The sequence below is a fragment of the Ruegeria sp. CH11 genome (assembly GCF_056537105.1).
In genome coordinates this window covers 1-112,067 of record NZ_JBQFQX010000004.1, presented here as the reverse complement: position 1 = coordinate 112,067, position 112,067 = coordinate 1, and the positions used below count along the sequence as shown (strand labels likewise).

The 112,067-nt window shown below is 57.5% G+C and carries 110 protein-coding genes, 2 tRNA genes and 2 pseudogenes (1 of these 114 running past the window's edge); 66 read left to right on the top strand and 48 right to left on the bottom strand.

Annotation, left to right across the window (positions count from 1 at the left end; translation table 11 throughout):
* Both ACR0LX_RS08390 and ACR0LX_RS08385 read left to right on the top strand, forming a co-directional pair.
* A protein-coding gene (locus ACR0LX_RS08390; RefSeq protein WP_480783310.1) for a bifunctional 4-hydroxy-2-oxoglutarate aldolase/2-dehydro-3-deoxy-phosphogluconate aldolase crosses the window boundary here: on the top strand, positions 1-550 show its 3' portion. Its footprint begins 83 nt before the window's first position; the window shows 550 of its 633 coding nt (coding positions 84-633); its start codon lies off the left edge, out of view; it ends in the stop codon at positions 548-550.
* A 51-nt stretch (positions 551-601) separates the two neighbouring features.
* Entirely contained in the window at positions 602-1,792 is a 1,191-nt protein-coding gene (locus ACR0LX_RS08385) for a pyridoxal-phosphate-dependent aminotransferase family protein (protein WP_480783309.1), read from the top strand.
* 63 nt (positions 1,793-1,855) lie between these two features.
* Here ACR0LX_RS08385 and ACR0LX_RS08380 read toward each other — a convergent pair whose 3' ends face one another.
* Entirely contained in the window at positions 1,856-2,968 is a 1,113-nt protein-coding gene (locus ACR0LX_RS08380; RefSeq protein ID WP_480783308.1) for a pyridoxal phosphate-dependent aminotransferase, read from the bottom strand.
* Positions 2,969-3,140: 172 nt separating this feature from the next.
* Between ACR0LX_RS08380 and ACR0LX_RS08375 the strand changes: the two genes are divergently transcribed.
* Positions 3,141-3,923, top strand: coding sequence for a crotonase/enoyl-CoA hydratase family protein (locus ACR0LX_RS08375; RefSeq protein ID WP_480783307.1), 783 nt, complete (start codon positions 3,141-3,143; stop codon positions 3,921-3,923).
* On the opposite strand, the gene ACR0LX_RS08370 is transcribed toward ACR0LX_RS08375, so the two are convergent.
* The 4 genes from ACR0LX_RS08370 to ACR0LX_RS08355 form a co-directional block, all read right to left on the bottom strand.
* On the bottom strand, positions 3,924-4,256 hold the full coding sequence (locus tag ACR0LX_RS08370) for a DnaJ family domain-containing protein (protein WP_480783306.1): 333 nt from the start codon (positions 4,254-4,256) through the stop codon (positions 3,924-3,926).
* 39 nt (positions 4,257-4,295) lie between these two features.
* Positions 4,296-5,459 carry a benzoate/H(+) symporter BenE family transporter gene (locus ACR0LX_RS08365; RefSeq protein ID WP_480783305.1) on the bottom strand — a complete coding sequence of 388 codons (1,164 nt, stop codon included), beginning with the start codon at positions 5,457-5,459 and terminating at the stop codon, positions 4,296-4,298.
* A gap of 141 nt (positions 5,460-5,600) precedes the next feature.
* On the bottom strand, positions 5,601-8,762 hold the full coding sequence (locus ACR0LX_RS08360; protein ID WP_480783304.1) for a valine--tRNA ligase: 3,162 nt from the start codon (positions 8,760-8,762) through the stop codon (positions 5,601-5,603).
* A gap of 97 nt (positions 8,763-8,859) precedes the next feature.
* The gene (locus ACR0LX_RS08355; RefSeq protein WP_480783303.1) at positions 8,860-9,759 is read right to left on the bottom strand and encodes a phytanoyl-CoA dioxygenase family protein; all 900 of its coding nucleotides are present in this window, start codon (positions 9,757-9,759) and stop codon (positions 8,860-8,862) included.
* Between the two features lie 390 nt (positions 9,760-10,149).
* Here ACR0LX_RS08355 and ACR0LX_RS08350 point away from each other — a divergent pair, with 390 nt between their 5' ends.
* Positions 10,150-11,226 (top strand): DUF2235 domain-containing protein, encoded by a 1,077-nt coding sequence (locus ACR0LX_RS08350; protein WP_480783302.1) that lies wholly within the window; start codon positions 10,150-10,152, stop codon positions 11,224-11,226.
* A 145-nt stretch (positions 11,227-11,371) separates the two neighbouring features.
* Here the strand turns inward: ACR0LX_RS08350 and ACR0LX_RS08345 are convergent, their stop codons facing one another.
* Complete coding sequence (locus ACR0LX_RS08345) at positions 11,372-12,055, bottom strand: hypothetical protein (RefSeq protein WP_480783301.1); 684 nt, start codon at positions 12,053-12,055, stop codon at positions 11,372-11,374.
* Between the two features lie 62 nt (positions 12,056-12,117).
* Complete coding sequence (locus ACR0LX_RS08340; protein ID WP_480572201.1) at positions 12,118-12,687, bottom strand: GcrA family cell cycle regulator; 570 nt, start codon at positions 12,685-12,687, stop codon at positions 12,118-12,120.
* A gap of 125 nt (positions 12,688-12,812) precedes the next feature.
* Between ACR0LX_RS08340 and ACR0LX_RS08335 the strand changes: the two genes are divergently transcribed.
* Positions 12,813-13,616, top strand: coding sequence for an ABC transporter permease (locus ACR0LX_RS08335; RefSeq protein ID WP_480783300.1), 804 nt, complete (start codon positions 12,813-12,815; stop codon positions 13,614-13,616).
* Here the strand turns inward: ACR0LX_RS08335 and ACR0LX_RS08330 are convergent.
* Positions 13,598-14,488, bottom strand: coding sequence for a DMT family transporter (locus ACR0LX_RS08330; protein WP_480783299.1), 891 nt, complete (start codon positions 14,486-14,488; stop codon positions 13,598-13,600). The genes ACR0LX_RS08335 and ACR0LX_RS08330 overlap by 19 nt on opposite strands.
* Positions 14,489-14,782: 294 nt before the next feature.
* Here ACR0LX_RS08330 and ACR0LX_RS08325 point away from each other — a divergent pair, with 294 nt between their 5' ends.
* Both ACR0LX_RS08325 and argF read left to right on the top strand, forming a co-directional pair.
* Positions 14,783-15,970, top strand: a complete 1,188-nt coding sequence (locus tag ACR0LX_RS08325) for an acetylornithine transaminase (protein ID WP_480783298.1) — start codon at positions 14,783-14,785, stop codon at positions 15,968-15,970.
* Positions 15,971-16,043: 73 nt separating this feature from the next.
* Positions 16,044-16,970: an ornithine carbamoyltransferase gene (gene argF, locus ACR0LX_RS08320; protein WP_480783297.1), complete on the top strand. Its 927-nt coding sequence runs from the start codon at positions 16,044-16,046 to the stop codon at positions 16,968-16,970.
* Here the strand turns inward: argF and ACR0LX_RS08315 are convergent.
* Complete coding sequence (locus tag ACR0LX_RS08315; protein WP_480783296.1) at positions 16,967-17,563, bottom strand: ferric reductase-like transmembrane domain-containing protein; 597 nt, start codon at positions 17,561-17,563, stop codon at positions 16,967-16,969. The two genes, argF and ACR0LX_RS08315, sit on opposite strands and share 4 nt — an antisense overlap.
* A gap of 3 nt (positions 17,564-17,566) precedes the next feature.
* On the bottom strand, positions 17,567-18,055 hold the full coding sequence (locus ACR0LX_RS08310) for a twin-arginine translocation pathway signal (RefSeq protein WP_480783295.1): 489 nt from the start codon (positions 18,053-18,055) through the stop codon (positions 17,567-17,569).
* 291 nt (positions 18,056-18,346) lie between these two features.
* Here ACR0LX_RS08310 and ACR0LX_RS08305 point away from each other — a divergent pair, with 291 nt between their 5' ends.
* Together ACR0LX_RS08305 and ACR0LX_RS08300 are read left to right on the top strand one after the other, a co-directional pair.
* Complete coding sequence (locus ACR0LX_RS08305) at positions 18,347-19,309, top strand: pirin family protein (RefSeq protein WP_480783294.1); 963 nt, start codon at positions 18,347-18,349, stop codon at positions 19,307-19,309.
* A gap of 79 nt (positions 19,310-19,388) precedes the next feature.
* Complete coding sequence (locus ACR0LX_RS08300; RefSeq protein WP_480783293.1) at positions 19,389-20,375, top strand: 2-dehydropantoate 2-reductase; 987 nt, start codon at positions 19,389-19,391, stop codon at positions 20,373-20,375.
* A gap of 9 nt (positions 20,376-20,384) precedes the next feature.
* Here the strand turns inward: ACR0LX_RS08300 and ACR0LX_RS08295 are convergent, their stop codons facing one another.
* The 3 genes from ACR0LX_RS08295 to hrpB form a co-directional block, all read right to left on the bottom strand.
* Positions 20,385-21,863, bottom strand: a complete 1,479-nt coding sequence (locus ACR0LX_RS08295; RefSeq protein ID WP_480783292.1) for an inorganic phosphate transporter — start codon at positions 21,861-21,863, stop codon at positions 20,385-20,387.
* 85 nt (positions 21,864-21,948) lie between these two features.
* On the bottom strand, positions 21,949-22,407 hold the full coding sequence (locus ACR0LX_RS08290) for an NUDIX hydrolase (protein ID WP_480783291.1): 459 nt from the start codon (positions 22,405-22,407) through the stop codon (positions 21,949-21,951).
* Positions 22,408-22,507: 100 nt separating this feature from the next.
* Positions 22,508-24,958, bottom strand: coding sequence for an ATP-dependent helicase HrpB (hrpB, locus tag ACR0LX_RS08285; RefSeq protein ID WP_480783535.1), 2,451 nt, complete (start codon positions 24,956-24,958; stop codon positions 22,508-22,510).
* A gap of 130 nt (positions 24,959-25,088) precedes the next feature.
* Between hrpB and meaB the strand changes: the two genes are divergently transcribed.
* The 4 genes from meaB (at position 25,089) to ACR0LX_RS08265 (ending at position 27,830) form a co-directional block, all read left to right on the top strand.
* Positions 25,089-26,060 (top strand): methylmalonyl Co-A mutase-associated GTPase MeaB, encoded by a 972-nt coding sequence (meaB, locus tag ACR0LX_RS08280; RefSeq protein ID WP_480783290.1) that lies wholly within the window; start codon positions 25,089-25,091, stop codon positions 26,058-26,060.
* Positions 26,061-26,291: 231 nt separating this feature from the next.
* Entirely contained in the window at positions 26,292-26,579 is a 288-nt protein-coding gene (gene rpmB, locus ACR0LX_RS08275) for a 50S ribosomal protein L28 (protein WP_480783289.1), read from the top strand.
* 393 nt (positions 26,580-26,972) lie between these two features.
* The gene (locus ACR0LX_RS08270) at positions 26,973-27,323 is read left to right on the top strand and encodes a hypothetical protein (protein WP_480783288.1); all 351 of its coding nucleotides are present in this window, start codon (positions 26,973-26,975) and stop codon (positions 27,321-27,323) included.
* 45 nt (positions 27,324-27,368) lie between these two features.
* Positions 27,369-27,830, top strand: a complete 462-nt coding sequence (locus ACR0LX_RS08265) for a copper chaperone PCu(A)C (protein ID WP_480783287.1) — start codon at positions 27,369-27,371, stop codon at positions 27,828-27,830.
* An 84-nt stretch (positions 27,831-27,914) separates the two neighbouring features.
* Here the strand turns inward: ACR0LX_RS08265 and ACR0LX_RS08260 are convergent, their stop codons facing one another.
* Entirely contained in the window at positions 27,915-28,523 is a 609-nt protein-coding gene (locus ACR0LX_RS08260) for an HdeD family acid-resistance protein (RefSeq protein WP_480783286.1), read from the bottom strand.
* 56 nt (positions 28,524-28,579) lie between these two features.
* Entirely contained in the window at positions 28,580-29,275 is a 696-nt protein-coding gene (locus ACR0LX_RS08255) for an NAD-dependent deacylase (RefSeq protein WP_480783534.1), read from the bottom strand.
* 28 nt (positions 29,276-29,303) lie between these two features.
* On the opposite strand from ACR0LX_RS08255, the gene ACR0LX_RS08250 reads away from it, so the two are divergent.
* Positions 29,304-29,747, top strand: a complete 444-nt coding sequence (locus tag ACR0LX_RS08250) for a low molecular weight protein-tyrosine-phosphatase (RefSeq protein WP_480783285.1) — start codon at positions 29,304-29,306, stop codon at positions 29,745-29,747.
* Here the strand turns inward: ACR0LX_RS08250 and ACR0LX_RS08245 are convergent.
* Together ACR0LX_RS08245 and ACR0LX_RS08240 are read right to left on the bottom strand one after the other, a co-directional pair.
* Positions 29,744-30,685 carry a LysR family transcriptional regulator gene (locus tag ACR0LX_RS08245; protein WP_480783284.1) on the bottom strand — a complete coding sequence of 314 codons (942 nt, stop codon included), beginning with the start codon at positions 30,683-30,685 and terminating at the stop codon, positions 29,744-29,746. The genes ACR0LX_RS08250 and ACR0LX_RS08245 overlap by 4 nt on opposite strands.
* Positions 30,686-30,750: 65 nt before the next feature.
* Positions 30,751-31,059, bottom strand: coding sequence for a hypothetical protein (locus ACR0LX_RS08240; RefSeq protein ID WP_480783283.1), 309 nt, complete (start codon positions 31,057-31,059; stop codon positions 30,751-30,753).
* Positions 31,060-31,325: 266 nt separating this feature from the next.
* On the opposite strand from ACR0LX_RS08240, the gene ACR0LX_RS08235 reads away from it, so the two are divergent.
* The 5 genes from ACR0LX_RS08235 (at position 31,326) to ACR0LX_RS08215 (ending at position 35,526) form a co-directional block, all read left to right on the top strand.
* Positions 31,326-31,856, top strand: a complete 531-nt coding sequence (locus ACR0LX_RS08235; RefSeq protein WP_480783282.1) for a hypothetical protein — start codon at positions 31,326-31,328, stop codon at positions 31,854-31,856.
* A 127-nt stretch (positions 31,857-31,983) separates the two neighbouring features.
* Complete coding sequence (lepA, locus tag ACR0LX_RS08230) at positions 31,984-33,783, top strand: translation elongation factor 4 (protein WP_480783281.1); 1,800 nt, start codon at positions 31,984-31,986, stop codon at positions 33,781-33,783.
* Entirely contained in the window at positions 33,776-34,441 is a 666-nt protein-coding gene (locus tag ACR0LX_RS08225; RefSeq protein WP_480783280.1) for a hypothetical protein, read from the top strand. Before lepA ends, ACR0LX_RS08225 begins: the two co-directional genes overlap by 8 nt.
* Positions 34,442-34,666: 225 nt before the next feature.
* Positions 34,667-34,987 carry a hypothetical protein gene (locus ACR0LX_RS08220; RefSeq protein WP_480783279.1) on the top strand — a complete coding sequence of 107 codons (321 nt, stop codon included), beginning with the start codon at positions 34,667-34,669 and terminating at the stop codon, positions 34,985-34,987.
* A 92-nt stretch (positions 34,988-35,079) separates the two neighbouring features.
* Entirely contained in the window at positions 35,080-35,526 is a 447-nt protein-coding gene (locus ACR0LX_RS08215) for a hypothetical protein (RefSeq protein WP_480783278.1), read from the top strand.
* Positions 35,527-35,732: 206 nt separating this feature from the next.
* On the opposite strand, the gene ACR0LX_RS08210 is transcribed toward ACR0LX_RS08215, so the two are convergent.
* Together ACR0LX_RS08210 and ACR0LX_RS08205 are read right to left on the bottom strand one after the other, a co-directional pair.
* The gene (locus ACR0LX_RS08210; RefSeq protein ID WP_480572270.1) at positions 35,733-35,870 is read right to left on the bottom strand and encodes an entericidin A/B family lipoprotein; all 138 of its coding nucleotides are present in this window, start codon (positions 35,868-35,870) and stop codon (positions 35,733-35,735) included.
* A gap of 99 nt (positions 35,871-35,969) precedes the next feature.
* Positions 35,970-36,311 carry an ArsR/SmtB family transcription factor gene (locus ACR0LX_RS08205; RefSeq protein WP_480783277.1) on the bottom strand — a complete coding sequence of 114 codons (342 nt, stop codon included), beginning with the start codon at positions 36,309-36,311 and terminating at the stop codon, positions 35,970-35,972.
* 354 nt (positions 36,312-36,665) lie between these two features.
* Between ACR0LX_RS08205 and ACR0LX_RS08200 the strand changes: the two genes are divergently transcribed.
* The 6 genes from ACR0LX_RS08200 (at position 36,666) to ACR0LX_RS08175 (ending at position 40,559) form a co-directional block, all read left to right on the top strand.
* Positions 36,666-37,298, top strand: coding sequence for an ATP-dependent Clp protease proteolytic subunit (locus ACR0LX_RS08200; RefSeq protein WP_480572276.1), 633 nt, complete (start codon positions 36,666-36,668; stop codon positions 37,296-37,298).
* A 134-nt stretch (positions 37,299-37,432) separates the two neighbouring features.
* Positions 37,433-38,698 (top strand): ATP-dependent Clp protease ATP-binding subunit ClpX, encoded by a 1,266-nt coding sequence (gene clpX / locus ACR0LX_RS08195; protein WP_170717036.1) that lies wholly within the window; start codon positions 37,433-37,435, stop codon positions 38,696-38,698.
* Between the two features lie 215 nt (positions 38,699-38,913).
* Positions 38,914-39,276 (top strand): RidA family protein, encoded by a 363-nt coding sequence (locus ACR0LX_RS08190; RefSeq protein ID WP_480783276.1) that lies wholly within the window; start codon positions 38,914-38,916, stop codon positions 39,274-39,276.
* A 78-nt stretch (positions 39,277-39,354) separates the two neighbouring features.
* Positions 39,355-39,738 (top strand): NADH:ubiquinone oxidoreductase subunit NDUFA12, encoded by a 384-nt coding sequence (locus ACR0LX_RS08185; RefSeq protein WP_480572281.1) that lies wholly within the window; start codon positions 39,355-39,357, stop codon positions 39,736-39,738.
* 12 nt (positions 39,739-39,750) lie between these two features.
* Complete coding sequence (gene mlaD, locus ACR0LX_RS08180; RefSeq protein ID WP_480572283.1) at positions 39,751-40,203, top strand: outer membrane lipid asymmetry maintenance protein MlaD; 453 nt, start codon at positions 39,751-39,753, stop codon at positions 40,201-40,203.
* Entirely contained in the window at positions 40,200-40,559 is a 360-nt protein-coding gene (locus ACR0LX_RS08175) for a DUF2155 domain-containing protein (protein ID WP_480783275.1), read from the top strand. The genes mlaD and ACR0LX_RS08175 overlap by 4 nt, the downstream gene beginning before the upstream one ends.
* Here the strand turns inward: ACR0LX_RS08175 and aat are convergent.
* From aat to ACR0LX_RS08155, 4 genes are all read right to left on the bottom strand, one after another.
* Positions 40,523-41,155, bottom strand: coding sequence for a leucyl/phenylalanyl-tRNA--protein transferase (aat, locus tag ACR0LX_RS08170; RefSeq protein WP_480783274.1), 633 nt, complete (start codon positions 41,153-41,155; stop codon positions 40,523-40,525). The genes ACR0LX_RS08175 and aat overlap by 37 nt on opposite strands.
* Before the next feature lie 39 nt (positions 41,156-41,194).
* Positions 41,195-42,544, bottom strand: coding sequence for an acetyl-CoA carboxylase biotin carboxylase subunit (accC, locus tag ACR0LX_RS08165; protein WP_480783273.1), 1,350 nt, complete (start codon positions 42,542-42,544; stop codon positions 41,195-41,197).
* Between the two features lie 9 nt (positions 42,545-42,553).
* A complete protein-coding gene (gene accB, locus ACR0LX_RS08160) occupies positions 42,554-43,051 on the bottom strand; it encodes an acetyl-CoA carboxylase biotin carboxyl carrier protein (protein ID WP_480572294.1) in 498 nt (165 codons plus the stop codon).
* A 151-nt stretch (positions 43,052-43,202) separates the two neighbouring features.
* Positions 43,203-43,739, bottom strand: coding sequence for a helix-turn-helix transcriptional regulator (locus ACR0LX_RS08155; protein WP_480572297.1), 537 nt, complete (start codon positions 43,737-43,739; stop codon positions 43,203-43,205).
* A gap of 176 nt (positions 43,740-43,915) precedes the next feature.
* On the opposite strand from ACR0LX_RS08155, the gene ACR0LX_RS08150 reads away from it, so the two are divergent.
* From ACR0LX_RS08150 to ACR0LX_RS08130, 5 genes are all read left to right on the top strand, one after another.
* Complete coding sequence (locus tag ACR0LX_RS08150; RefSeq protein WP_480783272.1) at positions 43,916-45,208, top strand: helix-turn-helix domain-containing protein; 1,293 nt, start codon at positions 43,916-43,918, stop codon at positions 45,206-45,208.
* Between the two features lie 78 nt (positions 45,209-45,286).
* Positions 45,287-45,667: a response regulator transcription factor gene (locus ACR0LX_RS08145; RefSeq protein WP_480783271.1), complete on the top strand. Its 381-nt coding sequence runs from the start codon at positions 45,287-45,289 to the stop codon at positions 45,665-45,667.
* Entirely contained in the window at positions 45,664-45,972 is a 309-nt protein-coding gene (locus ACR0LX_RS08140; RefSeq protein WP_480783270.1) for a hypothetical protein, read from the top strand. The genes ACR0LX_RS08145 and ACR0LX_RS08140 overlap by 4 nt, the downstream gene beginning before the upstream one ends.
* A complete protein-coding gene (locus ACR0LX_RS08135) occupies positions 45,960-48,641 on the top strand; it encodes an ATP-binding protein (RefSeq protein ID WP_480783269.1) in 2,682 nt (893 codons plus the stop codon). The genes ACR0LX_RS08140 and ACR0LX_RS08135 overlap by 13 nt, the downstream gene beginning before the upstream one ends.
* Before the next feature lie 78 nt (positions 48,642-48,719).
* Positions 48,720-49,811: a FliM/FliN family flagellar motor C-terminal domain-containing protein gene (locus tag ACR0LX_RS08130; RefSeq protein WP_480783268.1), complete on the top strand. Its 1,092-nt coding sequence runs from the start codon at positions 48,720-48,722 to the stop codon at positions 49,809-49,811.
* A gap of 81 nt (positions 49,812-49,892) precedes the next feature.
* On the opposite strand, the gene ACR0LX_RS08125 is transcribed toward ACR0LX_RS08130, so the two are convergent.
* The 4 genes from ACR0LX_RS08125 to ACR0LX_RS08110 are packed head-to-tail and all read right to left on the bottom strand — an operon-like array spanning position 49,893 to position 52,084.
* A complete protein-coding gene (locus tag ACR0LX_RS08125; RefSeq protein WP_480783267.1) occupies positions 49,893-50,324 on the bottom strand; it encodes a protein tyrosine phosphatase family protein in 432 nt (143 codons plus the stop codon).
* A gap of 9 nt (positions 50,325-50,333) precedes the next feature.
* Entirely contained in the window at positions 50,334-50,765 is a 432-nt protein-coding gene (locus ACR0LX_RS08120) for a DUF6691 family protein (protein WP_480783266.1), read from the bottom strand.
* Complete coding sequence (locus tag ACR0LX_RS08115) at positions 50,765-51,193, bottom strand: YeeE/YedE family protein (protein ID WP_480783265.1); 429 nt, start codon at positions 51,191-51,193, stop codon at positions 50,765-50,767. Before ACR0LX_RS08115 ends, ACR0LX_RS08120 begins: the two co-directional genes overlap by 1 nt.
* 27 nt (positions 51,194-51,220) lie before the next feature.
* On the bottom strand, positions 51,221-52,084 hold the full coding sequence (locus ACR0LX_RS08110; RefSeq protein ID WP_480783264.1) for an MBL fold metallo-hydrolase: 864 nt from the start codon (positions 52,082-52,084) through the stop codon (positions 51,221-51,223).
* A gap of 240 nt (positions 52,085-52,324) precedes the next feature.
* Here ACR0LX_RS08110 and ACR0LX_RS08105 point away from each other — a divergent pair, with 240 nt between their 5' ends.
* Positions 52,325-52,540 (top strand): hypothetical protein, encoded by a 216-nt coding sequence (locus ACR0LX_RS08105; RefSeq protein WP_480572327.1) that lies wholly within the window; start codon positions 52,325-52,327, stop codon positions 52,538-52,540.
* A gap of 9 nt (positions 52,541-52,549) precedes the next feature.
* On the opposite strand, the gene ACR0LX_RS08100 is transcribed toward ACR0LX_RS08105, so the two are convergent.
* Positions 52,550-52,768, bottom strand: a complete 219-nt coding sequence (locus ACR0LX_RS08100) for a hypothetical protein (protein ID WP_480783263.1) — start codon at positions 52,766-52,768, stop codon at positions 52,550-52,552.
* Positions 52,769-52,924: 156 nt separating this feature from the next.
* On the opposite strand from ACR0LX_RS08100, the gene ACR0LX_RS08095 reads away from it, so the two are divergent.
* Entirely contained in the window at positions 52,925-53,194 is a 270-nt protein-coding gene (locus ACR0LX_RS08095; RefSeq protein ID WP_480572333.1) for a DUF2312 domain-containing protein, read from the top strand.
* Between the two features lie 294 nt (positions 53,195-53,488).
* On the opposite strand, the gene ACR0LX_RS08090 is transcribed toward ACR0LX_RS08095, so the two are convergent.
* The 4 genes from ACR0LX_RS08090 to ACR0LX_RS08075 all read right to left on the bottom strand — a co-directional run bounded on the left by ACR0LX_RS08090 (position 53,489) and on the right by ACR0LX_RS08075 (position 57,083).
* Positions 53,489-54,499, bottom strand: a complete 1,011-nt coding sequence (locus ACR0LX_RS08090) for a DUF2955 domain-containing protein (RefSeq protein ID WP_480783262.1) — start codon at positions 54,497-54,499, stop codon at positions 53,489-53,491.
* Positions 54,489-55,553, bottom strand: coding sequence for an HlyD family secretion protein (locus ACR0LX_RS08085; protein ID WP_480578807.1), 1,065 nt, complete (start codon positions 55,551-55,553; stop codon positions 54,489-54,491). The genes ACR0LX_RS08090 and ACR0LX_RS08085 overlap by 11 nt, the downstream gene beginning before the upstream one ends.
* Positions 55,550-56,629: an AI-2E family transporter gene (locus ACR0LX_RS08080; protein ID WP_480783261.1), complete on the bottom strand. Its 1,080-nt coding sequence runs from the start codon at positions 56,627-56,629 to the stop codon at positions 55,550-55,552. Before ACR0LX_RS08080 ends, ACR0LX_RS08085 begins: the two co-directional genes overlap by 4 nt.
* A gap of 181 nt (positions 56,630-56,810) precedes the next feature.
* Positions 56,811-57,083: a potassium channel family protein gene (locus ACR0LX_RS08075; protein ID WP_480578803.1), complete on the bottom strand. Its 273-nt coding sequence runs from the start codon at positions 57,081-57,083 to the stop codon at positions 56,811-56,813.
* 422 nt (positions 57,084-57,505) lie between these two features.
* On the opposite strand from ACR0LX_RS08075, the gene ACR0LX_RS08070 reads away from it, so the two are divergent.
* Positions 57,506-60,154, top strand: a complete 2,649-nt coding sequence (locus tag ACR0LX_RS08070) for an AsmA family protein (RefSeq protein WP_480783260.1) — start codon at positions 57,506-57,508, stop codon at positions 60,152-60,154.
* A 298-nt stretch (positions 60,155-60,452) separates the two neighbouring features.
* Here the strand turns inward: ACR0LX_RS08070 and ACR0LX_RS08065 are convergent, their stop codons facing one another.
* Positions 60,453-61,217, bottom strand: coding sequence for a class II aldolase/adducin family protein (locus tag ACR0LX_RS08065; RefSeq protein ID WP_480783259.1), 765 nt, complete (start codon positions 61,215-61,217; stop codon positions 60,453-60,455).
* 13 nt (positions 61,218-61,230) lie between these two features.
* The gene (locus tag ACR0LX_RS08060) at positions 61,231-62,007 is read right to left on the bottom strand and encodes a TauD/TfdA family dioxygenase (RefSeq protein ID WP_480783258.1); all 777 of its coding nucleotides are present in this window, start codon (positions 62,005-62,007) and stop codon (positions 61,231-61,233) included.
* 100 nt (positions 62,008-62,107) lie between these two features.
* Between ACR0LX_RS08060 and ACR0LX_RS08055 the strand changes: the two genes are divergently transcribed.
* Positions 62,108-63,049 (top strand): GlxA family transcriptional regulator, encoded by a 942-nt coding sequence (locus ACR0LX_RS08055; RefSeq protein ID WP_480783257.1) that lies wholly within the window; start codon positions 62,108-62,110, stop codon positions 63,047-63,049.
* A 122-nt stretch (positions 63,050-63,171) separates the two neighbouring features.
* Here the strand turns inward: ACR0LX_RS08055 and ACR0LX_RS08050 are convergent, their stop codons facing one another.
* The 3 genes from ACR0LX_RS08050 to ACR0LX_RS08040 all read right to left on the bottom strand — a co-directional run bounded on the left by ACR0LX_RS08050 (position 63,172) and on the right by ACR0LX_RS08040 (position 68,654).
* Positions 63,172-65,706: a cation:proton antiporter gene (locus ACR0LX_RS08050; RefSeq protein WP_480783256.1), complete on the bottom strand. Its 2,535-nt coding sequence runs from the start codon at positions 65,704-65,706 to the stop codon at positions 63,172-63,174.
* Positions 65,707-66,085: 379 nt separating this feature from the next.
* Positions 66,086-66,883: a hypothetical protein gene (locus ACR0LX_RS08045; RefSeq protein ID WP_480783255.1), complete on the bottom strand. Its 798-nt coding sequence runs from the start codon at positions 66,881-66,883 to the stop codon at positions 66,086-66,088.
* Positions 66,870-68,654: a hypothetical protein gene (locus ACR0LX_RS08040; protein ID WP_480783254.1), complete on the bottom strand. Its 1,785-nt coding sequence runs from the start codon at positions 68,652-68,654 to the stop codon at positions 66,870-66,872. Before ACR0LX_RS08040 ends, ACR0LX_RS08045 begins: the two co-directional genes overlap by 14 nt.
* A gap of 380 nt (positions 68,655-69,034) precedes the next feature.
* On the opposite strand from ACR0LX_RS08040, the gene ACR0LX_RS08035 reads away from it, so the two are divergent.
* The 15 genes and pseudogenes from ACR0LX_RS08035 to ACR0LX_RS07965 all read left to right on the top strand — a co-directional run.
* Positions 69,035-70,036: a Gfo/Idh/MocA family protein gene (locus ACR0LX_RS08035; protein ID WP_480783253.1), complete on the top strand. Its 1,002-nt coding sequence runs from the start codon at positions 69,035-69,037 to the stop codon at positions 70,034-70,036.
* Complete coding sequence (locus tag ACR0LX_RS08030) at positions 70,036-71,607, top strand: acyl CoA:acetate/3-ketoacid CoA transferase (protein WP_480783252.1); 1,572 nt, start codon at positions 70,036-70,038, stop codon at positions 71,605-71,607. The genes ACR0LX_RS08035 and ACR0LX_RS08030 overlap by 1 nt, the downstream gene beginning before the upstream one ends.
* Entirely contained in the window at positions 71,604-72,371 is a 768-nt protein-coding gene (locus tag ACR0LX_RS08025; protein ID WP_480783251.1) for an enoyl-CoA hydratase/isomerase family protein, read from the top strand. Before ACR0LX_RS08030 ends, ACR0LX_RS08025 begins: the two co-directional genes overlap by 4 nt.
* A 4-nt stretch (positions 72,372-72,375) precedes the next feature.
* A complete protein-coding gene (locus ACR0LX_RS08020) occupies positions 72,376-73,899 on the top strand; it encodes an aldehyde dehydrogenase family protein (protein WP_480783250.1) in 1,524 nt (507 codons plus the stop codon).
* Between the two features lie 57 nt (positions 73,900-73,956).
* Complete coding sequence (locus tag ACR0LX_RS08015) at positions 73,957-75,207, top strand: ABC transporter substrate-binding protein (RefSeq protein ID WP_480577634.1); 1,251 nt, start codon at positions 73,957-73,959, stop codon at positions 75,205-75,207.
* 99 nt (positions 75,208-75,306) lie between these two features.
* Complete coding sequence (locus ACR0LX_RS08010) at positions 75,307-76,200, top strand: carbohydrate ABC transporter permease (RefSeq protein WP_480472011.1); 894 nt, start codon at positions 75,307-75,309, stop codon at positions 76,198-76,200.
* Positions 76,200-77,081, top strand: a complete 882-nt coding sequence (locus tag ACR0LX_RS08005) for a carbohydrate ABC transporter permease (RefSeq protein WP_480783249.1) — start codon at positions 76,200-76,202, stop codon at positions 77,079-77,081. The genes ACR0LX_RS08010 and ACR0LX_RS08005 overlap by 1 nt, the downstream gene beginning before the upstream one ends.
* A 6-nt stretch (positions 77,082-77,087) precedes the next feature.
* Positions 77,088-78,200 (top strand): ABC transporter ATP-binding protein, encoded by a 1,113-nt coding sequence (locus ACR0LX_RS08000; protein ID WP_480783248.1) that lies wholly within the window; start codon positions 77,088-77,090, stop codon positions 78,198-78,200.
* On the top strand, positions 78,197-79,687 hold the full coding sequence (locus ACR0LX_RS07995; RefSeq protein WP_480783247.1) for a GMC oxidoreductase: 1,491 nt from the start codon (positions 78,197-78,199) through the stop codon (positions 79,685-79,687). The genes ACR0LX_RS08000 and ACR0LX_RS07995 overlap by 4 nt, the downstream gene beginning before the upstream one ends.
* A complete protein-coding gene (locus ACR0LX_RS07990) occupies positions 79,684-80,442 on the top strand; it encodes a 3-ketoacyl-ACP reductase (protein WP_480783246.1) in 759 nt (252 codons plus the stop codon). Before ACR0LX_RS07995 ends, ACR0LX_RS07990 begins: the two co-directional genes overlap by 4 nt.
* A gap of 16 nt (positions 80,443-80,458) precedes the next feature.
* Positions 80,459-82,045, top strand: coding sequence for a GMC family oxidoreductase (locus ACR0LX_RS07985; RefSeq protein ID WP_480783245.1), 1,587 nt, complete (start codon positions 80,459-80,461; stop codon positions 82,043-82,045).
* A 1-nt stretch (position 82,046) separates the two neighbouring features.
* Entirely contained in the window at positions 82,047-82,355 is a 309-nt protein-coding gene (locus tag ACR0LX_RS07980) for a Dabb family protein (RefSeq protein WP_480783244.1), read from the top strand.
* A 4-nt stretch (positions 82,356-82,359) separates the two neighbouring features.
* The gene (locus ACR0LX_RS07975; protein ID WP_480783243.1) at positions 82,360-83,529 is read left to right on the top strand and encodes a dihydrodipicolinate synthase family protein; all 1,170 of its coding nucleotides are present in this window, start codon (positions 82,360-82,362) and stop codon (positions 83,527-83,529) included.
* Positions 83,530-83,534: 5 nt separating this feature from the next.
* The gene (locus ACR0LX_RS07970) at positions 83,535-84,542 is read left to right on the top strand and encodes a LacI family DNA-binding transcriptional regulator (protein WP_480783242.1); all 1,008 of its coding nucleotides are present in this window, start codon (positions 83,535-83,537) and stop codon (positions 84,540-84,542) included.
* Positions 84,543-84,771: 229 nt separating this feature from the next.
* Positions 84,772-85,035: pseudogene (locus ACR0LX_RS07965) on the top strand (IS6 family transposase); the annotation flags it as partial.
* Between the two features lie 188 nt (positions 85,036-85,223).
* Here ACR0LX_RS07965 and ACR0LX_RS07960 read toward each other — a convergent pair.
* Positions 85,224-85,309 (bottom strand) — tRNA-Leu (locus tag ACR0LX_RS07960).
* Between the two features lie 411 nt (positions 85,310-85,720).
* Here ACR0LX_RS07960 and ACR0LX_RS07955 point away from each other — a divergent pair.
* The 5 genes from ACR0LX_RS07955 to tolA are packed head-to-tail and all read left to right on the top strand — an operon-like array spanning position 85,721 to position 88,549.
* Positions 85,721-86,155: a hypothetical protein gene (locus tag ACR0LX_RS07955; RefSeq protein WP_480783241.1), complete on the top strand. Its 435-nt coding sequence runs from the start codon at positions 85,721-85,723 to the stop codon at positions 86,153-86,155.
* Entirely contained in the window at positions 86,152-86,817 is a 666-nt protein-coding gene (locus ACR0LX_RS07950; protein ID WP_480783240.1) for a MotA/TolQ/ExbB proton channel family protein, read from the top strand. Before ACR0LX_RS07955 ends, ACR0LX_RS07950 begins: the two co-directional genes overlap by 4 nt.
* Entirely contained in the window at positions 86,810-87,175 is a 366-nt protein-coding gene (locus ACR0LX_RS07945) for an ExbD/TolR family protein (RefSeq protein WP_480783239.1), read from the top strand. Before ACR0LX_RS07950 ends, ACR0LX_RS07945 begins: the two co-directional genes overlap by 8 nt.
* A 4-nt stretch (positions 87,176-87,179) precedes the next feature.
* Positions 87,180-87,557: an ExbD/TolR family protein gene (locus tag ACR0LX_RS07940; protein ID WP_480783238.1), complete on the top strand. Its 378-nt coding sequence runs from the start codon at positions 87,180-87,182 to the stop codon at positions 87,555-87,557.
* A complete protein-coding gene (tolA, locus tag ACR0LX_RS07935) occupies positions 87,554-88,549 on the top strand; it encodes a cell envelope integrity protein TolA (protein ID WP_480783237.1) in 996 nt (331 codons plus the stop codon). The genes ACR0LX_RS07940 and tolA overlap by 4 nt, the downstream gene beginning before the upstream one ends.
* Before the next feature lie 757 nt (positions 88,550-89,306).
* Here tolA and ACR0LX_RS07930 read toward each other — a convergent pair.
* Complete coding sequence (locus ACR0LX_RS07930; RefSeq protein WP_480783236.1) at positions 89,307-89,594, bottom strand: hypothetical protein; 288 nt, start codon at positions 89,592-89,594, stop codon at positions 89,307-89,309.
* A gap of 250 nt (positions 89,595-89,844) precedes the next feature.
* On the opposite strand from ACR0LX_RS07930, the gene ACR0LX_RS07925 reads away from it, so the two are divergent.
* Both ACR0LX_RS07925 and ACR0LX_RS07920 read left to right on the top strand, forming a co-directional pair.
* Complete coding sequence (locus tag ACR0LX_RS07925) at positions 89,845-91,290, top strand: DUF6538 domain-containing protein (RefSeq protein WP_480783235.1); 1,446 nt, start codon at positions 89,845-89,847, stop codon at positions 91,288-91,290.
* A gap of 252 nt (positions 91,291-91,542) precedes the next feature.
* The gene (locus ACR0LX_RS07920; protein ID WP_480783234.1) at positions 91,543-93,114 is read left to right on the top strand and encodes a hypothetical protein; all 1,572 of its coding nucleotides are present in this window, start codon (positions 91,543-91,545) and stop codon (positions 93,112-93,114) included.
* Between the two features lie 49 nt (positions 93,115-93,163).
* Here the strand turns inward: ACR0LX_RS07920 and ACR0LX_RS07915 are convergent, their stop codons facing one another.
* Entirely contained in the window at positions 93,164-93,412 is a 249-nt protein-coding gene (locus tag ACR0LX_RS07915; protein ID WP_480783233.1) for a hypothetical protein, read from the bottom strand.
* A gap of 83 nt (positions 93,413-93,495) precedes the next feature.
* Between ACR0LX_RS07915 and ACR0LX_RS07910 the strand changes: the two are divergent.
* Positions 93,496-94,107: pseudogene (locus tag ACR0LX_RS07910) on the top strand (MobA/MobL family protein); the annotation flags it as partial.
* A 121-nt stretch (positions 94,108-94,228) separates the two neighbouring features.
* Positions 94,229-94,540 (top strand): hypothetical protein, encoded by a 312-nt coding sequence (locus ACR0LX_RS07905; protein ID WP_480783544.1) that lies wholly within the window; start codon positions 94,229-94,231, stop codon positions 94,538-94,540.
* 178 nt (positions 94,541-94,718) lie between these two features.
* Here ACR0LX_RS07905 and ACR0LX_RS07900 read toward each other — a convergent pair whose 3' ends face one another.
* The 3 genes from ACR0LX_RS07900 to ACR0LX_RS07890 form a co-directional block, all read right to left on the bottom strand.
* A complete protein-coding gene (locus ACR0LX_RS07900; protein WP_480783232.1) occupies positions 94,719-96,539 on the bottom strand; it encodes an ATP-binding protein in 1,821 nt (606 codons plus the stop codon).
* The gene (locus ACR0LX_RS07895; RefSeq protein WP_480783231.1) at positions 96,532-97,725 is read right to left on the bottom strand and encodes a hypothetical protein; all 1,194 of its coding nucleotides are present in this window, start codon (positions 97,723-97,725) and stop codon (positions 96,532-96,534) included. The genes ACR0LX_RS07900 and ACR0LX_RS07895 overlap by 8 nt, the downstream gene beginning before the upstream one ends.
* A gap of 293 nt (positions 97,726-98,018) precedes the next feature.
* Positions 98,019-98,204 (bottom strand): hypothetical protein, encoded by a 186-nt coding sequence (locus tag ACR0LX_RS07890; RefSeq protein ID WP_480783230.1) that lies wholly within the window; start codon positions 98,202-98,204, stop codon positions 98,019-98,021.
* Between the two features lie 14 nt (positions 98,205-98,218).
* Here ACR0LX_RS07890 and ACR0LX_RS07885 point away from each other — a divergent pair, with 14 nt between their 5' ends.
* Positions 98,219-98,410: a hypothetical protein gene (locus tag ACR0LX_RS07885; protein WP_480783229.1), complete on the top strand. Its 192-nt coding sequence runs from the start codon at positions 98,219-98,221 to the stop codon at positions 98,408-98,410.
* 34 nt (positions 98,411-98,444) lie between these two features.
* Here the strand turns inward: ACR0LX_RS07885 and ACR0LX_RS07880 are convergent.
* Positions 98,445-98,520 (bottom strand) — tRNA-Thr (locus ACR0LX_RS07880).
* A 181-nt stretch (positions 98,521-98,701) separates the two neighbouring features.
* Between ACR0LX_RS07880 and ACR0LX_RS07875 the strand changes: the two genes are divergently transcribed.
* A complete protein-coding gene (locus tag ACR0LX_RS07875) occupies positions 98,702-99,577 on the top strand; it encodes a hypothetical protein (protein ID WP_480783228.1) in 876 nt (291 codons plus the stop codon).
* Positions 99,578-99,669: 92 nt separating this feature from the next.
* On the opposite strand, the gene ACR0LX_RS07870 is transcribed toward ACR0LX_RS07875, so the two are convergent.
* Both ACR0LX_RS07870 and ACR0LX_RS07865 read right to left on the bottom strand, forming a co-directional pair.
* A complete protein-coding gene (locus ACR0LX_RS07870; RefSeq protein WP_480783227.1) occupies positions 99,670-100,167 on the bottom strand; it encodes a hypothetical protein in 498 nt (165 codons plus the stop codon).
* Positions 100,160-100,792 (bottom strand): helix-turn-helix transcriptional regulator, encoded by a 633-nt coding sequence (locus ACR0LX_RS07865; protein WP_480783226.1) that lies wholly within the window; start codon positions 100,790-100,792, stop codon positions 100,160-100,162. The genes ACR0LX_RS07870 and ACR0LX_RS07865 overlap by 8 nt, the downstream gene beginning before the upstream one ends.
* A 745-nt stretch (positions 100,793-101,537) precedes the next feature.
* Here ACR0LX_RS07865 and ACR0LX_RS07860 point away from each other — a divergent pair.
* The 5 genes from ACR0LX_RS07860 (at position 101,538) to ACR0LX_RS07840 (ending at position 110,297) form a co-directional block, all read left to right on the top strand.
* Positions 101,538-104,069, top strand: a complete 2,532-nt coding sequence (locus tag ACR0LX_RS07860; protein WP_480783225.1) for a beta strand repeat-containing protein — start codon at positions 101,538-101,540, stop codon at positions 104,067-104,069.
* A gap of 130 nt (positions 104,070-104,199) precedes the next feature.
* On the top strand, positions 104,200-106,158 hold the full coding sequence (locus ACR0LX_RS07855; RefSeq protein WP_480783224.1) for a type I secretion protein: 1,959 nt from the start codon (positions 104,200-104,202) through the stop codon (positions 106,156-106,158).
* 38 nt (positions 106,159-106,196) lie between these two features.
* Positions 106,197-108,512, top strand: a complete 2,316-nt coding sequence (locus ACR0LX_RS07850; RefSeq protein WP_480783223.1) for a type I secretion system permease/ATPase — start codon at positions 106,197-106,199, stop codon at positions 108,510-108,512.
* Positions 108,509-109,849: an HlyD family type I secretion periplasmic adaptor subunit gene (locus ACR0LX_RS07845; RefSeq protein ID WP_480783222.1), complete on the top strand. Its 1,341-nt coding sequence runs from the start codon at positions 108,509-108,511 to the stop codon at positions 109,847-109,849. Before ACR0LX_RS07850 ends, ACR0LX_RS07845 begins: the two co-directional genes overlap by 4 nt.
* A gap of 67 nt (positions 109,850-109,916) precedes the next feature.
* On the top strand, positions 109,917-110,297 hold the full coding sequence (locus tag ACR0LX_RS07840; protein WP_480783221.1) for a rhodanese-like domain-containing protein: 381 nt from the start codon (positions 109,917-109,919) through the stop codon (positions 110,295-110,297).
* Here ACR0LX_RS07840 and ACR0LX_RS07835 read toward each other — a convergent pair.
* Positions 110,294-111,094: an alpha/beta fold hydrolase gene (locus ACR0LX_RS07835; RefSeq protein WP_480783220.1), complete on the bottom strand. Its 801-nt coding sequence runs from the start codon at positions 111,092-111,094 to the stop codon at positions 110,294-110,296. The genes ACR0LX_RS07840 and ACR0LX_RS07835 overlap by 4 nt on opposite strands.
* Before the next feature lie 46 nt (positions 111,095-111,140).
* Here ACR0LX_RS07835 and ACR0LX_RS07830 point away from each other — a divergent pair, with 46 nt between their 5' ends.
* Positions 111,141-111,515 (top strand): hypothetical protein, encoded by a 375-nt coding sequence (locus ACR0LX_RS07830; protein WP_480572375.1) that lies wholly within the window; start codon positions 111,141-111,143, stop codon positions 111,513-111,515.
* Positions 111,516-111,588: 73 nt separating this feature from the next.
* On the opposite strand, the gene ACR0LX_RS07825 is transcribed toward ACR0LX_RS07830, so the two are convergent.
* On the bottom strand, positions 111,589-112,067 hold a 479-nt coding region (locus tag ACR0LX_RS07825; RefSeq protein ID WP_480783219.1), incomplete at its 5' end, for a PLP-dependent aminotransferase family protein.

The following is a 112,067-nucleotide window of genomic DNA, read 5'->3' as shown; positions in this document are numbered from 1 at the left end:
CCGCCCTTTGGCCGAAGCGCTGGTTGCCGGGGGGCTTCCCGCGCTCGAAGTTACCTTGCGCACCCCAGCGGCGCTGGACGCGATCCGCGCCATGGCCGAGGTGCCCGGCGGTGTTGTCGGCGCAGGTACGCTGATCACGCCCAAGGACGTCCGCGCCGCCAAAGACGCAGGTGCGCAGTTCGGCGTCTCGCCCGGTGCCACCGATGCCCTGATCGCGGCCTGTGAAGCCGAAGGCCTGCCCCTGTTGCCCGGCGCGGCCACCGCGAGCGAGGCGATGGCGCTGCTGGAAAAGGGCTATGACATGCTGAAATTCTTCCCCGCCGAAGCTTCGGGTGGCGCGCCTGCATTGAAAGCAATCGGCGCACCCTTGCCACAGATCAGCTTTTGCCCAACGGGCGGTGTTTCGCCGTCAAATGCACGTGACTACCTGTCGCTGTCCAACGTGGTCTGCGCGGGCGGCAGTTGGGTCGCGCCCAAAACGCTGGTGCAAAACGGCGATTGGGCCGGGATCGAGGCTCTCGCGCATGAGGCTGCGCTCCTGAAGGATTGACGCCCGGAACCCTCTCGCTAGGGTGGGCGTCAATTCAAACAGGTTAACCTCATGACAAACCAAATCTCTCTCGCGCAGGGGCGCGAGTATCTGGCCATTCCCGGTCCGTCGGTCATGCCCGATGCGGTGCTGCAAGCCATGCATCGCCCGTCGCCCAATATTTACGACGGAGCGCTGATCGAGATGATGCCCACCTTGCTGCAAGACCTGCGCCGTGTCGCCCGCACCGACCACAATGTCGCGATCTACATCGCCAACGGCCACGGCACGTGGGAGGCCGCGTTGTCTAACGTGATCGCACCGGGCGAAACCGTGCTGGCTCCGGCCTCGGGCGCGTTCACCCACGGATGGGCGGAAATGGCCCAAGGGATCGGCGCAAAGGCGGAGGTCATCGATTTCGGAACATCTTCGTCCTGGGATATCGACCGCATCGCCGAGGTTCTGCGCGCCGACAAAAACCACAAGATCAAGGCGGTGCTTGCCGTCCACGTCGACACATCGTCTTCGATCCGCAATGACATCCCGGCATTGCGCGGCCTGCTGGACGATCTGGGTCACCCCGCGCTGCTGATGGCAGATTGCATCGCGTCACTGGGCTGCGATCGATTCGAGATGGATGCTTGGGGTGTAGATGTGACTGTTACCGCCTGCCAGAAAGGGTTGATGACGCCCGCAGGCATGGGCTTTGTGTTCTTTAACGAAAAGGCACAGACCAAGCGCGCCACGATGCCCCGCGTTTCGCGCTATTGGGACTGGGAGCCGCGCGCCGATCCAGAGCTGTTTTATCAATATTTCAATGGCACGGCGCCTACACATCACTTGTATGGATTGCGCGCCGCACTCGACTTGATCCATGCAGAAGGGATCGAGAATGTCTGGACCCGCCATCAACGTCTGGCGCAAGCGGTTTGGGTGGCCTGCGAGTCTTGGGCCGAGGGCGGTGCCTTGCACCTCAATGTCGCCGCCTCCGAACATCGCAGCCATGCCGTCACCGCGCTGCGTCTGACCGAAGGGCGGGGTACGGCTCTGCGCAACATCACCGAGCACAAACTGGGCCTGACCCTCGGCATCTGTTTGGGGATGGAAGACTGGGATGGTTGTTTCCGCCTCGGTCACATGGGCCACGTCAACGCCCATATGGTGATGGGTATGTTGGGCGGTATGGAAACAGCTATGGCGTCGCTGGGTATCCCTCGCGGCAAAGGCGCGCTTGAGGCTGCCGCTGCGGTGCTTGCCGCCTGACCACCCACGAGGCCACGACGTCAAACAGCCCCCTTTTTGGCGACCCAATCCGGGTGCCGACAGTCAGACTTTTTGCTTGGCGATGGAGAGCGCCGCAGGCAGCGCAGACGCAAAAGCAGCCAGGTCTTCCGCGCGGCCGCAACTGACCCGGATGCAGCGGTTTTGTGGTGCAGCAAAGGGCATCCGCACGAAAACGCCCTGTTCGACAAGTTGGTCGAGGACAGACTTGGCAAAGGCGCCATCCTGCCCGCAATCCATCGCCACAAAATTGGTGGCCGACGGCAGAGGTTCCAAGCCATTATCTCGTGCGATCGTGGCAAGCTGTTCGCGCGCTTGGGCTATGTCGCGCTGAACCTTCTCCAACCACTCGGAATCCTGTAGCGCGGCCAACGCGCCAGCCTGCGCTGCCCGATTCATGCCGAAATGGTTGCGCACTTTGTTGAAGGCCGTGATCAGCCCAGGCTCAGCGATGGCATATCCGACCCGCGCGCCCGCCATGCCGTAGACCTTGGAAAAGGTCCGCATGCGGATCACCCGGGGATCATCCGCCGAGATTGGTGCCGCCGTGCCCTCGGGCGCGCATTCGACATAAGCCTCGTCCAGAACCAAAAGACACCCTGAGGGCAAACTCTCAAGCGCTGCAACGATTTCGGCGCCCGAATGCCAACTGCCCATCGGATTGTCCGGGTTGGCCAGGTAAACCAGCTTTGCCCCGACCTCGGCGGCTTGTTCAAACAGCGCCTTGGGATCCTCATGATCGCCGCGATAAGGCACCTTGTGCAAGACGCCACCAAATCCCGCCACGTGGTAATTGAAGGTCGGGTATGCGCCATCAGAGGTCACAACCGCATCACCCGGCGCGATGAGCAACCGCACCAGATACCCCAGTAACCCATCGATCCCTTCGCCGACGACGATGTTGTCGGGGCGGACACCGTGATGATCTGCCAGCGCATGCCTCAGATCGTGATTTTCCGGATCGCCATACATCCAGATATCACCTGCCGCCTTCCGCATCGCCTCAACCGCGCGCGGGGAGGGTCCAAAAACGCTCTCATTCGCGCCCAGTCGCGCCACAAACGGCGCGCCGCGCTGACGTTCCTGAGTTTCAGGGCCGACAAAGGGCACTGTTGCGGGCAAAGATTGGGCAAGCGGGGTGTATCTTGGACTGGTCATTGGCGCAGATAAGCGCAAGCCCGGCATCCGGGCAAGCCTTGCGCTACTGCCTGGCCGATTGAGACGCGTCGCTAATGCGTTGGCGCGTCCGGTGTCGCATGCCCTGACGTCGCGGTGGAATTTCCTGCGCCTTTCAGGGCATGGTCAAAGCAACAGAAAGAGGGAGGCCAAGATGGCGCGCGTGTCTGTCGAATATCGGGATCACATCGCTCATGTCACGCTGACGCGTGGCGACAAGATGAACGCGCTGGACGATGCGATGATCAAGGCGATCCTGTCAGCCGGGCAAGAGGTCGCCGCCTCGGATGCCCGCGCTGTGGTTTTGTCGGGCGAGGGCAAGAGCTTTTGCGCAGGGCTCGACATGGCCAGTTTTGCCAGCATGGCCCATACCGACCCGACCGAATGGCTGATGACCCGCAGCCATGAGGATGCCAACGAGATGCAGGAGCTTGCGCTGATCTGGCGGCGCATTCCGGTTCCGGTGATCTGCGCCCTTCAGGGTGTCGCCTATGGTGGCGGGCTGCAAATCGCGCTGGGTGCGGATATTCGTATTGCCCATCCCGAAACCCGGTTGGCGGTGATGGAAATGAAATGGGGCATCATCCCGGATATGGGTGGCATGGTCCTGCTGCCGCGTCTTGTGCGTTCCGACGTTTTGCGACTGTTGACCTATACGGCGCGCCCCATAGGGGCCCAGCAAGCTACCGATTGGGGTTTGGTGACCAAGCTTTCCGACGGCCCACTGACCGAGGCGCTGGCGCTGGCCGAAGATATTGCAGGGAAAAGCCCATCGGCGATCCGCGCCGCAAAACGCCTGATCGAAGTCGCCGAAGCCAAGCCCCGCGCCGAGGTTCTGCTCGAGGAGTCCGCCGAGCAAGTCGAACTGATCGGAAAACCGGATCAGATGGAGGTTGTGATGGCGCAGATGCAGGGTCGGAAACCCGAGTTCAAATAGTCACCGCATAAAGGCGCGCCGGGCATCGCGGGCCATGTTGTAGCGCATTTCCAGATCGGCGATTTTCGCCATCGCTGCCTTGCGCGCCTGTGGTTCGGTCAGGGATGCATAGGCTGCCCTGGCAGCGTCCAGTTCTTTGCGGATTGCAAACTCTTCGGGTAAGACACCAGCCTGCGCCATGATCCTGTGACCGGCCGCGATCGCCGGGTCGGTCTGCGCCTCTGACGACCGATCGGGCAGGGGCTGACCCTCTCCGGCAAGTCCCTCCAGCTGACCTTCGGTCTGGGCCTTTTTGATCTGGCGTTCCACCAGTTTTGCAAACGATCCGAACATAGCCCTACTATAGTCACTTGTCGTGCGGGAGAAAAGCGATCAGCGCATTCGGTTGGTCACCAGATAGACGATGCCTCCTGCCATCAGCCCCCAGACGGCTGCGCCCAACCCGAACACCGTGATGCCTGAGGCGGTGACGGCAAAGGTCAGCACGGCGGCTTCGCGTTCGGCTGAGACTTCAAGCGCCGCCGCAGTTGAATTGGCCATGACACCGATCAACGCGACACCAGCCAGCGTTCCCATCAATCGTGGATCGGCATGCGCCGCAAAGCTGGTGATCGCAACCGCAAAAACGCCGAATATGGCGTAGAAAACGCCCCCCATGATCGCGGACCAAAACCGTTGCGTCGGGTCCGGATGGCTGTCCTCGTTCGAGCACATCGCCGCTGTTATGGCCGCCAGACATGTTGCCGGAGCACCAAAGGGCGCGGACAGGATGCTGGCTCCACCGACCGCGGGAAACAGCTTGGCCGGATTGGGCGCGAAACCAAAGCTGCGCATCACCGCAATACCAGGGATGTTTTGCGTTGCCATCGTGACGACAAACAGCGGCAGCCCGATGCCGATGGCCGAGGCAAGCGAAAAGCTGGGCATCGTCCAGACCGGGGCCGTCACCAATTGCTCGGGGCGAATCGCGCCGTCACCGGCAGTCAGGACAACCACGATGGCCGCCGCGACAACTGCTGCCGGAACCGCCATCAGCCGATTGATCCGTCCGGCAACAAACCACGTTAGGATGACCGGCAACGCCTGCAATGGTATCTCTGCGGCTGCCTTGAACGGCAAGATACACAGCGGCAACAACACGCCGCCCAGCATCGCCTGAGCCAGCGTGGTGGGTATCGCATCCGCCAAACGCCCCAACGGACGCCAGGCCCCTGCCAGAACCGTCGATGCACCTGCAAACAAGAAAGCGCCGATTGCGCCCGAAAACCCTTCGGCTGGGGTGACCGAAACGGCAAGAAGCGCAGCACCTGGCGTCGACCAGGCAACGCTGATCGGCATCTTGTACCAAAAGCTGAGGAGGATTGCCGACAATCCCATGGCGATCGCGGCGCTCATCAGGCCCGATGCGGCCTGCTGTGGCGATGCGCCCATCGCATTGAGCCCTTGCAGAAGGATCGGGAACGAGCTGAAGAAACCCACGACGGCGACGACAAGGCCGGTCGAAATTGTCTGTATCGGTGGATATTGCTGCTGCATGCTGTCCTCAGGCCGATCTTTGGCTTGTGCTAACAAGTGCCAGGCGACGCGAACAAGAGGAAAGCGCTGAAGGCAAAGAAAAACCCCTCCGTCACACAGAGCGGAGGGGTTTGGATTTGAGTATTTGTGAAAAGATGAAGATCAGGCGATTTCGGCCAGACGAGCGAGCGCTTCGTTCAGTTTCGCCTCTTCTTCCTCGCGAGCGGCGAGGTTGGCTTTGGCTTCTTCTACCACCTCTTCCGGGGCCGAGGCCACGAATTTGGGGTTGTTCAGGCGGCCGCGCAACCCGCCGAGTTCCTTGGCCAGCTTGCCCTTGGCTTTCTCCAGCCGCTCTTTTTCTGCGCCGATGTCGATGATATCCGCCAGCGGCAGGCCAAAGGAGGCACCGGGGGCGGCGATGGAGATGGTGCCTTTGGGCAGTTCATCCGCCTTGGTCAGGCTGTCGATGCGGGCGAGGCGTTTGATCAGCGCCTCGTTACGGTCCCAGGCGGCCTGGCCGTTCGCGTCGATCTCAGTCACCAGCATCGGCACATAGAGGCCCGCCGGAACCCGCATCTGCGCGCGGGCTGAACGGGTGTTTTCGATAACCGAGATCACCCAGTTCATCTCACGATCCGCATCGGCGTCGACCAAGTCGGCGGCGGCATAGGTTGGCCAGTCGGCGTGGACAACCATCTTTGCGCGATTGCCGGTCAGGCCCCAGAGCTCCTCGGTGATGAAGGGCATGATCGGGTGCAGCATGACCATGCACTGATCCAGAACCCAGCGCATCGTGGCGCGGGTCTCGGCCTGTGCCTCAGTATCGTCGCCTTGCAGTAGGGGTTTCGACAGTTCCACGTACCAGTCGCAAACCTTGCCCCAGACAAAGGCATAAAGCCCGTTGGCGGCGTCGTTGAAACGATAGCTTTCCAGCGCCGCGTCGACCTCTTCCCGCACCCGCGCGGTTTCGCCGATGATCCAGCGGTTCACGGCAGCATTGGGTTTCAGGTCGGCGACGTCCAGTTGCGGAACGGCATCGGTGAAGACCTCGTTCATCTCGGCAAAACGGACGGCGTTCCACAGCTTGGTGCCGAAGTTCCGGTAACCGGTGATGCGCTCGCGCGACAGTTTCAGCACGCCGCCAATCGCTGCCATCGAGGCGTTGGTAAAGCGCAGCGCGTCGGCGCCGAATTCGTCCACGATCTCCAGCGGGTCGATGACGTTGCCGGTGGTCTTGGACATCTTCTTGCCCTTCTCGTCGCGGACGAGCTGGTGCAGATAGACGGTGTGGAACGGAATCTCGTTCACCACGGCAAGTTGCATCATCATCATCCGGGCGACCCAGAAGAACAGGATGTCGAACCCGGTGATCAGAACGTCCGTGGGGAAGTAGCGTTCCAGCTCTTCGGTCTGTTCGGGCCAGCCCAGCGTGCCGATGGGCCAGAGGCCGGAAGAGAACCACGTGTCGAGAACATCGGGGTCGCGCCACACCGGATAATCCAGTTTGGTTGGGTCCTGTTCAATCGCGTACTGTGCAAGGCTTTCGGCAAATTGATGGATCGCTTCGTGTTTGTCGGCAACCTCAACGACGGTCGCGTGGCTCAGTGGGCTGGGAATGTTGGCGTTGTCGTCGAGGAATTTCTCGGTAACGGCCTCCAGGCTGGATGCGCATTCCATGACATTGCCACGATGCAGCATGCCGCCCGCGTTCAGCAAGCGACCCAATTCGACCAGATCAAGGTCGCCATCATTTTTGTCATTGATGAAGTCATCGACCGAGAGGTCGAGACCATACCAAACCGGAATCTGATGCCCCCACCACAGCTGGCGCGAGATGCACCAGGGCTCGATGTTTTCCAGCCAGTGGTAATAGGTTTTTTCGCCCGACTCGGGGATGATCTTGACTGTGCCGTCCTTGACCGCGTCCAGCGCGGGGCCGACGACTTTTTCGGCGTCAACGAACCACTGGTCGGTGAACATCGGCTCGATGACCACTTTCGAGCGGTCGCCGAAGGGCTGCATGATCGGTTTGCTCTCGACCAGAGGGACCAATTTGTCGGCCCCTTCGTGGTCGGGCTTCAATGCGGTTGAGCCCAAACGCGGATCATCCGCGCGGGTCATCACGGCCAGACCGTCGGCAGTGATCTCCTCGACCACCTTCGCGCGCGCCTCGAACCGGTCGAGTCCGCGCAGGTGGTCGGGGATCAGGTTGATCGCGTCGATCTCATTCTCGGTGAACGACTTTCCTCGCGCATATTCCTGCGCCTTCTCGGCCTCCTCGGCATAGGGCGCGCCATCGGCCCGCATCGCGCCTTTGGTGTCCATCAGGCGGTACATCGGAATGCCGCCGCGTTTGGCGACCATGTTGTCGTTGAAGTCATGCGCGCCGGTGATCTTCACCGCGCCCGAGCCGAAATCGGGATCTGGGTACTCATCGGTAATGATCGGGATCTGGCGACGATGCTCTTTCGGGCCAACCGGGATTTCACAGAGTTTTCCGACGATTGGCGCGTAACGTTCATCTGACGGGTGAACCGCAACCGCGCCGTCGCCCAGCATGGTTTCCGGACGCGTGGTCGCGATGGAAATGTAATCCCGCTCTTCGCGGAAAATCACATTGCCGTCTTCATCTTTTTCCAAATACTCATATGTCTCACCGCCAGCCAACGGGTACTTAAAGTGCCACATGTGGCCCGCGACCTCGATATTCTCGACTTCCAAATCCGAGATCGCGGTTTCGAAATGCGGGTCCCAGTTGACCAGACGCTTGCCGCGATAGATCAGACCCTTTTCGTACATGTCGACGAAAACCTTGATGACCGCATCGTGGAAATTGGCCGAGTTCTCATGCCCGGTACGTGGATCACGCGGCGCGCCAGCCATAGTGAAAGCGTTGCGCGACCAATCACAGCTTGATCCCAGACGCTTCAGCTGCTCGATAATCGTACCGCCGTATTCGCCTTTCCACTCCCAGACCTTGTCCAGAAACGCCTCGCGCCCCAGCTCGCGGCGGCCGGGCTGTTGGGTCGCGGCGAGCATCTTTTCCACCTGCATCTGCGTGGCGATACCGGCGTGATCCTGCCCGGGCTGCCACAGCGTGTCAAAGCCACGCATCCGGTGCCAGCGGGTCAGGATGTCCTGCAGCGTGTTGTTGAACGCGTGGCCCACATGCAAGGCACCCGTCACGTTGGGCGGCGGGATCATGATGGTAAAGCTTTCGTCGCGCGAGCGGTTCGCGCCTGCCTTGAAGGCTCCGGCCTGTTCCCAGGCCTCATAAATGCGGGCCTCGGCCTCGGCCGCGTTGAATGTCTTTTCCATCGCCATGGGATGCGTCCTGCGTGATCAATTCCGGGTCAGCGCCTGCAATAACGAATGCGCGCGGCAAGGGGAAGGGGCCGCTCGCGCTTGGAACGCCGTCGATCTATGATCCGCCGGACTCTGTTGGCGTGTACAGGTCAAAGCTCTCCGCTGCGCCTTGCGCCATCGCCTTGGCCTGATCCGCGCGAATGCGGGCGTGCAACTGTAGCGCGTCTGCGGTGAAGAGTTCATTGGGCGCGGGAATATGGACAAAATTCCCGACCCGATCCTCGCCCCGCGCCGGAATGGCATAGTCGCGCTCGGCCACCTTTTGCTGCGCGTTGGGGTTCAGATAGCGTATGGCCAGCCCGATCCGGCGATCATCGGACAGGTTCGGACCCGACCCATGTATCGTCAACCCGTGGTGCAGAGACATTTGACCCGGTTGCAGTTCGATATGGGTCTTGTCCGCGTCCGCCACGTCGACTGCAACCTCTTGGCCGCGCGACAGAAGATTATTGTCTGAAAACGTGTCGTTATGCGGCAGGATCGGGTTTTTATGGCTGCCCTTGACGAAATCCATACAGCCGCTTTCGACGGTGGCAGGTGACAAGGCAATCCAGGCGGTCAACTGATCCTGCGTCTCGCCCATGCCCCAATAGGTCAGATCCTGATGCATCCCCACGACCTGAGTCGTTTGCGGCTCCTTGATGAACAACTCGGCGGACCACAACAACAGATCGGGGCCCAGCACAGATTCGACGATATCCAGCACCCGCGGGTCCAACGCAATGCGCGCAACCAGTGGCATCACAACATGGGCGTTTACACGTTTGTAGGTGTTCAGGGGCAGGGGCAGGTCGGCCTCGCGCCAGGTACCCTCGATTTCTTCCAGTTCCGCGCGGTACCCTGTGGCTTCGGATTGGGAAAAAACGGTGATCGGAAAGACAAAGCCGTTCTGCCAGTAATCCCGGACCGTTTGATCCGCTAACTGGCCATTTTTGAGTTCGATGGGAACAGACATGAGACCTCCGACAGCGCGTGTTGTTTTCTCAGCCTAGGCAGGTGCGGAAGACCATCGCAACGCCGTTTCGGGATGCGGATGTCGCATTCGAACCATCGGAGACACTTTTGTTTTCCCAAGCCTGCCGATCCGTAGTTCCGCCTTCAAGTGTACCCCGACAATGATGCCGAGGGGCAACGGATCACGGTAACGTTTCCGGAATTTGCCTTGCCCCAAAGGGTTTGGATACCCATGATTGAGGTTACCCCGGCACCAGTTGGCACAACCGTAAGTGGCTGCGGAGTGGCGGGCCGCAGGGGTGTAACGGCTATTGGGCCGACGCCCTGGCAATTTGGGGTGCGACGGGCAGATCTGCTTTTCCGCCCTGCAGAGTAAGGGATTTGATTGCGCATGGTTCTGTCACGGTTGAGCAGAAGGGTTCTTGGATGGCTTGGGCGGCCGTTCCGGTCCGAGCATTCTGCCGAAGCGCATCACCGCGAGCCGATCGCCCATGTGATAATTCTCGATGGCACCATGTCGACCCTCGAGCCAGGGTTCGAAACCCATGCAGGCCAGACCCTGCGCTTGTGTTGTGAAATGGGCCGGAAGGTCTCGGTCTTTTATGAGGCCGGGGTTCAGTGGGATAGCTGGAAGACCTCTTTGGACGTGATGATGGGACGCGGGATCAACCGTCAGATCCGTCGTGCCTATGGCTATCTGGCGTCGCGCTACAAGCCCGGCGACAAGATATTTTTCATCGGCTATTCGCGCGGGGCCTACGGGGTTCGCAGCCTTGCGGGGGTGATCGATCTGATCGGCCTGCTACGGGCCGAACACGCGACCGAGCGCAACATCAAACAGGCCTACCGCCATTATGAATGCAATGCCGCAAGCGAGGCTGCCGCAGATTTCCGCCGGGCATTCTGTCACGAAGACGTTGCGATCGAGATGGTGGGCGTCTGGGATACGGTCAAGGCGCTGGGCCTGCGCCTGCCGCTCTTGTGGCGCTGGGCCGAAGAACGCCACGCCTTTCACAACCACAAGCTTGGGCCCGCGATCCGCCACGGCTATCACGCCATGGCGCTGGACGAGACGCGCGAGGTTTACGAGCCGGTATTGTGGACCTGCACGCCCGAGTTCGAGGGCCATGTCGAGCAGGTCTGGTTCCGGGGTACCCATGGCGATGTGGGAGGGCAGCTCAACGGCTTTGAAGAGGCGCGCCCGCTAAGCAATATCTCTTTAATCTGGATGCTGGATAAGGCGGAACAGCACGGTTTGCCGCTGCCCGAAGGTTGGCGTGACCGCTTCCCCACAGACTCGCATGCGCAATCTGTCGGGACATGGCGCGGCTGGGGCAAGATATTCCTGCTGCGCAAACATCGCAAAGTGGGCAGCGATCGGTCCGAGAGCCTGCACGCTTCGGTCTCACCGGACGAACTGCCGGGCTGGGTGCCGATGCCGAATCTGCCGTCGCATCCGGCGCAGTAGCAGGTCAGCTTGGGACGCAAACGTTGCGGACTGTCTCGATCAGTATGTCTGGGCGTGCGACAACATCGAAACGCCATCGTCTCGGGGACCAGTTATAGATACGCTGCTCGTCAGGGTGATCAACGATCATCAGGCCATGAAAGTATCACGCGGAAGTGGATTTATATCCGGTCTTTGTCGTGTAGAATGAAAATCCGCGCAAATCGCGCAATGCTTTGATTTCGGAATTCTTAGTGTGCTCGGCAATGCAATAGGGTGAACCATCCGCAATAACGTGGGCCTGAACGAGGATCATCGGGACCGTCAATAGGGACCAGAGCGAGGCTATTGTGCCAATTGTTACTCCGATCTTCGCCACCCGAGTGGGCTGCGGTTTACCGCCAGATCCTGACCAAATGAGAACGCTTGAGGCGACTGCGATGGTCAATGTCACGCCATGCAGGAATTGGGTGTGCGAGCCGAGTGAGAACACCATCCCGATAAAAGTCAGCAAGAGGCCAGCGACGAGAGAAAACCAAGCGAGAAAGCTTGTGCAGCCCACAGGAATCTGACGCAGACCCAGAAAAACACACCCTGCTACGACAAAAGGCAGAGCGGGTGCGATCCACGCCGATAGATAAAGCCCCTGCACCCAAACTGATTTGCGACCGCCGGACCGGCTGGGTTCAAATACAGACAATTCAATTGGCTGCATGTAGGCCAGAAAAACCAGCAACGCGTAAATCCCGAATAGGATTTGGTATTTCAGTCGCAGCTGAATATCAAAGTCTTTCGGACGAATTCGGGTGAGTATGACGAGCCACGCGCCGCAAAGCGTGTGGCCGGTCATTGTGCAATGCTGTTCTCTGAAAAATACACCGCGTCAAAGGCGCCGTGTACGCTGCATGCACGCTACCGCCGCCGGTCGCGGCGCGAGCTCATGGGCTGGAACGCCACGCCCACATGTGCCTCGCAATAGGGTTTGCCCGCCTCGACCGGTAGGCCGCAGAACCAGAAATCCTCGGTCGCGGGATCGCCGACGGGCCATTTGCAGGTCTTTTCGGTCAACTCCATCAAGGTAAGCTTCTTGGCCTTCTTCTCGACCTCGTTGACCTTGGCCAGCGCCTCGGGGCTGATTTCGTTGGCCGAAGGCTGCGGCGGCAGCGGCTGACCGGCCGGGATGATCTGGCGGCGCGCCGGGGTGACAGGCTTGGCCTCGGGCGCGGGGGCCGGGCGGGCCGGTTCGGTCTTGGGCGCGGGTTTTGGCTTGGCCTCGGCCTTGGGGGCGGGCGCCGGTTTTTCCTTTGGCTCGGCCTTGGCCGGGGCGGCACCTGTTGCGCGGTTCGACAGGCCCAGACGATGGACCTTGCCGATCACAGCATTGCGGGTCACACCGCCCAGTTCCTTGGCGATCTGGCTGGCCGACTGGCCCTCGCCCCACATCTTCTTCAGCAGCTCTACACGCTCGTCAGTCCAGGACATCATTTGCCTTTCAAAAGCGGAAAGCGGCCCCGGATTCGGGCCGCCTTGGGAATTCGTCTCAGCGCCCTATTCTAATCACTGCCGCCCGAGTTACAAGCGGTCTTCGAATCAGCTATGGGGCAGCTATGCAGAATCTTGTGGAACAGGACGTGCATCGTTTCGGTGCGGTCAATTGGATGGGCCTCTTTACACTGGCCAAACGCGAAACGCTGCGGTTTCTGGCGGTCTGGACCCAGACCTTGCTGGCGCCTTTGGTCACTGCGGGATTGTTCCTGCTGATCTTCACCATCGCCGTCGGGCCGGGCAGGCCGGACGTCATGGGAGTACCGTTTCTGGTGTTTCTGGCACCAGGTATCATGATGATGACGGTGATTCAGAACGCGTTTGCCAATACCTCATCCTCGATCGTCATCGCCAAGGTGCAGGGGAACATCGTTGATACGCTGATGCCGCCACTTTCTCCGTTGGAAATCCTGTTGGGGTATCTGGCCGGGGGGATCGCCCGAGGAGTTCTGATCGCCTGCGTCGTCATTGTGGCACTGGCGGTGTTTCTGGCGATTACCCCGCAAAATCCGCTGATTGCCTTGGTCTTCGTCATCCTTGGTGGGGCTTTCATGGGGGTTCTGGGCGTCTTTGCCGGAATTTTTGCCAACAAGTTTGACCAGATGGCCGCGATTACCAACTTCATTGTCACTCCGCTGGCGTTTCTATCCGGCACCTTCTATTCGGTCGAAGCGCTGCCGCCCGTTCTCAATCGCCTGAGCCATCTGAACCCTGTCTTCTACCTGATTGATGGTCTTCGCTATGGGATGATCGGCGTGTCCGATAGCTCTCCGTGGCTGGGCATGGCAGTCTGCACCACCGCGACGTTGCTGGTCGGGGCCGTCACCTGGCAAATGCTGCGGACGGGTTACCGACTCAAGGCCTGACGCAGCCGCGCCTCGCGCCAGACCAGAATCAGGCCTCCGGTCAGGATAATGACCGAGCCGATCAGGCTGACCCCGTCCGGGACCACCCCGAACACCACGAAATCGTAGAACGCGGCGAAGATCAGCGTGGCATAGCTGATGGGTGCCACAAAGGACGCGTCCGCCCGCGCCATTCCGTTGACGAAACAAGCTTGCGCGCAGGCCATCAGCACGCCGATGCCTGCCAATGCCGCCCATTGCTGTGACGTCGGCCACTGAAACACAAAGCTGACTGCGACCGAGGCGATGGTCAGTCCCATGGCATTGTTGATCAGCAGAATCTGAATTGGAATCTCTCTGCCCGAGAGTTTTTTGATGAATATCAGTTCCATTCCGATCACCGCTGCGGCCGTCAGCGCCAGCAACGCAGCGGGTTGAAAGCTTGCAGGTGTGGGACGCAGCAGCACCAGCGCCCCAATCAGAGCAACTAAGGCCGCCAGCCAGCGCCAGGGGCCGACACCTTCTTTCAACAACGGAATAGCCAGCACCATGGCAAAGACCGGGTTCAGGAAGGATATCGCCGTTGCGTCTGCAATCGGGATGTACGCGACCGACGCAAACATCAGCGTGATCCCCAACCAGCCAAAACTCGTCCGACCGATATGCAGGCCCCAATGTGGGCGGCTCAGGTGTGGACGCAGTACGCCAACGGCAGTCACGATCACCAGAAAGGCGAACAGAAACCGCCCGTGGCTGATCTGCATTGGGTGCAGCGCGGGGCCCAGTACATCCGTGCCCAGTGCTTTGGCCAGCAATGTGGTGGCCGCCAGAAGGGCGCTTGCCGCAAGGATCAGCAAGGCCGCAAGCGGAGGGTTCTGGCGTATCGGCGTCATGGTCCACCCGTGCGGCACAGCTAGGCAAATGGCAAGCGGCAAATACCTGTCTTGGCATGAATTTAGCCTGACCACAAAAAACAGGGTTTTCAGACCGTCCATGTCCGGCTATACGGCCCGGCATGATCAAAACCGCACATATCCTGCGCCTCCGACGCCGACGCCTGACCGCGTAACCGGCCCGTTTGATCTATTTGCGCTGTCCAAATCCGCGCAGTTCCCACCAAATCAGTTGACGAACCCGGCCCCGGTGCATCACTCACTTGGGCTCAACATATCGAAAAGGATGATCCGATGATCCCGTCCGTTCTGCCGACCTATAATCGCGCGCCCCTGACATTCGTGAAGGGCGAAGGCGCATGGCTGACCGAGGCGGATGGTCGACGTTTTCTGGACCTCGGCGCCGGGATCGCGGTGAACGCGCTGGGCCATGCGCATCCGGCGCTGGTGGCCGCGCTGACCGAACAGGCGCACGCGCTGTGGCATGTTTCGAACCTCTATAACATCCCGCAGCAACAGGCGCTGGCCGACAAACTGGTGGAACACACTTTTGCCGACACGGTGTTCTTCACCAACTCAGGCACGGAATCCTGCGAACTGGCCGTGAAAATGGCCCGCAAATACTTCTACGACAAAGGCCAGCCTGAGCGGGTCGAGATCATCACCTTCGACGGCTCGTTCCACGGTCGGTCCTCGGCCGGCATCGCCGCCGCCGGGTCTGAGAAGATGACTAAGGGCTTCGGCCCCCTGCTGCCCGGCTTTGTGCACCTGACCTTCGGCGATCTCGACGGCGTCACCAACGCCGTCACCGAACAAACGGCGGCAATCATGATCGAGCCCGTGCAGGGCGAAGGCGGCATCCGCCCGGTTCCCGACGCGGAACTCAAAGCCCTGCGCCAGATCTGCGATGACAACGGCCTGCTGCTGATCCTCGACGAGGTGCAATGCGGCGTTGGCCGCACCGGCAAGCTCTTCGCGCATGAATGGGCGGGCATCACGCCTGATATCATGATGGTCGCCAAGGGTATCGGCGGCGGCTTCCCGCTGGGCGCCGTCTTGGCGACCGAAGAGGCAGCCAGCGGCATGACCGCAGGCACCCACGGTTCGACCTATGGCGGCAACCCTCTGGGCTGTGCCGTGGGCTGCGCCGTGCTGGATCAGGTTGCCACCCCTGCCTTTCTGGATGGCGTCAACCGTAAGGCGGGCCTGCTGCGTCAGAAGCTTGAAGGGCTGGTGGCCGACCACCCCGAGGTATTCGAAGAGGTGCGCGGATCAGGTCTGATGCTGGGTCTCAAATGCAAACCCGCAAATATCGAAGTGGTCAACGCAGGCTATGACAATGAGGTCATCACGATTCCCGCCGCCGACAACGTGATCCGCCTGCTGCCTCCGCTGACGTTGACCGAGGACGACATCGCGCAGGCCCTGATCCGCCTCGACAAAGTGGCATCTCAGGTCGAAGCTACTCTCGAAACTGCCTGAATTCATCTTTTCTTAAATACTCCGGGGGTGTGGGGGCTGGCCCCCACCCTTAACCAGCCAAAAGCGAAACGAAATGAACCACTTTCTTGATATCCATAAAACCGATGCGACCGCATTGCGGTCCATGATTGATCAGGCGGCGGCGATGAAACAGGCCCGTCTCGGCCGTCCCAAGGCTGCGTTGGATGCAGAACAACCGCTCAAAGATCGCATGGTGGCTTTGATATTCGAAAAGCCGTCGACCCGGACCCGTGTGTCTTTCGACGTCGGCGTACGGCAAATGGGCGGACAATCCATGGTGCTGTCCGGCAAGGATATGCAACTGGGTCATGGCGAGACCATTGCCGATACGGCTCGGGTGCTGTCGCGCTATGTCGACATGATCATGATCCGTACCTTTGACGAAACCATCCTGACCGAAATGGCCGAATATTCTGACGTGCCGGTGATCAATGGCCTGACCGACCGTACGCATCCCTGCCAGATCATGGCCGACGTTTTGACCTTCGAAGAACATCGTGGCCCGATCAAAGGTAAAAAGGTCGTCTGGACCGGAGATGGCAACAATGTCTGTTCTTCGTTTCTGCACGCAGCAGGACAGTTTGGATTTGACTTGACCTTCACCGGGCCAGCCCAGTTTGACCCCGAGGAAGAATTCATGGGTTTTGCGCGCCAGAAGGGTTCGAAAATCGTGGTCGAACGGGACGCGTTCAAAGCTGTCGAAGGGGCCGACCTTGTGGTCGCTGACACCTGGGTTTCGATGCACGATTCCCAATCCGCGAAAGAGCGTCGCCACAACCTGCTGCGGCCCTATCAGGTCAACCCCGAGTTGATGGCGAATGCCAAACCAGACGCGTTGTTCATGCATTGTCTGCCCGCCCACCGCGAGGAAGAGGCGACCTCGGATGTCATGGACGGCCCGAATTCGGTCATTTTTGATGAGGCCGAAAACCGGCTGCACGCGCAAAAGGCCGTGATGCGCTGGTGTTTGGGCGTCTAACGCTTTCGCACATCCCACACGCGCAATTTGGCGAGCGTGCGTGCGCTCGCCAATAGAACCAATATGCAGATCGCGGACTTGGTCATGATCTCCATCGTGCCCTCGATCAGCATGGCGTGCACGACGCTACCGATGATGGTCACGACTGCCAAGGCCGTATGCGATAGGCGCCAGATGCGAAATCGAAGCTTTAGGCGCTGTCGGAATACGCCCAGCAAGCCAGCGGCAAAAACCGCCCACATGGCCACCACGCCCCAGGCCGAGAACGGTGTTGGTGAGGTAAACAGAAGCGCGTCCACAACATCCGGGGGGCTGGTGATCCACAAACCAACCACGTGAATGATGACGGCTGCCACTAGACTCAGGCCAACGCGCCGATGCCAGTGACGGCTGGCCACGGCGGACAACCCCGAAAGATATCGACCTGCCAAAAGGGGTTGCACAAGCAGCAGGCTCATGCTGATCACCCCTGCAAAACCGGCGAGGATGTAAACGGGCTGGCGCCAGGCCAGATAAGGGCTGGTCGCCGCTGCGCCGATCGGGGCCAAGAGGACGATGATCAGGCTCGCCCAGATCGCTACTGGTTTGAGCACGCGTCAGGCAGGTTGCAGCACAAAATGCGCAGCAAGCGTTGTGTCGCTGGCGCGGGACATGATGGGGCGCAGAAACACGGTCTTAAACTCACCACTGTCATAAGCCAGATGGCCATGGGGTTGGCCGAACGCAGGAACGATCTGTGGCATCTCCAACCGAAACTCTCCGTTTGCGTCGGTCAGAGTGGCGCCGTGGCTATGCGGATCGCGCTCGTGCCCTTCGGTGGTGTGGGCCCAAATCTGGATGCGCTGGCCGGGCAGGGGCGCACCGTCCCCGGCGCGGCGCACTGTCCCTGTCATCCAGAACCCACCGCGACCGATCCGGTCGACAATCGGTGCACCAGGCAGGTAATTGTTTGATCCCCCGCGCATGGATGGCGTCGGTGCCAGCCCGCTGGCGCGCGCCGGGCGCCAAAGGCCGGACGCTCCGGTCGCAAGAACCGCACCACCAGCGGCGATCATCGCGCGGCGCGTCAGTTTCGAATGAGTCATGGCAGACCTCCTGCAATGCACGATCTGATCGGGTCGTTTCCCGAACCCGTACTTAACCTTTCCGCAAATATAGCACGCCAGGCCTGCTTGCCGAGCCGCGACCGGCAGAGAATTGCGCAATCTCTCGCCGCCGTGAGCCGCGACGATCCGGGCACGTCCAACAGGCAACGGGTCGGCCGCGCCCGCACCGGCATTGTGCGAAGGCGCACTTTCCCAAGCTGATCGCTGTCTTATATGCATTTGTGTGAACACGGCGTCACCTCAGACGCGCGGCCAAATGGGAGAAAAGTCATGAGTTGGAACCCGACCCACACCCCGGAATCCGTTTCTGCCGATGCGGCGCTTGAGACGCTGATAATCCCACGGGCGCGGGATCTAGGCGGCTTCGAAGTGCGGCGGGCTTTGCCGTCGGTCGAGCGTCAACTGGTTGGACCTTTCATCTTTTTTGATCAGATGGGGCCTGCCGAGTTCATCACAGAAGGTGGGATCGACGTGCGTCCGCACCCTCATATTGGGCTGGGCACCGTCACCTATCTGTATCAGGGCGAATTCGAGCATCGCGACAGCCTTGGCACACATCAGATGATCTACCCGGGCGAGGTCAACTGGATGGTCGCCGGTCGCGGCGTGACCCATTCCGAACGTACCAGCGACGCAACCCGCGGAAAGAGGCACAGCCTGTTCGGCATACAAACCTGGATTGCCCTGCCCGAAGCGCATGAGGACATGGCTCCGGATTTCGAGCATCACAAGCAAGCTGCCTTGCCGCATATTCAGGATGCAGGCGTCAGCGCTCGGCTGATCCTCGGGTCGGCCTATGGCGAAAGCAGCCCGGTGACCATGCTGTCCGAGACCTTCTATCTGGATGTTCAGCTAGAGCCGGGGGCCTCTTTCCCGTTGCCGGACGACCACGAAGACCGTGGGGTTTATGTCACTGAGGGCTCGGTCGAGATCGCTGGCGACACGTTCGAGGCAGGTCGCATGATGGTCTTTCGTCCCGGCGACAGATTGTCCGCTAAGGCAGGGCCGGTTGGAGCCAGGCTGATGCTGCTGGGCGGTGCGACCCTAAACGAAGATCGCTATATCTGGTGGAATTTCGTCTCGTCCTCGAAAGACAAAATTGAAGCGGCGACGCAGGAATGGCAATCCGCAGATTGGGCCAAGGGCGCGTTCCAATTGCCGCCCGGTGACGATCAGGAGTTCATTCCGATTTCCGAGGAGCTGGCGCGTACGAAACCGCGCCTGGCCCGCTGAACGCTGCGTCAGCGCGCGCAGTTCTTGCCCGCCAGAACAAACCTCGCGATGCTTCTGCCGGTAGCAAGAGGGCATCACCATGAAGATCGCAATAGCAGGCGCTGGAAGCATCGGATGTTTCTGCGGGGCTTTATTGGCGGAGGCCGGGCATGACGTGACGCTTCTGGGTCGGTCCCGAATTTTGGACCCGATACGGGACGAGGGGCTTACCGTCACTGATTTTGCCGGGCTGCATGTACATGTCCCGCTAGAAAACCTGACGTTGGCCGAAGACCCTGCATGTCTGGCCGCTGCCGAGGCCGTGATCGTTACCGTAAAGACCGGGGCCACCGCCGTGATGGCAGACCTGATCGCTCGGAACGCACCAGCCTCAACGCCCATCCTGTCATGGCAGAATGGGTTAGAGGCCGTTCGGGTTTTGCGCGCGGCCTTGCCGGGGCGGGATGTTCGTGCGGGGATGGTCCCTTTCAACGTCGTGCCGACCGGGCCGGCCAGCTACCACCGGGCCACGTCAGGCGAAATCGCGCTTGAAAGTGGGCCGGGCAGGCTGGGTGCGCGCATAACCAGCGCCGATCTGCCTGTGGGCGAAACCGATGACATCGACGCTGTGCAATGGGGAAAACTGGTGTTGAACCTCAACAACGCCTTGAACGCCCTGTCTGGTCTGACGTTGCGCGAACAGCTGCTGGACAGAAATTGGCGCAGGTTGATGGCGGATCAGATGGCCGAAGCGCTTGCGGTTCTCAGCGCTGCAGGGCAAGGCGTTGCGTCAACCACGCCTTTGCCTGCCTGGACCACGCCACATATCCTGCGGCTGCCGACGCCACTGTTTACCCGTATCGCGTCGCGCATGTTGACCATTGATCCAAGCGCGCGGACGTCGATGGCGTATGACCTGGCGGCGGGTCGCGTGACCGAGATCGATAGTTTGCAGGGCGAAGTGATACGGCTTGGCGTCAGAACCAATGTCGCCACACCGATCAACAGCAAAGTGGCCGATCTGATCCAGAACGGAAATCAAGGCCCGCTGAACCCTGATCAGATAATCGGATCAAAAAGAGGCTGAGCCGGTCCTTTAGGCGAAGCCTGTGAGGACCTTGAAAATGAGGGCGGACATTGCTGCTGTTGCCGGGACTGTCACAATCCAGGCGGCTATGATCGTCATGAAATGCGAACGGCGCACCAGCTTGCGGCGGCGAAACTCTTCGGGTGCCAGACGCAGGTCCGTGCCCGGGCGCGGGCGCAGCGGAACCCGCCGCCGCGCGATTTCCCATTCGCGAAAAAAGCCAACACCAAACACGGCACCTACGGCGATATGGGTAGAGCTGACGGGCAGGCCGAACCAACTGGCGAGGATGACAGTAATCGCGGTAGACAGCGCCACGCAAAAGGCACGCATCGGATTTAGCTTGGTGATCTGGTTCCCGACCATGCGGATCAGTTTGGGACCGAACAGAAACAGGCCAAAGGATATGCCGAACGCCCCGATAACCATGACCCATTCGGGAACCGCAACTTGCGTGGCGACGCCGCCGGACTGGGTCGCGTGGACGATCGCGGCCAAAGGACCCACGGCATTGGCCACATCATTGGCGCCATGAGCAAAGCTCAGCAAGGTGGCAGCGATCACCAGCGGCAGTCCGAACAGGGCTTTCAGCGACCTGGTACGGTTCTCCATGCCCTTGGATTTGTGGTGTACCCAGGGGATGGTGGCAGCCCAGACCACAACCGCCGAGGCCATGCCGATCAGCAGAGCGAATTCAGGGGAAATGTAGATGATGCGATTTGCTGCCTTGATCGCCAGGTAGGTCGAAAACGAACCCGCCATGACAGCCACCAAAATCGGAACCCAGCGCCGTGCTGCGGCGATCTTGTCCTGCCTGTATTGAATGCGCGATTTGATCAGCGCCAGAAAAGCGGCTGCAATCGCGCCCCCCATAACGGGCGAGACCACCCAACTGGTCGCAATCGCTCCCATCGTGCTCCAGTGGACTGCGCCAAATCCTGCGGCGGCAACGCCCGCCCCCATCACGCCACCCACAACCGTATGCGTCGTCGATACCGGAGCACCAACCCAGGTGGCCGCGTTGATCCAGACCGCCGACGAGATCAGCGCCGCCATCATCGCCCAGATCAGTGCGCTTGCGTCCCGCAGCGCCGAAGGATCAATGATGTCCTGCGAGATCGTGGTGACCACGTCGCCACCGGCCAGTAGCGCCCCGGCACTTTCGGCCACCGCCGCAATCGCGATGGCCCCAGCCATGGTCAGGGCCTTTGACCCCACTGCCGGACCCATGTTGTTGGCGACATCATTGGCCCCGATCGTGATCGCCAAGTAGGCGCCGAACGCAGCCGCAGCGACCACGATCATGCCGCCATCCGCCCGCCCGAAAAAAACTGCCGCCAGCAAACCAGCCAGCGCCATGAACGCAAGGGCAACACCCGGCGCCAGCAAAGGGCGGGAGACATGAGCGTTGGCGCGTTCGACACTGGTGATGCGGTGCAGGTCGCGATCCAGTGCCTGCCAGCGCCGTCTGGGTGATCTGTCGGTCATACTGTTCGTGCGTGTTAAACAGCGCGCGCTATCGGCTTTTGACTTTCAGAACAAGGGGGGAGGCCGGAAAAGTGATCGAAAACAGCTATATCTGCCGCAGCACTGCGCGCAATTCGGGCTCGTTCACCCGCTCGGCTGCCTCAGCGGCAGACATCCATTCGCGGTCGCGTTGCCCGGCCTCGGGGAAATCCTCGACCAGTTCATCGACATGGATTTTGTAGATATTGGTCAGAACCGGCTGGGCTGAACCGTCTTTGAGGATCTTGTCATAGGTGAATTGACCAATCGGGTTCGGGTCCACGGTTTTGGCGCGCACGCCGGCCTCTTCCCAGGCTTCCTGCCGTGCGGTGCCCGCGCCATCCAACCCGTCAATAGGCCACCCCTTTGGGATGATCCAGCGCCGGGTGTCACGGCTGGTGATCAACAGAACCTCTGGCTGCCCGTCTCTGGTACGCGTGCACAGCGCTGCGAACTGTACCCGCCTGGGGCGCAGAAACAGAGGTCTCGCGACCTCTTCCCATATATTTCGCAGCCATTTGGCCATAATCAGCCCTTAATTGCGGGGTCGAACCCCGGATCAAGGCTACATAGGTGCGCCGCGCGGGTTTCTCAATGTGTTTGTCGGCAGAGGCGTCTGGCCAGCTTTAGCTGCCGCGCCGTTTGGCGCGCAGGGTCGGGTCGGCCTGGGTCGGATCTTCTGGCCAGGGGTGTTTGGGATATTGCGCCCGCATATCCTTGCGCACATCCGCGTAAGACCCGGCCCAGAATCCCGGCAGGTCGCGGGTGATCTGGATCGGTCTTTGCGCTGGCGACAAAAGCGTGATTTTCAGGGGTTCTCTTCCGATTGTGGGATGCTGCGTGACGCCGAACACCTCTTGCAGGCGCACCGAGATCTCGGGGACCGAGCTGCTGTAATCAATCGGCACCTTGCGCCCCAAAGGTGTCTGGAACGATCCCGGCGCACGGCGATCCAGTTCGTTCGTCTGCGCCCAGGTTAGGCGCGATTTCAAGGCGGGCAGCAGGTCAAAACGCTTCCAGTCTTCGGCGCTGCGGACATTCTGGAGCATGGGCAACAGCCATTCCTCGAGATCGTCCATCAGCCCTTCGGGCGAAAAGTCGGGCAGGTCAGCCCCTTCGGCCCGAACCAATTCGACACGCGCCGCCAGACGCGTCGCAGCACCCTCTAGCCGCAAGCCGAGGTCACGAACGCCGTCCAGCATCGCATTCGCGATGGCGTCGGGTGGCACGTCCTTCCAGATGCGGTCGTCGAGCGTGATCGCGCCAAACCGCTCTTGCTGCCGGGCGATAACCCGGCGTTCGCGCTTGGACCAGTCGCAACTTTCGACCCACGAGATCCGTTCCGCGAACAGGTCGCGAATCTCGCTTTCGGAGATCTGTGCGGCCATCCGGACCCGCGCCTCGCGCGGATTGCCGTCTGTGTCCAGTGCCACCAGGTATGGGGCCGCCGCCAGCGTGTCACCTGCGTCCAGCACCACACCCTTGCCGCCCGAGAGGACGTATCGAGGGGTGTCGCCTTTCCGTCTCTGGCCGATCCGGTCGGGATAGGCCAGAGCCACCATCGCTGCGGCTGAGATTTTGGGTGCCGCTTTGCCAGATTGCTTCCGCAACCGCTTGGTTTCTGCCGCGATTCTGTCCAGTGTTGCCGGATTGGCAGGCCATGGGCGGCTTCGCTGATACGCGCGCCGATCCCGCATCGCCTCGACGCGCAGCGCCAGATCGGTCGGAGCGCCCTTCAACGGGTCGCGTTCCGCCAGCAGCGCGGCCAAGGGCGCGGCCTGCTCTCCGGCTGTCAGCAGCATATGCCCCAGGCGCGGATGCAGAGGGAGGCTTGCCAATGCACGACCATGATCAGTGATGCGGGCGCTGACATCCAACGCCCCCAACATGGTCAACAGAGCGCGGGCCTCGGCCATCGATCCCGAGGGCGGGGGCGTCAGAAACGCCAGATCTGCTGCGTCGGCGCCCCAAAGTGCCAGCTCCAAAGCCAGACCTGTCAGATCCGCCGATTCGATCTCGGCTGGCGGAAAGGCAGCCATCGCACCGTCTTCGCCCCTGGACCACAACCGGTAACACAGGCCTTTGGCCACGCGCCCCGCGCGCCCGGCTCGTTGCGTCGCCTCGGCCCGGGTTACCCGTTCGGTAACCAGTCGAGACATGCCCGAACCCGGATCAAAACGCGCCCGTCGGGCCTGTCCCATGTCCACGACCACACGAATGTCGGGAATGGTCAACGACGTTTCCGCGATCGACGTAGCCAATACGATCTTACGCCCCCTTTCGACTGGGGCGATTGCCTGACGCTGGGCGGAAAACGGCATCGCGCCATACAAGGGCCGCGAGGTGCAATCATCTGGCAGGCGACCGGACAGAGCAGTCTCAGCCCGCCGAATTTCGCCTTCACCGGGCAGGAAAACCAGAATGCCGCCGCTTATTCCACGGGTTTCACGTTCAGCGCGGATTACAAGATCGACCAGCGCATCCAACCGCCGTGCATCCGCCCCCAATGGCCGGTCAAGCCAGCGCGTTTCGACCGGAAAGCTGCGACCTTCCGAGGTCACCAACGGTGCGCTCATAAGCTGGCCGACCGGTTCTGCGTCGAGCGTGGCCGACATCGCCAGAAGAACCAGATCATCGCGCAGCGCTTCGGTCACCTCAAGGCACAGGGCCAGCCCCAGATCCGCATTCAGCGACCGCTCATGGAATTCGTCGAAGATTACGGCCCCGACACCGGGCAGATCCGGGTCTGATTGCAGCATCCGTGTCAGAATGCCCTCGGTCACCACCTCGATCCGCGTCGACCCGGATACCTTAGATTCACCTCTTACCCGGTACCCGACGGTTTCCCCTGCGCGTTGCCCCAGCGTGTCCGCCATGCGCTCGGCCGCGGCACGGGCGGCCAGCCGTCGGGGTTCGAGCATGATGATCTTTCCATCGCATAGCCCCGCCTCAAGCAAGGCCAGCGGTACTCGCGTCGTTTTTCCCGCGCCGGGTGGGGCCTGCAGCACGGCGCGGCCCGACGCTTTCAGGGCGGCAAGTAGGTCGGGAATGGCATCGTCGATCGGCAGGCGAGTCATGTGGGCTTTATCGGTCAACCACTTGCCAAGGTCCAGTTCCTGCGCATTGCGGCATCTCTGACCGCGCTTGGTACTGGACAAACCCTGCCTCGCGCCGTCATTTAGGCAAAATACGGGTAAGGGACCGCGCATGGAAATAACTGAGCTGGCTGACAGGATACTGAAGGGTGAGCGCCGCGCGCTGGCCCGCGCCATTACGCTGGTCGAAAGCGGGCGGGATGATCACCGAGCTCAGGCCGCTACATTGCTGGGGTACCTGGCCGCAGCAAACCGGCAATCGCTGCGCATTGGCCTCTCCGGCACGCCCGGCGTCGGTAAGTCTACGTTTATCGAAAGCTTTGGCATGATGCTGACCGGGCAGGGGTTGCGTGTGGCGGTTCTGGCCGTTGACCCAAGCTCAGCCCGGTCCGGTGGTTCGATTCTGGGGGACAAGACCAGGATGGAGCGTCTGAGTCGCGAAAAGAATGCTTTCATCCGCCCGTCGCCCAGTCAAAGCCACCTCGGCGGCGTGGCGCGCCGCACGCGAGAGGCGATCGCTCTGTGCGAGGCGGCGGGATTTGACATCGTTCTGATCGAAACCGTCGGCGTCGGCCAGTCCGAGACCGTGGTGTCCGAAATGTCCGACCTGTTCCTGCTTCTGCTCGCCCCTGCAGGCGGGGATGAGTTGCAGGGCGTCAAACGCGGCATCATGGAAATGGCCGACATGATCCTGGTCAACAAGGCCGATGGCGACCTCAAGGCGACCGCCACGCGCACCTGCGCCGACTATTCCGGTGCGCTGCGGCTGCTGCGCAAACGTCCGCAGGACCCCGAAGGTTTCCCCAAGGCCATGACCGTCTCGGCAGCCGAAGAACACGGGCTTGATGCAGCATGGACTGAAATGCAAGCGCTGACCACATGGCGTCGGGAAAATGCCCATTGGGATGCAAACCGAGCAGCCCAGGCACGCTACTGGTTCGATCAGGAGGTTCGCCATACCCTTTTGGCCCGGCTTGAAACCGCGCAGGCCAAAGCAGAATTGGAGCGGTTGAACACCGAAGTTACCAGCGGCCGCCTCAGCCCGAGTTTGGCGGCAAAGCAGATGCTGGCGACCCTGACCTGACAATGCGCACAGGCATCTTCATCTTTTCCAAAATACTCTCGCCGAAGGCATGGCCCGGTCGGGCCATTCCTGCCCAGAAGCAATGTCAAAGAATTCGCGCAGGCTGTCTTGACCCTTCCGCCGATTCCCACTAAACGCATCCAACCAGTTTTCGGGCGCGACTTCGGGTTGCGCCCCTTGTGATTTGGCCGAGGGTCCTGTACCTGGCCTCCAGAAACAAAGGAAGAAACCATGTCGCGCCGTTGCGAACTGACCGGAAAAGGCCCGATGACTGGCAACAATGTCAGCCACGCCAAAAACAGAACTCGTCGTCGTTTTCTGCCGAATCTGAACGACGTCACCCTGCAGTCGGAAACCCTGGGTCGTGGCGTCAAGCTGCGCATCTCGGCGGCTGCGCTGCGCTCTGTCGACCACCGCGGTGGTCTGGACGCGTACCTGGCCAAAGCCAAGGACGAAGAGCTGTCGGATAACGCCCTGAAAGTGAAGAAAGAAATTGCCAAGGCGCAAGCCTCGGCCTAAGTCTTCACCGGCTTCGAATTGATCAAGCCCTGCGCCACTTGGCGCGGGGCTTTTTTTTGTCCACTTGCAATGTTTCTGATTTGAGCGCAATCGACCTAGTTAAGTGAAGTTGTTCACATAAACATTGGTGAATATGAGTTAAGCTCGCACGTGTTCCAACGGGGGAGAATTACAAATGCCCTTCAGAGTTATTGATATCCTTTTGTTTGTACCGAGTTTTCTGGGCAGAAACTTCAACACCTTCATGCGGATGCAGCGCAGGGTCAACCGCAGGCATAACAGTTTGACCGTTGATTTGGTCAAGCGACCGGGAATGGATGGTTGACGCATCGTCGCGGGTTCGATTTACGCGCTTGAAGGCCGAATTTTCGTCACGCTATACGTGGCCCCAGAATGACCGGGTTCCTGCGCATAACGGTGGCTTTAGCCCTTTCAGCCCTGCTTGGGTTGACCGGGCAGAGCGTTGCTGCTTCACGCGGTGTAGACAACGCTGTAGGAAAGATGGTGCTGTGCACCGGAACAGGTCCCGTAGTCGTCTACTATGACGATCAGGGGCAACCGACCCGTCCGCCGCATTATTGTCCCGACTATACGCTCGCGCTTCTAGGTGCGTTGCTGGCGGTTCAACCTGACCTGCGCTCCTTGCCCCCAATGTCATTGCCTGCGCCGGATCGCGCGCAAGCAAGCCTTATCGCCGCTCCGGTCCCGCAACGCCCGGCGCGGGCTCCTCCTGTGTTTTTGTGACGTTTGCTTTCAGAAACACACAATCGAAATACAGGAGAAACTCCGATGACTTTCAGACCCAAACTCTTGGCCACGCTTGCTTTTGCAACGTTTGCCACAACTGCGTTCGCCGAAAGCGCGATCAAGGTGGACGACGCGTATGCCAGATCGTCAGGCAAACATGCCAAAGCCGGAGCTGCGTTCATGATGATCGTCAACACCGGCGATACGGATGATCGACTGATCGGTGTAACCTCAGATGTGGCAGACCGGGTCGAGTTGCATACACACAAGGTGAACGCTGATGGCGTGGCCCAGATGATGCAGGTCGAAGACGGATTCGCGATCCCGGCGGGTGAAACCCACATGCTGAAGCGCGGCGGTGACCACGTGATGTTCATGGGGCTGAAACAGCCGTTTGAGCAGGATGCCAAGATTCCGGTGACTTTGGTCTTTGAACAGGCCGGAGAAGTTGAGATCGAAATCCCCGTCGATCTTGAGCGCAAAGGCGGCGCGCATTCACACTGAAGCACGCCTGTCTTCGGGCCGCGTCGCGGCCGTCATCCATGCGTCAGACCGGGCAATGCCCGGTCTGGTCCGCAGACCCCTCCATCAGCGATTGATTGATTTCATCCCCACTTTGTCCCCGGCCTGTTTGAACCGAGCGGTCAGCCAGAACATGACAACCGCCATGGCAAGGGCGGAAAAGGCGATGACCCAGCCAAGCGCGAATAGGCCGATGCCGGGCGAAAACAACAGCACCAGCCCGATGGCCAGCGCGACGAACCCCGAATTACGCATCGCGTTTCGCTGGGGATCGCGGTCATGCATTTGCCGCCAGGTGGCAAGTGAGCCGATCCCGATGATCAATGCCCAGACTCCCAGCAGGAAAAACGCCAGTTTTGCGGTCCCCTCGGGCCAGATCAACAGCACCAGGCCGATCAGAACCGCTCCGATCCCGGCGCCGCCGACCAGCCCGCGGCGTCCAAATCCCAGCAAGGTCAGGCCGCCATCCATGATCAGCAACAGCCCGACCAGACGCAGCAGCATCGCGATGCTGCCGCTTGGCCAGAACAGGGCCGCGATTCCGACGCAGGCCGCCAGAATACCCCGGATCAGGAAGGTCCACCAAAGGTCTGATAATTGCGCTCCAAGCGCATCGCGCCCCTGCATGCTGTCCTCATCCAAGATTTCGCCGGAAATGGGATCCTGATCTGTCATTGCTCTCTCTCAGTTTGCCTTAGGGTCAGATTAGCCGGATTTGTGATCTACTGTCTTCATCTCCGGTGTAGAAGGTCTTCGACCCACTGGGGTACGATGCTGGTGGCCGGACCAAGGATGGTTTCGCCGAAAGCAGGGGTGCCCTCGGAGGCTTCAAGGTTCAGTTCGACGGTTTCCGCCCCGATCGCCTTTGCCTCATGCACAAAGGCGGCAGCAGGATAAACCTGACCGGATGTTCCGATCGCCGCGAAGATCTGAGCTGTCGACAGGTGGTCATAAATTTCATCCATGAAATAAGGCATTTCGCCAAACCAGACCACATCCGGCCGCACAGCGGGTTGGCCGCAGGCGGGGCAGGGATCGGTTGGTGTCATCTCCAGGGCTGATGCCCAGCGGTGACCGCATTGGGCGCATAATGCACCGGCCAGAGTGCCGTGCATGTGAATGACGTCGCGGGCCCCTCCGGCCTCGTGCAAGGAGTCGACATTCTGGGTCACGATAACCACGTCATCAGGCCAGTCGCGCTGTAGCCGGGCCAGTGCACGATGGGCGGCATTCGGATGTGCTGCGGCGGCCTGTAATCGGCGCGCATTGTAAAAGCGGTGGACCAGGTCCGGGTCGCGGGCAAACCCTTTGGGCGTGGCGACATCCTCGATCCGGTGTTGCGCCCAGAGTCCGCCTTCGTCGCGGAACGTGCCCAGACCGCTTTCAGCCGAGATTCCGGCCCCGGTCAGAATGACAATCTTTCCCATCTCCGCTCCGTGCGGTACAGCTTGGCTCATGACCCAGCGTATCCTCTTTGTCTGTTTGGGCAACATCTGCCGTTCTCCCAGCGCCGAGGGCGTTTTTCGCGCCCGCGCTCCGCAACATGCTGCCGACAGCGCCGGAACTGCCGGCTGGCATGTCGGGAACCCGCCTTACGGCCCGATGCAACGGGCAGCGAAGGACCGTGGCATTGACCTAAGCAGTTTGCGCGCGCGGCAACTTTCGCCTGACGATTTCGAACGGTTCGATCTGATCATAGGAATGGACGCGGACAATCTGGCCAATATCGAGGCCTTGCGCCCATCCGGCAACGCGACCCCGGTGCGGGTGCTGACCGAGTTCGCGCCGCACCTGGGCGTCGATCACGTGCCCGACCCGTATTACACGCGGGATTTCGACGGTGCACTAGACCTGATCGAAGACGCGGTGATCGGCCTGATCGCGCATCTGAACACTTAGGTCATGACTTTCAGTTCCTGGCTCAGCCAGGGCAATTGCGAAACCGCCGGATCGACGATTTGGCTTTTCATCAACCGTCGCATCATGCCGGCGACCTCTTGCGGAACCTGATCGGACCAGTCCGAGCGGGTAAACAGGGAAATGGTTCTGGAAAACGCCCCAAATGGCGCGGGGTGGGCCGTGAGCCCGTCATGGAATCGGGCGGCCCGCATGTAGCCGAGCGGAGTGGTGATCGCCCACCCGAGACCGCGCGCAACCATCGCCATCAGCGCCAGATGCGAGCCGATTTCGAACCGTTCCTCGAACTCCAGTTGCTGACGGGCCAGATGCGCTTCGATTTGGCGGCTGATTAACTGTTCTCGGGCATAACGCAAAAAGGGCAGGGCACGGGTCGGGTCATCTATCCCCTTCGGGGCCACAAGGATGAACGGATCCTGCACCAGCGGGTATTCAACGACACCTTCGAGCAATTCTCCGGAATGGGCAGAAACCGCCATATGCAGGCGCTGCGCTTCTAGTTCGGCGAACAGGTCCAGACTGGGCAGGGTGATCAGCTTGAACTTTGATCGCGTCAGACTGTCGGCCAGCAATGTCGCCAGCCGAGGGGTCAGGTCATTGTCGAAATCGTCGATCAGACCGATCGAAAGCGTGGTCAGATGCCCAAGGTCCATGACCGTCAGTTCGCTCTGGGCCATCTGCAACTCGGATAGGACCGTCTCGGCGCGGGCCAGAAAGCTGCGACCGGCTTGGGTCAGCCGCATCGGCCGCCGCCCGTGATCGACCAGATCGGTGCCCAGTGCGTTTTCGAGGTTGCGCAACTGCTGGCTGACCGACGGTTGGCTGAGCCCGGTGATCTCGGCCGCCTGCGCCACCGATCCCGTCCGCGCCAACGCCTCAAACACCTCAAGGCCCCGCAGGGTCAGCCCTTTCATCACCATTGCACACACCTTTCGCTGCGCCTTTTCTGGGGCGCAGGACGGGTCAGGTCAAGGACTGACGGGGGTTAGCTGCAGATCGCCTGCGCCATCTGGCCAAAGTTCTGATACCGATCCCACAGCGCATCATCGCGCGCGGTCTGCGACATCTTCAACTCCTGCGCCTGATGCGGGTCACTGAACCACTTGGCCACGGTCTTCTGATCGCTGCGGGTGAGGGCCTGATTGGCGACCCGCTGGATGCAATTGCACCGATCCCGCGTCGCCGCCGAGCGATCCGACGCCAAACACGCCCGCTTGATCTGCGCCGCCTCAGCCGGTTGCTGCACCGCCACCATCGACGCGGCGCAAAATGCTAAAAGTATGAGATTTTTCATGCCCATGCCTCGTTTTTGCCTGCCCGGACGGGTCTGACGCCCCTCTCGGTCTGCGGCGGAGTATGAATCAAACTGGTTAACGGATCAATCATGTGGTGCGAAAAAGTGATTACCCGAGTCAGAAACACCCCACACCGTAGGTCGGGCTTCGGCCCGGCACTGGCCGAAGCTCATACAAATCGACGAGGATTTGGCGACGCCGCTTGCCTGATCGACCCAAGGGTTTAAGGTGCTGAACAACTCAGGCCTTCGATGCGAAAGAGTGCGTGAAATTGAAGAAAATTAGAAGCTTCTTTGCTGCGATTCTGGTGTGTTTCGTCGGATCTGCAGCGCAATCATTCGCTCAGGATCGGGCCGACGCGTTGGATCGACCTGTCAGAGTGCTCGTTACGGGGATAACTCAACAACTAATCCAAGAAGTCAGGGCAATTGATGTCGATGAAAAAATTGATTTCAGCTATCCCTCAGTGGACCTTTCAGACTTTGATATGTTGCTGATCCTCGTTGACGAGCAACAAGACGCATTTGATCTCGACTTGTTCAATCGGTTCGGTTTCAGCAGGGACATTCTTCCTAACCGAGGCGAACACCCTTTCATGACGGTGGTCTCGGTAGAATTCGAAGGTGATGATACGCAGTTTCCAGTCTATGTGGTTGATCGCCGAAAATTCTATTCGAGGGATACCAGCTGCCATGCTCCACTACTAAGCGAACTCATTTTGAGGCCAGATTGGAGCGGCGCTGCCGACCGACAGACAAACTACAAATTGGCGTCGGATTGTGAACCAATCTCTTAAACTATTCTAACTCGGGGGTTGATGCGGAAACGGCTAGTTTAAACGTCCGTTGCGAATTCTAGCGTGATAATCTTCTCGTGCGAACCCACCTTGACCAACCCACGATTCCTCTACATATCCCCAACCCATGACAGACCTCGCTCATATCCGCAATTTCTCCATCGTCGCGCATATCGACCATGGCAAATCCACCCTTGCTGACCGGCTCATCCAAGAGACCGGAACGGTCAAGGATCGCGACATGAAGGAACAGCTGCTCGACAGCATGGATATCGAGCGCGAGCGCGGCATCACCATCAAGGCCAACACGGTCCGCATCGACTATACCGCCGACAATGGTGAGGCGTATGTGCTGAACCTGATCGACACCCCCGGCCACGTGGACTTTGCCTATGAGGTCAGCCGGTCCATGCGCGCGGTCGAGGGCTCTCTGCTGGTTGTGGACTCGACCCAGGGGGTCGAGGCGCAGACGCTGGCCAACGTCTATCAGGCCATCGACGCGGATCATGAGATCGTGCCGGTGCTCAACAAGATCGACTTGCCCGCGTCGGATTGTGACCGCGTGGCCGAACAGATCGAGGATGTGATCGGGATCGACGCCACCGACGCCATTCAGGTCAGCGCCAAGACGGGGCAGGGTATCCACGAAACGCTTGAGGCTATCGTGCAGCAACTGCCTGCACCGCAGGGCAATCTCGACGCGCCGCTCAAGGCGATGCTGGTGGATTCGTGGTACGACGCGTACCTCGGCGTGATCGTTCTGGTCCGCATCATGGACGGCACGTTGAAAAAGGGGGTGCGGGTCAAGTTCATGTCGAACAACACCCTGCACCATGTGGACCGCGTCGGCGTCTTCCGCCCCGAGATGGAGATGGTCGATAGCCTCGGCCCCGGTGAAATCGGCTTCCTGACGGCTTCGATCAAACAGGTCCGCGACACCCGCGTCGGTGACACCATCACCAATGACCGCAACGGCACCGAGGACGCGCTGGACGGCTTCAAACCCGCGCAGCCGGTGGTGTTCTGTGGTCTCTTCCCCGTGGACAGTTCAGAATTCGAAGACCTGCGCGATGCGATTGACAAGCTGGCCCTGAACGACGCCTCATTCTCGTTCGAAATGGAAACCTCAGCCGCGCTGGGCTTTGGCTTCCGCTGCGGCTTCCTCGGGCTTCTGCATCTTGAGGTCATCCGAGACCGCATCGAACGCGAATATGATATCGAGCTGATCACCACCGCGCCGTCGGTGATCTATCACGTCTACATGAAAGACGGCGAGATGATCGAGCTGCACAATCCCGCCGACATGCCCGACCCCTCCAAGGTCGACCATATAGAGGAGCCGCGCATCAAGGCGACCATCTTGGTGCCGGACGAATATCTGGGCGACGTGCTGAAACTGTGCCAGGACCGCCGTGGCATCCAGATGGACCTGACCTATGCGGGTTCACGCGCGATGGTTGTCTATGACCTTCCCCTCAACGAAGTTGTGTTCGATTTCTATGATCGCCTGAAATCGGTAACAAAAGGTTACGCCAGCTTTGACTACCAGATGACCGGTTATACCGAGGATAATCTGGTCAAGATGTCGGTGCTGGTGAATGACGAACCCGTTGACGCCCTGTCAACCATGGTCCACCGCGACCGGGCCGAGATGCGGGGCCGGGCGATGTGCGAAAAGCTCAAAGACCTGATCCCGCGCCATATGTTCAAAATCCCGATCCAGGCCGCCATCGGAGGCAAGGTCATCGCACGCGAGACCCTCTCGGCCTTGCGCAAGGACGTGACCGCCAAATGCTACGGAGGCGACGCCACGCGGAAACGCAAACTGCTGGACAAGCAGAAGGCGGGTAAGAAAAAGATGCGCCAGTTCGGGAAGGTGGATATTCCTCAGGAGGCATTTATTTCGGCGCTTAAAATGGATGGCTAGATATACACAAACACTGGCTAGAATTGGAGCGGGACTATCTACGCTTGGCACCTTGATCTGGTTGTTATGGCCAGAAGACTTGCTAGAAGTCTTGGATCCAGAACCATTATTCGCATTTGCAGTGGCACTTGTGTTTTGGGTTTTTACAGAAATCAAAACGAGCGAGGAGGCGGCGCCGCTCCCCGCTTCCCCAAATGATGTTAGGAATGCACGTGATCTACTGAGGATGCAGCCCGAAGAGCTTCGCGTTCTACTTGAAAAGCATGACACCTTTCAGTTTTTGATTGAAGACTACTACAGTTTGGTTAGACGCTTTTTGAATAGAAGGGAAACACAGCAGTTCGTTTTTCAAAACAAAATTTTGGAAGCCAAGCTTGAAGCTTTTTGTTCAAGCCTAAGTGTATTCAACGACTATGTTAGTTTGCATGCAGATTCAGATGTAATTGCCGGAGTTTGGAGGACTGGCTTCAAGCCAAGGATGATTACTTCTCAAGAAGAATATGATCGACTGTTTTCCAACTCACGTGTCGCCAATGACTATGCTTACGATGCGTGGGAAAAGTTGACTTCGTTGTGTACTGCTATTCATAAACTCGTGCCAGAAGCCCTGAACGAGCCTCTGCTACCCGTCAGTTGGTTTGAATTCCAGAATCGGTAGTGAAATGGGTTAAACTCTGAGGGCCGATTTCTAAACGTTGAAGCACCCGCCCGGCGGCACCGCCGGGCCGCGCCGACCCGCCCCCATGGGGCGGCGCGTTTGCGCCACCCCTCGGGCCGGCGCTGCCCTCAGATCTGCTGAGCAAACGTCTGTGACCCACCTCACAGCACCAGCACCGCCTACCTGCTACACTTGACCCAACGGAACCCTCAGCAGGAGGCCGAGATGTCCACATCCATGATCCCCATTATCGCCCTCGGGTCGGCGGGTCTCTATTCCGTGGCCATGATCGCAATGAAGTTCTGGTGGAAACTCCCCGGCGTGGGGCTTGGCCTGCTGATCGTCGCGACTCTGTTGGCCGGGGCGACGCTGGAACTCGCCGCGCTGCGCGACGAGCGTCTTGGCATCATCTATACCGGCATTCTCGGGGCCGAGGTCATTCTGATCGCCGTCGCCTCATACTTTCTGTTTGGCGAGAATTTCTCACACCGTGAAATCGCGGGGATTGGCCTTGTGCTGCTTGGCACCGCGCTCGCTTGGGCCTGAGAGAACATTACCGGTTTATGAAGTTTCCCTTAGGTAAGTTGTAACCGCCGCGCGCCCTCCCAATCTGTTCAGCAGACAGACGGAGAGAGCCAATGACCAGATTCATGACTGCCGGAGCAGCCGCTCTGGCCACCAGCCTGACCCTTGGAACCGCCGCGATGGCCGATACGCCGGACCTGCGGGGTACGTGGGTGGGCAGTTACACCACCGTTCAGCCCAGCCATTACTACAAGGGCGACCAGCCGCGTTTTAATCAGGCGGAATGGGTGATCGACATTCAGCAACAGCAGGAGAATGTGTTCTGGGGGCCCAGCAAGTGGCGCAGCGACGATTTCGATGTGTGGCAGGAATATGAGGTCACCGGCACGATCAGCCTCGATGGCTCGGGCAAGATCGGGCTGGTCGAGACCTCTCCGCTGATGATCGGGGCCAATGCGCTGATCGATGCGCACTATCAGGATGGCAAGATTTTCGCGGATTTCCGTAGCCTGCGGAACGGAACGACCTACAGCACCGTTCTGGAACGTCAGGTGAACTGAAGCGTTTCCGGCCGGTTCGAAAGTAGGGGGTAAGACTGCCGTTGATCCAAGACTGCGGCAGCGCGTAGTAGGTAACGCGGGCAGGCCGGAACGCTTCTCAGAAACTTGGAGCCAAAATCCCCGCAGGGAGGGGACGGGCCGGGCAGACAAGGCGCGCGGCGCCCGCCCGGCCCGGATTGAGCCGCTATGTTCGGATCAGTCTCAGGTCAGAGGTTTTCCTGAACGTCCGTTGCTGCGTCCTGGATAGCATCCCCGGCCTTTTCAATATCTTTGCCTGCCCCTTTTGCGGTTTCGCAGGCGGTCAGGGTGAACAGGGCCAGGCCGATCAGAATTGCACGGATCATCAGTAACTCCATAAGTGCTTGTCCTGCATGGACTAGCAGCTTTCAGTGCGCGGAGCCACAGGTTTTGCACGTCGTGAAATCAGGGGTTGAATATCCGGTTCAGGACTCGGATTTGGCGCAGAACAATTCGTAGACGACTTCGAGGATCTTGCGCGGTCTGTCATCAGCCAGACGGTAGTAGATCGCCTTGCCTTCGCGGCGTGGTGTGACCAGTCCTTCGAGCCGCAAGCGCGATAATTGCTGCGAAACCGCAGCCTGCCGGGCAGACAGCAATTCCTCAAGCTCGGTGACGGATTTTTCGCCGGATACAAGATGGCAGAGGATCATCAAACGGCCTTCGTGGCTGATCGCCTTCAGAAAGTTCGACGCGCGGGTTGCATTGGCGACCATGTCGTCCAAATCCTTGGTCCCCATCTCTTTGGAAAATTGGGAAAGTGCCATTCCTGCGGTTCCTTATCTACCTAACCGACGCATCGGTGAAGCACGCTTGTGCATTCTTGCCTTTTCGTTGTCCACATAATTCAATCATGTATTTTCATATGTATGCATCAAAATGACGTGAAGATATCAGGGGAAAAATCGGAAAGAATCATCTCTGACGGTCTGGATCGACCGAGTGTCCGGGAAGGCGGCGGCCTGGTGCGCTTGCGGTCAACCCCGGGCAAGGTCTCGGCCTTTGCGCTGAACGCACCGATCGTTTCGGCCCCCCTTGCAGCCCCCCGGCAGCGGCACTAAGACTCGGGTAACTCTTCTTCGGGTATTGTCCCGATCCATATCAAAACAGGCAGGTTCCGTATGTTCGATCCAGTTGACACCTACATGAATACGCTCGTCCCCATGGTCGTGGAACAGACCAGCCGAGGAGAGCGCGCGTATGACATTTTCTCGCGTCTGCTGAAAGAGCGGATCATTTTCATCAACGGCCCGATTCACGACGGGATGAGCCATCTGGTTGTGGCACAGCTGCTGCATCTCGAGGCGGAAAACCCGAACAAGGAAATCTCGATCTACATCAACTCGCCCGGAGGTGTGGTTACCAGCGGTTTGTCGATTTACGACACAATGCAGTACATCAAGCCGAAATGTTCGACATTGGTAATCGGTCAGGCAGCCTCGATGGGGTCGGTTTTGCTGGCCGGAGGTGAGACGGGCATGCGATTCTCGCTGCCGAACAGCCGGATCATGGTGCATCAGCCCAGCGGTGGCTATCAGGGCCAGGCCAGCGACATCATGATTCACGCGGCCGAGACGCAAAAGCTGAAAGATCGCCTGTATGACATCTATGTGCGCCATACAGGGCAGACGAAAAAGGCAGTTGAAAAAGCGTTGGACCGTGACAATTTCATGAGCCCGGAAGAAGCCAAAGAATGGGGCCATATCGACGAAATCGTTGAAAATCGCGCCAAAATGGACGGCGAAGACGCGTGACCTTGAAACCGCGTACGGAAGGCTCGCGGTGCGATTTTGACATTGTAGCTGCCACGGCGCTGGCCTAAGCTGCATCAACAGGCGGAAAGCGCGGCCCCGAGCGGGCCGCAGGGACGGAGCCCGAAAGGTACAACATGGCGACGAATTCAGGCGGTGACGGCAAAAACACGCTCTATTGCAGCTTCTGTGGCAAAAGCCAGCACGAAGTTCGCAAGCTGATCGCGGGGCCGACCGTATTCATTTGCGATGAATGCGTTGAGTTGTGTATGGACATCATCCGGGAAGAGACCAAGGCCAGCGGGCTGAAGTCGTCCGACGGTGTGCCCACGCCCAAGGATATCTGCGAAGTGCTCGATGATTATGTCATTGGTCAGGCTACGGCCAAACGGGTCCTTTCCGTTGCGGTCCACAACCACTACAAACGTCTGAACCATGCCCAGAAAGCGGGCAGCGATATCGAGTTGGCGAAGTCCAATATCCTGCTGATTGGCCCAACCGGGTGCGGTAAGACATTGCTGGCGCAGACACTGGCCCGGATTCTGGACGTTCCGTTCACCATGGCCGATGCGACAACGCTGACCGAAGCCGGTTACGTGGGCGAAGATGTGGAAAACATCATCCTCAAACTGTTGCAGGCCAGTGAATACAACGTCGAGCGCGCTCAGCGCGGCATCGTCTATATCGATGAGGTCGACAAGATCACGCGCAAGTCCGAGAACCCCTCGATCACCCGCGACGTGTCGGGTGAAGGTGTGCAGCAGGCCTTGCTGAAACTGATGGAAGGCACCGTTGCCAGCGTTCCACCGCAGGGTGGCCGCAAGCATCCGCAGCAAGAATTTCTGCAGGTGGACACGACGAATATCCTGTTCATCTGTGGCGGTGCCTTTGCGGGGCTGGACAAGATCATTGCGCAGCGCGGCAAGGGTTCGGCCATGGGTTTTGGCGCGGATGTGCGCGACAATGATGAGCGCGGCGTTGGCGAGATATTCAAGGATCTTGAGCCCGAAGACCTGCTAAAATTCGGCCTGATCCCGGAATTTGTTGGCCGTTTGCCAGTTCTGGCGACACTGGAAGATCTGGACGAAGACGCGCTTGTCACCATCCTGACCAAGCCCAAGAACGCTCTGGTCAAACAATACCAGCGCCTGTTCGAGTTGGAAGATGCGGAACTTGCCTTTACCGACGATGCGTTGAAAGCAATTGCCAAGAAGGCAATCGAACGCAAGACGGGCGCGCGCGGGCTGCGTTCGATCCTTGAGGATATCCTGCTGGACACGATGTTCGAATTGCCGGGACTGAAGAACGTTACCGAAGTGATGGTGAACCTCGAAGCGGTCACCTCTGAGGCGCAACCGTTGATCATCTACGCGGATGCGGCGGAATCAGCCTCGGCCGGATGATCAGGCATTCAACGGGGCCGTTTCTCTTACATGATCGTCAGGTTGGGGGTTCTGCCCCCACCGGTGCAAGCTGCGATCCCCGCTGGATACTTATGTACAGATGACTCAAGCGATCCGTTCTTCGTCTGGCCTCAATTATCCCGGAGCGCGAGGCAGAACCACGCAATTGTGGGCCGCTACCTGAGTGACAACCACGCTGAAAATCGGGGATTGCTATGACAATTAGGCGCATTTCGTCCGGTGGAGAATTCGAAGCCAAAGTCGGCTATTGCCGCGCGGTTGTTGCCGGGGGCTGGGTTCACGTGGCCGGAACGGTTGGACAGGGCAAAGATGCGGCAGAACAATGCCGTTCGGCCCTGACCGTGATTGAAAAGGCGTTGGCCGAGGCAGGGGCAAGCTTTGCCGATGTTGTGCGCGTGACCTATATGCTGCCGGACCGGAACGAATTTGAGCCCTGCTGGCCGATCCTGGAACAGACCTTTGGGGCCAACCCGCCGGCTGCGACGATGATTGAATGCGGTTTGATTGATCCGAGATACCGGATCGAGATCGAAGTCACCGCCATTTTGCCGCAATAGCAGCTGCGGTGACGTGACACTGGACCTTGGCCCGCCTTTGGTTCATATCTGCAGGGACCGAAACGTAGGAGGCGTCCGATGGGCATCCTGAACTCTCTTTTGCGGGCCGTGACCTGGTGGAATGGGGCGACCCTGAACACGCAGATTTTTACGGCGCGCAAAGGTGTCAAGGTCGGCGAGGATGACGAAGGCAACGTGTTCTACCGCACTGCCGATGACAGCAGGCGCTGGGTGATTTTTAATGGCGAGGCCGAGGCAAGCCGTATCGATCCTGACTGGCACGGATGGCTGCACCGGACCTGGGACGAGCCTCCGACCGACAAGCCGCTGCCGCACAAATCTTGGGAAAAGCCCCATCAAGAAAACCTGACAGGTACGGCTTTGGCCTATGCGCCAGCCGGATCGTTGCGCCGCCCTGACCCGGTTAAGCGCAAGGACTATGAGGCCTGGAGCCCGGAATAAACGAGGCCAAGAATGTCGAGCTATAATATGACCGAAGTCCTTGTTGGCGGGGCCGTTCTGGCCTGTGCCGTCGCGTTTGGCGTATACGCAAGCCAATCCACGGGCTTGTCGCAAAGCCACACTGGATACGAGCTGGGGGCGTCGTTCCGGTCGCTGGAAGGCGTCGGAGTGGGCACTGATGTTCGGCTTGCAGGCGTCAAGATCGGCACGGTCACGCAGGTCGAACTAAACCCCGACACGTATCGCGCCGATACCAGCTTTTCCGTCGCGGATGGGATTTTGATTCCAGATGACAGCGCTGTTGTGATCTCTTCCGAAGGATTGCTGGGTGGCAACTTTGTCGAAGTCATGCCCGGCGGGTCACCGTTTTACTTCGAGGCCGGGGATGAGGTCGAGGATACGCAAGGCGCGGTCAGCCTGATCTCGTTGCTGGTGAAGTTCGTGGCCGGAGACGGCAGCGAATGATCCGTTCGGCGTTGCTCGCCCTGTGTCTGATGGCGACCGGAGCTTCTGCTCAGCAAAAGGTGGAATCCGGGCCGGGCGCGATGTTGCGCGGGTTGGACAAGGTCAGCGGGCAGACACTGGATATTCACGTGCAGTCCGGAGAGACAGCGAACGTGTTCGGTCTGGACGTGGCGCTTGGGGATTGCCGGTATCCGGTCGACAACCCCACTGGCGATGCGTTCGCCTATCTGACGGTTTGGGAGCAGGGGAAATCCGAACAGCTTTTTGACGGTTGGATGATCGCGACATCTCCGGCTCTGAACGCGCTGGATCACGCTCGTTATGATGTTTGGGTGATCCGCTGTATCACGCCCTGAGGACCCTGGGACAGTTCGGCCCCGAAGTCCGCGCTCAGATCAAGGGCGTCTTTCAGCTCTGATTGATAAACCGCCCGTGGGATTTCGATGGCACCCAGCGACGCCAGATGCGCTGTCAGAAACTGGGTGTCAAACAAAGTAAACCCGGTCCTGCGCAAACGGTCCACAAGATAGGCAAGCGCGATCTTCGAGGCATCCCTTCGGCGCGAAAACATGCTTTCGCCAAAGAATGCAGCCCCAAGGGCCACACCATAAACGCCGCCAACGAGAGCGTCTTCTTCCCAGACTTCCAGCGAATGTGCCTGACCGCCCTGATGCAGCGATCGGTAAAGCCGGCGCAGTTCCAAGTTGATCCAGGTGTCGGCCCGATCAGCACAGCCATCCACGACACCGTCAAAGTCCTGGTTGATGGTGATCGTGAAACCGCAACTTCGGATGCGCCGCGCAAGGCTTCGCGAGATATGGAAGCCGTCCAGTGGAAAGACACCGCGAAATTTTGGATCGACCCAGAATAGTTCCGGGTCGTCGCGGTGTTCCGCCATCGGGAAGATGCCGATGGAATAGCCGTGCAGCAGCAGTTCGGGGGAAAGGCTCATGTCGGATATGTCGGGACCGAACGGTTCGGTCCCGAGACCTTATTGGGCCATATTCTCCGCAAGCCAACGCTCCAGCCAATGGATGTTGTAATCGCCGTTGTGCAGATCGGGTTCCTGTAGCAATGCATGGAACAGCGGCACCGTGGTATCGATACCGTCCACGATCAATTCACCCAATGCACGCTCGAGCCGGGCAAGCGCTTCGTCCCGGTCGCGGCCCTGAACAATCAGCTTGGCGATCAGCGAGTCGTAATACGGTGGGATCGAATACCCATCATAAAGCGCTGAATCCATCCGCACACCCAGCCCGCCCGGCGCGTGATAAGCTGAAATCTTGCCCGGACAGGGCGAGAAGTTGGGCAGTTTTTCGGCGTTGATGCGAACCTCAATGGCGTGGCCGTTGATCTCAAGATCGTCCTGACCAAACGACATAGGCTCACCGGCGGCGACGCGGATCTGTTCGCGAACGAGGTCCACGCCAAAGATGCCTTCGGTCACCGGGTGTTCCACCTGCAATCGCGTGTTCATTTCGATGAAATAGAACTCGCCATTTTCGTACAGGAACTCGATGGTGCCCGCGCCGATATAGTTGATTTTGGCGACCGCGTCGGCACAGACCTTACCGATCTTGGCGCGTTCTTCCGGTGTAATGCAGGGGCCGGGGGCCTCTTCGAATACTTTCTGGTGACGGCGCTGCAGTGAACAGTCACGCTCACCCAGATGCACAGCCTTGCCCTTGCCGTCGCCAAAAACCTGAATCTCGATATGGCGCGGCGTGGTCAGGTATTTTTCGATATAGACCTCGTCATTGCCAAAGGCGGCCTTGCCTTCGGCGCGTGCGGTCATGAAGGCGCTTTCCATCTCATCCGCGCTCATCGCGACTTTCATGCCGCGACCGCCGCCGCCTGCGGTGGCCTTGATGATGACGGGATAGCCGAATTCTTCACCGATCTTTTTGGCCGTTGCCAGATCAGGCACGCCGCCATCCGAGCCCGGAACACAAGGCACGCCCAGTTCCTTCATCGTGTCCTTGGCGGTGATCTTGTCGCCCATGATGCGGATATGTTCGGCGGTGGGGCCGATAAATGTGATGTCGTGGTCTTCGACGATCTGCACGAACTCGGCATTCTCGGACAGAAAGCCATAGCCAGGGTGGATCGCCTGCGCGCCGGTGATTTCGCAGGCGGAAATGATCGCGGGCACCGAAAGGTAGCTTTGCGGGCTGGGCGGAGGGCCAATGCAGACCGATTCGTCCGCCATGCGCACATGCATCGCGTCGCTGTCGGCGGTCGAATGCACGGCGACCGTCTTAATCCCCATCTCGCGCGCAGCGCGGATGACGCGCAGGGCGATCTCGCCTCGGTTGGCAATCAGGATCTTGTCGAACATGGGCCCGCCTTACTCGATGATGACCAGAGGGGTGCCGAATTCCACGGCGTCGCCATCGCCGACGAGAATGCGCTTGATGGTGCCCGATTTGGGCGCGTGGATGTGGTTCATGGTCTTCATCGCTTCGACGATCAGCAGCGTGTCGCCTTCGGAAACGGATGCGCCGACCGAGATGAACGAAGGCGCGCCGGGCTCGGGCTGCATGTAGACGGTACCAACCATCGGCGAGGTCACGGCGCCCGGGTGGCTGGCCGGGTCATCCATTGCGGCGGGCGCTTCGGCAGCTGCGGGGGCCGCAGCGGGCGCCGGTGCCGGAGCGGCAGCAGCGGGAACCGCAACCTGAACCGGAGCAGCCACGGTCTGCGCGGCGCGACTGACGCGCACATTCAGGCTGTCATCATCGCCGTATTCCCGTTTGACCTGCAACTCGGTCAGATCGTTTTCGCGCAGCAATTCGGCCAGTGCCTTGATGAACGCGACATCCGCTTCGTGTTTGGTATCTGTCATGAGTGTCCTCGAAGGTTCCCCTTTGTCCCGTCTGTTTCGCGCGGGCTTTGGTCTGATTAGGCAGCGTTATAAGCCATGCGAACGGCCATGAAAAGCGCAGTCTGGCCATGAAAAGCAAAGGGTTCTGCCCCTGCAGGATGCCAGGTTTTGGTCACAGTGGCATTCCTGACAGCTTGGCCACCAATTCCGGCAGTTTGCGGGCGCCGAATTTTTCCAGCAAGCGGGCGCGGTAGGCTTCGATTGTGCGATAACTCAGCCCGAGTTCCGCGCCGATTTCCTTGGCGGACAGTCCTCGGCAGGACATGATCGCCACTTGACGTTCGCGTGCGGTCAACTCGACCAGTGGGCGTTCTTCCGAGATGTCGGAAAAGCTCCAAATGCCGTGCCGAAACGGATCGTCCGGTGTCAGTGACCGACCCCGGGCGCGGCACCAGAACAGATCGCCGCTGCGCCGCCGCATCACCCTTTCATCCGAATAATAGCCCGTGTCGCGCATGACCTGAAGGCTGCGTGCGCCGATGCGTTCCCAATCTGCGACCGAGGGGTACAGATGCAGTAACGGCATGTTTCGGTATTCGGTTTCGTCGCCACCGAAAGTGCGCGCAAATTGCAGATTGCAACGGCGTATGATCCGGTTTTCCAGCTCGACCAGACCGATGGGTGCATATTCGAAGGCGGGGTCACTCATATACCTATCGTGACGCGTATTGCTGTTAATGAGAAGGGGCGGCAGGCAAAAGGTTTGATGCTTGCGTGGCAGTTGTTGTTAACGTTGTAAATTTGCGTTGAAAATTGCTGGCCAACACGCAAAAATCACAGGGAATTCCTGATAATCACCTTGAGTTACACTAAGGTTCGGTAGCGATGAGAGACACTCTGACCGGCAGTCGTATCCGCGAAAGGCGTCAAATCTGCGGTTTGCGTCAGGCCGAACTGGCGCGGCAGGTGGGAATTTCAGCATCGTATCTGAACCTCATCGAGCACAATCGCCGCCGGATTGGCGGCAAGCTTTTGGTGGATATCGCTGCGGCGCTGTCGGTCGAGCCCTCGTTACTGACGCAAGGCCTTGAGGAGACGCTGATCTCGGCGCTGCGCGAGGCCGCGGCGGACGCGGTTGGGCAACAGGCGGAACTGGACGGGCTCGAGGAATTCGCCGGGCGGTTTCCTGGTTGGTCGGGCGTTCTGGCGCAGATGCATCGTCGTGTGGTTTCACTTGAACGCACGGTCGAAACTTTGTCGGACCGCCTGACCCACGACCCCCATCTTGCCGCGTCGATGCACGAAGTGCTGTCAACGGCTGCTGCCATCCGGTCCACCGCCGCAATTCTTGCCGAGCCCGGTGATATCGAGGCCGAGTGGCGCGATCGCTTTCACCGCAATCTGCATCAGGATGCAGAGCGGTTGGCCGAAAGCTCCAAAGCGTTGGTGACTTATCTGGATGACAGCGAGGGGCAGGGTGATCTGCGTGGCACCCCGATGGACGCGGTCGAGGCGTTCTTTGCCGAAAGAGGGTTCCACTTTCCCGAACTTGAGGATGGGGACGGTGTCCAGAATATTCCGATGCCCGAATTGGGTGCGGCGTCCCGATCGGTCGCTGCGGACTTGCTTGGGCTTTATGTCGCTGATGCAAAGGCACTGCCGTTGAGCGATTTGAAGGTCGCGATTGATCGCATGGGATTTGACCCGCTGGGACTGGCCCATCATTTTGCCGTCGATCTGCCGACAATGCTGCGCCGCCTTGCTGCGTTTCCCCAGGGCGTACTGCCCCGGCCGGTGGGACTTGTAACCTGCGACGCATCAGGGGGCGTCCTGTTCTACAGGCCGCTGCCTGGATTTGCACTGCCGCGCCACGGTGAAACCTGCCCACATTGGCCGGTGTTTACCGCGCTGAACCGGCCATTGGTTCCGACGCGCAAACGGGTCGTGCAGCTAGGCCGGACCGCGGCGGTGTTCGACTGCTATGCCATCGCCTGGCCGCAGACGGTCGACCGGTTTGATGCCGACCCGGTTTACCGGTCGGTGATGCTGGTGATCCCTGTTGATGGGGCAGCGCCATCGTCTGACGAGGCGACCCAGGTGGGCACCAACTGTCGTATCTGCCCAAAGTCCGATTGCACCGCGCGACGCGAGCCATCGATCCTGAGCGAAGGCTTTTGACAGTTCCCCGGCGCAGCGCTTAATCTGCCCTCGACAGCACGCCCTTCGCGCGATCTGTCATGGGGAGGACGTAGAAATATGAGCCGTAAGGTTCTGCTGATCGAGGATGAGCCCAATATCACCGAGGCAATCCGGTTCTTGCTGACCCGCGAGGGATGGCAGGTCGAAACCCATGCCGAGGGCACGGATGCTGTTCAGGCTATTTTGGCCGCTCAACCGGATCTGGTGATTCTGGACGTGATGCTGCCGGGCAAAAGCGGAATGGACATATTGCGTGACCTGCGTGAGCTCAGTGAAATGCGGTCGCTGCCCGTTTTGATGCTGACCGCCCGCGGCCAGTCCCGCGATCGGGAAATGGCCGAACAGGCCGGTGTAAGCCGGTTCATGACCAAGCCCTTTTCCAACGCCGAGGTGCTGACAGCAGTGCGAGACCTGCACGCGCAGGCGTCACGGCAATGACCGCGCCAGACGAAGGCAGGCGACGCAGGCCTTCGCTGTTTCTGGAAAGACAAAGCTATCGCCGGCGCAGACTGATGGATGCCGCGCGGCTATTACCGCTCTTGGGGGCGGCGATGATTGCTTTGCCCTTGCTTTGGCCGGACGACAGCAGCGGCGCCGGGGGCGTACCGCTATCGGCGGCAATTCTCTATATATTCGCCTGCTGGGGCATACTGATCCTGATCAGCGTCGTGTTCGGCATCGCCGCAAGACGTCTTGCTGCGCGCGAAAAGGATGAGCCGGAGGCGGGCGAATGGCGACGCTGAACGTCCTGATACTGGTGTGTCTGGGCTATGTGGTGCTGCTGTTTGGCGTTGCCTTTGCAGCGGACCGCCTTGCGGCGGCTGGGCGGGGAAAATGGTTGCGGTCGCCGCTGATCTATACGCTCTCGCTGTCGATCTATTGCACCGCCTGGACGTTCTATGGCGCGGTTGGCAACGCGGCGCGGTCGGGGTTGGAGTTTGTAACGATCTACCTGGGCCCGACGCTGGTCATGGTCGGCTGGTGGTGGGGACTGCGCAAGCTGGTCCGGGTCGGGCGCAGCCAGCGTGTCACCTCGATCGCTGACCTGATTTCGTCGCGCTATGGCAAGTCCAACACGCTGGCGATCTGTGTCACGATCCTGGCCGTGGTCGGGGGCACGCCTTATATCGCACTGCAACTGCAATCGATCACACTTTCGTTTTCGATCTTTGCCGAAGCGGACCCAACGGGGCTGTATCGCGAGGGCTCCAGCGTGTTCTGGGTCGCGACCGGCCTGGCGGTGTTTGCCATCCTGTTCGGAACCCGGAACCTGGACGCGAACGAGCGACACCACGGCGTTGTAACCGCGATCGCACTCGAGGCAGTGGTCAAGCTGTTTGCGCTTTTGGCAGTTGGTGTCTTCGTCGTCTGGGGCATCGCGGGCGGGATCGAGCCGATGATGAACCGCATCGACAACTCGGCCATCGGGCGGTGGAACGTGGATGCAAGCCGCTGGACGACATTCACGTTCTTGTCTGCCGCTGCCTTCATCTGTCTGCCGCGCATGTTTCAGGTCATGGTGGTCGAAAACGACGACGAAAGCCATTTGCGCACCGCCGCATGGGCATTTCCGCTGTACCTGCTGCTGATGAGCCTGTTTGTAGTGCCGATTGCCGTCATTGGTCTGGACCTGTTGCCCGAGGGTGCGAACCCTGACCTGTTCGTTCTGACCGTGCCGCTGTCACAGGGCAATGATTGGCTGGCGATGCTGTCCTTCATAGGTGGCTTTTCCTCGGCCACGTCGATGGTGATCGTGACCGCCATGGCCCTGTCGACAATGGTATCAAACCACGTTGTGATGCCGATCTGGCTGAACACACAAGAAGGCTCGGCCTCGGTTTCAGGCGATGTCCGTACGATTGTTCTGATGGCGCGACGGGTGTCGATCGCGGCGATCATGGCGTTGGGGTACTTCTATTTCCGGCTTTCGGGGGGCGGCGCGGCGCTTGCGTCCATCGGGTTGGTGGCATTCGCCGGGATTTCCCAGATCCTGCCCGCGCTTGTGGGTGGGCTGTTCTGGCGCGGAGCAACGCGGACGGGCGCGTTGGTGGGCTTGAGCATCGGCTTCGGGCTCTGGATTTACACATTGCTGTTGCCCGGTATGGGTGGCGGGATCATTCCGATTTCGGTCATTGAAAACGGCCCCTTTGGCTGGGGGTTCCTGCGGCCGCAGGCCTTGTTCGGGATCGAAGGAATCGATCCGATGGTCCATTCCGTAATGTGGTCGCTGTTGCTGAACACGATCGGGTTCTGCGTCGCCTCTCTGCTGAGCTTTCCAAGCCCGCTGGAAAGGTTGCAGGGGGCCCAATTCGTCAATGTCTTTGACCATTCGGTCGCGCCGCAAGGTTGGACCGGATCGGTTGCGCAAAGCGAGGATTTGATGATCATGACCCAGCGCATACTGGGTACTGTGCCGGCGCAGGAGTTTTTTCAGGCCGAAGTAGAACGACAAAACGGACGACCCGGGCGATTGCCTGAGCCAACGCCGGGTTTTCTGCAACGGCTTGAACGCGAGTTGAGCGGCTCGGTCGGGGCCGCAACTGCTCATGCGATGATCGGGCAGATCGTTGGCGGATCGTCGGTGTCGGTCGAAGATCTGCTGGCCGTTGCCGATGAATCTGCGCATCTGTTGGAATATTCCAGCCAGTTGGAGGAGAAATCGGCCGAGCTGACCCGCACCGCGCGCAAATTGCGAGAGGCGAATACGAAACTGACACAGGTGTCTGCGCAAAAAGACGATTTTCTTGGTCAGGTCAGTCACGAATTGCGCACACCTATGACCTCGATCCGCGCCTTTTCCGAGATCATGCGCGATACGGACGACCTGAGTGCGGACGAGCAGATTCGCTATGCTGCGATCATCCACGACGAAGCGTTGCGCCTGACCCGTGTGCTGGACGATCTGCTGGACCTGAGTGTTCTGGAAAGCGGACAGGTCAGCCTGAACATGGGCGATGGCAGCTTGCGGTCCGTTCTCGATCGCGCCGTGTCCAGCGCTCTGGCAGGCGGCGAAGGCGCCCTGGAGGTGCGGCGGTCTCATGCGGCCGAGCGTATCCAGTTGCATACCGATCTCGACCGGCTGGGACAGGTCTTTATCAACCTCATTTCGAATGCGCAGAAATACTGTGACGCGACCGAACCCGTTCTGACCATCTCGACCCATGATGTCGGCGGGCAGGTGGTCATAGATTTTGCCGATAATGGCAGCGGTATCCCGCCTGAGGCCCAATCGCTGATTTTCGAGAAATTCGCCCGGGTCGGGTCGGAAAAAGCTGGTGGCGCGGGGCTGGGGTTGGCCATCTGCCGCGAGATCATGCAGCGGCTGGGTGGGGATATCACCTATTTGTCCGGTCAGGGCGGCGCAGGTTTCCGCGTCAGCCTACCTTTGGCCTTCCGGCAGGCAGCGCAATAACGCGGGACATAAAGACAATCGTAACTTTGGTCGCGCTAAACCGATCTTCGGAACAGGAAGAAACGGCGATTCGATGCCATGAACCAGCAGCTCAATGCCGCTTTGGCGCGCAAACTTTCGGCAGGGCAGGAGGGCGCGGCCTCCAATGGGCGCTCGATTCTGCGGGCGTTTCGTCTTGCTTTGGCGCGTGCGGCTGCGCAGCGCATGAACTTGCCCCTTGCAGTGATTGGCGCGAAACAGGCGACGCGTACGCCGACTGACCTGAACGGCGTGATCACGGATGATTGGCTGCTTTTGGTTTTTGCCTCTGAACACGGCGCCGCCGGTATCTGTCTGGATCCGGGTTTTGTTTCGGCTATCGTGCAGTTCCAAACAATCGGTGACGTCACTGCGGACCCTCCGGAAACGCGGTCTTTCACCGATACCGACACGGCCATGACAATTCCCTTGATCAAAGGTTTTCTTGCGGTCGCGCAGACGCTGGTTGACGGGGTCGAGGACCTGAGCAGCCTGTCGGGCCTGACTTTTGCGTCTCGGGTTCCCGATGTCCGTTCGCTGGGTCTGGCGCTGATCGATGACAGCTATCGGGCCTATGATCTGACCGCCGAGCTTGCGGGGGGCGCGCGGCAAGGACGGGTTTGCGTGCTGCTTCCGGTGTTGCCCGATGCCGACCGGGCCGCAGAAGTGGACAGCGTTGCGCAAGGTCCCTGTCTTGAACAGGCAGCGGGTGTAATCCGGGCTGAATTGCACAGTGTGACCTGCCGGATTTCACTGCCGCTTGCCAGATTGTCCGAGTTGCAGGTGGGGGACGTGCTGCCCTTGACGGGCGCACGGTTGGACCGGACTGAGGTCACCACCATTGATGGCACGCGCACGGCGATCGGACGGTTGGGCCAATGCGGCGGAATGCGGGCTGTTCGCATCAACGAACAGATCTCATTGCCTGCGCTTTCGGATCCAACTCAGCATGTCTTCATGGAGAATGCACCGGGTCCAAGCGCGACCGATACCCATATCGACGTGACGCCGCCGCAAACAGACGTTGCCACGCAGCGGCAGAGCGATCCTGTCATCGTGGACGACCCTCAAATAAGACCGGCCAATTCTGAACAGATGGTCGCTGAAATTTCCCAATTGGCTGGCCTGAGCGACCTGGACGAAGAGAGCTGATCCTGTCTGAGAGGGCTACTTCGGTTGAAGTCATAGGACTAAAAGCTTGAATTGACACCCTTCGCAGGACAGCCAAGCGCGCTAGTCTTGCGAATTACTGAGTTGTTCCAATGCGGGGCGCAGGTTGTCCAGCGCGTATCCGGCTTTCCCGGTGGCGTCCAGAATTTCGTCGGCACTCATCTGCTCGCATTGACCCAACGCCCAGACCACCGAGCATCTTGTCCCCGAGGCGCAATATGCCAAAACCGGTCCGGCGCAGCTTTCGGCCAGATCTCTTTGACGCGCCACGTTTTCCGGCGTCATGGTCTGATGCGTCAATTCCAGAACCTCATATTCCATCCCTGCGGCACGAACCGCCTCGCCGATTGCGTCCGATTGCATGTCAAACGGGACTTCGACGTTGGGGCGGTTGCAGATCACCTTGACAAAACCTGCCTCGGCGATGGCTGGCACGTCTTCGACCGTGATCTGAGGCGAGACGGCATAGCGGGGTGTAATCGAGCGAATCTCCATGGCAATTGATTAGGGCGCGTTTGCCGCTCTGTCCAGTTGTGCGCCCAGAGTTGGGGCTGCCAGCATGCCCGCCACCATCGTGACGAAAAACACCAATCCATTGACGCCGCCATAGCTCAGCGACGCCATCGCCGGGCCGGGGCACAGCCCGGCCAATGCCCAGCCCATGCCGAACATTACCGATCCCACAACCAGTCGCCGGTCAATCGCGGTTGCCGGTGGGGCAGGGAATTGCCCACCGGCCACGGGCGCCCGGCCGCGCGTCAATCGCCACGCCAGCAGCATTGGCGCAATCGCGCCCGCCATTACGAAGGCAAGCGTTGGGTCCCAGTCGCCGAAGATATCCAGCCATCCCTGGACCTTTCGGGTGTTTGTCATGCCCGATATCAAAAGGCCGGTTCCAAACAGCGATCCAGCCAAAAATGCGATCAGCCCGCGCATCAGATCACCCCCCAGACGTGCCGCACCAGAGCCAAGGTCAAAGCACCGGCGATGATGTAAACCACAGTCGCCACAATTCCGCGCATCGAAAAGCGAGAGATCCCACAAACGCCATGCCCCGATGTGCATCCATTTGCGATGCGGGTCCCAACGCCCACCAGCAGACCGGCTGCGATCACGACCGAGATGTTACTTGTCAGGTTCGTCTGCACATCGGGCGCGATCAGCGGGCGCAGCAACAGTGGCATCCCGATCAGACCGGCGACAAAGACAAGACGCTCAAGTCGGAGGTCGCGCGGGCCACGCTCAAACAGACCGCCCAGAATTCCGCTTGCGCCCATGATGCGCCCATTGCCCAACAGGAAAATTGCAGCACCACATCCGATCAGCAAGCCACCGATCAGGCCCCAGATCCATTCTGCATGCATGTTGATGTCCTTTGGTTGGTGTGCCCGTCACAGCTTGTTGACGGGAATTTTCAGCATAACGTCGCCATGTTCGTCCGTTGGCGGCATCTGACCGGCCCGCATGTTTACTTGCAGCGAGGGCAAGATCAGGCGCGGCATCGCCAGCGTCGCATCGCGCGCATCACGCATTTCGACGAACTCTTCGATGCTGCGACCCTGACCGATGTGGACATTGAGCGCCTTTTGTTCGCCAACCGTCGTCTCCCACGCATATTCGTCGCGTCCCGGGGCCTTGTAGTCATGGCCGACAAAGATTCGGGTTTCGTCTGGCAAGGACAGGATTTTCTGAATTGATTCAAACAGCATTGCCGATGATCCACCCGGAAAATCGCAACGTGCGGTGCCGAAATCAGGCATGAACAGCGTGTCTCCGACAAATGCGGCATCTCCGATTACATAGGTCAGACAAGCCGGCGTATGCCCCGGAGTATGCAGCACATCCCCGCGCATCTGCCCGATGTGAAAGCTGTCGCCCTCGGCAAACAGTGCGTCGAACTGGCTGCCATCGCGTTGAAACTCGGTGCCTTCGTTAAAGACTTTGCCGAACGTGTCCTGAATCTGAACGATGTTTGCGCCGATCCCGATCTTCCCGCCCAGTTCCTGCTGAAGGTAGGGCGCGGCGCTGAGATGGTCGGCGTGTACGTGGCTTTCCAGAATCCACTGCACGCTCAAACCGCTTTCTTTGACATGGGCAATGATCTGATCAGCAGCCTGAGTTCCGGTGCGCCCCGAGGCGTGATCGAAGTCCAGCACGCTGTCGATGATCGCGCAGGCAGTGCCTTGCGGTTCCTGTGCCACGTAAGAAACGGTGAAGGTCTGTTCGTCAAAGAAAGCTGTCACTTTGGGTGTCATGGTATCCTCCGCCAGGCGATTACATATATCAATAATGGAATATGAAGGGATTTCCAATCCGTGAATTGATATAGGTCATGGCATTTGGAACAAATCTTGCGTAACGTTTAACCAAAGCGCAAGACATTGGCGATTTCCCGCCGCACAACCCGCGAAATTATGAGACATTCATGAAACCGCATGATGGTCTTAATCCCGTTACCTATATCTGGCACTGTAGCACCAATTGGGAGGAAGCAGATGACAGCTCAGGATCTCTATTTTGAGGCGGAAAAGCTTGAACGAAAGCTGAAGGGTGCTTGTATGGATACGCGTCTGGCCCTGCAACCAAACGTCAGCCAGGTTATCGGTGCCATGCGCGCCCGTGGCGTTCAGGTCCCCTCGCGTCTGCGTCAGCTGGATGCGGCGCTTTACGAAGACGCGATTGAGGCTCAGTTCGACAATATGCCCGTCTGAACAGGTTGGTCATCCGAAGGATATGCCAAGGATGACCAGCATCAGCCCCAGAACAGACAAGAACAAGGACGCCATGTTCCAGGGTAGAACACCTTGTACCGTGGCGCGCAGTTCATCATCCGACAACCCGGCTTTGCGCGCCTTCATCACGCGCAGGATGCACCAGACAAGACCGACCAGCCCGGCCAGCGACAGGGCGGCTCCGCCCCAGACGATAATGTCGAACATGCTTCCCCACGGACACAAACAGAACGTGCACCGCGCTTAACGGATCGCTTCCAGCGGCACAAGCCCGGCGGCGCGATTGCGCGCTTGCGCCCCGTGCAACGGCGATGTATCCGGGCAACTTGCCCGCATCGTATTTCAGCCTTGGGAGAGACGCAGATGGAAGACATCACCGAAGATCAGGCCGCCGCAAATTACCGCGTGACCGCAGGCGAATTGCGCCAGTTTGTCGAGCGTATTGAGCGTTTGGAACTGGAGAAGAAGGACATCGCGGACCAGATCAAGGAAGTCTATTCCGAGAGTAAAGCGCGCGGCTACGACGTGAAGGCCCTGCGCAGCATTATCTCGCTGAGAAAACGCGACAAAGATGACATTGCCGAGCAAGAGGCCGTTATCGAAATGTATAAAGAAGCCTTGGGTATGACCTAAAAACGATTCTTAGTTAGAGCGATACTTCGGGCATGCTGCTGACGGCGAAATGTTTGCAGGTGCGTCGCTTACCAAGAAGAGAAACAAAGCGCAGCCAGACAGGGCGAAGACTTCAAGTATCGCAGATCTGGCTGGCTGCTCAGTTACTTGTTATGTGTCGGAGTGTTTTGCCGGGCCAGCGGCAAATTCAAAGGCCGCACAAAAGTCCGAATACATGCCAGTACCCGAAGGATGCTATAGGCCGACCAAGATTATCTCTCGCGTTTTGGGCGTCTATGCATGTCGCAACTAACTTCATTGCGCCAACTGGCGCTTTTTTTCCGGCCAGAATTCGTCCACCACGACATATGCGATGATTACAAAGAAAGCGGCGCTGGCAACTTGCAATACTCGAGTGATGCTCTTGACGTCAGCTTCGTCTGAAAACGGCGCAACCGACCCGCCATATACGATCAATGCCGTTGTTATGGCAGAGCCGGCGGCAGCGGCGAGCGGGACATGAGATTTCCCAAGCACGCCAAGTGCAAGACAAAAGAAAAAACACAGCAGAATGGGCGTCAGAATAACCGGAGCTATTACGTTTATTTCATAGCATATGATAGAGACTGCCGCCCCAAGGAGGTTTGCCGTCAGCATGGCTTTGGCAACCGTTTTACCCGCAGAGGGCATCGCCGCAAGCTGCTGACTCAGTAGGGCGACAAAGAACAGAACCAGTAACGCAGACGCGCCGGAAACAAAGAACGCGATAGCAAACGGAACTGTGACAAGGGACATTCTGACTATGCGGCGATGTGGGTCGAAATCCGGCGACGTTGCGGCCTTCTTCTGGGTTGCCGACTGAGGTTCAGCAGGTATCAGCAAGAACATCAGTGTCGAGACGAACCCGGCGAAAAGCAGGTTCAACGGTATCCAATACACGAGCACCAGAGCCAGATCCTGTGATTGCAGAACTAGGTTCGGAATCATCAACGCCCCCATTAGGGCAATGACACCCGGCAATACTCCGGCACCGGAAACTGACCACATGAAAGAGAGGATTATTCCAATGGCCACGAGGATGAGGAACACAAGAGGATAGGGTGAGAAGATTGACGACACCAGGAATGAAATGAACATCAATCCAATTGAAAAGACAAACAGCTTACCGAATGCCGCCAAAGGCAATGCAGCAGGCGCTTGAAGAAAAAGAGCAGTGAACACTGCTCCGACGACAGCAAGCGGCCATCCAAGAAACAAACCCAAGGAAAAGACGCCAGTGACACCCAGCGCAAGCCGGGTGATCGAATGTTTGTCGTCAGTACGCATAGGACAGAATTGAAACCACCCGGATGTAAGTGCGGCCGACAAGATTCAGCAACGAATTGTCACTAAGATACATAATCACATCGGCCTGCCCGTTCAGTTGAAAGCGAAGATCATCTTCGGTACTTCCCGCTTCATAGCCGGGTAGAACAATCCTGACCGGAAACCTTTCCGGCTCGCGCAAAAATCCCTTGGTGCTTGGTGGGCTCGCCAATTGCCCCGGCTCATCACCGCCGCTCAAAGACACTGCAGCGCTAAAGCTCTCAATAACGCCCGGAATGATTTGACCGGGATGCATATCCAACACGACATCTACCGGAGACCCCACCGAGGCTCGTCCCAGGTTGTTTTCTGTAAAATACGCCTCGATCCAGACATCAGTAGCATCCAGAAACGTCAACAGATCCTGGCCGGATCGCGCATACGTTCCGGGGGCTATTAACAGATTAGAGATCACACCTGTCGCCGGAGCACGCAGTTCGGTCCATTCAAGGTTCAGTTCCGCATCCGCCAAGGCCGCCAACGCGCGCTGGATTTTCGGGTTTTCAATCCCATCTTCACCAAGCCGCTGCTTTGCTTTTTCCAGATCCGCTTTTGCGTTCTCATAGTTCGCCTCGGACTCTGCCAGTTGCCCTCTGGCATCATCGGCCTTTGAGACGGCAATCAGCCCTTTCTTTTCGAGCGCAAAAACGCGTTCAGTCTGGATGCGCATCGTATCAAGATCGCTCTCGGCCCTTGCTAATTTGGCTTGTGCCGCTCTTACCTCTGCCGAGGATGCACCCACTTCTTGAGTGGCAGCTTCGAGGTCAGCTTCTGCCTTGTCGCGCTGAATCTCGTAGGGGCGCGCATCGATCCGGACAAGGACATCCCCGGCGGAAACGACCTGACCATTCTCGACCAGAACTTCGGTCACAGTACCGGTCACCTGGGGGACGATCTGGGTCGCCACAGCCTTCACTCTGGCGTTTCCAGTAAACGGTGTTTTTCGGTCCGCAACCAAATACCAGATCAGAAAGATGAGAATGACGGCCAGTGTCGACCAAATCGTTTTCCTCATTTTACCGCTCCTTCAGCGGTGCCTTCGGCGTCTGGTGAAACGTCAATCCAGACCTTGAACAATTCATAGAAGACGGCGAACAAAACCGGCCCCATGAAAATTCCAATCAATCCGTAGGCCATCATGCCTCCAAGAACCCCGATGAGGATCACTAGCATGGGCGTCTCAAGTCCTTTTGAGATGAACACAGGCCGCAAGAAGCTGTCCATTATTGTGACCGGGACAGCCAGTATGGTGAATATCAACGCAGTTCCGCCGGACATTGAACTCCAGGCGTAGATGATCACGGGCAAAAGAACCAAGCCGGGTCCGATTTGGATAATTGAAAGGATCAGACAGATGAAAGCGAGCGTGGCGGCCGAGTTGATCCCGAACAGCACCAACAAGAGCCAAACGACGACCGCCTGAATGGCAGCCACTCCGATCACGCCTTTTGTCACATTGCGGATCGTGGCACCGGCCAGAGTTACAAACTCGCCGCCTCGGGGTGCGAAAACACGGTTGGCAAAGCGCTGGAGGCCTTGAACCAGGTTTGGCCCGGGGCTGAACAATGCACCCATAATCAAGACTGAAAGCGCAAGACCCAGTAGTCCAATACCAATCCCTAGCACTTTGCCGAAAAGCGACTTTGTAATCTCCAAGATTTGCGCACCGTATTTTGCAAGCGCACCATCCAGGTTCCGCTCAAACAAGCCCCACACATCGGCAATCTTGCTTCCGATCAGTGGCAATTCCTTGATACCCTCGGGCGCGGGTGGAATTTTCAGCTCGCCCTTGTCCGCCTGTTCCGCAAATTCGGACCCGAGTTCGGCAGCACCAGACACTGCGGTTGCGACTGGCCCCAGTGTCAGCACAAGGCCCAACAATACCAAGATAGTCGCCGCAAGCTTCTTTCGTCCTCCGAGCTTGGATTGCAGCCAATCAAATGCCGGGTAAAGCGCGACGCAAAGGATCGTTGCCCAGATGACGACGCTTGCAAGCGGGGCCACCATGACCAGGGCGCTGTAGAGGAATAATCCGAGAAAGAGCAATCGTATCGCGAGATCGACAATCTTCGCGTCCTGGGTCTTTTCCATTCTATCCCTCCACCATTCGTTTTCTGAACATTACACTCAAGAAACGTAATATGTATATATTTTTGAACTGCGAACGGCCATCTATCAACTTGAAGACACAATTAAATCCGGACCTAATCTTGAGGTGCCCGGTCAAGTTGATGCCCGCACATTCACGCCGAACGGCAAAAATGGGCGCAATCTACTTGTCCGCTTTTTTGTCGTCATCTTGCGACAAGATTGTGTCTGCCACAGTAGTCGCTGCAGTCACGAAGACGCCGAGGCCTACAATGATGTAAACCATTGTAAAGATCTTACCTGCCGCAGTTTCAGGTGAGAAGTCGCCAAAGCCAACGGTCGAAATTGTCACCACTGAAAAGTAGATTGAGTCGAGCCAACTCCAACCTTCGACAAAGTGATAAAAGACCGAGGCCCAAAATATCATTCCGACCGTAAAAGCAAGAAGGCCTTTCACTCTGGCGTCCTTGAAAGCGACGCCTATCCCACGTGTTATTCTGGTTAGCGAGTTCATCGTGTCCTCATCTTTCGAAGAATTCATATATAACAGTAATTGGATTGTTGTGTGAAATCGAACGAACGTCGCGGCGATTGGTTCCGACGACGCGTCGTTTCGCGGCCCTCAAAGCTCAAACAGTGCTTACGTCTTCGGTTAGCAACACCTGCTTATGGTCAGCTGTCTTGAAACGGGGAACAACAGCCTAGAGCGAAAGGTTGTCTTTTCCGTTTCTTCGCATTTCGACCCAATCAGCGAGAGATATCAGTTGTACCGCCGAGATGGTTCAAGTTCAGGAAAACGACGGGGCATATAATCGACTAACATAATGCTTTAATGGTCTAGGCTGACCAGGAAGTGAATCTGAACTTTAGGAGTATAGCGTGCGATACCTAACAAGAGGTCTAATGGTCTGTTGCGCTGTCGCGCTTGTCGCTGCCATTGCGGCTTGGCTCTTTTTGTCCTCTGCATTGTTCTCCTCATTAAGGACCAATTTCGTCGAAAATCTGATCTCCAAGAAACTTGGACAGGACGTCGTTATAGAAAATGAAGTACGACTGGGCCTTGGCCAGCAATTGCAGGTATCTGCGGCAGGGCTGGTACTGCCCGGTTCGCAGAGAGATAACGCTGATCTGGCGGCAATCGACGAACTTGAGTTCAAAGTTTCTGCCCGTGACCTCTGGAACAGTAAACTGTCGCTGAGTGACCTTTCTCTCTCGGGTGTTCATCTCAACCTGATTACGGACAAGGACGGCGTCGGAAACTGGCAGCCCATTTCCCCGACGGGGGCTAAAGCAGGGGATTCTGCTAAACCTCCAAATTTGCATGTGGCTGGAAATCTGACGGATCATAAAATTGACCTGACCGATATCTCGGTTCTTTACCAAAATGACCTAAACGGGCTTGTGTTGGATCTGCAACTTGCTGAGCTGCTTTTGAAACGCGACACCGAAACCGATATTGCAACCGCGGCTGGGACCGGTTCGCTAAACGGAGAGACGTTTGATCTGAGCGCAAGCTTCCCTTCGGAAGACCCGTTCCAGGTAGCGGTGAACTTTCAACAGATCGCGATTGCCGCAGAGGAAGTCCCTCAAGAGAACGGGCTACAAGTGAAGACAACCCTGGAAGTTTCCGAACTTGGCCAGCTTCTTGATATCCTGAAGCTCAACCGAGTTCTCGAGGGGTCAGGGAGTATTGGTGCAACATTCAAATCGGTCGACGGCGTAGCCCGAATTGATGACCTGGCGGTATTGACTGAATTGGAAGGTGGGCAAAGTCTTTCGTTGACAGGGCAAATCGGAGAGTTGGGGAACCCGGAAGACGTGTCGCTCACAACCCGCATTCGGTTGTACTCAGAAGATGCTGAACCGGCCCCAGCCGCATCGCGGTATGATCTAAAGCTTATCGCAGTTGATATGGTTATCGACAGCGTGCCCGGGCAGATTCCGCAGCGGCAAATGGTCATCAAAACCAACGGTTTCACATTGGACACCTCTGGTGAAGGGCCGCCCCCGATCAAGTTTTCCGAGCTTTCCAGAACACCCCAAGGCGCGTTGCGAGTTGGGAACATCAACTTGAGAATTGGGAACCCGGCAGATCCATTTATCGTTTTAAATGGTTCGGTCGAAGATGCGTTGCAATTGCAAGGCATATCGGCCGAAGGGTTGATGGATATTCCAGCAAGCAGCTTGATCTCGCCAGAGCTGCTGGGACCGGATGATCAACTCGGCAGGTTTTCCGGCGACTTTCATTTGAACGGCGACATCAATCAGCTGACGCTGACGAATCTGGATGGCCAGACAAGCGATACGAAACTTTGGAACCTCAAGGTTCATGGCACCGTCAAAGATGTACTCAAATTCGAGAACTTAAATTTGGCAATTGATGTCGAAGTCCCATCCGGAGCGGATTTGCTAGAAGCCCTATTGCTTGAACGTGTGGAAACCGGACAGGCGCGCTTTGCAATCGACCTCATTAGCGAAGGCACGGATTGGAACGCAAGCGCCAATGTCGAAATCGCCGACTCTGCCCTGCAAATTGTGGCCGATCTCGATGATGCGACTGATGCTCCTGTGCTGCGGGGCTCGATAGAGAGTGATCTGATAAAGATAGATCAGATCCGGACCATCGTTCAGGCCGCCGCCCAATTGCGAAAGATAGGCGGATCGGATTCCAACGAGGAAGACGTCACTCAAGAAGCCGATGCAACTGGTCCTCTAAGAGATGTGACACTGAAACCTATCGGGCGTTCAATTCTTCTGTCCGGGATGGATATGGATGTTGATATTGATCTTCGGCATATCGAGGGGGCCAAAGGTATCAGCAGTTTGCAAAGTGAACTGACGCTCGACGAAAACGAACTCAGGGCCGGACCTTTGAAGTTCGAATACGGAGGTGCTCATTTCGACGTCAGCGGGCAAATGGATCTATCGAATGATGCGCATCTACTCACGTTGACCGGCAAAGCAGGGGGCTGGCAGCTGGATGAAATTCTTCACAGCCTGAATTTCAAAAAGGGCGCAAGCGGTACGATCTATGCAGATTTTTCTGTGACCGGAGGAACCGATTCAGCCAAGCATTTTGCCAACAGCATGAACGGCAATGCCACGGTTTCAATGCGCGATGGCTCGATCGAGACCCAGCTTTTGGATCTGGCAGGGTTGGGGGTGCTACCTTGGGTATTTACCAAGAAGAAACAAAAGGTTGCACCAATCGTGTGTTTGCGCGCGCCGATCAGTATTTCCAATGGGAGCATTTCGACGAAACAAACCACATTGGAAACAGATCATGTCCAAGTTGTCGTCTTCGGCGGTGTTAATGTGGCGGGCAAGGTTTTGGATCTGAATCTACAGCCCCGCAAGATTGGCGAACCTCTTTCGAAAAGCCCCTGGCCAGTGACCTTAAAGGGCCCGCTAGCTAAGCCGAAGATAAAGGTCAAAGACGGTCCGCGACGACTGAAACGATCGGATGGTGCGGACAAAATGCCGGAAAAAAGAAAGCTATGCGTTCCGGATATACTACAACTGCAATAGTGGCAGAGGCGGTCAAAACAAGAACATCATTAAAGTTCATAAAGGATGACATCGTTTCTTAGAAGCGATATTTGATTTGGGTTTTCTCTCGACAATTTTCTGAACACTACACATCACGATTTGCAGGATAGACAGCTTTGACGTGACCGCGAACACTTTGCGAGCTCGTGTTAAGCTAATGCACCCTTTGCTTTCAAAGCGATCGGCCAGGTTTTTTGTTGCATGTGCAGTATTTGGGCGGTGTGTCGTTCAACTGCTTTGGATCAGGTCCGCTCGCGTCTCGCTTTTAGCATAGGTCTCAGCTCGCATAGTCATCGCTTCTGGCATTCAGCATGCGCATCAGCCCAGGCCATTCCGTTTTGCCGTCGTAATTGTAGTGTGCGGACACAGCCATTTGGTCCTGATAGCGCGCGACTTTTTGCGGATCGATGAGGTGCAAGTCACGCCCCATCGACAAGGTCCTGATCTGCGTGCTGCAGGTTTGCCGCAAGAAATATGCACGGAAGAATGCGGCCGCGGCAGTGTCGCCCAGCGCGTAATAGCCATGGTTGCGGCTAATCAGTATTTGGTTGTTGCCAAGACATTCGACGAAGTGCGTGCCAAAGGCCTCGTCTTCCTCGAACTCATATTCAATATAGCCGGTGATATTGCCAAGATAGACAGCAGGTTGGTTGAGCGGCAAGAGTCCCTCCTTTATTGACCCAACCGCCATGACTTCTTCTTCGTGTCCATGCACAAAGAAGTTGGTGTCAGGCCGCGAGCCCAATATCCATTGGCAGAGGTTTTGTACCCCATCATTGAGCCAAGGCGCATCTGGATCCACAGGCTGGCCTTCGGCATTGATTTTGACCATGGAAGAGGCCCGTGCTTCTTCCCAGAACATTCCATAGGGGTGCACGAGGTAGTGATCCGGTTCATCCGGCACCCGTGCGCAGACCGCGCCATTGGCAAGATCGGACGTCCCATAATGGGCGATGATGCGAAACAGCGCGGCAAGGTCGACGCGGGCCTGCCACTCAACCTCAGAGCAGTTCTGACGGGTTTTGATCGAAGCGAGTGTCATAGAAAGATCCTTTTCAAAGCGCGCTGGCGGCGCGAAATTGACGTTTGAGCGTTCGGATGCGCGAGTGCAGATCGTCCCTGTCGGAATAAATGCCTTCAATGTACCTTGCACCCCCCTTGGCGTCGTAGCCTGCACGCCCATGCAGCGCACGGCGGTTGTCGAAGGCCAAGAGATCACCGGGCTCATACCGGAACCTCATTTGGTACTCTGGGCTCTGCGCCCTTACAGAGAACGCGCGATAGGCTTTGTAAGCCCGTGCCTGAACCTCAAGCGGAGCCCTCATTGGCGCACGCAAGAACGTGTTGTAGCGCACCCCGGTGATCGTACCTAAGGTATCCGTTTCAATGACCGGACCACGACCGCGATAATCCGAGGTCTTGGAGCGGTTGTTGTATTCCCAGATATCCGTAGCCAACTCTTTTGCGGTCCACAGAATAAGCGGTGCGGGCTTGTCTGTTCCGAACCATGCAGTCCCACGAAGCCAACCCGGGTGGAACTCGGTCTGGAGGCCATCGGAGAAAGTAACGTCAACCGCCCCCGAGGCCAGGATCTGAGCACCCGTAAGTTGCAGGTCTTCTGAAATCGCTTCGGGTCCAATCGCCATTTCGCGCGCCTTTGGGTGGGTTGTGACAGGGTCGGGACTGTTTTCACGCAGCAACAAGCTGTGGTGTTGTGAAGTCAGACCGTCCGTCCAGGTGATCGACAGCGCATCCTTGGTCAGGTTGAGGCTTTGGACATCATTATCAACAGGCCAGACATCAAAGTCGGGTGTGATCGGAAATGCAGTCATTGGGGTGCCCTCCTTTACATCAAATACATCAGGATAACGGGGAATCTCTTGACAGGAATCAGCGATTGCTTGACCTAAATTGACATGTCGTGAGTGAACCATGCCAAACGTCGCAATCGTATTGACTGATCATTTCCCGATCCTGTCCCTTACATTGGTGACCGAGCCATTGCGGGTGGCCAATCGCGAATTGGCCGAACAGGCATGGCAATGGCGGATCTTGTCGGCTTCGGGCGGAATGGTCCGCAGTTCTAGTGGTATCGATGTGTCTACCGCGCATTTTGACGACGCATGGGACGATATCTTGTTGTTGTCCTCATATGCGCCAGAAAGCGCGCTGACCAAGTCATTTGTCGAGTGGCTCAGGCGCAAGGCGCGGGCCGGAACTCTGATGGGCTGTGTCGATACCGGTGCAATGATCTTTGCAGAAGCAGGTCTGCTTACAAGAAACCCTGCCGCCGTTCACTTTGAAGCGCTGCGCGGCTATCGCGAAACCTACTCAGATCAGATGTTTGTGGATCGTATGTTTGATCTGTCGGATAATCGCTGCTCCAGCGCCGGTGGCGTGGCTACGTTTGATATGACACTCGCCTTGATTGAACGGTATTCCGGTCGAGATTTGGCGAAGCGCGTCGCGGAAATCCTGACCTATCGCCCAACGGAACATATGGGGCCGCAGCAAAAAATGCTGTCGGAGACCGCGCTGGCAAAGATGGATCGCACCCTTGGCCGTGCTGTCGACCTGATGTTGGTTCACTTGAGCGAACCGTTAAGCGTCTCAACCATCAGTACCCAAATCGGTGTCCCGCAATGGACACTTGCGAGACTGTTCAAACGCCATCTGCAACAGTCGCCCTCGGCCTATTACCGGTATCTGCGTCTGTCCCAGGCCAGAAATCTGCTCGTGAACTCTGCGTATCGGATCAGCGATGTTGGCGCGCTGTGTGGCTTTGACAATCCCGAGAGCTTTGCGCGTGCCTATCGGAAGCAATTTGGTGAAACCGCATCGCAAACGAAATCGGCATCCGACGACGCCCGCTAGTTGACGTTTATATACCCACGCGTTGCCGATCGGTAGAAGCGGACATTCAACAAATCCTAACCCGACCGGCGTATTGCAGATGTTTCGATAGGGGACGCGGTTCCTTACCGGTTTACGGTCTCTTAAGGTTTGGGATCATGTTCAGACGGATTGTCGCGCTCATCAAGGTCCAACACTGAAGGGTCGATCAGGCGCTTGTTGGCACTTATCTTGACAGAATTTCGCATGGCTTCACTGCGCCGGAGCAACCGACGGAAACGCGTTTCGTCGAGTACAAGCAGTGTCGACGGTGCCAGCGCCCGCACATTCACGGGGCGTGGCCGCTTTGATAACATGGCCAACTGCCCGAACATTTCTCCACGACCCAACCGGGAAGTGTGCCTGCCAAACTCCACCTCGACTGCCCCAGAAGCGATGAAGAACACACTCCGGGCCAATTCATCTTTGGCAATGATGGTATCACCCGCATTGGCATAACGGGTGCGCAGTGCACGGCTGAGTTTTCTCAGGGACGCTTTGTTGAGATCAGAGAATAGCGGAAACTGTCTAACCAGATCCCGACCCTTAAGGGCAATATCCAGCACCGGACGGCCTTCAGTCAGAGCACGTCGCTCTGCCACTTCCCGCATCAACACCGAATAGAGTTCTTCGCCGACCAGGCCGTCCTCGCGCATGATCGCGTACTCACGCTCTTCCAGTCGCAAAGCGGTCCGTCGGATGAACCGCCGTTCCAGCTTTTCGGCATAACCGGGATATTGTAGCCGCAAACCGTCAAGCGCAGTCTCAACCGCCTCGGACCGGCGCGCCAAAAGATCATCAAGCAATTCCGCAACCCGGCGGCCGTGAATCCGGCGTATGCGGCCCCGAACGAATCCGTCGAGATCGCGCAGGATCAGGCGCTGCATGAGCAATCTTTCAAATCGATCCGTTGTGATGCGCGTAAGCGGGAACGAGATCCGAAGTCGGTTGTGCAGGAACACAGCGATCCGAAAGGACCTGCCGTAGACAACAGACCGGTTTGACGCGCGCTGATAGCCGATCCGCCCTCCGGTCCGTGCGCCTTCAATGAGCCGATCAGCGTCTGACAGAATCTTCTCACTCAGAACCGATGACATGGTGCGCTCTCGCATCCGGGCCAACACGGAATCTCGCTCGGCACCTGCCAACGCAATAAGTCCGAGCGTGATCCGGTCACGATCAAGAATCTGTGCGCTGTCTTCAGCGACTTTAACGGCCTCGTCGAGGCGTTCGCTGAACAGTTTGGCCTCGTTTCTGACGATATCGTGGGTCAAGTCGTAGTTTTCCGCGGTGCGGGACACGTCCTCGCGAACCGATTGCAAGGCCACGGCGACAACCTGGCGCGAGAGGGCCGCATCAAGCGGAGAGAGCCTGTCGAGCCCCAATTTTGTGATCACCATGCGCAGCGTTGTTCCCTGAACGATCAGTGTGAACAGGGTAAAGCCGGTGGCCAGAATGCCGACCAGGCGCTTGGTCTCAAGCGGGATCTGCGCGCTTTCGGTGACCGAAAGCGCCAGCGCCAGCGTCACGGCTCCACGCAGCCCACCCCACAGTATTGCAACGCGATAGGGGCGTTCTACAGCAGGCGACACACCGATTGCCGTGAGCAATGGCAACAATCCGAACAGAACCGCTGCCCTCGCGAATGTTGCCGCAAGAACCACGACGGCCAGCAAGACGAAGTCAGAAGGCCGAACCCCTTCCAGCAACCGTGGTATCAGCAACGCGGCAAGAATGAAGATCAGTGCTCCTGCCCAATGGGCTAGAAGATCCCATACTTCTTGCAGGTTGGTCCAAGCGACCGGCGATAAACGACCGGGAGCTGTGAGGTTAAGTGTAAGACCTGCAGCCACAACCGCGATGACGCCCGACGCCCCAACGCTTTGTTCTGCGACGATATAGGCGAGATAGGGCAGTGCGACGGAAATCGAAATCTGCGCCATTACCCAACGGTCTACGTAAGCCATCACCCAAACCGCCATGCGCGCCATTAGCCAGCCGGTGAGGACACCACCTGCGATCAACTTCGGGAATTGTCCGCCGGCTTCGCCTAGTGACGGATCGGGCCTTCCGAGCATGACAAAGCTCATGAACAGCCCGAACAGCGCAATCGCAGCAGCATCGTTAAGGAGGCTTTCGCCTTCGATGATTCGCGACAACCTGCGCGGTGCCGAGATTGATCGAAATATGCTGACAACCGCCGAGGGATCAGTTGTCGACACGATGGCGCCAATCAAAAGGCAGGCTACCAACGGTAGTGTGCTTACCCAGCTGAGCGCGTAGCCAATGGAAAGTGTTGCCACGATCACTGCCACAACGGCCATCATCAGGATGGGCATCCAATCGTCCAGCATCCTGCGCAGGTTCATCCCGATTGTCGCCTGAAAGAGCAGCGTAGGCAGGAAAACATAGAGGAATACGTTGGACCGGATTGGCAGATCGATAATCGCTTGCGCCCCCGGGTTCAGCGCATCCGTCAAGTCGGTGTTGAGAAAGAACGTCGCACCAAGCCCAATCACGATCCCCATAACGGCGAGAATAACGCTGTAGGGTAAGCGCAACCGTGCAGCCAGTGGTTCCGCCACGCCGATGACAATAAAGAGAGAAGTGATGATGGTCGTAATGACGACGATGTCCATAATTCCGTATTACCTGAGAACCGGGGATTAGGGAATCCACTCTTCAGGCCAGAGCGAACACGTTGGATCAATTTGGGTACTTACGCCCGGCGATTAGTGCGCGCAGTCGCAGCGAAAATCGAGAATGTGGGTGCGCACCGCTGCACCATCGCGATGGTTGTGAGGGCAGAACACGACCCAATTTCCTTGCGGAAATATGTTGCTTCGAATGGGTGCTACGCGCACTGGTCTCCAACCCGGCATTGATTGGGGCATCATACTCAAAATGCGGCAACCGCTCCGACGACCGCAGCGAGCCCAAAGCAACTGATGTCGCGATTTGTATGAACGCCCGCATTTAATAGGTTTGCAGCATGCCATTTAGGCCTCATATCCCGGATCAGGGGCCCGGCGGGGCCGGAGTCGGGGCTGAGGCACGTGGGGATTTGTCGATTTCCACTCGTATGTCCAGAAAGTCCTTCTTGCCGTCCACTGTAAGTTGGCGGCGGTTAATGCCCCCGGGGTTCAACGCGGTGGCCGGGAAATCGTACTTGATATTGTGCCTGAACGCCTGAACGCGGATGCCAAAAGCGTCTGCCACATCCTGTATAAAGGACTCCGACATTCCGACTTTGCACCCATAGATGACGAAGACAGCGTCTTTTTGAAATCGGGCGCGCACATCATCCCAAGTAAAGTCTGGTGGCCTGTCGGGGTCGCCGTCTCCAACCAGAATTCCCGTCTTTTGCAAACCTTCGATAACGCCGAGATCCATATCGTCCAGAAAATGGACATTGCCATCCACCACGTCGCCGAGGAAGCCAATCGTGGCGGCCTCGCCATGGGTGATGATGCGGATTTCCTTGATGGAGCCAACGGGCTTGCTGAGGATCAACCCGACAAATTCACCTGTCGAGCCGATTTCGATGATACCTCCGTTGCCTCGGTAACGACTATTCTTCATTACTGCATTGAAATCTTGTGAAGACGGGAACCACGACCCCCCTTGAATTGCGTCGATTTCGGCCTGATTGGTCTGCCACGGGGGGTCAAACACACCGGTCAGTGCAAGTTTGACCGTTTTGCCTTTCCCCGCGGCAGGACTGCCCAGCACTTCGGCCGTCTTTCCGGTAACGCGATCGCGGATCGCTTCGCTGCCCAAAACCGCCTGACTGAGAATTTTTTCAAGCGTCCCCATTGCCGCGCCCCTGTGTACCGTTCGGGTCCTGGGGCGGACGGTTCGGATCGGTGGGTCTGTCCTCGCCACCGGGTTCTTCCGCAGTTCCGTCATCCACCTCGCAGCAGCACTCAGGAATACAACAATAGACTTCGTGAAATACCTGAGCGCGGTCCAGATCGCCTTCGGCTACGATTTGACGTGCCAGTTCCATCTTCTCTGCTTCGCGTGCGGAAATGTCGTTTTTCAAAGCGAGCTCGCGCACGGTCTCAACCTGTAGCCCGGCTGAATACGTATCGAGAAGACCCGCTTCTGGGTCACCGCCCTTACCGAGGAAGCCGTCAACAACGACGCCCTCAGTGCGCATCGTGATAACATTTTCCTTAAGCACGACACCCGGCACCTCAATGAATTCTCGATCTTCAAGTTGCCTGCGAAGTCCAGCGTTGACCCTTAAGTACGAGACGTTGTCAGGCAGCGGCACGGTGACATCAAGGTCGCCGAACACATTTTGCAAAGCGATCTCGCTTTGCGGAAAGTCCAGTGTTGCCACTTCAAGGAAGGGCTGTGGCTCATTTTGATAGTCGAATATAAAGAACAGCTCGCTGATGATATTCTGAAGAACCAGCCGCTGCATGTCTGGATCTTCGGAGAAATACTCGGCGAGAAACTTGTCCAACTCGTGGATTGCAAATTGCGGATAGGGGCCAGCGGATTCGTCATAAAGACCGATCTTCACGTCAGTGAGATGAATTACCGAGATGAATTCCTGAACCATCTGCCGAAAGACTAGGTTAAGTGTCCGGCTGACATTGACGTTTTCGATCTCTCGCTCGATCACCTGTTCGGTTTCCGTTGTGTCGGTGGTCGAAGATTTCTGCTCGGAACTGGTGTTGATCTCGACGTCTCGCTTCGACGACGCTCGCGCAGAGTGTTTGAACAGCGCACTTTCCACGTTACTGGACATTTCTTCGCGTGCCTGCCGCGTACCCCACTCGCCGGTGGTCTGGCTCGACTGTTCCGAACTGCCACGTCCACCAGCCTCAACCAATCCCCAGAGAACCTTTGCCTCGCCGCCGCCGCCCTTGTTCGAATGGTCGCTTTGACTGTTGAGGATATCCATTTCGCTGTCAGTGAACTTTGACGAAGTTTCACTCTGGATCGAATTTTCAAAATCGACTGCGGCCTCTTCTGTGACCGAGTCCAGAATTGAAGAGCCGAAATTTATCTTCGAACTCTCTTTGGTCACCGTCTTCTTGTAGTTTTTGACCGAGATTTTGGTTTTTTCGCCCGGGAAAAGCGAATGGGTCTTGATCACGCGGCCAGCACCGTAATTCCCCAGGAAAGTTGATATCTGGATTTTTTCAAAGAACAGAATCTTCGGGAAAATCTGCTCGGGGGGGCGGGGCCTTGGTCTGATGATGTCGAAATCACCCGAAAAGCCCAGCATTCCTTCTTTGGGCTTGAAAATGAAGCTTCCGGGAAATTCCTCAAAAACCTCGGATGCTGCCGCGAAACCGCGAACGGTTCCGACACCATCATTGCGGTTTACAACCTTGAAATCCGTTACCCTCAGACCCGGAATTGTCGGGTCCGTGCGCTTCGGTTCTTTCTCTGCAAGGTTCTCACGAATTTGGTCACGAGTTGCCTGGTTCAGAAGCTCTTCGTCGATATCGATCGCGATGACCGTTGTTCCAACATGGGCGGTCGCTTCGGGTATCGAATAACTGAGCTGCGGCGCCTGATCGGCATCGTCTGCCAATAGTATAAAAGGGGCCTCATTATCGGCCATGACTCTCTCCAAAATTTGATGAAACTATGTAGGTGAGCATACACGAAAACTGCGATTCCCGCTAGATCGTGTCAGCAACGGAATAGCCAAAGCAAAGTTGGCGTTGTGCCAAAGAAATCTGGAAAGCTTGCCGCAGTCGTGCCTGGTCGGGCAGCGACTCTCGGAACATTCCCGAAGTTATTGAAGCAGTTTTTGAGACCTTGTTGGAGTTGGTTCTGAATGCGCCAGACAGCTCCTCCTTAACCCACTGACAAAACTGTAACTCTGCATCAGCAAGTCATTGTTGGTGTTTGCGCGACCTGCGAGCTTCAAATTTCCACTTGTCAAATTTGGAACGTTCCATTAAACGTTTGGAACGTTCCAAAAGATGGAGTTTTTTGATGCACTGGGCATTTGTCGGGGCGAGCACGATAGCTTCGCAACACATGCTGGACGCGGTGCGCCGGCAGGCGAATAACGACGTGGCTTGGATTGTCAGCGCTTCCCCCGAGCACGTGAAGACATGGGCCCAGGATCATGAAATTCCCAACGCGACAACCGATCTGACCACAGCGCTTTCGGACGAAAGCGCCGAGGCGGTCTATATTTCTTCAACCAACGAGAAGCACCATCCACAGGCCATGGCTGCGATTGCAGCCGGCAAGCATGTCCTATGCGAAAAGCCGCTTGGAATGACGCTGGCAGAGGCCGTCGAAATGGTGCGGGCGGCTGAGGCGGCGGGTGTGACTTTCGCTACAAATCACCATCTGCGCTGTTCGGGCAGTCATCGTGCCATTCGCGATCTCATCGCAGATGGGCGCGTGGGTGACGTTCTTTCGTTACGGATCCATCATGCGGTGCATTTGCCCGGGAACTTGCAGGGCTGGCGCATTAACTCAGCCGACGCTGGCGGCGGTGTGATCCCAGATATCGTTGTCCATGACGCGGATGTGACTCGCTTTCTGCTGCAGGAAGACCCTGTCTCGGTCGTCGCCCAGATGGCCAGTTCGGGAATGGGCCAGGGGGTCGAGGACTCCTGTATGTCAGTTTGGATGATGCCCTCGGGCGCAATGGTCACAACGCATGAGAGCTTTACGCACCCCTTTGCCGGGTCGGACCTTCAAGTGCACGGAACCAAGGGTTCGATCTTCGCGGAAGGCGTCATGACGCAGCGCCCGGTTGGAAAGATCACTCTGGTGACAGATGCAGGTCGTGAAGAGATCCCGTTCTCCGATCATTCGCTCTATGTTCAGGGCGTGTCAGAGTTCGTCGCTGCGACGGCGGGTCAGGGTCGCCCGGCGGCGAATGGTCCTGACGGGATCAAATCGCTGTCCGTAGCGCTTTGCGTTCGCGAAGCCGCAGACACAGGCCAGCGTCTCAACGTGGACTATGGTGGTTTCTGATGAGCAAACTTGTCTCTGTTTCCGAGGCCGTTTCCCGCATTCCTGACAATGCGGTTATTACCGTGTCTTCGTCCTCGGCGCTGGGCTGCCCTGACGCCGTTCTCAAGGCGTTGGGTGAAAGGTTTCGCGTAGAAGGGCATCCACGCAATATCACAACGCTGCATCCTATCGCTGCTGGCGACATGTATGGCGTCAAAGGAATGGACTATCTGGCACAGGACGGTTTGCTGAGCCGGGTTCTTGCGGGATCATACCCTTCCGGCCCGTCCAACCTGGAGATGCCGGAAATCTGGAAGATGATCGTAGAAGACCGGGTTGCTGCCTATAACGTGCCATCGGGAATTCTGTTCGACATGCACCGCGAAGCCGCCGCGCATCGTCCAGGGGTACTCACACAGATCGGGCTTGAGACCTTCGTTGATCCAGTGCGCGAGGGGTGCGCGATGAATGCGCGCGGATCGGCTGCGCCCATCGTTTCAAGAAAAGAGTTCGACGGCCAGACCTGGTTGCACTTTCCCAACATCAACCCCAACGTTTGCGTTCTGCGTGCGACCACCGCTGATGAGTTTGGCAATCTGACCTACGAGCACGAAGGCGCATATTTGGGCGGTCTCGAACAGGCGATCTGCGTACGCAATCACGGGGGTTTGGTGATCGCACAAGTCCAGCGCGTAACCGCTGCGGGCAGCCTTCGCCCACATGACGTGCGTGTTCCGGGGCATCTGGTCGATCTGATCGTTGAAGACCCCGCGCAGATGCAGACGACGGAAACGCCCTATGATCCTGCGATCTCGGGCCAGGTCATGCGCCCGTGGGACAGCTTTTCGCTTGCCGATCACGGTGTCGAAAAAGTCATCGCCCGCCGTGCGGCACTCGAACTCAAGGTAGGGATGAGCGCCAATCTGGGTTTCGGCATCAGCGCGATGGTTCCGCGTATCCTGCTGGAAGAGGGGCACCCTCAAGCTGTAACATGGGCAATTGAACAAGGCGCGGTTGGCGGTGTGCCCTTAACGGGCTTTGCCTTTGGCTGCGCGTCCAACGCGCATGCCTTTGTGCCTTCGCCTCAGCAATTCATCTATTTTCAGGGCGGTGGGTTCGACATGTCATTCCTCTCGTTCCTCGAGGTTGACGTCGAAGGCAATGTGAATGTCTCAAAGCTGGGCAAGAAACCCTATTTGACTGCCGGATGCGGTGGCTTTGTCGATATCACTGCGCGCGCGAAACAGATCGTGTTCTCTGGTTGGTTCGAAGCCGGTGCCAAGATCGAACTGACCGAGGACGGCATTCGCGTGAATGCGCCGGGCAAGTTCACCAAAATGGTCGATCAGGTCGAGCATGTCACATTCTCGGGCAAACGTGCCCGAGAAACCGGTCAGGATGTACTCTATGTCACCGAGCGTTGCGTAATTCGCCTGACGGACGAAGGGCTGGTTGCTACAGAAATCATGCCCGGTATCGAAGCGCCGCGCGACATTGTCGATGCCTCGAACGGTCGGGTCAAAGTCGCGGAAAATGCGACTCAGATGCCGAAATCGCTGTTTGCCGAAGGCCCGATGGGGCTGACGCTGTGAGCGGGATCGGCATTCATATCAGGGATGCGACGGCGATCCTGACTTTGGATAACGTGGCCAAGCTGAATGCCTTGACCGTCGACATGCTGGATGCGCTGGACACCCGATTGAAAGGGGTCGAGCGTGACACGTCAATCCGCGCCCTGATCTTGACAGGTGCAGGCGAAAAAGCGTTCTGTTGCGGGGCGGATATTGGTGCGTGGGGTGGTCTCAGCCCTGCAGAATTCGCGCGCCATTGGGTTCGCGATGGACATCGGGTCTTTGACCGGCTCGCGCGCATTGGTAAGCCGACAATTGCCGCGATCAATGGTCACGCCTTTGGCGGTGGTCTTGAACTTGCAAGCTGCTGCGATCTGCGTTTGATGGCACCCCGCGCCACGCTTGCGTTGCCCGAAGCTCGCGTTGGCATCGTGCCGGGCTGGTCCGGAACACAACGTCTGACCCGACTGATCTCGGAGACGGCGGTAAAAGAAATGGCGCTGTTTGGACGCCGGATCGGTGCTGAATGGGCCGTTGCATTGGGCTACGCTGCCGAGATTGCTGATGATGTTCTGACGCGCGCGCTGGAGATTACGTCCGAGCTTGCTGATCTCTCACCTCGCGCCACCGAAATATCGAAGAACATGATCCATGCCGCGGTCGGTGAAGATACCCACGCCGTGGTCGAAGCCCTCGGCAGCGCAGCAATCGCCGCAACGGCGGACCGCGAAGAAGGCGTCGCGGCGTTCATGGAAAAACGTAACCCAAATTTCTCAGGCCTCTGACGATATGAAAGATATCACCATCAACCCTGCCATCCCGTTTGAGATGCCGCCACTGTTCGAAGGTCGCCACCTCATCGACGGTGCATGGCAGGACAGCGCATCAGGCGAGACGTTCGAGCGTCGCTCGCCTTCGCATGGGCACATCGTCAGCCGTTCCGCAATGGGTGGTGAGATCGAGGCCGAGGCTGCAATCCAAGCGGCGCGAACTGCTTTCGATAGCGGAGTCTGGAGCCGTGTGTCGGGCAAAGAACGCGCCACGGTTTTGCTGAAAGTCGCGGATCTGATCGAGCAAAATGTCGACAGGATCGCCCTGATCGAAACGCTCGAAAGCGGCAAGCCGATCAGCCAATCGAAGGGCGAAGTTGGCGGTGCTGCGGATCTATGGCGATACGCTGCTTCGCTCGCGCGTAGTACCCATGGCGACAGCCACAATACGCTGGGCGCGGACATGATGGGCGTCGTGTTGAAAGAGCCGATTGGCGTCGTCTCCGTCATCACACCCTGGAATTTCCCGTTCTGGATTCTCAGCCAGAAACTGCCGTTTGCTCTGGCCGCAGGCTGCACCGTTGTCGTCAAGCCATCCGAGATTACACCGTCGACAACCTTGATGCTGGGCGAGTTGCTGGTTGAGGCCGGGCTGCCCGCGGGCGTCTGCAATATCGTGCTGGGCTACGGTGTTCCTGTGGGCAGCGTGATGTCCAGCCACGAAAGTGTGGATATGATCAGCTTCACCGGATCGACCGCGGTTGGCAAAACGATCAGCGCAGTTGCGTCAGATACGCTCAAGAAAGTCGCGCTGGAGCTGGGCGGCAAGAACCCCCAGGTCATATTCCCTGACGCCGATTTGGATGCAGCCGCAGATGCCGTTGTATTCGGCGTCTATTTCAATGTTGGCCAGTGCTGCAATTCCAGCAGTCGCGTCATTGTGCACGAAGATATTGCCGATGAATTCCGTGAGCGCGTCGTTGCCCTTTCGCACAGGGTAAAATTCGGTGATCCTCTGGACCCGTCGACGCAGGTTGGCGCTATAGTAACGCCCGAACACAACGCGAAAATCGACGCATATGTCAAACAGGCGCAGGCATCCGGGGCCACGATTGCGCTGGGAGGCGAGCCACTGCAGGTCGAAGGGCTGGGCAATCAGTTCTATCAACCTACCGTCGTCACCAATGTTCAACCCGATATGCCCATTGCCCGGGATGAGGTGTTTGGCCCGGTGCTTTCAGTTCTGACCTTCAAAACACTGGACGAAGCCATCGCGCTGACCAATGATAGCGCTTACGGTCTGTCGGCAGGGGTCTGGAGCGAGAACGTCCACACCTGCCTGGAATTCGCCCGTCGTGCAGAAACGGGAACGGTCTGGACCAACACCTGGATGGACGGGTTCCCCGAGGTTGCCTTCGGTGGGTTCAAACAATCCGGGCAGGGGCGGGAAATCGGACGCTACGGGTTCGAAGAATTTTTCGAGGTGAAATCAGTGGTCATGCGCATCGGCAACAGCCGCGCGCCATGGGTTTCGCAAGACTAAGACAGGGCTCTGTGACAATGGCCCAAAAGTATGAACGCATTAAGGGAGGAAACAAGAATGCGTAAACTGCTAAAGACAAAATCGCTGATTGTGGCTGGTCTGCTTTGCACGACCAGCATCGCGCAGGCCGAAGAGGTCGAGGTTTTGCACTGGTGGACATCGGGTGGCGAAGCTGCCGCGCTGAACGTTCTAAAAGACGACCTGTCCGGGCAGGGTATTGGCTGGACGGATATGCCGGTCGCTGGCGGCGGTGGTGAACAGGCCATGACTGTTCTGCGCGCCCGGGTTACGGCTGGCAACGCCCCAACTGCGGTTCAGGCGCTGGGCTTTGACATTCTCGATTGGGCCAATCAGGGCGCGTTGGCTGACCTGAACGAGGTGGCTGCTAAAGAAGGGTGGGACGACGTTGTTCCGGACGCCCTGAAGGCGTTCGCCAAGCATGACGGCAAATGGGTGTCTGCACCAGTCAACGTACATTCAACCAACTGGGTCTGGGCAAACAAGGCCGTTCTGGACGCCAATGGCATTGCCCAGCCGACCAACTGGGACGAATTCGTTGCCGCTGTTGAGGCGCTGAAAGCTGCCGGAGTTACTCCGATCGCGCATGGTGGTCAGGCCTGGCAGGATGCAACCATTTTCGACGCGGTGGCGATGTCGACGCTGGGGCCGGATGGCTACAAGGCGGCATTTGTTGATCTGGACGAAGGAACTCTGGGTGGTGACGCGATGAAAGAAGCCTTCGACCGCATGGCTTTCATCCGCGACAATGTGGATGAGAATTTCTCGGGTCGTGACTGGAACCTGGCAACCGCAATGGTCATCAACGGTGAAGCCGGTTTCCAGATGATGGGCGACTGGGCCAAAGGCGAGTTTCTGAACGCGGGCAAAGTACCGGGCGAAGACTTCCTGTGCTTCCGTTTCCCAGGCACGCAGGATCAGGTCACGTTCAACGCAGACCAGTTCATGATGTTTGATCAAGGTGGCTCGGTTTCGGCTGAACAGGCGGCGCTGGCCAGCGCAATTCTGTCACCGTCGTTCCAGATTGCCTTCAACAAGGTGAAGGGTTCGGTGCCTGCTCGTACAGACGTTGACGGCAGCGATCTGGACGCTTGCGGTCAGCAGGGCATGAAAGATCTGGCGGCTGCTGCTTCGTCCGGCAACTTGTTCGGTTCGATGGCACACGGACATGCAGCACCCGCATCGGTGAAGAATGCGGTCTACGACGTCGTGACCGCTCATTTCAACGGCGAATATGACAGCGAAACGGCCGTGGTCGAACTGGTCGACGCCGTTTCGATCGCCAAGTGATCCTAACGTGATCCTCCCGATGGGGCGGCGTTTGGCCGCCCTGTCACTTAAGGGGCGCGAACGCTCCGATCTTTTGTACTCGAACGAGGAGGGCGCGCCATGGCTGCTTCAGCCGACGCGGATTTCAAGACACGCCTTCAGAACTGGATACCCAAGCTGGTCTTGTCACCTTCACTGGCGATGATGCTGGTCTTTGTCTATGGGTTCATTCTGTTTTCGGTCTACTTGTCCTTCACCGACAGCCGCATCTTGCCGACCTTCGGCTGGGTCGGTTGGGAAAACTATGACAAGCTTTGGCGGTTAAGTCATTGGGAAACCTCGCTGATCAACATGGGGATCTTTGCAAGCCTCTATATCGTGATCTGCACTTGCATAGGGCTTGGTCTCGCCATTTTCCTCGATCAGAAAATCCGCGGTGAAGGGCTGCTGCGCCCGATTTACCTATACCCGATGGCGCTGAGCTTCATCGTCACAGGCACCGCATGGAAATGGTTCCTTGACCCCGGCATCGGCCTTGAAAACGTGATGCACACTTGGGGTTGGACAAGCTTCGAGTTCGACTGGATCAAGAACCGAGACTACGCAATTTACACGGTCGTGCTGGCGGCGGTCTGGCAGACCAGCGGTTTCGTTATGGCAATGTTTCTGGCCGGATTGCGTGGCATCGACAACGAAATCCTGCGCGCGGCGCAGATGGATGGGGCCTCGAACTGGAACCTTTATCGCCGGATCATCATTCCGCAGTTGCGCCCCGCATTTCTGTCGGCCTTCGTGATCCTCAGCCACCTTGCGATCAAGACCTTTGACCTTGTGATTGCCCTGACCGGAGGCGGACCGGGTAGGGCCACGGAACTGCCCGCAACCTTCATGTATTCCTACACCTTCACGCGGAATCAGATGGGGATCGGCGCGGCCTCGGCCACGATCATGTTGATGACCATTGCCGCGATCATGATCCCGTACCTGTACGCTGAACTGCGGGAGAAACGCTGATGTCTCAAGCAACTCAGGATACCGCGATCCGCACGGGCCGCGTCACGCGGACGCTGATCTATCTGGTGCTGCTGCTGTTCGGGCTGTTCTACCTGCTGCCGCTTTACGTGATGCTGGTGAACTCGGTCAAACCGCTGGAAGAGATTACCGGCGGCGGCATGATGAACCTGCCACAGGTCTTCACGTTGGAGCCGTGGCTCAAGGCATGGTCCTCGGCTCAGATCGGTGTCGATCCAACCGGGTTGAAGCCTTATTTCTGGAACTCCATCAAGATGGTGGTTCCGGCGGTGATCGTCTCGACCATCCTTGGTGCGCTTAATGGTTACGTACTGACAAAATGGCGCTTCAAGTATGACACAATCCTTTTCGGCTTGATGCTGTTTGCCTGTTTCATTCCGTTTCAAATCGTCCTGATCCCGATGGCGCGGATGCTGGGCCTGATGGGTCTGGCGGGCACCACTTGGGGTCTGGCGCTGGTGCATGTGGTTTACGGAATTGGATTTACGACGCTGTATTTCCGCAACTACTATGCCGTTTTCCCGACCGAGTTGATCCGGGCCGCTCAGATCGACGGCGCGGGGTTCTTCCAAATCTTTTGGCGCATCCTTCTGCCCAGTTCCGGGCCGATCGCCGTGGTGTCGATCATCTGGCAATTCACCAACATTTGGAATGATTTCTTGTTTGGTGCGTCCTTTGCCGATGCCAACAGCCAGCCGATGACGGTGGCACTGAACAACCTCGTGCAATCATCGCACGGCGTTAAGGAATACAACGTTCATTTCGCTGCGGCCATTCTCGCCGCCATGCCAACTCTGCTCGTCTATATCGTGGCCGGTCGATACTTCGTCCGCGGCCTGATGGCGGGTTCCGTGAAAGGATAAGGCTTCATGGGTTTTTTGGACATAGATAACGCGACCAAGTCCTATGGGTCGGTCGAGGTTCTGCACAAGGTCGATATCTCAGTGCAAGAGGGGGAATTCCTCGTGCTGGTTGGTCCCTCGGGCTGTGGCAAGTCGACCTTGCTGAACATGATCGCGGGGCTGGAAGAGATCACCAGCGGAGAAATCCGTATCAAGGAGCAGGTGATGAACGGGGTGCACCCGTCGAACCGCAACATCGCAATGGTGTTTCAAAGCTATGCGCTCTACCCGAACATGACGGTCGGGCAGAACATCACCTTCGGCCTTGAGATGCATGGCGTCCCCAAGCCAGAACGGGACAAGGCGATGCAAGAGGTCGCCGGGCTGCTACAAATCGAACAATTGCTGGATCGTAAACCCGGTCAATTGTCGGGTGGCCAGCGCCAGCGCGTTGCCATGGGTCGCGCATTGGTACGGGAACCAGATGTGTTCCTGTTCGACGAACCGCTCTCAAACCTCGACGCCAAGCTGCGCGTCGATATGCGAACCGAGATCAAGAAGCTGCACCAGAACCTCGGGACGACAATCGTCTATGTGACTCATGACCAGATCGAAGCGATGACCCTTTCCAGCCGCATCGCGGTAATGAATGGCGGTTACGTGCAGCAACTGGGAACGCCACAGGAAATCTATGACACGCCCGCCAATATCTTTGTCGCAACGTTCATGGGATCGCCTGCGATGAACGTGGTGCCGGCGAAGGTTGTCATTTTGAACGGGCGTCCCCATGCTGAGGTCGCCGTTCATGATGGATCGATGGCTCAACTCCCGTTTAGTCAGGACAATTTGGCTGAATGGGAGGGTCGCGACATTTTGCTGGGCATTCGGCCCGAAACCATAACCGATATGGATGGTGCTGACCGGAAATCCACCAATATCGCGCAGATGACCAACCGGATCGTGGTGACGGAACCCGCAGGATCGGACACCTTCGTCTCGATGCAACTTGGGGGTCGCGATGTGATTGCCAGAATGCGCTCGGATGCCGAGGTCGCACCGGGGCAGGATTTCGATTTTGCCGTGAACATGGAAAAAGCCGTGGCTTTTGATCCCGAAAGCGAGATGCGGATCATTCCGTGAGACAGGCGGACGTCATAATCATCGGATCGGGGATCGGAGGGGCGACGCTGGCCGCAGCGCTGGCCCCGTCTGGGCGCCGCATTCTGATCCTTGAGCGCGGACAGCATCTGCGCCCTTCGCCCGTGGATCGGGATCCGAAAGCAATCTTTGCTGATGGTCATTTCCGTCCCAAAGAAACCTGGCTTGACGGAGATGGCCGTCCCTTCAATCCGGGAAACTATTATTGCGTGGGCGGTAATTCCAAGTTCTACGGGGCCGCTTTGATCCGGTATCGCAAAGAAGATTTCAAGCATCGCCGGCATATGGGCGGTGAAGCCCCTGGTTGGCCAATATCCTACGAGGAGCTAGAGGCCGACTATACTGCGGCCGAACAACTCTATGAAGTCCACGGAACAACCGAAGAAGACCCAACCGAGCCCGAACACAGCGCGCAATACCCGCACCCTCCGGTGGCAGAAGAGGCAGATATCGCGGACTTGCGGGATCGACTGCGTCGCAGCGGATTGACTCCGTCCTCAGTCCCGTTGGGCGTGGATATCGACACATGGCTTGCGGCGGGCCAGACCACCTGGGATGCCTTTCCAAACACATGTGGAGGCAAGATGGATGCGGAAACGCAGGCGCTTGCGCAGGCATTGGCGCATGAGAATGTTGAACTTATGACCGGAGCAACTGCGGACAGGCTGATTGCCGCAGAGGATGGACGGATAACCGGTGTCGAAGTGAAAGGACATGGCAGTTTCACAGCCCCATTGATTGCGCTGTCCGCAGGCGCAGTTCAATCTGCCGCCCTGTTGTTGACATCCGCAAACGACAATTACCCGACAGGTCTTGCCAACCGCTCGGATCAGGTTGGACGCAACTTCATGAACCACAATTGTTCGGCAGTTCTGGCCCTGCATCCACTGCGCCGAAATCGGTCCGTGTATCAGAAAACACTGATGTTCAACGACTACTACAATGACGATGGCAAGGGCGGCTTCCCGCTTGGGAACATCCAGATGCTTGGCAAGATCACGGGGCCAATTCTTGCGGCGCAAACCCGTTTACCCGGTTGGTTTGCCAACCTTATCGCAGGCAGAAGTTTTGATTTCTACGCGATGTCCGAAGATCTGCCCAATCCAAACAGTCGCGTCACGATTGAACGGGGCCAAATCCGCCTTGATTGGAAACGATCGAACCGGGCCGCACATGAGGCGCTTGTCGCCCGATTGAAAACCCATCTGCGGCAGGCCGGTTTCCCGATCGTTTTGTCGCGGCCGTTCGATCGCCGTACGCCATCACATCAATGTGGAACAGCGCGTATGGGCCGGGACCCGAGTTGCAGTGTTGTAGATACCCATTGCCGAAGCCATGACCATAAAAACTTGTTTGTCGTCGATGCCTCGGTGCTGCCGACCTCGGCTGCGGTGAATCCTGCTTTGACCATTGCCGCGCTGGCATTGCGGGCGGGCCGTAATATTACTGAGACGGAGTTTGCGGCATGAGCGGAATTGCCTTGGTCACCGGGGGGCAACAGGGCATTGGTCTTGGCATCTCACGCGCCTTGGTTTCAGCAGGGTACAAGGTGGTGCTGGCCTCGCAATTTGCGCCTGATGCGTCAGTGGTGCGCGAGGCATTGAGCGAGCTCGGTCCAAACGCAACCTATATGCAGCATGATGTGTCCGACATTGCCCATGTTCCTGCGTTGCTGGATCAAATCGAGGCGGATTGGGGGCCGGTCACAACACTGATTAGCAATGCAGGTGTTGGCGCGCCTGTGCGCGGTGACATGTTGGAGATCGAGCCCCAGAACTGGGATTTCGTCCTGAATATCAACACACGCGGCGCATTCTTTCTGGCGCAAGAAGTGGCCCGGAGGATGCTTGCCCTACCGCAAGAGATATATCGGTCGATCATATTCGTCACCTCGGTCAGCGCGACAATGGCATCGATAGAACGGGCCGAGTACTGCGTGTCCAAGGCGGCAACAGCGATGATGGCGCAGTTGTTCGCGGTACGCCTGGCGCCACATGGTATCGGCGTCTTCGAGCTGCGTCCCGGCATCATTGCAACGGGTATGACCGCGGGTGTGCGCGACGCCTACACTGACAGGATCGAAGGTGGCCTTGTTCCTGCTTCGCGCTGGGGCGAGCCCGAAGATATCGGTTCCGTCGTTATCCCGCTTGTTCGTGGGCAGATGCACTTTTCCACGGGTGCCGCCATCCCGGTGGATGGTGGCTTGTCTATTTCACGTCTGTAAGTCAGGGCGCAACAGAATGTCTGAAGGATTTGATTTCATTGTCATCGGAGGCGGTTCGGCAGGATCGGTCATCGCTGCACGGCTTTCTGAGGATCCATCCGTAAGCGTGCTGCTGCTCGAAGCCGGGTCGTCCGACCGTCATCCGTTCTTTCACTTGCCTGCGGGCTTTGCGAAAATGACCAAGGGCATCGGCAGTTGGGGCTGGTCGACCGTTCCGCAGAAACACATGCAAAACAAGGTCTTCAACTACACTCAGGCCAAGGTCATCGGCGGCGGTTCCGCGATCAACGCGCAGATTTATACGCGCGGCGCAGCGCAGGATTACGATGGCTGGAGGCAAATGGGGTGTGAGGGGTGGAGCTATGCTGACGTGCTGCCCTATTTCAAAAAATCCGAAGACAACGACACCTACGAAAACGAATACCACGGCAAGGGCGGACCGCTGGGCGTGTCCATGCCCGCTGCGCCCCTACCGATTTGCGATGCTTATATCAAAGCCGCCGGACAGTTAGGCATTCCCGAAACCCACGATGTAAATGGCGTGAAACAGGACGGGGCAGGGTACTATCAACTGACTCAACGCAATGCGCGTCGCTCGTCCGCCGCGATGGCGTTCATCGCGCCCAACCGCAACCGTCAGAACCTAACGGTACGTACAGGCGCGCAGGTGCGCCGCATTACTGTCGACAAAGGCAGGGCGACAGGGATCGAAATGCTGAACGGTGACAAGATCACCGCGTCGAAAGAGGTCATTTTGGCGTCCGGGGCCATCGGATCACCTCGCTTGTTGCAGCTTTCGGGCATTGGCCCGGCGGATCAATTGGACGGTCTCGGCATCGACGCGGTCTATCATCAACCTCAGGTGGGTGCGAACTTGCAGGATCATCTGGACCTGTACTCGATTTGCGAAGTGACCGGCCCGCATACTTATGATCGTTTTGCCAAGCTGCACCTGTCTGCTTTGGCAGGGTTGCAATATCTGTTCACGCGCAAAGGGCCGGTGGCGTCGAGTCTGTTTGAAACAGGTGGGTTTTGGTATGCCGATCCGGATGCGCGCTCGCCCGATCTGCAGATGCATCTGGGACTCGGCACCGGCATCGAGGCCGGGGTCGAGGCGATGCCAAATGGCGGTGTTACCCTAAACGCCTGTTTCCTGCGCCCACGATCGCGCGGCACAGTCCGATTGCAAAGCGCCGATCCCGCGGCAATGCCGCTGATCGACCCCAACTATCTGGCGGATTCATATGATCGCGAAATGTCCATCCGGGGTTTGAAACTGGTTCAGAACATCCTGTCCCAGGACGCTCTCAAGCCCTACATTCTGGCCGAACGGCTGCCGGGGCCGAATGTGCGGACCGAGCAGGAATATTTTGACTTCATCTGCGTACACTCCAAAACATCGCACCATTGCGCAGGCACTTGCCGGATGGGCAGCGACGCCGAGGCAGTACTGGACCCGCGCTTGCGGTTCAACGGGATCGAGGGTCTGAGGGTCGCAGATGCCTCGGTCATGCCAACGGTCAACTCATCGAACACCAACGCTCCGACCATCATGATCGGCGAAAAGGCTGCTGACATGATCAAACAAGATCAGGGTATTTGACATGATCCGCCATATCGTACTGACCAAATTCCGCTCTGACGTGACCGAGGAGAGCATTGCCGCAATCTATAAAGGTCTCGCTGAAGTGTCCGACGAACTACCGGGGGCCCATGGGTTTACCGGTGGTCGCAGTGAAAGCCCCGAGCAGATCGAGCGCGGCTACATGCATGGTTTCGTGATCGATTTTGACGATTGGGCAGCGTTGGACAGATACCAAAACAACGAAACGCACAAAGCGCTGGGCGCTCAACTTGTCGAAAACGCCGTTGGTGGCATCGACGGTATCCTGGTACTGGATCTGGAGGTCTGAGGCTATGCAACTGGTTCTGCCAAATTCCGAAGGCCATCTCGAAACCTATACGCTGACCGGCACACCTCTGGTGCCACGTGCGCCCAAGGTGCCTTTGACTCGTACCGCGTTTGCAGCGGCACATGTGGTCTCGGACCCACTGGCCGAATGCAACCCGTGGGATGGTCGTCCGGCGGTCGATTGGGAGGCAACGCTACAATTCCGAGAGGGCCTTTGGGATCAGGGTCTGGGTCTCGCCGAAGCCATGGATACTGCTCAGCGCGGTATGGGTGTCGACTGGGAAACTGCACTGGAGTTGATTCAACGCACCATGAAGGCGGCAAGGGCGCATCCGTTGTCGCCTCGGGTCGCGTGTGGGGCAGGGACCGATCACCTGCCACAAAGCGCTTTGAACACTGCGGGCGAAATCTTGTCGGCCTACGAGCACCAGGCCGAGTCGATCGAAGCAGCCGGAGGTCAACTGATCCTGATGGCATCGCGCGCTTTTCCAGCGATCAACGCAGGCCCGGACACGTACCACGATGTCTATCGCGCGCTGATCGATGGCGCGGCAGAGCCGGTAATCCTGCATTGGCTGGGGGACATGTTCGATCCTGCACTGACAGGCTATTGGGGCAGTACGGATGTCGACGTGGCCAGCGATTTCGTGCTGTCGTTGATCAACGAGAATCCCGCCAAGGTGGATGGGATCAAGATCTCGCTTCTGGATCAGGCACATGAGGAAGCCTTTCGCGCGCGACTGCCTGATGACGTCCGCCTTTATACCGGTGACGACTTCAATTATGCCCATCTGATTGCCGGAGATGGCGCGCACTTTTCTCATGCTCTGCTTGGGATTTTTGCCGCTATCGCTCCGGCTGCAAGCCAAGCGCTTGAGGCGCTGGCGATGAATGACATGGATCGCTACAATGCGCTGTTCGCACCGACCGTTCCCCTTAGCCGAGAGATTTTTCGCGCACCAACCCGGTTTTACAAAGCTGGCATTGCCTATTTGGCGTGGCTGAACGGATCCCAGTCTCATTTCATCATGCCTGGTGGGTTCCAATCCAGCCGTGACATCTGCCATTACGCACAGGTGTTCAGACTGGCGGATCAGGCCGGTTTGCTCTTGGACCCTGAACTGGCTAAAGCACGGATGACCACGCTTCTCAGCCTGCACGGAGTTGAACAATAGCCTGAATGCGCAGACCCACGATCATAGATGTCGCCAACACAGCGGGTGTTTCCAAATCGACAGTAAGCCTTGTGTTGCAGGGCAGCCAGCAGGTGAAGCCTGAGACACGCAAGCTAGTTCATGCCGCGATGAAGGAAATTGGCTATGTCTACAACCGGTCGGCGGCAAATCTGAGATCTACGGGAACGGCGCTCATTGGTTTGGTTATCAACGACCTGACAAACCCATTCTTCACGGAGTTTGCAACTTCGTTGCAGATGGCATTGGGGTCCCGAGGTTATGCGGTCGTCGTGGCCAACACAAACGAAGACCCCGCGCTTCAGGATCAGGTGGTGGGCGCGATGCTTGAACACGGCGTATCCGCCTTGATCCTGTCACCTGCTTATGGCGATGTCTCAAACACTCTCTCAGCTGTCGAGCGAGCCGGCATCCCTTTGATGCAGGTCTTGCGGCAAGTTGACAACGAAACCGCACGATACCCCTTCATAGCCCCGGATTATGCAGATGGCGGGCGGTCAGCCACACAATACCTGATCGATACCGGGGCACGGCACATCGCCTTCATTGGTGGCTTGGACGGTGCGGAAGTCACCCGGGAAAGGCTGTCGGGTTACATTGATGCAATGAAAGACAACGGCTTGCAAGCCATTGTAACGACAGGGAAGTCCAGTCGGTCATTTGGGCATCAGGCAACCGTGCGATTGTTCAAGGAGCATCCCGAATGCGATGCCGCTGTTTGCTTCAATGACCTCGTTGCTTTTGGGATGATCAATGCCTGCCATGAGGCCCAGGTTAACATTGGCGACGCGTTTCAGGTCGTCGGATTCGACGACATCAAGGAAGCTGCTGAATGCTGGCCAGCATTATCTACTGTGCATTGTGGCGTTTCGGAATTTGGCGAAAAGGTCGCGGATACTGTTTTGCTTTGGTTGCAGGACGGAACCAGGCCTGCGCAACACGTACGCACGCCCACGCGTTTGGTTTTGAGACAGACCACGAAAAACAAAAGATAGCCTTACCGGTCAGTCGAAGGGCTTGGTTCGAGACAACCAAGGGTGCGCGGCTTCCGCCCGCGCGAGAACGGTTGCCAGGCAAGAATCGCAGAACCAGCACTGAAATCACTCATCCGGCCGTGGTGGCCTTGTTCGACCAACTTGGCTGGAAGCGGGCTGAGAACTTTCGTAGCCTAGATGCTCGAATAAGCAATCGCCATACAAGTACTTCAAAACCTGTCCCGAGGTCATCCGTTTGGCTGTGATGCTGTACGTTCGGTTCCAATTGCCTCATCGAAACGTGGAAGATCTGTTGCACAAGCGCGGGTTCGAAGCGAGCTACGAGACAGTTCGATATTGATGGTATCGCTTCGGTCCAATGTTTGCATCAGAAATCCGAAGAAAGTGTGTTCAGAAATTGCGAGAGCACTCGAATTGGAAGTGGCAGCTCGACGAGGTCTTTGTAAACGTGCAGGGTAAGCGGCATAATCTTTGTCGGGTTGTTGATCACGAATGTTCCAGTAAGCGTCTATGTCATTAGCTGTGTGAAAGCGTTTCAAAAAGATGTGGTGAGTCGAGATTGCACCGTTCATCTTTAAGTTGAAAGACGGGAACTCATCGTTTTCCCATCACTTTCGCTACGCATCCTAACTTAATGTGACGTGGTAAGCACGAGAACGAGTTCAGATGCCTTGCTCAAGCTGGTACCCGCGGCCGGACTCGAACCGGCACGGCCTTTCGGCCCAGAGATTTTAAGTCTCTTGTGTCTACCATTCCACCACGCGGGCGTGCGTGTCGGGCCTATTTTGGGCCATAAAAAACTCCATACGGCCACAAGATCATGAATACAATGCGCTTTGCGGGTGGAAACGCAGGAATTTCTGTCCGACATGTCATCCAGTAAAACGCCCCCGAATTACTCTGAAGCAGGCATCTGGTGATACAAAAAGGGCTTGCGCGTTGGAATACAGTAGCGAAGACGCTCGTTTCGTGAGTGCCTATATGGCGTTGGCTTGTGGCTTCGACAACAATTCCCCATCGCACCCGGCTTGAAATTCGCGCGTCCTGACGTATCTGTCGCTCCAACTGAATTCGAAATCGACCACTCTTTCACGCAGTTTCTGACTGGGTTAGAGAGAAGGGAACCGCAAAAGGCCAACCGGCCCCAGCGATCAAGGCATGAGAATAGGGACCCGTCTATGAAGTTACGAAACCTCATCCTTGGCTCACTGTTGGTTGGTGCGCTGCCGTCGCTGGCACTGGCACAGACAGCCCAGGACCCCTCAACCGGGCTGTTGGTCGAACTCAACACCACGCAGGACGTCAACGGATCGTGCCAGCTGACTTTTCTGGTTCAGAACCAAACCGGAGTGTCGATCGAAAGCGCCCACTTCGAATTTGTTTTCTTTGACGCCGAAGGCAGCCTGCTGAACCTTGCGGTCTATGATTTCAGCGATCTTCCTGCGGGCAGACCAAGGGTGCGTCAGTACAGCCTCGCGGACAGATCGTGTTCCTCAATCGGGCGTGTCTTGATCAACGGGGCAAACAAATGCACCGTCGATAGCGCAGACAGCGCCCTGTGTCAGCAGGCGCTGACGCCGAGCAGCCGGGTCGAATTGGAGCTATTGGGATGAACCCTTTGGCAGCCCTCCGCGAAATACTGGCGCTTGGCGGGCCGGTGGTGGCGATCCTGATCGTGATGTCGGTTCTGACCCTGGCGGTCACCTTGTACAAGCTGTGGCAATTCGCGGCTTGCGGCGTTGGTCGCCATCGCGTCTTGTCCGAAGCACTGGCCGCTTGGGATACGGGGGATTATGAAACGGCCCGCGCGCGACTGAACCAAAGCAGCAGCTACCTCGCCCCCATCGTCGGTGCGGCGATGGATGCGGCGGATGTGCCTGGCGTGGATGACAGGCTGGATGCCGAGGCAGGGTTAGCGCTGGCCGGTCTGGAACGCGGCTTTCGCCTCTTGGACACTGTGGCGCAGCTTGCGCCGTTGTTGGGTCTGTTTGGCACTGTCCTTGGAATGATCAACGCCTTTCAAAGCCTTCAGTCGGCCGGAGCTTCGGTAGACCCATCAGTGCTGGCCGGGGGGATCTGGGTCGCACTGGTCACCACTGCAGTAGGGCTGGCTGTGGCCATGCCAACGTCGATGGTTCTGTCCTGGCTGGAAAGCCGCACTGCACGAGAAAGGGTCTTTGCCGACAAGGCGCTGCGGACCGTTCTGGTGCCCGGTCAGGCGCTTACACCTGTTGGTGGCATCAGCGGCGCGGCAGCCCAGCCCGAGCATGCATAAAGCAGCACCCTTCGTCCGCCGCCCGCTGTCGATGACTCCGCTCATCGACGTGATTTTCTTGCTGTTGCTCTTCTTCATGCTGTCTTCGACGTTTTCGCGGTTCGGAGAGATCGAACTGAACCAGGCCGCCGCCGGTTCGCCCGCAACCTCCGAACCTTCGGATCGATATTTCGTGCAGCTTGGGACCGAACGGCTGTCTCTGAACGGCGTGGCCGTGACGCTGGACGACCTGGAAGCTGAACTGGAAGCCGGGCAGGTTCTGGTGAGCCTGGATGCCGACACGACCGCCCAACGTCTGGTGGATCTGCTGGTGCGCTTGCGCGGGCGGGATGGCCTGACGGTCACAGTGTTGGAGTGACCAGATGATCCGCTATGCCCGACCCCGCCACAAACGCGACTCGACGATCCCGCTGATCAATGTCGTGTTTCTGATGCTGATCTTCTTCCTGATCGCGGGCACCATAGCCACCCCTCTGGACCCCGATCTTGAACTGGTGGACACGCGCGACCTGCAAGGCAGCGAACCGCCCGATACGCTGGTTTTGCACCGCGACGGCATGCTCAGCTATCAGGGTAAGGCGATTGATGCTGAAACCTATATGGCCCGTCATACAGGCGGGCCGGTCCGCATAGTGCCTGATCGCAACGCTCTTGGTCCGCGACTGATCGAAGTGACCGCTCAGCTCAGGGCGTTGGGCGCGCAATCCATAGTTCTGGTCACCCGGCAGGCTCTGGAATGATCCGCAAGTCTGCATTTGTTGCGGCGCTGGCCATCGTGCTTTCGCTGGGCTTGCATTTTCTTGGGCTGACGTTCACCGCGCCAAACCTGACGCATCAACCTAGTGATCCGCAACGATCCGGCTCGGTAGAACTGACGACTGCGTTCGAGGATTTCGCGGATCCGGTTCCCGAGCCAGACGAGCCCGAGCCTGCGACCCAGCCGGATCCGCCACCTGAACCCGAGCGCACAGAGACGCCCACCAGCGACGCCAAGGTCGCATCGCCCGACCCACAGCGCGTCTATGCGCCGGATACCGGAGCATCAGCGATCATTCGACCGAACGCGCAGGAACCAGACGTGACCGAAAGCGATGAACCGTCTGAGAAAAGTGAGCAAGCCGCCGCTGAACCGCCTGAACCGACGCGCCCGGTGCAAGCGCCGACCGAGTCACCGGCAAGTGCCCAGCCCACGGTCGAACCACCTCTCCCGACTGTTTCGGCCGAGCAGGATGCATCGGCCGCCGAAGAGTCCGATCTGGCGGTCACTGCCTCGATCCGTCCCCGTCTGCCCGAGCAGAGGCCAGCACCGCCAAAAAGCGAGACGTCGGACGAGCCGCAGGATGAATTCGCAATTTTTCGCAATCCGAAGAACACGGTGGTTTCGCCACTGGCGCAATATCAGAGGGACGGCACAGACGCGTTCTCGACCCGCAACAGCGCATCGAGGGCAGGGGGGCGGGGCCCCGGCAATTCGGACGAAACAAACTATGCAGGCGAGGTTCTGGTACACCTGAATCGCGCACCGATCGTCTATGTGGCCGCCAGCGGATTTGCGCAGATCTTTTTCGAAATCAATCCCGACGGAACCCTGGCTTGGGTCGATGTCGTCGACAGTTCCGGTTCTCCCGAAGTTGACCGGGCCGCCAAGGAGCAGGTTCGCAGCGCCGCCCCGTTTCCACGCCCGCCAGGCGGCGTCAGCCGCAAGCTGTCGTTTTTCTATCGTATCAACTGATCCGGCGCCTATCTGCTTTGCAGCGAAGTGCAGGGCGGGCAGTTCCATCAGCGAATCCGCCGGTTCCCTGCGGAGCGGTCCGAACACTTGGCGGTTTCGTTTTGACGGAGGAGTGGTACGACGCGCCGAACTCGTACCCCCTCAAAGAAAATCGTCAGACATCCCCAGACGCGCCGTATCCGCTGGGTAACCTGAGGGCATGGTTGAATTGTGACAGTTTGATTAAATCTTTGAGCGCAAAGACGCACTTTGCAGGCGATCACGATGCGCGATCACACGCCATTCCACAGGTTTTTCAGTGAAGTTCCGATGCGGTGGGGCGGCACGTCGTACTCATAACCCCCTCTAAAGCTAGTTAAAAAACCAGTACATACTAAAATCTGGACATGCCGCCCGCACCGACAGAGTGGCATTATGGCGAAATTGTGTCCATGATTCTCTTGGAAACTCACTGTTTTTGGCGGGGAAACCATTGCCGGACTGCAACAAATTTTTGTTGCCCCACTGCGACGCACCGATCTCTGGGACGGCCTCATTGGATGTGGTCGCGTCACAGTGACACGACCAAAATGCACAGGATCTTGCTGCTTGCGTGTTTGCGAGTCCAAAGCTTGGCGGTCGAATTCCGGCCGGTAAATTGACCTGACGGCTGATGAGGCCAAACCGAGGACCTCATGCCGAATGGAGGGTAGAATGACCATCTGACAAGGCCCGGGGACTGTCAGACGCGGGTGGCGACAACAACCGTATTGGCAGTTCAGTTGGATCCTACCGCCACGAGAACGACTTCTAGCTCACTCTCCAGAGCCTGCAACTTTCGAAGTTGGTTGTCCGGCAGTTGAGCCGTATTCGCGTCAACAGCGGTAAACGCAACAACCGGGCTGCCGATCTCCTTTTCCAACGCCCGAACCGCGTTGAGCTTGTCAGCTTCGAGTGTCGCCAGTGGATAAAGCATCGCATTTTCCCTTTTTCGGATAATGGTCAGTATAGCCGGTTTTGCTGAAACCTGTACGCTCAGAGACAACAGGGTGCTGAAATCATCCATCGCTGTTCAGGGCGGGCTGAAACGCAAACTGCTAAGGATAGCCCACTCAAGCAACGCAGGGCTCCAGCAAATTGTTGTTTGCGACGGTTGAGTCAGATGAACTGGTGCCCCCACACGGTCTGATCGGAATCAAACATCGATTTTGAATTTTCCGAAAGATTCACAGTTTCCCTGAGTAAATCGCGGTTTTTCTTCCTAACCGCCGAAAATCGAAAGGGGCCACTGTGTGTGGCAGAATGTGGGGCAACAAATGGTAGCAATTGAGGACAAATGCGTCGAGGGCATCGAGCGCCGGGGAAAAGTCTACTACCTTCGCTGGAGGGTGCCAAAGCGCTATGCAGCTGTTGAACCGCGCAAGGAAATCAACCGATCTCTGAAGACACGGGATCTCGCAGAAGCCAGAGCAAATCTGGCACTTGCAAAACGAGCACTCATGGCTGACTGGGACCTTAGGCTTGCGGAAGCACGGGGGGAAACCTCCATAGAAGCTTTTGACGCAGCTCTCGATCTGATGCGCAGCATGGGCCTTCCCTATCAGCCCCAGAAACAAATACTTGGAGCCCCACTGGAAGAGTTACTTCAACGTATCGAGGCCTTGGAAAATACTGAGGCAACCTCGGCGAAGGTCCCTGCCGTTCTTGGACATCTTGAGCTTCCGACAGTGAAAATCTCTGAGATGCCGCCAGTAATCGCCGAAGTGAATCGACTGAAAATCTCCACAAAGAATGACCGACAGCTCGACGAGTGGAACAACAAGTATCGGCATGCCGCTAAGTGCTTCGGCGCTATCGTCGCCGACAAAGCAGTCTTGGATATTACCGAACAAGACGCAATGAAATACCATCGGCACTGGCTAAACCGTCGTGACTCAGGTCAAGTAACCACTGACTACGCGGACAAAAAGCTTCGCTTTATTAAGCAGTTGATCCAGGCGTATTTCACGCGCTTCGATGTTCCACACAGCCAGCGAAAAAACCCCTTTGAAGGGCTCAAGATCGAAAAGATTGGAACAGAAGACGAGGCTAACACCAAGCTTTCGTTTCCGATGCCGTGGGTCCAGCAAAGAGTGATCGAGCAAAGTGGCTTGGAATATTTGAACGAAGAAGCACGCGACATTCTCACGATTGCCGCGGAATGTGGGTGTAGACATACGGAAATTTACGATCTGCCCCCAACAGCGATTAAACTCGATCACGAATTTCCTCATGTTGAGCTTGCGATCGAACGAGACAACCGATTCAAAAGAGAACTAAAAAATTCTGCGTCTACACGCCCCGTCATTCTTCTCGGTGCAGCGCTGGAAGCAATGAAACGTCACCCTACTGGATTCGAAAAGTATCGCGGCAAAAAGAGCTTCTCCGGAACAGTGAACAAGCACTTTCGTGATCGAGACCTTTTCCCACCTCTTCCGGAGGATAGCGACGGCAAATACACCGTGGGTTGCCTTCGGCACACCTTCGAGGATCGCATGTTGCACGCAAAGATGTCCAATGAGGAAAGGGCCTATTTGATGGGGCACTCCGTAGGTGCAGTAAGAGGGAGGCCTGTTTACGGTTCCAAACCAGACCTTCGTATCCGGGCTCTATACCAAGAGATGATCTCGTTCCCCACGACAACTTGGCACCCTCGCACGATCAAGGAGTTACGCGCTCAATTAGACCAGCTACTGGCCGATCAAGGCTTTCGCGTGGAATGAACTCTGGGCCTGCTTCGAGGAGCTTTTACTCTGGGCAGAAAATTGGGATTGCGATGCTTTCCATTCCGGACTGTCGGCGCGATGTCGGCAGCACAAAATCCATTTTTTACTATATTTATCTATTACTTAATTAACTTGTCGGCTGTCGGTGCAGGCACGTAAATCCGGCAATAAAAATCAAACAAACCGCGTTTCTCAAATTTTTCATCGTCACCACTTCATCGGCACGAAACAACCCAAAAGGGCGTGCAGATGGCACCAAGAGCAGGAAACCGACCCAAGTCACACAAAGGCAAACAAGACACCTTGTATGCTGACCTACGCATCAAAGAAGGCAACACTAAACGGCGATTGTCCGCTTCCGAAATATCCGACCTCACAGCAATGCTGATGACAAAGGAGCGTCCGGAAGCACTCGACATCACGCCACTGATCCCGCGCGGATCATTCATCCAACGAATGACACATCATTTCAAAGACACCGACTCAAGTTATGCACTTCCGCTCTTTCAGCTGATTATGTCGGCATCCTCGTGGCTTGTTCAAAGCGGTGCAGTTCTTGAGATCCCACACCTCGGTCCGCATCGCCCGATACTATGGAGCATTGCGCTCGCGCCTTCCGGAAGCTCAAAAACACTCGCGACTGATCGAGTGTCGAAAATTTTGGACGGCGCAGGGGAAGAGCATGCAATTTCGACCCTGCCCGATAGTGGATCTGATGCACAGTGGATTTTGGACTTGAAGGAAAACAATGGTTCCTTTTGGCTTCAAGATGAAGCTGGAAAATACCTAAACAAAGTTCTTACAAGTTCGCAGTTTGCGCGCATGAAGCCTTGGATTCTTGACGCCTACTCGCAAAAAACGATCTCAAACAGGTTGAAGAGTGAAACCGAAAAGCTCGTGGTGGAAGACCCTCACTTTACGTTTTACGGGCTTTCGGTTCGTGAGACGTGGAAAAGCGACATTGACCTATCAAGCATGCTTGACGGGCTGTGCCAAAGGTTCAACTACGTGATCGCCGAACCGCGTCAAGACACGGATATGTTCGAGCATTTTCTGTATTTCGGCACAAAAAGCAGTGCACAGAACGAAGAAAAGTTGAAATCACTTTGGGCTGCGCTTTGCTGCCAGAAAGGCGCCAAGGAAGCATACAGCCTATCGCCTGAAACACTTCCATTTATTCAAAAATGGTGGCTGGACCTTCGTCCGGCTTGGGGCGGCAGCACTCTTCCCGGATCATTTATCCGGCGTATTGGCTTTTCAGTTTTCAGTTACCTCGTCGTCATACACTTCTTGCTTGGGCTCTCCAATCGCCCCATTGGAATTGAAACAGCTGAGATCGCCACAAAATACGCCGAGTTCCATCTTGAAAGCGCTCTTGTAATGATCCGCGAGTATGACAATGGAAGCAGCAGCCAAATCCAGACTGTTATGCGACAGACTGAAAGACTTATTGCTAAAGGCAACGCAAATCCATCGGTGCGCGACATCAGCAGAAGCCTTAGCGCGAAGGCTCGTCAAAATCTAAGCTCGGATCGGATAAAGGAAATACGGGGCTTGGTGGAGAATATCCAAAAAGCGCACCCAATGCCGCTATTTCCAGACGCCCCGTCCATCTCTGAGCAGTTGTTTGACAAGCATCTTGCGTTGAAATCCGCCAAACACAAACAGGAAGAATGGCGTAATCGCAAGAGATTGGCAGCAGTTCTTAAATCGCACCGGACCTCAATGCACCGCTACCGACCACAAAGCGGAGATGTCATTGCCTTCCCTGCAGGAGACGGCCTTCGCAATGAAGACCCAAAAAACGCAACCGGGCTCTAAGGTCTTGTTTATTTGCGCGATATCTGCCGTGCGAAGTCACCTGATTGTGTCAGCGCCCAATCGAGCGCTCCCGCGTCGGCACGTTGCCTTGATCAGCTTCCGGCTTCTTTGCAGCATTCACACGATGTTCCTGCTCTACAGTTCGTTCCAAATAATCCAGCGTTGCGCCCATCACAGCGCAACGTTGCTCTTTAGTCAGCAGGTCCAATTTCAAATCCACTAACCGCCATCTGCGACAATGCGCGGACAACCAAACCAAAAGTGTTTCCAAAGTTTCGTCAATATTTTTGACCGCCATGAAAGTTCTCTATCTCCGTAAAAAGGTTAAGGCGCACAACGGACAAAATAGAAATTTTGTCCCAGAGAACCAAAGAAACGGCGATGGCATTATTCTCTTTCAGACACAGCACAAAGACATTCTCCGAAAAGGTGACACGTGAAGACAGGAGGGCGAAGCCCGGCCAAACCGTCGCTCACATCCGATACATCACGCGAAGTGCCGCCGCCCGCACGGTGATTTCAGATCGTTTGACGTCGTCAAATCTGGTGGTTGCAGCAAGACAAGCTGAGAAAGAGGCTGAGAGGCGCAGAGGGCGGGTGTGTGAGCGCTTTGTCGTCGCCCTACCCGCAGAGTGCGACATCGACCAACGGGAGGCTCTGACACGCGCCTTCTGTGAACACATGACGAAGCGAAGTGCAGGCTATATCGCCGCAATTCACGATCAAAACGGCAATGACCTAAACAATCCACATGTTCACATTGTCATGTTCGACGCATTTGTTCGAACGGGCGGTCGAGGGCGGCCAAGGAGCATTCTCGGAATGGCGAAAAAAAACGCCATCGAAAACGCCGCGCGCGATTGGTCTCAAATTCACAATCGCCTGATGAAAGGCTGGGGGTTTTCAAAGGCCTCAATGATCGACCATCGGTCTTTTGCTTCCCGTGGAATAGACAAGATCCCCACCATTCACGTTGGCGCAGGAAGTTCTCGGGTAATGAAAAAGAATGTTCTGGTCACTCTGAAGCCAGAATGGCGTTTGATTGACGAAGGGCACACCCGCGTCGAAGCGAACAGAATAATCCGCCAAATTAACAGGACGAAGGAACAGATTTATGAGCATGCACGAACCGATCGACTGGCAAGCCTCAATGGAGGCAACAGAGCTGGCGGCCACTGCAGCGTCCCGGCGCACCGAACGAGTAGTTTTCGGAGTGGCGCAGATCATCGAGAACCAGCGCCAACATTTGTCCCTGATCAAAGAAATCAAGAAGGAACTTCAGCAAGCAGCTGTTTACGTGAGGGAAATGGACAAGCCGACCCACGAGGACATGCCAGTGCATTCACACCACCCTTTCTTCAATTGGTGGACCCTCGCCGCAGCTCTCGTCATCGGAACCCTGCTCGGCGCGTTTATCGTGAACTAACTATGTTACGAGATGTTTTGAGGCGGCAGTTGCTCAAAATCCAGCTACATCGTGGCAATCACAAGCAACCACAGGAACGCCCCCGAGAAAGAAAGGCTGTATCAAAAGGGACGACAAGGTCATGATGATTTCCAACATATCCCGTGCGGCACAATTTCACAGATCCGGTCGACTACTGTCAGGGTTCGACCGAGCCTCGCCACCTATCAATAACTTCCTTGAACCCAATTTCTTTCCAAGGAGCGTTCCACTCCTGAAGGTAGTTGATCGAACGGGAATGCGGTTCTGGAGACGGCATGCCGAAGCGTCCTACCGTAGGCATCAAGGGCGCATCACCAACAGTTAGAAACTCACCTTGACCAAGGTTTGGCAGCAAGTCACCAACTGCGGCGGTCAGATCGGGAAGGAGAGATCGGATGTAACCTTGATCTGCAGCGTTGGTTAGTCTCAGAGAAATGAAGTTGCTGCACTGAGAGAATATGGTCTCCGATACTTCAGAAGGCCTCTGGCTAACCACCATTAACGTGACCCCGTATTTCCGGCCCTCTTTGGCAATTCTTTCAATTGACTTTCGAGAAGAGTCATATTGAGCGCCACCGGCGCGCGGAACATAATTATGCGCTTCCTCGCAAACGAGCATAATCGGAACGTCACTCACCTTCCCCCCGGTATGCATGCACTTAGAGTAGTGGAACCCAAAGTCGAATATCATTCTGGAGATCAAACTAACAACGATGCTGAGCACCTCGAACGGAATTCCACTTAGATCTACAATCGACACGTTGGACTTCGTCACATAGCCAATGAACTGTCTCACGACATCCGTAAAGTCGGCCGATCCAAGATGCCCTCCACCCTCTTTCTCTGGATAGAAAAGGAACCGAAGTCGCGGATCTTCGAGTTTAGTTTTTAGGCGCAGGATGAAACGATCAAATTCACCGTTGAACGGCCCGTTGCTTGCTTTCTTCGCAGCAGCGGTAGATGAAACCGTAAATGATTGGACCGCATCGAAATACACTTCGTCACGGTCCGTAACCAAGGTGCCGTCTGCGAGCTTCGGGACTCCTTCATCCTCAAGCTTGCCAATCACCTCAATGTTCATGTTTTCGAGGTATGTGACGACCTCATTTATCGAAAAGTAGATCGGTGTATCAAAGGAAACGTTCGTGACTTTTGGGTTGTGACGCTTCTTGTTGCGCACCACCGCATTCCTAAACTGTGAAACTTGGTTGTGGGAATTGGCCTCATTACTCTCTATGAATATTTCTTCCAATTCCTGTGCGTTCATTAGCCAGTAAGGGAGCTGGAGATTGTTCACATCTAAGAGGTTCAGCGTAAAGCACTCATCCTCGTGGAAGGCGAACGCAGCCGCATATTCGGAGTGAATGTCAAAAATAACAACGTGCGCGTTCTTCTGCTGCGCCTTGTGAGTATTGGCGCCGTTGTTGATACCGACGGCAGTTTGCAGGATCTTAGCCACAGCGCACGATTTACCTGAGCCAGTGGAGCCAACGACAGCTACGTGCTTACTGAAGAACCGATCTCCATCGACTTTAAGCTCAATATCCGGCGCAATGCTCAGAGATCCAAGAGTGAAAGGCGACGTAATTTGTGTGGTGAAAATATCCGCCAACGTTTCGGCAGGTGCAATAAATGCGGGCTCGGTCGGGACCGGCAAAGATTGCGAACCGCGGCTAAACTCGCCATCGGTTGTCAAAGAGCCGATCGGCTGCGCGTCAATTTGGAACCTGAATTCGGTTTCGTCCGCATTTACCCCTGAGACCTCAGGAACTCCGGCGACTTTGTCCGCTTGCGAGGCCCGCAACGCAGTTATTGTCGACAGCAGGTGAGAATTGTTACCCGAAGCGATAAGCAGGTATTGTCCGATCCCAAGCTTGCGTTTGTGCTTCTCGAACTCATTCGCATCATTGATTTCGACACGGATCGTCGAAGGGGAGCTTTCGGTCACGAAACCAATTGGATCGCCATACTCAGACATAATTTTTCCTCAACTGAAAAGCATATTCGATTTCTGAAATTTGCTCAGACTTAATCTTGTGCACAGCAATGCCAGGGCGATCCCAAGGATCATCGGAGACATTTATCAGGATTAGGTCATCCGGACTTGGCTTCGGTAAGTCGACAAGATCGTCTCGTGCCGCAATTCTAACTCGGAACTCATGCGTGACCGGCTTTCTTCCGCGCATGGGTTTGCGTAAGAGATTGTCCACACGAAAAGTTCCCCCGCCGATGTCTCCGGTCGCGCATGAAATTCCGTAGTCATGCAACTGCGCAGAAATTTCTCCGATATCATTTCGGTTAGCGAGCAAGAAAAGGGGGGGATTATCATGAAGGTATTTAAAGCTGTATTTTTCCACGAATTTCTTTATGAAACCAAATACTTCACCATCGAAATCGGAACCGCCCTCCGAACCAATAACGAAGAACCGTGATCTCGAGTTTTCGCCAAGCGAATGCTTTAGGTCGTCCCTCAACCTTTTCACAACTTGGCCACGCGTCTTGAGCGCGAGCGTCCACTTGGTGAATGTTGCTTGCCGGACATCCTCGAGCGACTGCACAAACGCGCCAGCTTCAACGGTGCGGTCTTCAGAGTCCAGCTTAGTCGCGAGATTGACGATTCGCTGCACCGCGTTCGGGTAGATTAGGGTTTCGATATCGTCGCCAGAGAACCCTTTGGCCTCCAATGCCGCCAAGACCTCTTTCTCGAGTTCCTCCAGCCGGGGTCCGAACTCAATGGTCAATGCCTCAAGGAACGCGGCCCGGTCGGTTGATGTGGGGATCTGGGCTACGATTTTCTTTAGCGGCACTGCACTTGTCGCTTCGATCGTCGCCAGATCCTCCAGTGTGAGAGACATCGTGCCAGACTTGTCTGGAAAGTGGCAGAACAAGCGGTATTCAATCTTAGGACTTATTGAGCCGGTTTTCCCGAAGTGTTCGAGCATCTGTAAGACCGGCTTGTAGATCTTGCCAAGAGTAAATCTGTCAGCCTGCTCGTGAAGTTTGCACTGAATAGCAGTCGTCATATCCGGGGAAACGACGTCGACATCCTCAATTACGCCCTCAATACTGATTAGAGTTTCAGAGTCAGCCGCAAGGATTTCAGAAAGATAACGGAGGAATTGGTAGAGATATCCTCTGATCGAATGTTCGGCAGTGCGACTCAAAGTTGAATTCCCAGTTTTCGTAGCAATCTGAGATGCACTTCGGGCGGTGTCAAGGAAAGCTCTGCAAACAGTAATAATCTTCTATTATACGGGTTTAGGCGAAATTCCTCCTAAACTACATTCCGCATGAAGTCCCGAGATTATGGCGACGCGCAGTAAGGAGCGTTATTCCCCGCGCGGTAGCCCAATTGCCGCATGGAGCGCAAGTTTGCCTTCCGCCGTGCTTGCCGCCAACTGGGCATAGGTGCCAAACTGAACTTCCTGTGATAGCCCTAAAAGTGTTAACTCCGCCCTCATGTCACGGAAGCCGCTGCCAATTTCAAAATTCTTTCAAACTCCTGATCCTCGTCTCGAAGGGCCGCGATTTCTTGTTCCAATCGCAGCACGACAGGAACAAACTTCCGGCCATCCTTTCTATCGGAAATGATGGTTACCATTGTTTCCAATGCTCTCTCCAATCGCTTCACTTGATCGTTCACGGATATCCCTCTTCTTGACCGAAAAGGAAGTGGGATCGTTTGGCAAAAAGCCGTTCGAGTTTGATGCGAACGGCACCTCAGTTGGCAAGGCAACAGAAAAGCGGTTGCGGAGCGCGATTGAGCAGGAGACGGGAAATCATCGTGACACAATGCGTGTGTGGCAAATTGTGTGGCAGTTTTGCGCTGGAAACGGTCGTTTCCAGTGAAAACCATAAATTCTTGGCATTTTGTGCTTGAAAGTGGTGCCCCCACACGGACTCGAACCGCGGACCTACTGATTACAAATCAGTTGCTCTACCAGCTGAGCTATAGGGGCACTGGCAGTCGATTACTGTTTCGGCATCGGAACTGCAAGCCCGAAAATTCGTGCAAGGGGTTGTTGGGAGGAGCCTCTGTAATGGGCGCGGCACACGGGCTCGGCAATGGGTCATTTGACTGCGTCTTTGTCAGGATGTAACCCCGATTGAACGCGTCAGAATACAAGGGCAAATCGGAACATGCAGGTCGTCATCCATGCTGGTGTTGCGTTTACCGACGAGGACCGGCTTTTTGGCCTGTTGCGGGCCAACGCTGACGCGATGGTCGCCCGCAATGCCGCCGTTTGGGGTGCGCGCGTGTTCCGGCGGCAGTTCAGGCAGGTATTGAACGCGCAAGAGCCGGGTCCGATGCTGCACAATGCGCGCAAGAGCTTTCTGGGCCTCATGCCAAAGGACCGAACGGTCGACCGTGCCATCCTGACAAACGCCGGGTATCTGGGCCCGATTCAGACGTCGATCATGGATGGGCAGTTTTATCCCGCCGCCGGCGAACGGATCGCTTACTTGGAAGATGTGTTCGACGAAATGCAGGTTGAACTGTTTTTAGGCCTGCGCAACCCGGGCAGTTTCATTCCGAAGGCGCTGATGGCCCAGTCCGAATCCGAGCGGCAACGAGTTCTGGCACAAACCGATCTGAGTTGCCTCAGTTGGCTGACATTGATCGATAACATTCGTGATCTCGCGCCCGATGTGCAAATTACACTGTGGTGCGACGAGGATACTCCGTTGATTTGGGGCGACATTGCCCGGGCCATGATCGGGCTGCCCGAAGATGCGGCCGTGAACGGTGAGTTTGCCTTGCTCAATTCGCTGGTGTCACCGGAAGGGCAGGCAAGTATTGAGGCGTTGATCGAACAACAGATTTCGCCCGGCGATCCCGAGAGCCGGAAGGAGCTTGCTCGGATATTCGAAGACCATGCCCTGCCGGACGCGATTGAGGAAGAGCTGGACCTGCCAGGATGGAACGAGGACATCGTCGCCGCCTTTACCGAACTCTACGAGCAGGATCTGGGTGTCTTGCAAACCATGCCCGACATTCGGTTTCTCGAACCCTAAGAGACACGGACCAAATTCGATCTCCCCGTGGACATGGTGATCGAATGGGGCCTGTTTCCATCGCCGGTTACAGGTATGAACGGGTCAGGACCTCAGACCGGAAAACTTAAGTCCTTGATCAATTGCCAAATGTCCCGGTTGGCGTCCGAGAGCTGTTTGACCACGTCCTCGATCTCATGCATGGCCTGTTCGTCCACGGTGTCTTCGCGCCCTAGCTTGATCCCGGTTTTGCGGTCTGCGATGCGCATCAGGATGGTCTTGGGGTTCCCGCTTTCCGGGTCAAAGGAATAGATGCAATGATTGTATTTGTTGCGAACCGATGACAGGCGCGAGAGGCGCTGAGTGTGGTCCAGGATCGGATCACGTATATCGGCGGGGCGACCGTCCATCTTTGCCAATCGCTCGACCAGGTCAATCCGCGCTCGGGTGGTGTTCAGCGTCAGGAAGATAATGACCGCCACATCCTTGTTGGCTCCGGTCAGGCCTGCGATCAGGTGGATCAGCAGGCTTTCGGTATTGGTCCACATATAGTTCAAACGCCCGACCAGCAGGATCAGGCGGTCGAACCGGGATTCAAAGGGCTCAGTCAAGGCCGGGGCCGTGAATGTCGTCGGCGGCGACCTCAAAATAGAAATGCGCTGCAGCGGTCCGGTTGCTGACGCCGATTTTGCCGGAGACGTTGTGCATGTGCAGCTTGACCGTATGTTCGGTTATGCCGAGCTTTGATGCGATCGTCTTGTTGCTTTCGCCCTGCGAAACCAGGCGCAAGACCTGTTTCTCGCGCTTGGTCAGCTTGGAATACAAAGGCATGTTGCGCGATTGCGCGGCAGGGACGGGCTGGCGCTGTACGGGCGGTTGCTTGGGAGTTTCTGATACGACCGGAACGCAGTCGGCCAGAAAGCTCGGCAGATGCAGTTCTTCGTGCATCAGCAATCGCAGGATCGACCGCCAAACATCCGGGGCAACATTCATCGGAAGGTATCCGATATCCCCGAACTGCGCGCGGTCCCAGTGCTCAAACAGAAACCGGGCCGAGCTTTCCTTGCGATAGGCAAACGCCAGACATCCGGAATCCGCCGCCCGCACGAACTCTGCCGGTCGGTTCAGCAGGTCCTCAAGCATCATCTGATCAACAACGACTATGTGGCCGGACGCTTCGGTCTCGGCGCTGTCGGCCAGGAACTTATCCAGTGATTCAAAACGCAGGGCTTGCACCCCGAATTCGCTTTGGACACTTCGTAGAGTTTGGTTCGAATAAAAAAGCTCTTTTCCAAAAAATACGATAGACAATTCTTCGGGGTAATTCATTTCTTCACGAACATCGTTACTCAATGAGAAGCTCATTGATCCACCCTCACCAAAACCTGCGCCGCCCATTAAATTCAGTAGGATTCTGGTGCTACTTTTGGCGGTGCAATACGAAAACCGAAACATTCTAAACTGTGGTCAATGATAGCTTAAAGTGCAGATTTCAGCAATACAGCCGCAAGAGCCTGACCGTTTGGGCATAGAACTTTCGATCAGGTTCCGATGCGCTGACAGACTGTATGTGGTTGAAAATATGGAGATATATTTACGTTAATTCTTTTGGCCTGGGCCGATGGCGGAAAATGCGTCAAAAATGGGGGCGCAAGAAAAAACTCTTTTCTTGTCATAATGTTGCCCAATTTAATGCTTTCGGCCAGCTATGCATTCCACAACCCCACTGCGACCATGATCGGGCTTCATTTTGCGAAGCGACGTAATTCCTAGCGTGCCCGCGTTCCGCGCATTTTCGCGATTCTCAGGCGGTCACGTTGTCGGCTTGGCCGAGAAAGGGGGTGACAGACCGATAAGGAAAAAACTCTGCCGCACAAGCGCATGGTCCGCTGCTTGTTGCGGAAAATTTTGTTTCAACCGCACCGCATGTCGCTTTGTAGATGAATGGTGGCCCGGTGCTCGAAGATGAGTGGAAATTATTATGTCAGATCGCAGATTAACAGCCGTGACACCAACCGGAGATGATGGCCGCGAAGTCGATCAGGACCCCGTTGTAGAAGTTCCCGAGGTCGAAGAAGACATTCTGGTGGTTGATGACCTGAACGCACAACAGCAGCAGCAACAGCAGCAGCAAGGTGACGACAGCAACACCAATGGCGGCAACGACAGCAACACCAACGGTGGTAACGACAGCAATACCAATGGTGGTAACGACAGCAACACCAACGGTGGCAACGACAGCAATACCAACGGTGGTAACGACAGCAACTCTCAATCCAATGGTGGCGATGACAGCAACACCAACACCGCAACCGTCGACATCGACTTTGGTGGTGGTGAATGGATTCCGCGCGACGACGACAAGGTCGATGTGGATATCGACAATAACGGCGATGTAAATGGTGATGTCATCACCGCTGGGAATGACATTGACTATGATCCCGGCGATGACCTGAACCTTGATATCTCGTTGGACGGACCGGGCAATGACTTCTCGGCGATCAACCATCAGATGGCGTCGCTGGAAGACAATGACTGGCTCGGCGAAGCAACCGTTCACAACGAAGGTGAGTTCAATCAGAGCGGCAACGCGACTGGCGGCGAAGCGCATGCTGAAGATGGCATCGACGTAAACGCAGATGGTGGTGATTCCGGAAATGGCGGCACCAGCTATGGTGGCGACGCGGCTGGTGATACCAGTGGAAGCCATTCGTTTGCTCTTGGCGGAGAGTCGGGGCATGCCGATGGAACAGCCTCGGGTGGTAATGGCGCGGCCTCGGGCAACGCGAACAATACCAGCGTTGGTCTGGGACTTTCCGGAGCGCACGCAGATGGTGACAGCTCGGGCGGTACCGGCGGTAACGCCGATAACGACTCCGGCGCGGTCAACCTTGGCGTAGCCGGTGCAAACTCAGAATCAACCGGTGGTGAAGGCGGCGACGCCGGATCTATTGGTCTTGGTCTGGGATTGGGACTGTCAGGTTCGAACGCTCAGGGCGATGCAAGCGGTGGCGACAACGCATCTGGCGCACTTGCTGCAGGTCTGGGACTGGCCGGAAATGACTCGTCGGCGGACGGTGCAGAAGGTGGCGGCGGCGACGCTGACACAAGCGGCAACGCTGACAATACCAGCGAAGGCACCAACGAAGCCAACGAGTCGTCAAGTGGCGGCAACATTGGCCTTGGTCTGGCCGGTGCGGGTGCACTGGGCGCCAACGACGGTTCGGGCGGCAACGGCAATGGTGGCCAGGGTGATGGCGGCCAGGGCGATGGCGGCAACGGCAGCGGCGGAACCGGTAACGGTGGCAACGGACCTGGTGGTTCGGGTGACGGCGGTAACGGATCTGGTGGCTCCGGCGACGGCGGCAATGGACCGGGCGGTGACGGAACAGGTGGTCCGGGTGCCGGTGGAAACACTGGTGTAATCAATGAAGGTTTCCCGATCCTGCGCACCGCGTTGGTTGAAGAAGAACCCGGTGATGAGGAAGGCGAAGACGAATCCGCAGCCGGTGTATCCTCAGGTGATGCCAATGGCACCGGTGGCCCAGGTGCGGGCGCTGCGGGAATGGGCGGTGCCGGTGACGGTGGCAACGGACCTGGTGGTGCTGGAGACGGCGGCAACGGTTCCGGTGGTTCCGGCGATGGTGGCAACGGACCTGGTGGTGCTGGAGACGGCGGCAACGGTTCCGGTGGTTCCGGTGACGGTGGCGCGGGTGGCGGCAGCGCCGATGCTGATGCAGACGCACAAGGCGTAGGCGATCAGGACGCCACAGGCCCCGATATTGACCAGAGCCCTGGCGATATCATGGGTACTGCCACCAACATGCAGACACCGGACGGTTCCGGTGGAGACGGTGGAACCAACACCACAAACGGTATGGCAGATGCCGACGGTTCTGGCACTGCGACCGCAGATGGTGTCGGTGGTGCTGGCGGAACGGTAAGCCCGACTTCAAGCTCGGCAGGAAGCGGCGCAGGTTCTGCGGATGCGACCAACGAAGCCGGTGACGGTGGATACGCCGAGTCGATGTCTGACGCAGCCAATGACGGTTATGCTGAAAGCCTGGCCGAAGCGATTGCCGGATATGGTGGTGACGCCGACTCCGACAACGATGCAACCTCGACCGGAACGGGCACCGGAACCGGTACCGCGTATTCGGGCGCAGGTGGCGCAGGTGGTGCCGCAGCGGCGACTGGCGGAACCAGCGGCGACGTCATGGGAAGCTCGACCGGTGGTGCGACCACCGGTGCGACCAACACCGGCGGTGAAGCGTCCGGCGCGAACTCCGGCACCGGCGGTGCTGGCGGCATGGGCGGCAGCTGGGGTTCGGACAACGGTGGCGACGGTATCGTCAACGGTGAGTCCTACGCTTCGGCAGCAGCCGTGGTCGATACATCGGCCTTCAACCAGTCGATCGTCATGGGCGCCAACGTGCTTGGCAACAATGTCGACACGACCATGGTTGGTGGTTCGATGACCTCGAGCTACTCGAGCGACGACACCGACGTATGAGATACGCGTTTCGGGGGCCGCATTACCGGCCCCCGGCTTATTGAAATTGCCGGGGCCGCCCAGTGCGGCCTCGGCCCAGCAAAACCAAACCGGAAATTTTCTGCCGGGGCGGTAGTTAAGGATCATTGACATGTCTTTCGACAGTGTTACCGAAAAGATTGCACACTTTATTGGAACCTTTGATCTTACGATTGAGCAAGCCCGCCTGAGGGATCAATACGAAGAGTTCACGGCGCAACGGCGCAAGTTTGAACTGGAAGAGCTGGAAGATCCGATTGCAATTCGGATCAAGGCCAAGCTGGACCTGGATCCCGGCGTTTACAAACCGCTCCCCTACAAATTCATGACACCGCCTGACGATCCGACGCCTCCGCCATATTTCGGCGGGCCGGTCGAAGAGACGGTGATCAACATCGGTATGCCTTTTGTCCAAGCGCCCCTGTTTTCGGAAAGCGAGCCGTTCGGCGGTGTGGAATACCAGTACAACGTGATTATGGAAAAACCTGAATCCGTGACCGAATTGATCGGGTCTGCAGTGACTTATACGTTCCAGATCCTAAAGCTGGTCGACAACGACACGGTGGGGCAGGGCGATTTCCGCGATGCCGAGGTGCTGATGGCGCAGGCCGAAGCTGCGGCAGAGCTGGCAGCTTCGCTGCACGTGATCTCGGCGCCATCCTATGCAATTTCCGACTATCACTCGGTGGAATATGTTGAAGGGTTGGCCGAAGAAATGCTGACGCCCTTTGTCACGGATGTCGAGGGTGTGGTCGTCCATCAGTTCCAGGGCGCGGACGCGTTCGGGATCATCGTGAATGGCGAACACGTGGATGAAGCGCCGGAATGGGAGGACCTTCTGCCGACTCATCACAAGTCTGAAGACGAGGAAGAAGACGATACCCCCGATCCGACGCCAGCCGAGTGGGATCAGGATGATGAGTTCCAGTTCGGCGACGGTCATTCGGTTGTCACCGGTGGAAACCTCGCGATCAATCAGGTGAACGCAACGGTGGCCTGGGTGGATGCGCCCTACATCGCTGTGGGCGGCAAGTCGGTTAGCCTGACGCTTGTCAGTCAGGTGGCCATGGTTTCCGACATGGACAAAGGTGCGCCCGGGCACGAATCCGGCACCAAAGTGGTACAGACCTCGCATATCGCAATCGACGAGAACGCGGCGCATTGGGTGGATCAGGAGGCGGGCGGCGAGGAGCAACCGTCGCTGGTCGTTGTCGACTGGATTTATGGCGATCTGGTCGTCACGAATTTCGTCAAACAGACCATCGATGCGACCGATATCGACCATATCGAGACCGAGATTTCGGCTACGTCGACGCTCTATGCGCTGGGCGACAACGACATGGTCAACGTGACCAACATCGTTCAGTTGGGTTCGTACTACGATCTGGTGATGATCGGCGGCGACATGATCTCGGTCGATATGCTGATGCAGTCGCTGGTGTTGCTGGATGACGACGTGGTCACTGGTGGCATGGCGGATGTCGAAGCTGGGACCGACGAAAACCTGATGATGAATCAGGCATCGGTCAGCACGATCGGCAAAGATGTCCACGAACAGATGCACGACACCATGTCAGCCGCGCTCGACATGACCGAGGCGAATATGGAGGCGTTGGAGGAGGCGCTGTTGAACGATCCGACCTTCGCAGGGATGGAGCAACTGCGGGTGCTGAACATCGAAGGCAATCTGTTGCAGGTCAACCTGATCGAACAGGCAACGGTGCTGGCGGATCAGGACGACGTCCACCTGAAGGGTCCCGATGGCGCGATGACCGAAGTCACAGCGGGCAGCAATGCGATGCTGAACGCGGCCAATATCACCAAGACAGGGGTCGACTCGACGGTCATGGCCGCAAATGGTGAGTTCTCCGAATTGTTGCTGCATCAGGCAAGCCTGCTCGACGTGCCCACCAACGAAGAGATCGAAGACATCGCCAATGAGGCGATTGCCCTGATCATGGAGGATATGTCCAAGCCCGGCGACGAAAGCGGTATCGGGCCGAAAGGTACCGATCTGACGCCCGGTGAAATGGCGACCGCCGACGATGGCCTGCAAACCATGCTGGCCTGATTTTCCTGTAAGTTACGAGTGACTCGAAGGTTCCATATATGTCGATCGTTTTTTCGTCACGCCGCACCCGTTTTGCCAGTCCGTTAGACCGGCACGGTGGCGGCGGACCCTTGGCTCTGAAACCCAGCGAATTGGTTTCCGGGTCCTCAAAGGCTGACGCTGCCAAACCTGTTTCCCGGCTGCGTCTGGACAAGGAGATGCGAGTGCCAGATTCCGCGCAATGCCCTGCGGCTGCTGCCTCCGACGGGGCGCAGGCGGTTCTGAACGGGGCGCTAAAGGCGACGTCTGGCACCGGGACGGCCGAGCAGGCACAGACCAGGTTCGTTAATCAGCCATCAGAGCCAGAACCAAACAGATCTGAACCACCGCGCGCCGGCTCTCCCCTTCGGCGCGCATCGTCGCGACCCGCGCAAGACGAAGACCATGTGGGAGGCGACACTGGGGTGGCCGCCGAGGCCGAAGAGCCTGATCGTGACCCCGCCAAGCCATCGACCGCGCGCATGACCCCCTCTGCGCCGTCTGGCGGCGGAAAGAGCATAGGCACCACGATCGAAGGTAAGGCGAATGAGCCGCTTGTCCGCTCGACGTCGGGCGGAGGAGACGGCAAGGGGCCACCCCAAACCTTTCACCGACGCACACCGCCGGAAGATTTCCAAAGAACGCTGCGCACGTCGCTCAAGGCGATCTGGCGCAATCTGGCATTCGTGTTGTTGTTGACCTGTGCGACCAATGTTCTGATCCTGGCGATCCCGATTTATCTGTTCCAGATCAGTGACCGGGTGCTGACCAGCCGGTCATTGGACACGCTGGTCATGCTGACCGTAATCGTGGCCGGCGCGGTGATCTTCCAAGCGGCGTTTGACGCTGTGCGTCGGTTCATGCTGATGCGCACCGCGGTCGAGGTCGCCGCACGTCTCGGCGCACCGGTTCTGAGCGCAGCGGCGCATGCGTCCTTGCACGGTAATGGGCGCGAGTATCAGACCTTGGGGGATTTGCAGCAGGTGCGCGGGTTCCTCGTGTCCGGCACATTGATTTCGTTTCTGGATGTACCCTTTGCACCGCTGTTCATCCTGATGATTTTCCTGGTCCACCCGCAGCTTGGCATGATCGTCGTGACCACCGCGCTGATCCTGATGGTGATCGCGCTGATCAACCAGAAAATGACGGCCAAACCCTTTGCCAAGGCCAATATGGCGCAGTCGCTGGCCAATCAACATCTCGACTCGATGTCGCGCAACAGCCAGATCATCAACGCGCTGGCCATGATCCCCGAGGCGGTCCGCATCTGGGGTCGGGACACGGCGCAATCCCTGACATGGCAGGTCAAGGCACAGGACCGGAACGTGATTTTCGCAGCTATCTCGCGCGCCGTACGACTGCTGACGCAGATCGGTATCCTTGGCTGGGGCGCCTATCTGGCACTGCAGGGCGAGATCACCGGCGGCATGGTCATTGCCGCCTCGATCATCGCTGGCCGCGCCTTTGCCCCGATCGAGGGGTCCATCGAAGGCTGGAACACCTTCCTTTTGACACGCGGCGCGTTCGGGCGGATTCAGCATCTGCTGTCGAACTCGGCCTTGCAGTTCGAAAAGCTGCGCCTGCCACGCCCCGAGGGGCGTGTGGATGTCGAACGCCTGCTGTATGTTCCGGGTGGAACCAAACGCGTCGTCTTGAACGGTATCTCTTTCTCGCTGAATCCGGGCGAAACGCTGGCCATCATCGGCAATTCCGGTGCGGGCAAAACGACGTTGGGCAAGACGCTGGTCGGGTCGATCCTGCCGACCTCGGGCAGTGTGCGGCTGGACCTGATGGATATCCGCAACTGGGACCCGCGCCAATTTGGTGAAAGCATCGGCTATCTGCCGCAGGACGTGCAGCTGTTTCCGGGAACCATCAAGGACAATATCGGCCGCATGCGCTCGGACGCGACGGATGAACAGATTCACGATGCTGCCGTTCTGGCCGATGTGCACAACATGATCGCAACGCTGCCACAGGGTTACGAAACGGTTGTGGCGGCTGACGGATCGCCCCTGTCGGGCGGCCAGAAACAGCGTATCGCTCTGGCGCGCGCGTTCTTCGGCAACCCGCGCATGGTGGTGCTCGACGAGCCGAACTCGAATCTGGACGTTGCGGGTGACAAGGCCCTGGCCCGGGCGATTTCGCAGGCCAAGGAAAGCAAGATTACCGTTGTGGTGATCACGCAAAAGCCGACGCTGCTGAGCGTTGTCGACAAGATCATGCTGCTGACGGACGGGCGTGTTGCCTTGTTCGGTCAGCGCGAACAGGTGCTGGAACAGCTCAACGGGCCGCGACCAAAGCCCGAGTTGAAAGGCGGGGGGGATAAGCAATGACCGATTTGGAGAAGGTCGAGGACCCGGCCGTTTGGTATTCGGAAGTTCCACGTTCGATCCATAAGCAGATTGTTCTGGGCCTTGTGATGCTGGTGGTCTGTTTTGGCGGCTTTGGCCTGTGGTCTTTCCGCGCGCCCCTGGCGGCGGCAGTCATCGCGCAGGGCAGCTTTGTGGCCACCGGACGCAACAAGATCGTGCAGCACCTTGAAGGCGGCATTATCGAGGACATTCTGGTATCCGAAGGCGAAGCGGTTCAGGCTGGACAAATCCTGATGACCCTGGACCAGACTTCGGCCGAGGCCAATGAACGAGAATTGTTCATCCGCAAAATCCGTCTTCAGGCCATGACCGAACGCCTGTTGGCAGAACACAGCGAAAAGGAACGGCTGGTCTTTTCTCAGGGGCTAATCGACGCCTCTGATGACGTCGAAGTGATGACAATTCTCGACAGCCAAAAGCTCAGCTTCGATGTCTCGCGCAAGACGTTGCTGAACGACATCGCCTTGCTGGCGCGCAACATGGAGGCGCTGCGCATTCGCGCGACAGGCTTTGAGGCGCAACTGAGCAGCATGCAGCGCCGCTCGGAGATCTTGCAGGAAGAGTACGACACAAAGGCGTCGCTGTTTGAAAAAGGCCTCGTGCGCAAAGGTGATCTGAACACGATCCGCCGTGTACAGGCCGAGGCCGAAGGCCAGTTGGCGCGTCTGCAGGCGGAAACCGCCGAAGTGAACACGATGCTTCTGAAATACGAAGAACAGATCACGCGCACCCGGTCGGCCTATCGCGAGGCGGCGCTTGACGAATTGGGCGTGATTGAAGCCGATCTTGAAAGTGTTCGCGAAAAGGCCCGTCAGGCCCGCAGCATTCTGGACCGTGCAGTTGTACGGGCGCCGGTCACGGGCACAGTGGTGCGGCTGCACCATCATACGCCTGGCGGTGTGATTGAAACCGGTGAGCCGATTGCCGAGATTTTGCCCGCTGATGCGCCGCTGATTATCGAGGCGCAGATCCCGCGGACCGAGATTGACAGTGTCGTCACAGGCCAAACGGCCACGGTGCGGCTGGTTGCACTAAACCAGCGCACGACTCCGGTTTTGTACGGAGAGGTTTTCTATATCTCGGCAGACTCCCTGCTCGAGGACGCGGCGGGTATTCCTCAAGAAGTTTACCTTGCACGCATTTCGCTCACCGCAGAAGAAACGAACAGGGTGCGTGGTTTCATTCCGACACCAGGCATGCCCGCCGAGATCATGATCCAGACCGAGGAACGGACCTTTGCGGCCTATATCGCCAAACCGGTGACAGACAGCATGTCCCGCGCTTTCCGAGAGCATTGACGCAGCGGCTACATCTTCCAAAAATTGCATGTTAGCATCCTGTCAAATCTGAACAGGAGAATGCCCCATGCCCGCAACAGTCAAAACCATGATGGAGGCCGCAAACGCCGCAGTCGAACGCATCGACACTGCCCGCGCAAAAGAACTGATCGGGCAGGGGGCGCTGTTGCTCGACATCCGGGACGCGTCAGAGCTTGAGCGGACAGGGCGCGCCGCAGGCTCTCATCACATCTCGCGCGGGATGCTTGAGTTTCGCGCTGACCCGGACCTGCCGTCGCATGACTCGGAACTGCGCCGGGATCGACCGATCGTCATGTATTGCGCATCCGGTGGGCGCGCAGCTTTGGCGGGCAAGTTGCTGAAGGACATGGGCTATGTCGAAGTTTATAACCTTGGCGGCCTGACCGATTGGGTCAATGGCGGTGGCGAGGTTTCTGACCCGTCCTAAGCGTTGAGGAATGCGCGAACCGCGCCTTCGAACTCACGGGGTTTTTCGGCATGCAGCCAATGCCCGGCACCGTTGATCTTTGCAAATCGCGCGTTTGGAAACAGGGCGCGGATTTGGTCGCGGTGTTCGGGCAACACATAATCCGACGCGCCCCCGGACAAGAACAGAGCTTTGCCATCCCATGAGGTATCGACCGCTGGGAAACCCATGATATTGGGCATTTCGTCGGCCAGCACATCCAGATTCAGCAACCACCGCTTTTCCTTGACGTCCAAGGATTGCGTAAAGAAGCTTTGCAACGCCTTTTCGACACCCAATTCGGCCAATTGCTGTTCCGCGTCCGAACGCCGGGTGATTTGGTCCATGTTCACCGCGCGCATTGCTTCGATGAATTGAATCTGGCTATGCGTGTAGGTCACGGGCGCAATATCGGCCACGACAAGCTTGCGAACCTTCTGGCCATAGCTGAGCGCCAACATCATCGCGGCTTTGCCGCCCATCGAGTGCCCCAGCACGTCTGCATGTCCACCATGGGCATCAACGACCTCGGCCAGATCCTGTGCCAGACTGGGGTATGTGTGCTTGGGGTCCCAAAAGCTGTAGGCATGGTTGCGCATATCAACCGCGATAACCTGCCGTTCATCAGACAGTCTGCGCGCGATCACCCCCCAGTTGCGGCCCGAACCGTAAAGGCCGTGCGCAATCAGCAAAGGTGGTTGATCGGTCGGGTCGCCATGAAGGATCGTATTCAGCATGACGCTGTGATACCCGCCGATGCGTGAAACAACCAGCCCCATTGTCGCGGCCACCGCACACGGTTACATTGCCCCGTCAGGAGGCGCGATGTCGCAGGATTTCGATATTCAGACCCGGATTGCCGAGACAATCCTGCTGTTGCGCAAGAAGCTTGGGCTGCGCGACAAGACTTTGGCCGAGTCGGTCAAACGCGCAAAGCGCCGTCTGCCGCGTCGAATCTACAAGCAGGCTTTGTTGTTGGCTCGCGCCGAGAAGATGGCCGAACACCCCAAGCTCCGGTTGGTTCTCGACACGCCAAAGCTCGAAAAAGCGTCGGAAGAGGTGCAGGCTCATCTAACGGCGATCAATCTGGCGGATCGCCGATGGGGCTGGTTTCTGAGCTTTATGGGCTCGCTTGCCTTGGGATTGCTGGCGCTGACTGCGGTCGGTTTGATTGTCTTGCGATGGCGCGGGTTTATCTGAGCCGACCGGAAACCGGATCCGATAACGAAAAACAGCGCCCGTGAGGACGCCGTTTTCGTTTTCTTACAACCGCTTACAGGTTCGGATAGATTGGGAACTTGGCGCAGAGGTCTGCGACTTCGGCCTTGACCTTGGCCTCGACGGCGGAGTTGCCGTCCTCGCCATTGGCGGCCAGACCGTCGGTGACTTCGATGATCCAGTCGGCGATCTGGCGGAATTCGGTCTCGCCAAAGCCGCGGGTGGTGCCGGCGGGGGAGCCCAGACGGATGCCGCTGGTGATGGTCGGTTTTTCGGGGTCAAACGGCACGCCGTTCTTATTGCAGGTGATATGTGCCCGGCCCAAAGCCTTCTCGGTGGCGTTGCCCTTGACGCCTTTGGGGCGCAGGTCGACCAGCACCACATGGGTGTCGGTGCCGTGGGTCACGGTGTCCAGACCGCCCTTGATCAGCTGATCCGACAGTGCCTGCGCGTTGGCCACGACTTGCTGGATATAGCTTTTGAACTCAGGGCGCAGCGCCTCGCCAAAGGCCACCGCCTTGCCTGCGATCACAT

Coding starts and splice junctions, on each gene's coding strand:
- ACR0LX_RS07990 (WP_480783246.1), top strand. CDS start 79,684: ATGAGCGGAATTGCCTTGGTCACCGGGGGGCAACAGGGCATTGGTCTT.
- accC (WP_480783273.1), bottom strand. CDS start 42,544: ATGTTCGACAAGATCCTGATTGCCAACCGAGGCGAGATCGCCCTGCGC.
- ACR0LX_RS08215 (WP_480783278.1), top strand. CDS start 35,080: ATGACCAGATTCATGACTGCCGGAGCAGCCGCTCTGGCCACCAGCCTG.
- ACR0LX_RS07970 (WP_480783242.1), top strand. CDS start 83,535: ATGCGCAGACCCACGATCATAGATGTCGCCAACACAGCGGGTGTTTCC.
- ACR0LX_RS07855 (WP_480783224.1), top strand. CDS start 104,200: ATGTCTTTCGACAGTGTTACCGAAAAGATTGCACACTTTATTGGAACC.
- ACR0LX_RS07860 (WP_480783225.1), top strand. CDS start 101,538: ATGTCAGATCGCAGATTAACAGCCGTGACACCAACCGGAGATGATGGC.
- ACR0LX_RS08055 (WP_480783257.1), top strand. CDS start 62,108: ATGCCAAACGTCGCAATCGTATTGACTGATCATTTCCCGATCCTGTCC.
- lepA (WP_480783281.1), top strand. CDS start 31,984: ATGACAGACCTCGCTCATATCCGCAATTTCTCCATCGTCGCGCATATC.
- ACR0LX_RS08100 (WP_480783263.1), bottom strand. CDS start 52,768: ATGTTCGACATTATCGTCTGGGGCGGAGCCGCCCTGTCGCTGGCCGGG.
- ACR0LX_RS08290 (WP_480783291.1), bottom strand. CDS start 22,407: ATGGCCAAATGGCTGCGAAATATATGGGAAGAGGTCGCGAGACCTCTG.
- ACR0LX_RS08310 (WP_480783295.1), bottom strand. CDS start 18,055: ATGACTCATTCGAAACTGACGCGCCGCGCGATGATCGCCGCTGGTGGT.
- ACR0LX_RS08385 (WP_480783309.1), top strand. CDS start 602: ATGACAAACCAAATCTCTCTCGCGCAGGGGCGCGAGTATCTGGCCATT.
- ACR0LX_RS08270 (WP_480783288.1), top strand. CDS start 26,973: ATGACCGGGTTCCTGCGCATAACGGTGGCTTTAGCCCTTTCAGCCCTG.
- ACR0LX_RS08015 (WP_480577634.1), top strand. CDS start 73,957: ATGCGTAAACTGCTAAAGACAAAATCGCTGATTGTGGCTGGTCTGCTT.
- ACR0LX_RS07905 (WP_480783544.1), top strand. CDS start 94,229: ATGAGCATGCACGAACCGATCGACTGGCAAGCCTCAATGGAGGCAACA.
- ACR0LX_RS08010 (WP_480472011.1), top strand. CDS start 75,307: ATGGCTGCTTCAGCCGACGCGGATTTCAAGACACGCCTTCAGAACTGG.
- ACR0LX_RS08020 (WP_480783250.1), top strand. CDS start 72,376: ATGAAAGATATCACCATCAACCCTGCCATCCCGTTTGAGATGCCGCCA.
- ACR0LX_RS08050 (WP_480783256.1), bottom strand. CDS start 65,706: ATGGACATCGTCGTCATTACGACCATCATCACTTCTCTCTTTATTGTC.
- ACR0LX_RS07830 (WP_480572375.1), top strand. CDS start 111,141: ATGTCGCAGGATTTCGATATTCAGACCCGGATTGCCGAGACAATCCTG.
- ACR0LX_RS08145 (WP_480783271.1), top strand. CDS start 45,287: ATGAGCCGTAAGGTTCTGCTGATCGAGGATGAGCCCAATATCACCGAG.
- ACR0LX_RS08000 (WP_480783248.1), top strand. CDS start 77,088: ATGGGTTTTTTGGACATAGATAACGCGACCAAGTCCTATGGGTCGGTC.
- ACR0LX_RS07955 (WP_480783241.1), top strand. CDS start 85,721: ATGAAGTTACGAAACCTCATCCTTGGCTCACTGTTGGTTGGTGCGCTG.
- ACR0LX_RS07980 (WP_480783244.1), top strand. CDS start 82,047: ATGATCCGCCATATCGTACTGACCAAATTCCGCTCTGACGTGACCGAG.
- ACR0LX_RS07940 (WP_480783238.1), top strand. CDS start 87,180: ATGATCCGCTATGCCCGACCCCGCCACAAACGCGACTCGACGATCCCG.
- ACR0LX_RS07835 (WP_480783220.1), bottom strand. CDS start 111,094: ATGGGGCTGGTTGTTTCACGCATCGGCGGGTATCACAGCGTCATGCTG.
- ACR0LX_RS07945 (WP_480783239.1), top strand. CDS start 86,810: ATGCATAAAGCAGCACCCTTCGTCCGCCGCCCGCTGTCGATGACTCCG.
- ACR0LX_RS07985 (WP_480783245.1), top strand. CDS start 80,459: ATGTCTGAAGGATTTGATTTCATTGTCATCGGAGGCGGTTCGGCAGGA.
- ACR0LX_RS08240 (WP_480783283.1), bottom strand. CDS start 31,059: ATGAAAAATCTCATACTTTTAGCATTTTGCGCCGCGTCGATGGTGGCG.
- ACR0LX_RS08045 (WP_480783255.1), bottom strand. CDS start 66,883: ATGGGGACGCTTGAAAAAATTCTCAGTCAGGCGGTTTTGGGCAGCGAA.
- ACR0LX_RS07915 (WP_480783233.1), bottom strand. CDS start 93,412: ATGGCGGTCAAAAATATTGACGAAACTTTGGAAACACTTTTGGTTTGG.
- ACR0LX_RS08340 (WP_480572201.1), bottom strand. CDS start 12,687: ATGTCCTGGACTGACGAGCGTGTAGAGCTGCTGAAGAAGATGTGGGGC.
- aat (WP_480783274.1), bottom strand. CDS start 41,155: ATGAGCCTTTCCCCCGAACTGCTGCTGCACGGCTATTCCATCGGCATC.
- argF (WP_480783297.1), top strand. CDS start 16,044: ATGAACCACTTTCTTGATATCCATAAAACCGATGCGACCGCATTGCGG.
- ACR0LX_RS08120 (WP_480783266.1), bottom strand. CDS start 50,765: ATGCGCGGGCTGATCGCATTTTTGGCTGGATCGCTGTTTGGAACCGGC.
- ACR0LX_RS08220 (WP_480783279.1), top strand. CDS start 34,667: ATGTCCACATCCATGATCCCCATTATCGCCCTCGGGTCGGCGGGTCTC.
- ACR0LX_RS08110 (WP_480783264.1), bottom strand. CDS start 52,084: ATGACACCCAAAGTGACAGCTTTCTTTGACGAACAGACCTTCACCGTT.
- ACR0LX_RS08125 (WP_480783267.1), bottom strand. CDS start 50,324: ATGGAGATTCGCTCGATTACACCCCGCTATGCCGTCTCGCCTCAGATC.
- ACR0LX_RS08365 (WP_480783305.1), bottom strand. CDS start 5,459: ATGCAGCAGCAATATCCACCGATACAGACAATTTCGACCGGCCTTGTC.
- ACR0LX_RS08185 (WP_480572281.1), top strand. CDS start 39,355: ATGGGCATCCTGAACTCTCTTTTGCGGGCCGTGACCTGGTGGAATGGG.
- ACR0LX_RS07975 (WP_480783243.1), top strand. CDS start 82,360: ATGCAACTGGTTCTGCCAAATTCCGAAGGCCATCTCGAAACCTATACG.
- ACR0LX_RS07840 (WP_480783221.1), top strand. CDS start 109,917: ATGCCCGCAACAGTCAAAACCATGATGGAGGCCGCAAACGCCGCAGTC.
- ACR0LX_RS08305 (WP_480783294.1), top strand. CDS start 18,347: ATGAGTTGGAACCCGACCCACACCCCGGAATCCGTTTCTGCCGATGCG.
- ACR0LX_RS08105 (WP_480572327.1), top strand. CDS start 52,325: ATGACAGCTCAGGATCTCTATTTTGAGGCGGAAAAGCTTGAACGAAAG.
- ACR0LX_RS08355 (WP_480783303.1), bottom strand. CDS start 9,759: ATGTCTGTTCCCATCGAACTCAAAAATGGCCAGTTAGCGGATCAAACG.
- accB (WP_480572294.1), bottom strand. CDS start 43,051: ATGACAGATACCAAACACGAAGCGGATGTCGCGTTCATCAAGGCACTG.
- ACR0LX_RS08350 (WP_480783302.1), top strand. CDS start 10,150: ATGGTTCTGTCACGGTTGAGCAGAAGGGTTCTTGGATGGCTTGGGCGG.
- ACR0LX_RS08260 (WP_480783286.1), bottom strand. CDS start 28,523: ATGACAGATCAGGATCCCATTTCCGGCGAAATCTTGGATGAGGACAGC.
- ACR0LX_RS08085 (WP_480578807.1), bottom strand. CDS start 55,553: ATGAGGAAAACGATTTGGTCGACACTGGCCGTCATTCTCATCTTTCTG.
- ACR0LX_RS08210 (WP_480572270.1), bottom strand. CDS start 35,870: ATGATCCGTGCAATTCTGATCGGCCTGGCCCTGTTCACCCTGACCGCC.
- ACR0LX_RS08030 (WP_480783252.1), top strand. CDS start 70,036: ATGAGCAAACTTGTCTCTGTTTCCGAGGCCGTTTCCCGCATTCCTGAC.
- ACR0LX_RS08095 (WP_480572333.1), top strand. CDS start 52,925: ATGGAAGACATCACCGAAGATCAGGCCGCCGCAAATTACCGCGTGACC.
- ACR0LX_RS08325 (WP_480783298.1), top strand. CDS start 14,783: ATGATCCCGTCCGTTCTGCCGACCTATAATCGCGCGCCCCTGACATTC.
- ACR0LX_RS08250 (WP_480783285.1), top strand. CDS start 29,304: ATGACCCAGCGTATCCTCTTTGTCTGTTTGGGCAACATCTGCCGTTCT.
- meaB (WP_480783290.1), top strand. CDS start 25,089: ATGGAAATAACTGAGCTGGCTGACAGGATACTGAAGGGTGAGCGCCGC.
- ACR0LX_RS08090 (WP_480783262.1), bottom strand. CDS start 54,499: ATGCGTACTGACGACAAACATTCGATCACCCGGCTTGCGCTGGGTGTC.
- ACR0LX_RS08005 (WP_480783249.1), top strand. CDS start 76,200: ATGTCTCAAGCAACTCAGGATACCGCGATCCGCACGGGCCGCGTCACG.
- ACR0LX_RS08295 (WP_480783292.1), bottom strand. CDS start 21,863: ATGACCGACAGATCACCCAGACGGCGCTGGCAGGCACTGGATCGCGAC.
- ACR0LX_RS08370 (WP_480783306.1), bottom strand. CDS start 4,256: ATGTTCGGATCGTTTGCAAAACTGGTGGAACGCCAGATCAAAAAGGCC.
- ACR0LX_RS08135 (WP_480783269.1), top strand. CDS start 45,960: ATGGCGACGCTGAACGTCCTGATACTGGTGTGTCTGGGCTATGTGGTG.
- ACR0LX_RS07950 (WP_480783240.1), top strand. CDS start 86,152: ATGAACCCTTTGGCAGCCCTCCGCGAAATACTGGCGCTTGGCGGGCCG.
- ACR0LX_RS08115 (WP_480783265.1), bottom strand. CDS start 51,193: ATGCATGCAGAATGGATCTGGGGCCTGATCGGTGGCTTGCTGATCGGA.
- ACR0LX_RS07900 (WP_480783232.1), bottom strand. CDS start 96,539: ATGTCTGAGTATGGCGATCCAATTGGTTTCGTGACCGAAAGCTCCCCT.
- ACR0LX_RS08205 (WP_480783277.1), bottom strand. CDS start 36,311: ATGGCACTTTCCCAATTTTCCAAAGAGATGGGGACCAAGGATTTGGAC.
- clpX (WP_170717036.1), top strand. CDS start 37,433: ATGGCGACGAATTCAGGCGGTGACGGCAAAAACACGCTCTATTGCAGC.
- ACR0LX_RS08175 (WP_480783275.1), top strand. CDS start 40,200: ATGATCCGTTCGGCGTTGCTCGCCCTGTGTCTGATGGCGACCGGAGCT.
- ACR0LX_RS07845 (WP_480783222.1), top strand. CDS start 108,509: ATGACCGATTTGGAGAAGGTCGAGGACCCGGCCGTTTGGTATTCGGAA.
- ACR0LX_RS08200 (WP_480572276.1), top strand. CDS start 36,666: ATGTTCGATCCAGTTGACACCTACATGAATACGCTCGTCCCCATGGTC.
- ACR0LX_RS08330 (WP_480783299.1), bottom strand. CDS start 14,488: ATGACGCCGATACGCCAGAACCCTCCGCTTGCGGCCTTGCTGATCCTT.
- rpmB (WP_480783289.1), top strand. CDS start 26,292: ATGTCGCGCCGTTGCGAACTGACCGGAAAAGGCCCGATGACTGGCAAC.
- ACR0LX_RS08335 (WP_480783300.1), top strand. CDS start 12,813: ATGCAGAATCTTGTGGAACAGGACGTGCATCGTTTCGGTGCGGTCAAT.
- ACR0LX_RS08140 (WP_480783270.1), top strand. CDS start 45,664: ATGACCGCGCCAGACGAAGGCAGGCGACGCAGGCCTTCGCTGTTTCTG.
- ACR0LX_RS07920 (WP_480783234.1), top strand. CDS start 91,543: ATGGCACCAAGAGCAGGAAACCGACCCAAGTCACACAAAGGCAAACAA.
- ACR0LX_RS08190 (WP_480783276.1), top strand. CDS start 38,914: ATGACAATTAGGCGCATTTCGTCCGGTGGAGAATTCGAAGCCAAAGTC.
- ACR0LX_RS07925 (WP_480783235.1), top strand. CDS start 89,845: ATGGTAGCAATTGAGGACAAATGCGTCGAGGGCATCGAGCGCCGGGGA.
- ACR0LX_RS08300 (WP_480783293.1), top strand. CDS start 19,389: ATGAAGATCGCAATAGCAGGCGCTGGAAGCATCGGATGTTTCTGCGGG.
- ACR0LX_RS08360 (WP_480783304.1), bottom strand. CDS start 8,762: ATGGCGATGGAAAAGACATTCAACGCGGCCGAGGCCGAGGCCCGCATT.
- hrpB (WP_480783535.1), bottom strand. CDS start 24,958: ATGACTCGCCTGCCGATCGACGATGCCATTCCCGACCTACTTGCCGCC.
- ACR0LX_RS08060 (WP_480783258.1), bottom strand. CDS start 62,007: ATGACTGCATTTCCGATCACACCCGACTTTGATGTCTGGCCTGTTGAT.
- ACR0LX_RS08375 (WP_480783307.1), top strand. CDS start 3,141: ATGGCGCGCGTGTCTGTCGAATATCGGGATCACATCGCTCATGTCACG.
- ACR0LX_RS08345 (WP_480783301.1), bottom strand. CDS start 12,055: ATGACCGGCCACACGCTTTGCGGCGCGTGGCTCGTCATACTCACCCGA.
- ACR0LX_RS08225 (WP_480783280.1), top strand. CDS start 33,776: ATGGCTAGATATACACAAACACTGGCTAGAATTGGAGCGGGACTATCT.
- ACR0LX_RS08035 (WP_480783253.1), top strand. CDS start 69,035: ATGCACTGGGCATTTGTCGGGGCGAGCACGATAGCTTCGCAACACATG.
- ACR0LX_RS08245 (WP_480783284.1), bottom strand. CDS start 30,685: ATGGTGATGAAAGGGCTGACCCTGCGGGGCCTTGAGGTGTTTGAGGCG.
- ACR0LX_RS08065 (WP_480783259.1), bottom strand. CDS start 61,217: ATGACACTCGCTTCGATCAAAACCCGTCAGAACTGCTCTGAGGTTGAG.
- ACR0LX_RS08130 (WP_480783268.1), top strand. CDS start 48,720: ATGAACCAGCAGCTCAATGCCGCTTTGGCGCGCAAACTTTCGGCAGGG.
- ACR0LX_RS07850 (WP_480783223.1), top strand. CDS start 106,197: ATGTCGATCGTTTTTTCGTCACGCCGCACCCGTTTTGCCAGTCCGTTA.
- ACR0LX_RS08155 (WP_480572297.1), bottom strand. CDS start 43,739: ATGAGTGACCCCGCCTTCGAATATGCACCCATCGGTCTGGTCGAGCTG.
- ACR0LX_RS08255 (WP_480783534.1), bottom strand. CDS start 29,275: ATGGGAAAGATTGTCATTCTGACCGGGGCCGGAATCTCGGCTGAAAGC.
- ACR0LX_RS08080 (WP_480783261.1), bottom strand. CDS start 56,629: ATGGAAAAGACCCAGGACGCGAAGATTGTCGATCTCGCGATACGATTG.
- ACR0LX_RS07930 (WP_480783236.1), bottom strand. CDS start 89,594: ATGGATGATTTCAGCACCCTGTTGTCTCTGAGCGTACAGGTTTCAGCA.
- ACR0LX_RS08150 (WP_480783272.1), top strand. CDS start 43,916: ATGAGAGACACTCTGACCGGCAGTCGTATCCGCGAAAGGCGTCAAATC.
- ACR0LX_RS08040 (WP_480783254.1), bottom strand. CDS start 68,654: ATGGCCGATAATGAGGCCCCTTTTATACTATTGGCAGACGATGCCGAT.
- tolA (WP_480783237.1), top strand. CDS start 87,554: ATGATCCGCAAGTCTGCATTTGTTGCGGCGCTGGCCATCGTGCTTTCG.
- ACR0LX_RS07875 (WP_480783228.1), top strand. CDS start 98,702: ATGCAGGTCGTCATCCATGCTGGTGTTGCGTTTACCGACGAGGACCGG.
- ACR0LX_RS08380 (WP_480783308.1), bottom strand. CDS start 2,968: ATGACCAGTCCAAGATACACCCCGCTTGCCCAATCTTTGCCCGCAACA.
- mlaD (WP_480572283.1), top strand. CDS start 39,751: ATGTCGAGCTATAATATGACCGAAGTCCTTGTTGGCGGGGCCGTTCTG.
- ACR0LX_RS08265 (WP_480783287.1), top strand. CDS start 27,369: ATGACTTTCAGACCCAAACTCTTGGCCACGCTTGCTTTTGCAACGTTT.